A 111,252-nucleotide genomic window follows, 5' to 3' on the forward strand; every position below is an offset into this window, starting at 1 on the left:
CTGGGCGCAGTGAGATGACGACAGACGAATCCACCGCCACCGACGCGCCCGCGGACGACGCCATCGACGCCTTCGAGACCGGGTCCAACGACGGACACCGCGACTTCTGGGCAGACGACGTTGCAGACGAAATCGAGGCGCGAGACCCCGACGACCCCATCGTCATCAAAGGCGGCGTCTCGCCGTCCGGCGTCGCCCACCTCGGCAACTTCAACGAGATTATTCGCGGCTACTTCGTCGCCGAAGTCCTCCGCGAACGCGGCCACGAGGTCCGACAGGTCTTCACGAGCGACGACAAGGACCCGCTTCGAAAGCTTCCCCGAAAACTCGCCGACGAAGACGGCAACATCGTCGGCCTTGGCGAAGTCGACGCCGGCGCACTCGGCCGAAACCTCGGCAAGCCATACACGTCGATTCCTGACCCCTTCGGCGAGACGGACTCTTACGCGGCCCACTTCGCGGCCTTGCTCAAGGCCGACGCCGACCGCCTCGGGATTCCTGTCGAGATGCTCTCGAACACCGAGATGTACGAGAACGGAGATTTCGACCCCGTCGTCGAACACGTCCTCGAAAACATCGACACCGCGCGCGAGGTACTCTCGAAGTACCAGTCGAAGGTCGACGAAGACTACGTCCCGTTCAACCCGGTCTGCGAGGAGTGCGGGAAGATTACGGAGACCATCACGTCAGTCGACGTGGACGACGGTACCGTGGACTACGTCTGTACCGACATGACCGTCGGCGACAACACTATCGACGGGTGTGGTCACGAAGGGACGGCGACGTTCCGCGAGGGCAAACTGCCGTGGCGCTTCGAGTGGCCCGGCCAGTGGCAGGTCCTCGGTGTCGACTTCGAACCGTTCGGCAAGGACCACGCCGAAGGGTCGTGGCCGTCCGGCGACGACATCGCTCGCAACGTCCTCGGCATCAATCCGCCGGTCCCGATGGTCTACGAGTGGTTCACGCTCAACGGAAAGGCACTGTCGTCCTCGGCCGGGAACATCGTCACCGTCTCCGAGATGCTCGAACTGCTCGAACCTGAGGTGCTTCGGTACTTCTTCGCGCTCAACCCGCGGAAGGCCCGTGACCTCGACTTGACGCGCCTCGACCAACTGGTCGACGACTTCGACCGGTTCGAACGAGCGTACTTCGGCGAGGTGGACGACGAAAACCTCACGCGATTCGCCAAGCGCGCGTATCCGTTCGTCGTGGACGACGTACGGGAAGACCGCATCCGCCTCCCCTACACGTTCGCTGCCGTCCTTGGGATGACCGACGACGAGGACCTGCGCGAGCAGATGGCTCGAAACGAGGGCTTCTTCGACGAGGACACGCCGGACGACGTCGTCGAAGAGGCACTCGCCCGCGTCGAACGCGCCCGCAACTGGGCCGAGAAGATGGACAATCAGTTCAACTACCGCTTGCAGGTCGACCTCCCCGAGTTCGACTTCGACCCGGCCGTCGAGGCGGCACTGGACGAACTCGCCGACTTCGTGGCAGAGAACCACGACGGTGAGGCAATCCAGGGTGAAATCTACGAGACGGCCCGCCGCAACGACATCGAGATGGGTGACTTCTTCGCCGCCGGGTATCGCCTGTTCTTCGACGACACGCAGGGACCACGTCTCGGCGAGTTCCTCGGCGAGTTAGAACAGGACTTCGTCGTCACGCGTCTCCGTCGCGAGGCCTGAACGCCCCCCACTCGACTGCGAACTTCTCCGACTTCTCCGACTATCTACCTTTCTCCCACATCGTCCGTCGTTAGATGGTGCGCCGAGCGAGGTACGCGAACCCACTCACGCCGGCCACGGCGAGAACGCTGACGGTCACACCGAACCCCGGAACACGTGTGTTGGTGTCGGGGTCGGTCGTCTCGCTCGCAGTCGTCGTCGCGTCCGTCGTCGTGGATTCGACTACGACGCCGCTGGTCTCCCCGACGACAGTCCCGTTTTCGAGGACGGTGACAGTGAACGTTGACTCCGTCGGAATGTCCGAGAAGTCGAAGCGTGCGGTGAAGTCACCGTTCTCGCCGACGGTGGCGTCACTCACCTTGAGGAATTTCGGGCTCGTGTCGGCCGTCGCTCTGACACGAACGGTGACCGTGGTCCCCGCACTGAGGTTCGACATGCCGCGAATCGTCGCGTCGTCGCTCTGTGGGACCGTCACGTTCTCGCTGTGAGTCAAGAACGTCACGTCTGCGTCCGCCGCGTCGGCGACTGCCACCCCGCCGACCAGCACGCTCGCGAGGACGACGACAGCGAGGAAGACACCGAATTCGGGACCAGTTCGTGAAGACATCGTCTACCCCGCGTTTCTCGAACGGAGGAAAAATAGCTACGCTAAGGTCAAAGAGGTCTTTGAGCTACTTCGGGTAGCGCGGTGGAGACGCGTTTGAGACCGTTCAGTTCTCTTCTATCGCGTCGATGACGACGGCACCGACGACGAGCAGTCGCGGGTCTATCTCGTCGGTGTCGGCTTCGATAGTGTACGTGTCTCGGAGCGCGAACTGTTCGGAAATCTCTCCGACTGGGGTTCCGCTGGCGTCTTCGACGCGGTACGAGAAGGGGATGAGCGTCGTGATGGCCCGTCGGGCGACGGCCATCGGTACGTTGTCCTCCACGATTCGGCCGACGACTGACCCGTTCGGGCCGAGCAATTGGTAGGTGTGTTTCGCGAACGAGAACGCGCCACGTTTGACTGCGCCGACTCGGTCATCGGTCTGGCTATCGACGATATCGTACGCGGCTGACACGTCGAGGACGCTGTCGGCTTTGACGCGGAAGCGCTCGTCGCCCGTCTCGTAGTCGTTCAAGCGGAAGTCTTCTTTCAGTTTGAACTTCTTCTTCTTCGCGGAGAGAATCGGGTCCCTATCGTCGTAGACGACGTACGTGGTGCCGATAGACACCTTCTGGCGGACTTCGTAGCGGGAACTGTCGAACATGCGTTCCGATGCAACCTCCATCGGATAAAGACCTTCTGGGGGACGACTTATGTTCTCGTCGTACGTACTGCCGACAGGTTCGTTCCCCGTGGACGACCCGCCGCGGCCGTGCCGCAGTGATTTCACATGTCCCTCATCGACTTCATCCGGACCGTCGAGGAATCGCAAGACGAATTCGACGTCGAGTTAGAAGAGTTCGACGCCGACTCAGACCAGACAGACGTGGACGACGCGTCCAGTGGGCGCTCACTCGGACGCCTCTTCCTCCTCGTGGTGCTCCTCGCGGGGGCCGCGTACGTCGTCTACCGCCTTCGCTCGTCGTCGGATGGCGAGTCGTACACCGACATCGACCTCGACACCGAGGGCGAAACGACAGCAGAGACAGACGACACGGCGACTGTCTCCGTCGAACACGACCCCGACGAGGAGACGACTGACGAGACGGTGACTGGAGATGAAGCGGATTCGGAGACTGACGACGCCGTCGAAGTCGAAATCGAATCACCGGACGACGAGACCGAAGAAGACGAAGAGTAAGCGCCTGTTCGACTCTCTTCGGTACCGTAACCCGAACGCCTTTTGGCGCGCGCCGCTTCCTTTCGGCCGATGAATACGCTGCTGTGGATCCTCGCCGGATTCATCGCCTACTCTCTCCTCGCGGCGCTGTTGCGCACTCGTGGGATTCTCCCCGAATACGTCCGCGTACAGGGCCCACTCACGACGATTCACACCCGTCGCGGCCGCGAGTTACTCGACAGACTCGCCGAACCCAAGCGGTTCTGGCGTGCGTGGAGTAACATCGGCCTCGGTATCGCCCTCGTAATCATGGTCGGGACGTTCGCCCTCCTGTTGTATCAGGCCGTCCTCATCGTCCAGAATCCGCCTGCTCCTTCGCAGGTCAACCAGCCCCAGAACTTCCTCGTCATCCCCGGCGTCAACGACTTCCTCCCGCTGTCCGTCGCGCCCGAGATTCTCTTTGGCCTCCTCGTGGGCCTCGTCGTTCACGAAGGTGGTCACGGCATCCTCAGTCGCGTCGAAGGTATCGACGTGGAGTCGATGGGCATCGTCCTCTTGACGATTCTCCCGGTCGGCGCGTTCGTCGAACCGTCCGAAGAGAGTCAACGCCGCGCCGACCGTGGCGGGAAGTCACGGATGTTCGCCGCCGGCGTGACGAACAACTTCGCCGTCACTATCGTCGCGTTCGCACTCCTGTTCGGCCCGGTCATCGGGTCGATTTCGGTCGCCCCCGGCGTCGCGGTGGCAGGCGCGTACGCGGGGTCCCCCGCCGACGCCGCAGGTATCGGCGGTGGCGACAGAGTGACTGCAATCGACGGCACATCGGTCAACACGACACAGGAACTCGACGCGGCGTTACTCGCCGCCGCCGACCGGACTGTCTCCGTCGAACTCGACGGCGAACGGACGGTGTCGGTCCAGCGCCAACTCATCGTCGCTGGGTCCGTCGCCGGCAACCCGGCGAATCTCACCGTCGAGTCTGGTAGCGACCCGATTCGCGTGACTGCGGTCAACGGGACGCCAGTCTCCACTCGCGCCGGGTTCGAAGCGGTCGTCGGTGACTCTCGGTTCGCCCGTCTCGAAACGTCTGCCGGCGAGCGAACGATTCCCGTCGGCGCGTACATCACGAACGTCGCCGAAGAGCAACCACTCGCCAATGCGACGGGTGCGACTGAACCGCTCATCGTCACGAGCCTCGACGGGACGCGTATCACGTCTTCGACCGACTTACAGGTCGCACTCGACGGAACCGACCCCGGCCAGACCGTCCCCGTCGAGGTGTACGTCGACGGCGAGTTCCGAACCGTCGACGTGACGCTCGGTGAGAACCCACAGGACGGCAACGGGTTCCTCGGCGTCAACATCTTCGACGGCACGAGTGGTCTCCTGCTCACTGACTTCGGGATGCAGGAGTACCCTGCCGCGACGTATCTCTCGCTCCTCGGTGGTGACGGCGGCGACGGCGCAGGTGGCCTCGCCAACGCGTTCGGCGGGTCGCCGCTGCAACTCGTCTACGTCTCGCTGTTGCTCCCGCTGGCCTCCGTCGTCCTCGGCATCCCGAACTTCCCCGGATTCACGGGCGAGGTCATCAACTTCTATCAGGTGGGTGGCCCCTTCGGGTTCCTCGGTGGCGGCGTCTTCATCCTCGCTAACCTGCTGTTCTGGACGGCGTGGATTAACCTGCAACTCGGATTGTTCAACTGTATCCCCGGCTACCCGCTCGACGGCGGCAGAATCCTGCGGACTGGGGCAGAGGCAATCGTCTCGCGCCTCCCGGTCGACGACCGACACACGGTGGTCCGAACCATCACCACGTCTATCGGGTTGACGATGCTCGCGTCGCTCCTGCTCATGATATTCGGCCCGACGCTCCTCGGCGGATAACTCCGTTTCAGTCGGCGAAACAACGCTTTTCGCACCCGTTCCCGCCCAGCGAAAAGACTCGCAACTTCAATACCGGATGAATCCTAAGGCCACGGTATGGTAGAGGCCCCACAGACCGACGAGGGCTGGTTCGCGCTGCACGACTTCCGAACCGTCGATTGGGACGCCTGGCGGGATGCACCCGACCACGAGCGCAAGCGAGCAATCGACGAAGGCGTCGCCTATCTCGACGCGCACGAAGCGGTCGAAGACGACGAGGAAGGAACTTCCGCTGTCTTCTCCGTCCTCGGCCACAAGGCCGACTTCGTCGTCGTCCACTTCCGTCCGACGCTGGACTCCCTCTCGCGCGCCGAACGCCAGTTCGAACAGACTGCTTTCGCTGCGTTCACGGAGCAACCCACGTCGTACGTCTCCGTCACCGAGGTGTCGGGATACGTCTCGGACGACTACTTCGAGGGCAATAAAGAAGACATCGACACCGGACTCCTCCGCTATATCGAGGGCAAACTCAAGCCCGACATCCCGGACGACACCTACATGTCGTTCTACCCGATGTCGAAACGTCGCGGCGAGACGGACAACTGGTACGACCTGCCGTTCGACGAGCGTCGCGAGATGATGTCCACTCACGGTGACACGGGCCGCAAGTACGCCGGCAAAATCAAGCAGGTCATCGCGTCGTCTGTCGGCTTCGACGACTGGGAGTGGGGTGTCACGCTCTTCGGCGACGACCCGACGGACATCAAGGACATCGTCTACGAGATGCGCTTCGACGAGGTGTCGAGCAAGTACGGCGAGTTCGACCAGTTCTACGTCGGCCGTCGGTTCCCGCCGTCTGACCTCGGCGCGTTCCTCGCGGGCGACGCTGTCCCGACGAGCGAGTTCGCGGACGAATCGCACCACCACGCGCACGCACACGGTGAAGGCGGACACCACGGCGAAGGCGGACACCACGGCGAAGGCGGACACCACGGACACCACGGCGAAGGCGGACACCACGGTGAGGGTGGCCACGGCCACGGAGACAGCGACGACGACGAGAGCGCGGACGAAGACATCCGCGGCCAACTCGAAGACCTGAACATCTACGCCGGAAAGCCACACGGCGAAGACGTGTACGCGACGGTGCTGTACTCCGAAGCGGACGCCGACGAGGTGTTCGACGAAGTCGACGGCCTCCGCGGGAACTTCGACCACTACCCGACGCACGTCAAGACGGCCGTCTACGAGGCCAACGAGCGTGGCCGCGTCGCCGTCGTCTCCATCTGGGAGACGGCGTCGGCCGCCGAGACTGCCGCAGGGTTCCTCTCGGAGCTCCCCGGTATCGTCGAGCGCGCCGGTGAGGAGTCTGGATTCGGGACGATGGGGATGTTCTACACCACCAAGCCCGAATACCACGACGACTTCGTCGAGAAGTTCGGCGTCGTCGGTGGTCTCCTCGAAGACATGGACGGACACTTCGACACCGACCTGATGGTCAACGTCGAAGACGAGAACGACATGTTCATCGCCAGTCAGTGGCGCTCGCAGGAAGACGCCATGGGCTTCTTCCGCTCCGACGCCTTCCGCGACACGGTCCAGTGGGGCCGTGACGTGCTTGCGGACCGGCCGCGACACGTGTTCTTGGCGTAAAGACTGGGCAGAACCGAGAAACTGCGGTTTACTTTTTCAGGCCTGTGCGAGCGCAGACCGAACGTCGCGTAACTTCGGGCGGAACTTGTCCGTCCCGATGAGGTACGCGAAGTAGAGCACCGCCGCGCCCATGACGACGGCCCACGCGCCGAATCCGAGGTTTCCGTGTTCGATGGTGAGCAGTGCGAAGCGTTCGATGTACGCGCCGGCGACAGAGAGTGCGGCGCTTCCGAGGCCGAAGACGAGGAGTTCGAGCAGGTCGGGCAGTAATTCGACGAATGACGGTCGCATCGTCTCTCTCCAACCCGCGGGTGAATGAGACTCTTTTGGTCGTGCTACACCTGCTCACGCTCAGGCTCAGTGCTGGTCTGCGAGACGTACTCACGTGCGGAGGGTACCGTTTCTGTCTCCAGCAGTCGCTCCAGTCGCATCTCGAACTCGGCGTCTGTCACCTCGCCGTCGGCGTAGCGCTCACGGAGGCGGTGAAGCGCCTGTTCTGGGTCCGCATCCGCTGGCTCAGTCTGTCGGTTCCTGCCGGTCCATTGGAGGTCTCCCGTGAGGAAGTCCATCGCGTAGGAGTAGCCGAGGCCAAGGACGGCACCGACGAGGAACATGCCGAAGAACGCGGGAAAGATTGCCGCACCGTTGGAGACGGCGAGAGCGGCACCGACGAATCCAATCGCGATTGCAAACTGCCACGGGTGGTCGTGGACGAATCCACCGACTCCACGCTCGCGGAGGGTGTCGAGCGAAGACATACGTGATTGTTGTCAGGGGATGAAAAAGTAGTTCGGGGGTCCGGCCGCCGACAGTTAGCGACCGTTTCGGACGTAGTCGACAGCACCGAATACCCCGGTCAGGAGCGTCTTGGCGACCCACTGGCCGGCGTCGTCACCGCGTTTTCTGGCGTCGAGGCTGACCAACCACGCGAGAAGCGCGTGGGCGACGGCGGTGACAGCGAGGATGGTCCGCAGGTGAACCATCTACGCTTCGTTGCGAGCGCCTTCGGCGACGCGCTTGTCGAGGCCGGCGTCGCGGATGTCGTCCCCGCCGATGGACGAGCGAAGGGCGTCCATGCCGTCGAAGCGGTCGATGCCGAAGTTGTCTTCGTAGAGGTCGGCGACGCGTTGCATCTCCTCGTCGGAGAGCTTCGGCACGTCGGAGGCGGCCGCCCACTCGGTGATGTCGTCTTTCGTTCGGAAGGTGGGCGTGACCGCCGCCGTGGCGTCGTGGCCGAGGAGCCACGCGATAGAGGCCTGTGCCATGGAACGCTCGCCGTCGCGTTCGAGGAAGCGCAGAGTTTCGAGCTTCTCCCAGCCGGTTTCGTACCACTCGTCGGGGCGGAAGCCGCGGTGGTCGCCGCTGCCGAGTTCCGTCTCGGGGCGGACCTGCTCGTTCAGGAGTCCCGAGGAGTGCGGGACGCGAGCGATGAGGCTCGTCTGCGACCCCGTCTCTTCGATGGTGTCGAGGAAGTGGTTCCCGACTTCCTGTTCGAACATGTTCCAGACGATTTGGAGTGCGTCGAACTCCTCTTCGATGGACATGTCGCCTTCGGCCAACCAGCCGATGGAGGGACCGAGTGCCCAGCCAGTGGCCTCGATGAGGCCCTCTTCTTTCAGTTCGTCCAGCGCTTCGAGCACGTCTGGCGTGACTTCGTCCACGTTCGCGTTGTGGAGTTGGAGCAGGTCGACGTACTCCATGTCGAGCCGTTCGAGGCTCTTTTCGGTCGCCTCGCGAACCCACTCGCCGGTAATCTCCTTGGGGAGTTCGCCGTGGCCGGCCTGCGGGTTGTTGTAGAAGTCGTAGCCGACTTTCGTCGCGACGGTGACCTCGTCGCGGTAGTCTGCGAGCGCCTCGCCGACGACTTCCTCGGAGTGGCCGAGGCCGTACACGTCTCCCGTATCGAAGAAATTGATTCCCTGGTCGATGGCGTGGTGAATCATCTCGATGGAGTCTTCGTCGGAGCGGTCGCCCCACCAGTCGGTCCCGACGACCCACGCACCGAAGCCAACCTCACTGACTTCGATACCGGAGGTCCCGAGTTCGCGGTAGTGCATAGCCGGTCGTAGGGAACGAGGTGACTTATTGGGTGTGTTTCGCTCCCGTGAGACGAGGCCCCGACCACTCCGTCTGATTTTGACTGTGTGTGCGTTTCCCCGCACGAATCCGCAGATTCATGACCGGTGACGGCAAAGGCCAGTGACAATGGATGAACTTGCCGTCCGCGTCGGGTTCGTCGTCGTGACGGAACTCACGGACGAACAACGCGTGGCACGAGACTGGGCGGCGACGATTGCGAGCGTCGAGACAGTCTCGCTCGCGGCCATCGCCGAGGGTGCCGTCGCCCTCGATTCGTTCGACGTGGTGTGGTGGCACTGCGACCTGCAACTCGACAGCGCCAGACGGGACCTCGCCGCCGAGTGTGCCGACGCCTTCGACGACTACTTGCGCGGCGGCGGCGGCGTCCTCCTGACACTCAACGCCCTCGCCGCAGTGGATGAACTGGGCATCGACCCAGTCGCACCCGACGCGGTCGGGACCGAAACGTCGCCGCACCCCACTGGCCTCTTGGCGAAGTCGATTCACGCCGACCACCCACTGTTCGAGGGATTCGACACGCTCGGCGTCCACATGCAACCGCCCGAGTCCCCTCGTCCGTTCGCCCGGTACGAGCACATCCTCCCCGAAGACGGACAGATTCTGGCCAGTATCCTTCACGGCGACGACTTCCTCGTCGCGCTCAAGTCCGTGGTCGAGTGGCAGCACGGCGCGGGAGCCGTCTACGGCGTCGGTGCCGAGGTGTCGTTCCTCTCGCACCACGGCCACGACTTCGAGACGATGGGGGCGAACGAACACTTCCTCCGAAACGCTCTCGCTCTCCTCGGTGGCCCTGCACATCGCCGGCCGACGTTTACGGACCGGCCCACCGACGCGGACGGGTTTGCAGCGATGCGTGCCCGTCTCGGTGACGACCACCACCGTCCCCGGTATCACCTCGCCGGGCCAGCGAACTGGGTGAACGACCCCAACGGTGTCATCCAGTACGACGGCACCTACCACATGTTCTACCAGTACAACCCCGGTGGACCGTTCCACGGGTCGATTCACTGGGGCCACGCGACGAGCGAGGACTTGATTCACTGGGAAGACCACCCAGTCGCGCTCTCGCCCGACCCTGACGGACCGGACCGAGACGGGTGCTGGTCCGGGTGCACTGTCGTCGACGACGATGGTACCCCGACGATTCTCTACACGGGTGGTCGCGACCACCACCAACTGCCCTGTTTAGCGACGACGACGGACCCGATGCTCCGGTCGTGGGACAAAAGCGACGACAACCCAATCATCGAGTCCGCCCCCGACGACATCGACATCCTCGGCACGGACGACTGGGCCGCGGAGTTCCGCGACCACGCCGTCTGGAAGGTCGGCGACGACTGGTACCAACTCATCGGGTCGGCCATCGCGGAGGTGGGTGGCGTCGCCCTCCTCTATCGGTCACCGGACCTCCGCGACTGGGAGTACGTCGGCCCACTCCACGGCGGAACCGAAGGCCACGGCATCGTCTGGGAGTGTCCAGAACTGCTCGGATTCGACGACTACGACCTCTTCCACGTCTCGAACTACGAGGCGGTTCGGTACTTCGTCGGGCAGGCGGACCTCGACACCCCAGACTTCGCCGTCGAAAACGAGGGACTCCTCGACTACGGCGACTTCTACGCCCCACAGTCTACCGTCGACGACGAGGGCCGGACGCTCTCGTGGGGATGGATAAAAGAGGGCCGCGGCGTCGACTCGCAGTGGCACGCCGGATGGTCGGGGACGCTCTCGCTCCCGCGCGAACTCTCGGTGGACGACACCGGCACCCTCCGACAGCGTCCGGCCGTCGAATTGGAGACACTCCGCCAGAAACACGTCTCCCTCGATGACCTGTCTCCGGCGGGAACCTCGCTCGTCGCTGGCGAACGAACCTCACTCCCGCTTTCGGGCAACGCGTACGAACTCGCACTCGACGTCTCTGTCGAGGACGACGGCGTGTTCGAACTCGGTCTGTTCGAGTCACCGACTCGGATGGAGCGAACCGTCGTCCACTACGATGGCGAACGAGTCACGGTCGACAGAGAACACAGCAGTCGCCACCACGACGTCGACCGCGAACCACGGTCGATGCCCGTCGAGGGCGACACGCTCTCACTTCGCGTCTTCGTCGACGGGTCCGTCCTCGAACTCTTCGCGAACGAACACCGGTGTCTCACGACGCGAGTCTATCCGACACGTGCGGATGCAGACGGCGTCTCCGTCGTTGCCGCGGGCGAGTCTGCCGACGACTCGGTCGAACTGCTGGCACTCGACGCGTGGGAACTCGACGCGACGTTCGGCGCCCGAAAACGAGACTGAGTCCGAGACAACTGGCAACGCAGTCGATTAGTAGTACCCGCCGCCGTCGCCCTCGCGGTCCGCTTGGTCCCACCACGAGGGTGGGAGCGATTCACGTCGGAGTGGCAGGTGTCCGTGGTCGAGGGTACCGACGAGGCCTGTCCGGTCGCCGTCGAGGCCGAGACGGACCGTCGGTGCGAGCGTTCCACCGAAGCGCCGCATCTGTTCGTCCGGTGGGAGGAGGGACACGTCGTCCAGATTCGGGCGGTTGTAGTCGAAGTAGTTGAAAAAGGACGTGACGAGGAGTTCGTCGCCGTGGTCGTAGACGAGCCACGAGTACGCCTGGAAGGGCGCGTTCTCGGGGTTGGTGAGGACCATCCCGTGGTCGTTCAGCGGTTCGTAGTCGCCGCGCAAGTCGTCGGCGACGAAGCCGTAGAGCGCGTCGTAACCCTCCAGACCGGGTGCGAACGTGTGGACGTGGCTGGAGATGAACAGGTAGTAGGTGCCGTCGCGGACGACGAGGTGTGGTCGTTCGAGTTCTTGGTTGACACAGACGGAGTCGAGGAGCGGTGGCCGAAGTTCGAACTCGGTCGGGTCCCCAGACGGTGAATGCGCGATGCCGATGCTCCCGTTGAACTCCTCCCAGACGGAGTCCCCGCACTCGCCTGCGCCTTCGGGGACGGGCGTGTTGGCTTCGAAGAGGAGGTACGTCTCACCCGACTGTGGGTCCTCGAAGAACCACGGGTCGCGGAAGGTGTATATCATCCCGCGCGACTGGGCTTCGCGCTCGTACCAGTCGCCGTCGGGCGTGAGGATGACGCGGTGGTCCCACGTGCCGTCGATTCGGAGGCCCGACTCGTCGGTGTGGACCGTTCCGCCCGTCGCGAGGGCGATGCGCTGGGTGTAGGTCAGTTCCTCGGCGTCGTCTTCGCCCGCCGCGGTGTAGTAGAAGTACACCTCACCGTCGTCGCCGTCTGGGTCGTACATCGCGGACCCGGCCCACTGGCGTTGTCCGAGTGTGCCGTCGTCGAAGACGCGGCCACCAGTCGTCCAGTTTTCGCCGTCGGTCGAGTAGAAATACCGGATGGTCGCCACGTCGTGGCGCTTACCCGGGAGCAGGTCAGACGGTGACGTGAGCGCGAAGATGACGCGACGGCCGTCGATTTCGGCGATAGACCCGTCTCGGTTGCGGAGCAACCACGTATCCCAGATGTGGAGTCCGTCGTCCAGTCGCTCGTCCGGTGGATAGATGATGGGCGCGACGTTCGAATCGTCGCGGTGGAGTCCGGCGGCGTGGTCCCGTGTCCACGCCGGCGTGTCTCCTGCGAACTCTTCACTCATAGATGGATGAACTTTGTCGGGTGGGATATGTCTCACCATTCTCGGTCGTCGTTGCTGTCAGTGGTCGCTCACGACGCCGAGTTCGACCTCGACCACCGAATCCAGAGAATGTTGCCGTTTCACGGGCTGTCGCGGGTGATGCACAACCGAACCCCTTTGAACGTCGACGGCTAACGAGGGTGTAATGACGAAGGTACAGGTTTCGCTTCCGGAAGACGCCGAAGACGGTTTGCAGGCTTTTATCGACGACGTAGACGGTCGCCTCTCTTCGGAGGAAGATACGTGCCAGGTCGTCCAAGACACACTCATCGACCTCTTCGGCGACCGGGAAGCGTGGGAGCGTTGGCAGAACGGGAAACCCGTCTCGCCCGCGACACGGGTCCGACTACAGGGATACGACCCGTGCAACGCGACCCTCGAAGCCGAGTACTACGCGGAAAAAGACGACGAGAAGTTCAAACGCTCGAAACAACTCCAGTGGCTCTGGCGGCAGTTCGACGCGACGCCGATGGCCGACAACGTCGACTTCGCCCTCCGGTTCCGGCAGATGCTCGCCAACCACCTCTTCGAAGACGCCGGCGACAATCTCCGTATCTTCAAGGGCGTCACGTTCTCGTTCGGCCACAACATCACCGTCGGCGACAACACCGTCATCCACGACGACGTTCACCTCGACGACCGAGGCAAACTCACCATCGGTGACCGCGTCTCCATCTCCGACAACGTCCACATCTACAGTCACGCCCACGACGTCGTCGACCAGACCGAAGTCCGAAACTACCACACGAAAATCGGTGATGACGCCCGCATCACCTACGACGCGATGGTGAACGCCGGGAACCACGTCGGCGAGAACGCTATCGTCGGTGCTCGGGCTATCGTTCAGGGCGACGTGCCTGCCCACCACATCGCCGTCGGTGCGCCAGCGAAGAGCGTGAAAATCAAGCCCGGATTCGAAGACGTCGCCGAACCCCTCGACGCGGGCGGTGAGCGACTGGCCGACGACCGAGAGATTCCGTACAAACTGCCGGACGACATCGAAACGTTCGACGAGTTCGGCCGTGACCTCGGCGGTCCGGTCAACCCCCACCGAACCGGGTAGTCTCGCGGCCAGCGTCGTGCGCCGTCCGTGCTTCTGTGAAACCTTCTGTGAGACCACGCACCCTTCCCCACTGTTTCTGCGTGTTGCACGGCTATGATGCGATTACGACCTGAAAATGACCGAAGAACCGATATAGCATGCTAACGTAGGTCAATGTGTGATGGACGTCTGGGGTTGGATCGTCATTTACGCCCTCGGCTTGACCCTGCTCCAGCTGTTGGTCTATCGGTACCTCGTCAACGGCGGTGAACCCACGATGAGCGACGGGACCGGCCGCGACGCCGACCGGATGGACCGCTACGTCCACCCGGAAATCGCGGCGTCCTTCGACGACCGGTCTCGGATGGGCGTTCGTACGACACCGACGGGTGAGCGCATTTGCCCCGAGTGTGGTGCTGAAAACGAAGCCGATACGACGTTCGACCTCTGCTGGAACTGTACGCGCCGCCTCCGGTGACTGGTCTCGGCCGAGTCCATTTTATCGCTCCCCACCAATCTTCGTAGTAGCATGGCCGAAAATCAAGATTTTCACGACGAACTCGATACGCTTGCACGCGATATCGAGCGGGCGATTCTCGAATTCGACGCCGCCCTCGAACGTCACACTGCGGTTCGGCAGCGTGCACACGAACCCGTGTTCCGTTCGGACTCGGTCGAATTCGACGACGTACAGGAATTGTTCTTCTGAGGTCTGCGGCCGGGGAATTCTCTGTTGTCGCTCTTCGTCGAGTTTCGTCGCAGAATGCGCCGACCGGGACTCACGCGAGCGAAGCGAGTGTGAGTACGTCGGGTAGCGAACGTAGTGAGCGAACCGACGGGAATTGAACCCCAATCGCTCCCTTGCGGTCGCTCCTTGATTCAATTCCCTCCGGAGCGCATTCGCTCCTCACATTCGTTCGTCACAGAATGCGCCGACCGGGAATTGAACCCGGGCTTCGAGCTTGGGAAGCTCGTGTCCTACCACTGGACCATCGGCGCACGTCGCTTCGCTCGTGCCCCGAGCGTTATCTTACTTCGTTCGACAACACATCGGCGCTCATCTCATTCGCACTGGGCTCGACCTTACTTCGTTCGGTCGACCATGGCGCACATCGCTTCGTTCCGAAGCAAAAATTCGTAGACTGCGCTGGCACTTGAACGTAGCGCTTCACCAGAACCCGGGGTGGACGGAACTGGACGGCCGTCCACTCTTTCTCGCCGACGAGTGACTATTTGCCCTCTGGGTTCTAATCGGATTCAATGACAGAAATCGACGTTCTCTCGGAGAGTGCGCCCATCGACCTTCGTCTTTCGGAGGCCGAACTGGAAGCCCACCGCGAACACATCACGACGTTCATCCGTGACACCGTCGACGCCGCAGGTGCCGACGGCGCGGTGCTCGGTCTCTCCGGTGGCATCGACTCGACGCTCACTGCCTTCCTCGCCGTCGAGGCCCTCGGTGAAGACGGCCTCCACGGCCTCGTCATGCCGAGCGTGGCGAACGCCGAAGACATGATGAGCGACGCGGAGGGTGTCGCCGAGATGCTGGGCATCGAGTACGATGTGGTCGAAATCCAGCCCATCGCGGAGACGTTCTTCGACACGTTCCCCGAGGCGGCGAACGACCGGATGGCCGCCGGCAACGTCTACGTTCGCACTCGCGGCGTCCTCAACTACTTCGTCGCAAACCACGAGAACCGTATCGTCCTCGGGACGGGCAACCGCTCTGAGGCCATGACGGGGTACTTCACGAAGTACGGCGACCAAGCAGTCGACTGCAACCCCATCGGAAACCTCTACAAACAACAGGTCCGCCAACTGGCCGCCCACGTCGGCGTCCCCGAAGACCTCGTCCTCCAGACCCCCTCTGCCGAGATGTGGAGCGGCCAGACCGACGAGTCAGAACTGGGGCTCACCTACGACGTCCTCGACGCCATCCTCGCACTCCACATCGATGGCCCACTGTCGAAATCTGCCACCATCCGGCACCTCGACGTGACCGACGAGCAAATCGACCGTGTGGTCGAACTCTACGAACGGAGCGCCCACAAGCGTTCCATGCCGCCCGCACCGTCCGAACTGAACCTGTAACTATTCTTCTCGCGACGTCGCGATATCGTCGACGTTCGCCCGGTGCAGTTCTGCGAACCCGCGCGCTTCTTCGGCTAACCGCGCCTCGTCGTCACTCCGGTCTCGCAGACGCTCTTTGATGATTCGGAGCGACTGATGCTCGTTCTCGGCCATCGAAGCGGCAACCTCGTACGGGTCGTCGACGATTCGGGAGACGAGTCCCATCTGAAGTGCTTCGTCGGCGTCGACGACGCGGCCAGACAGCGAGAATTCGAGTGCGTGACCTTCGCCCACGATGCGCGGAAGACGAACCGTTCCTCCCCACGCCCCGAAGAGACCGATTCGAACGCCCGGTTCGCCCAGTGTCGCTCGGGGTGTGGCCACTCGAACGTCGCAGGCGAGGGCGAGTTCGACACCACCGCCGCGGGCCGCACCGTCGATACCGGCGACGACGACCGACGATGACTGCTCTATGGTGTCCGCCACACGCTGGCCCTGTCTGGCGAACGCTTCCGGGTCGTCGAGTTCGGCGACGCTGTCGAGGTCAGCACCCGCGCAGAACGCTGGGCCACTTCCGCGGAGCAAGACGACCGGTGCGTCGGCGTCGTCGATAGCGGCCCGCAAGTCGTCGAGGTCTGTCGGTCTGAGGGCGTTTCGTCGTTCGGGGCGTTCGATGGTCACGACCCGGAGGTCGCCATCGTCTGTCGTCCGTATCATATCCACGTTGTGCCGTGGTTTTCCAAAGGTCTTTGGCCTCCCAACCGTAAGTCTCGGCCGATGGACGACGCCGTGCGAGCCCGTGAGGCTGCGCGTGAGGCCCTGTCGGATATCGAGCCCGATGCCCTCCGTGCAGCGCTGGACGAACGCCTCGACGCCGCCTCCTTGACACCGGCGGTACTCACGTTCGTGAGCGCGCGGGCTGTCGAACCCAACGTCGACCTGAACGGCTTGGCAACGCGTGCCGCCGGAGTGCAACTCATCTACGAGGGGCTTCGGCTCACTCGACTGCTCGCCCGCGACGAACCGTGGGTGCACCTCGATTCGCCCGACGGCGACACCGACGCCGACTTGGACATCCTCGCTGCAGACGTGCTGGTCTCGCGCGGGTTCTACCTCCTCGCTCGGACGGAAGCGGCCGACCACGCTGTCGAGACGGTTCGGGCCTTCGGACGCGACCAGACGCGCCTCCGCAGTGCCCCCGACACCGACCGTGCTGTCCTCGACAGTAACCTCGAAGTCAACATCTGTACGTTGGCAGTCGTCGCCGGAACGACTGCAGTCGGGTCACCACCACCGACTGCGCTCGTCGAATACGCGGCCGGGTTGGCGAAGACACAGGATGGTGATTTGCCGCCTGCCGCAGAGACGGTCTCCGAATCGACCGTCGAGCGTATCGCGGCACTCTATCGAGGCGGGTCCGGCGACGACCCGGTCACCTCGACAGCTGACCGATAATCGACATACGCTACCATGGTTCCGGGGCGATTCAAATCGAAACCCCTAAAGACAAACCCGGACAACGAAGGAATGCGTGCCTGGGTAGCTTAGCGGTAAAGCGCGTCCTTGGTAAGGACGAGAGCCCGGGTTCAAATCCCGGCCTAGGCTTTCTGCGAGGAACATCGTGACGAGCAGAAGCCGTAGCCGGATTTGAGCAGCGAGCAAATCTCCGATTTGCGAGTGAGTTCAAATCCCGGCCGAGGCTTTTTCTGAAACTCACCATCGCGAGCTGTCGATGTCACTTATTCAGACAGCGAACACGCCCCAAATCAGAAGACGAGTGAGAGGCCGACGAGTCCTAACGAGATGAAAAAGAGGCCGCCGAGGATTCCTGCGACACCGATTGCTCGATACGCGCGAATCGTCATTCGAGATGGGTTCGATGGGTTCAGCGGCATCAGAACCGCCATCGCACGAGAAGGGGTTCGAACGATGAAGACACCCGTCGCAGTTCCGATCAGTCCGAATACGATTGAGAGCAACGGGTAGACAGGATTCATCACTGCTATTTGTCGAACATGATTCATAAAATCCACTCACTCTGGGTGTTCCCTCACCCCACGAACAACCGAATATCGTCGGCGACGACGCCCTCACACCCCGCCGGAACCGCGTCGAACCAGCTGATATCTCGAACTGGTTCGCCACCGACGTTCGGGTCCGCCGCGACCGGTCGTCCCTCGACAGTCGTCGTCCGGTACACGATATTGTAGACTGTCCGTTTCCGGTCTGTGCCGGCCTCGCAATAGTCGAGACGGCGGACACGCTCAGGTGCGTTGAGTTCGACACTGCTGCCGGTCAACTGCTCGACTCCGTTCTGGGCGCGAACACTCCAGTCGTCGTCGGCATCGATAGAGAAGGCGGCGAGGGTCCACCCGTGGGACCCGTCATCCACCAGTAACACCGACCCGGTATCGTTGACGACGCCCACGACGAGGTGACTCGTAAGCCCCTCGCAGACGGAGTCGAACGCCGTCGGTTCGATGACGTGAGATTCCTCGTGGAACGTGACGTCGTCTCTGTCTCGGAGTCGCGCTAGGTCGGTGAGCGAACCCATCACGCACTCACTTCTCACTGGGCCGTCATAAATCAGAATCCCGTGTTCGGGCGCGGGTGCCACTCGGGTCGTCGCTACGGCGTAATCACCGCACGTCCTTCGATTTCGCCGTGTTCGAGATGTTCGGCGACGGTGTTCACTTCGTCGAGGCCGTATCGAGTCGTTCTGAGTTCGACGTCGCCGCGTTCGACGAGGGCGACGAGTTCCTGTAGTTCGGTGTATTGGCCCACGAGCGTTCCACGGAACGAGAACTCGCCGTTGACGAGTGCTTGCGACGGTTCGTGGACGTGTCCACCGTACCCGATGATGTGGTGGTCGCCGCCGGCGGCGACGATATCAGGGGCGTACCCCGTCGTCTCGTCAGCGCCGACGAAGTCGAGTACCTGTGCCGCGCCGGTTCCATCGGTGAGTGCGTCGATTTCGGCCACTACGTCGTCCGTCGTCGGGTTAATCGTGTGATTCGCACCGAGGGCTGTCGCCAGGTCGAGAGCCTCGTCTTTCACGTCGACAGCGACGATATCCGGTGCGCTCATCGCGTCCACGCACTGGAGGCCGATGTGACCGAGACCGCCGATGCCGATGACGACGGCGGTGTCACCCGGATTCAGTTCGTGAACGGCCTTTTTCGCGGCGTGGTAGGCGGTGATGCCGGCGTCGGCGTGGGGCGCGATATCTATCGGGTCGACGCCGTCCGGAAGCGGGATGACAGCGCGTTCGTTGGTCGAGAGGTACTCGGCGAACCCGCCGTCGGTCGTGAGACCGTTGAATTTGCTGTTCTCACAGTACATGTCTTCCCCCTGCCGGCACGGACGACAGATGCCGCACGTCTGGACCGGGTGACAGATTACTGGGTCGCCCTCTTCGACGAGTTGCACCTCGTCGCCCGTCTCGACGACGGTCCCCGCGTTCTCGTGACCCAGCGTCATCGGAAGCGGTTGGTCGACGTACTCCGCCCACATTCCCTCGATGATGTGGTTGTCTGTCTGGCACCACCCCGCACCTTGCACTTCGACGACGACGCCGTTCGACGCCGAAACCGTCGGGCGCTCGATGTCGTCTATCTGGAGGGCGGTGCTCATCTCGTCGGTATACTCGTGGAGTCGTGCGGCTTGCATGGTAACACATGTCAAATCATCGCATAGATACAAAAATCCTCGTTGCTGTCAGATTCAGCGAGTATCGGCGGGAACGGCCAGAAAACGGGGTCAGTTTTTACTCGGGTCGGTTCCGTCCCAAACCGAGTCGGTGTCGCTCTCAGCCAGACAGCTGCTGTAATCGCGCGATGCGCTTTTCCATCGGCGGGTGTGAGGCGAATAGACGGGCGAGGATACCGTCGCGCTGACCGAAGATGCACAGTGCGCTCACGCTGTCGTTAATGGCGGTTCGTTCGACCTGTTCGTTCACGTGGCCAATCTTTGCGAGTGCGCTGGCGAGTGCCTCGGGGTTCCCAGTGTACTGGGCGGCGTCTTCGTCGGCGGCGTACTCCCGAACGCGCGAGATGACGAGGACGAACACCGTGACGAGCAACTGCGCGATGATACTCGCAATCCACCCGAGAATCCACCCGACGATACCGCCGATGGCCTCGTTGACGACGAAGTAGACGCCCCACCCGAACAGCATGGCGATGCTCTGCCCGAGGACCATCGGAACCACGTCACGGTTCTTGAGGTGGGTGAGTTCGTGTGCGATGACGCCTTTGAGTTCGTCGTCGTCGAGAATCTGCATGAGTTCCGTCCCGAGTACGACGACGCCGCTTCCCTGTCGACCGACGGCGAACGCGTTGGGTGCCCCCATCGGCGCGTACATCAGTTTCGGCTTCGTGATTCCCATCTCTGCGCTTAGCGACTCGACAGTCTGGTGAACGTCGGCGAACTCGTCTTCGGGGAGTTCCTCGGCGTCGATGCTTCGCAGTGCCAACCACTTCCCGAGTTTGTACTGGACACCGACGAACAACACCGTGAGTACGACGACAGTGACGACAGACCCGAGTACCTCCCACACGGCCGTCGCCAAGAGCATGTAGAACGCGAACAGGACCGTCCCGGAGACGGCCATCCGAAGCTTGAGTCCAGTATGCTTCATATCAGAACAGAACACAGTTCCACATCTTAACATTTTGGGGTGTGGTAGCAACTGTGGTGTGCCTTGCCGTCCCGCGACAGACATTTACACACAGGGTATGTCACGGATGATATGGCACGGTTCTCGATTCGGGCACATCCGACGCGTTGGCGATGGGTGCTGTGGGCACTGCTCGCGGTCGGATTTCTTCTCGTCAGTTTCCACCGGGTGACCACTGCGGTCCTCGCGGACGACCTCTCGCGGGCATTCGACACGACCGGTGCAGAACTCGGGATGTTGCACGCCGCGTTCTTCTACATCTACGCTGCGCTACAGTTACCGTCGGGAATCTTGGTGGACCGGGTCGGGTCGCGCCGGGTCGCTGCCGCCGGCCTCGCCGTGATGTCCCTCGGCGTATTTGGGTTCGCGCTCGCACCGACCTACGCCCTCGCGTTCGCCTCGCGTGCGCTGTTGGGCCTCGGCGGGAGCGTCCTCTACACGGCGACGCTTCGGTTCCTCGCGAACTGGTATCGGCCGGACGAGTTCGCCACGATGACTGGGTGGACTATCGCCGCGGCGGGGATGGGCGGCGTCCTCGCGACAACGCCGTTGGCCATCGCCATCGACAGTACAGGCTGGCGGTCGGTGCTCCTCGCCGTCGGTGTCGGCGGTGTCGGACTCGCGGCTGTGACGTTCTTCGTGGTCCGTGACCGCCCGACCGACGCAGGGTTCCAACCGCTCGACGGCGTCCAACCGCCGACGACCCGAATCGAGTTTTCGACCGTCGTCGAGAACACGAAGCGAGTGTTGAGCGAAGGCGAGACGTGGTTGATGGGGACGATGCTGTTTCTGGTGCTGGGGACGAACTTCACCGTCCTCGGTCTGTGGGGCGTCCCGTACATCTCTGACCTCTACGACGTGTCGGTCCGGACTGCCTCGCTGGTCGTCTTCGCCGGGAACGTCGCGTTCCTCATCGGGTCACCACTCATGGGGTCGTTGTCTGACCGACTGGGCCACCGAACCGAACTCATCCTCGGGTCCTGCGTGGTGTTCACGCTCGCGTACGGCCTCATCTTCCTCTTCGTGACCCCGCCGTTGCTCCTCGCCGGCGTGTTGCTCTTCGCGGCGCTCTTCGTCATGGGCGGCGCAGTCATCGCCTTCACCGTCGCCAAGGAGCGCCACGCCGCGTCGGCGAGCGCAACCGCGACGGGTGCGATAAACAGCATGGGATACTTCGGTGCCGCCGTCTTCCCGGCGGTGATGGGGTACGCGCTCGACGCCTATTGGACGGGCGAGACAGTCGCCGGCGCTCGGGTCTACACCCCCGCCGGCTACCGAGTCGCGTTCGGCATCGCCACCGCCGCGGGCGTCGTCGCCATCGTCTGTGCGTACCTGCTCCACCGCCGTGAGTCCCGCGTCGAGGTATCCGCGTCCGGCCACCCCGAACCGACCGACTGAGGTGACCTGCCGATACTGGCGTGGGCGACTATTCGTCTCTCGCTGCCGTCTGTAGCCGACTGAGTCTCGAAATCGTCTCTTCTGCGACCATCTCACGGACGTCCAAGACGTCGAGGACGGCCCGTGCTTCCGCCGGTGTGAGGCCGTAGAGGTCGAAAACGGCCGCATCGAGTTCCATCTGTGCGTCCGATAGCGCCGCCTCGATGCGGACGATATCCGTCGGTGGCGTGTCCGAGTCGGCATCGCTTCCGACGACGTCGCTCACTTCGCGCTGAACCTCGCGGATGAGTCTAACTACCGGTTCGACAGACGCCTCACCAGTGCCGCACACGACGGTTTTCTCCAACACGTGCCGCAAGTGGTCGACGTTCACCCGCGAGTCGAGTAACGCCGCCACCGAGAGCGACACCAACTGGAGTTGTTCGCGGGTTCGAAACCCGACGCTGAGCAACGCCGTCTCGACGCCGTCGTCGATGCCGTAGAGGACGCCCGACGGCCTCTCGGTGTCGCCGACGAATTCGAACGCCGAATACTCCCGTTCGAGTACGTCACTGTCGCCGTCTGGGTCAATCGAACAGTCGACAACCCACGCTTCGGACCTCTCTTCGGTGTCGTCTGCCGAGTGGTCTACTCCGAGAATTGACGCGAGCGTTCGGTCCGCAGTTGTCTGTGCCTCGACGCGACGCTCCCACGCCCGTCGGAAGTGGAACCGGCGCGCAGAGAGTACTTCGAGGCGTTCGACGAGCGGTGTGAGTTCTGTCGTCCCCTCGATGGCGAGGCCACGAAGTTGCGTCAGCGACACGCGCGGGAAGAGGTGTTGGCCCATCTTCTCACCGGTGACGAGCGACTGGAGGTACGCGACGCGACTATTCAGCACGCCGAGGAGGTGCTGGTAGTCGTAGTCGTCGTCGGTCAGGACGACCGAAATCACTGACTTGGGAAAGAGTCTCGTCGTCGTCGAGCGAGCGCCTATCAATCCGGTCTCTCGTTTCGAGGGCACCTCGCGTAACAGGACCTTTTCGCCGTCGAGAAATCGTTTCGGGGGAATTCGGAAGAACTCGGCAGACGTATCGACGTACTGCGTCGGCGACGAGTCGAGGTGGAACCGCCCGAGCGACGCAGCACGCGTGTCTGGCACGTGCGCATCGTGTTCGTTCTCGTCGGAGTGGAACACCTCGTTCTCGATTTCCGCGGGAGTGTGGATGCTCCGGTGATAGAGTTGGTAACCAACGGTCAGGTCGGCGATATCGGCCAGCGTGGTCGCGTTCGCGGTCATCTTCGCGGTAATCGCGTATTCTTCTGCACCCACGTAGGGGTTGACGTGGTACGCCGGCGGTTCGATACTCGACGGCGGGACGGTCCGAACTGGTTGGAACTCACCATCTGTCGTGAGTTCGCCGACGGTGATTCCGCCCCGGTCGAAGTCGTCGTCGCTCGACTCGACGACTGTCGGCGGTCCCTGTTTGTCGACGACGACTGCGATACTGTTCTGGCCAACGTCGGTGAACGCCGAGTCTGGCACGAACGCAATCGTCGTGAGTCGCGCACTGCGTAACAGGACGCGCCGAAGGTTCCTCGCACCGGGTATCGAGAGCCACGTATTCGGCGTCACCATGCCCACGCACCCATTCGTCGCCGTGAAGGACCGTTCGAGGAAGTACCGATAGAGGTCCGGTTGGCCCGATTGGTACTCGTAGCGCTCAGTCAGGAAGCGCGTGACGTGTTCGCTCCCGTGCGTCACCCACGGCGGGTTGCCGACGATGCAGTCGAATCCGCCGCTATCCCGATACACGTGCCAGAACTGGAGCGGCCAGTGGAACGGCGTCGTCTCGTCGAGAAGTGCCACCGTCGCCTGCGAGTCTTCGACGGACGCTTCGAACACCGCGTCGAGTTCTGGCCGAATCTGTCTCAGTACGTCCACCGCTCGTCTGAGTGACTCTCGCTCTCGCGGGTCGTCGAGGGCGGCAACACGGGCGTGTGAGATTGCTCGCATCTCCGCGTCGTACTGCGCGTGGAGCACGTCCTGTACCCGCTCATCGGGGAGTCCGACGAGTGAATCACCACACCCGAAGTTCATCTCGAACTCGGGCCAGTCGCACCCGCCGACGGACGTCTCGCCTGATTCTGTGGTCTCGGAGTGACGGCGGGTTTCGACGCCACAGTCGAACTCGGGGTCACGGCCGACGGCGGCGAGCCAGACGTTGAGTTTCGCGATTTCGAGGGCCTTGCTATCGAGGTCGACTGCGTGAACGTGCCGGAGTACGAGTGTGGCGGCGAACTCCCGTTCTCGAAGACGGAGTTCACCTCGTTCGTCTTCTGTGTACCCGAGTGTCCGCAGGAGCGTTTCGATGCGCTCGATTTCACCTTCTGACGGGTTCTCGCCTGTCTCTTCCCCTTCGGACTGCCGACGCGGGTGTCGTGCGGCGTCGAGGCACTCGAACAGTCGGTCGTACTCGTCACGGATGGCGTCGAACGCTGCGACGAGAAACGACCCGGTCCCACAGGCGGGGTCGAGGACGGTGAACTCGGTGAACTCCGTCGCGGCGGCGGCGGCGGCGTCCCACCGCCCTGTCTCGACTGCGTGTTCGAACCGGGCCGCGACAGTTTCTAACTCGACGCCGACGGTGTCTGTGACGAGCGACCTGGAGACGTACCCTGGCGTGTAGTAGATTCCACGCCCCGTTCGGCCGTCGGCGAGATACGTCTCGTATATTCGGCCGAAGACGTCCTCGTCGAGTTGCGCGAAATCGACGTCGGCCACCCCTGTCTTCTCGTCCTGACTGTCGTCTGCGGCGACGCCCACGACTGCAGCGACGTTCCCCGCAACCGTCTCGGCGTCCGGTTCCGACTGTTCGACCGTCGGGTAGACATCCCGTGTGAACAGGTCGACGTCACAGTACGCGGTGACGTGCTCGCTCACGTCTGTGAAAAAGGAATCCAGCATTGCGTGTCTGCTGTCGTGGCCGTGGCCCCGTTCGTGTTCGGTCCACGTCTTCTGAAGCCAATCAGCCTCGATGACGCCGTAGTCCGCGAGGGTCTGGACGAAGACGAGTTTGGTGAGGAGTGTGACCACGCTCTCGGTGTGGTGCTCGTCGGTCTCGCCTTCGACGAACTCCACGTCGTCGAACGCCGCCACCCACTCGTCGAACCGCTGGAAGAACGTGTCGCTCACGGCGCGCCGACCCCGCAGCGACCACGTGGTTCGTCCTCGGTGTGCGGTCTCTCATCGAGACTCGATGCACCTCTGTGGAGGTGGCCGACGCCGAAGGACGAGGACATGACACACACCTCTGCCGCCCGAGTGATTAATCGCCCGGTCGGTAAACGAGGCGCACAGGCGGGGCTGTGACCCCGATTCAGTTCGCATCGAACTGCGCCAGCACGAACGGGTACTGACTCCCGAGTTCGTCGTCGACGACGAACTCGTCGAGGACGTCGAACCCGGTCTGGTCGAGTATCTCGTACGTCTGTTCGATGTCTGGGAAACTCCACCGCATCTCGACGCCGCTGTCCAGCCAATCGGGGTTCGACCCTTCCCACGCCTCACCGCCGACGGTACAGAGGAGGTTGCCACCGGGTCGAAGCACCCGAGAGAACTCCGCAATCACCTGTTCGTGTTCTGCAACCGGCACGTGGATGAGCGAATAGAAGGCACAGAGCGCGTCGAACGACGACGACTCGATGGGGAGGGCGGTCATGTCGCCCTGAAGGAACCTCGCGTTCGCGACGTTCGCTCGGGCGAGTTCCAACTGCGCACGTGAGAAATCCACTCCGACCACGTCGAAGTCTTCGGCGAGCGCACTCGTCACTGGGGTCCCTTGTCCACACCCGACGTCGAGGATGCTGTCTCCCCAGTCGAGACGTGTCGTGAGTTCGTCGAGTACCGGCGGCGCGTCCTCGTTTCGCTGCTGGTCGTACACGTCGGCGAGATTGTCGTACCCGTCACGGACTGCGCGTCGCTGGTCTGTCACCGATGAAACATCTCGTTACGTTCACCCCCGACAGCGGGTGATAAATGTCTTCTGCCGCGTGGTCGACGCGTCGCTCTCGGGGAGATACCGCGTGAAAAGGGGTGGCCGTCTACCGCAGGTCTCGGACGAACCGTTCGGGCACGTGGTCGACGAGGTGGTCGGGAATCGCCGCGACGGCGCGTTCTGCGATTGCGACCATCGGTTTCCGCAGGAGGACGTAGACGCCCGAGACGGTGACTGCGGCGATGACGAGCGTCTCGGTGAGGCCGTCGAAGACGACGACTGGCGGGACGGCGAAGGCGAGCGTCAGCGCGAGGTCCTCGGGGGACCCGTCGTACCGGACGTAGCGTTTCGGGGCGAGCCATCGGCCGTTCCAGTGGTCGTAGACGGCGCGTTCAGAGGTTCCGAGCCACGGCTTGAGTTCCAGACCGCCGCCGAGAACGTCGGACGCGGAGTGCAGTGCGGCCGCTGCGAGGAACAGTGCGACGGCGAGCGTCGTCGTCGTCGGGTTCCATGCGGCGATTGCGAGCGCAGGCACCGCGAGTGCGCTGAAGTACACTGGGAAGTGGAGCGTCTTGCGGTGGCCTGCGTACAGGTCGAAGTCGGGGAACAGGCCGCCGAGTGCGGCCGCAAGGACGGGGAGCATCCCGGCCTCGGGGACCAACGCCCACACGGCGGTGCCGAGGACGACACCCGCGAGGGCGTGAGTGGTGGCCATCATCGAAGTGTCGTATGTAATCTGAAGGAAAAACGGTGTCGGTAGTCGTGCTAGCTAGTGACACAGTGTAATTTTCCGGACAGACGCCCTCTCTCTTGGTACATGCGCTCGTGGCACGTCGAACGAATCGCCAGCCGATTCATCCAACTCGTCATCGGTCTCATCTTCGTCGCCGGCGTGTACACGCGGAACCTGAGCGTCGTCGTCAACGCACTCCTCGCCCTCGCGGCCACGTTTCTCCCGGCGGTACTCCGACGTGACTGGCAGATTCGGCTCCACCCGTTCTTGGGGATGTGGCTGACGACGGCCGTCTTGTTACACGCAATCGGGATGCTCGGACCGTACCACTACATCGACTGGTGGGACCACGTCACCCACACGCTCTCGGCGAGCGTCGTCGCCGCCGTCGGGTACACCGCGGCGCGGGCCATCGAAGCGCACACTGACGCCGTTCACTTCCCTCGACAGTTCATGTTCGTCTACATCCTGCTTTTCACCCTCGCTGTCGGCGTCTTCTGGGAAGTCCTCGAGTTCGGTGCCCGTCTCGCGGCCGAAGCAGCCGGTACCGAGGCCATCCTCGTTCAGTACGGCCTCGACGACACGCTCGTCGACCTCATCTTCGATTCGGTGGGTGCCGTCCTCGTGGCACTCTTCGGGACGGCCACGCTCTCTGACACTATCGAGTCGCTCACGGAGCGACTCGAACAGACCCGACCCTGACGGGGGCTATCTTTTAGCCGACTGGTGTGTATGGTACTACCATGAAAGTCGTTATCGTGGGATACGGTCGCGTAGGTTCTCGAACTGCGCGCGTGCTTCGAGAAGAGGGCCACAACGTGACTGTCGTCGACAACGACGAGAAGAAAGTCGACAGGGCTCTCGACGAGGGGTTTCAGGCGATATTCGGTGACGGCGGGACCGAGAGCGTCCTGAAGTCGGCGGGCATCGAGTCCGCGAACGCCGTCGGCGGACTGACTGGCGACCCGAACATCAACTTCGCGGCGTGTATGCTCGGAAAGGAGTTCGGCTGTCGTTCCGTCATGCGAATCAGCGAGGACTACCGACAGGAGATATACGAGCGATACGCCGACGACGTTGACGAAATCGTCTACCCAGAACGTCTCGGTGCTGCGGGCGCGAAGACGGCACTACTCGGCGGCGACTTCAACGCAATCGGCGACCTGACCGACCAACTCCGTCTCACGACGGTGTACGTCCCCGAAGGCGCACCGGTCATCGGCGAACACGTCGCCAGTATCGACTTGGGTGCCGATGGGCGTGTCTACGCCCACGGCCGAGCACGCGAACCGATGACGATTCCGCTCCCCGGAACGGTCGTCGAAGCGGGTGACCAACTCGCACTCCTCACCGAACGCGACGCACTCGAACGGGTTCGCACGCAACTGCTCGGCTAGGCGTCTCACGACGCCAGTTCTGTGTCGTCTCTCTGCGACGTGAGACGCCACTCTAGTTGTTCGAAAGTAAAGGATGGCGCCCTGGTGGTGACGCCACACGCCGTGCCGGGGGAGGCCAGAACGGCTATGGTGGTGTGCCGGGCGCGCGGGTGGGAGGATGGGAACTGAGGCCGAGAGTGCGCGCCCAGACGGTGGATATGTATCACGGACCATAAACCTGCGTCAGACGGCAGTCACACACGGGTTCTAGACCACTCCTCTGCAGTCTCTCGAAGTCAGCCTCGCCAACCGATTGACTCAGTAGACGAGTTTCCCCTCGATGAATCGGCGGACCCTGTCGTCGGCCGGGTTCTCGAACACCCGGTCGGTCGGCCCCGACTCGATACACGTCCCGTCGAGGAGGACCGCCGTCCGGTCTGAGACGCGTTGCGCTTGCTGCATGTCGTGGGTTGCCAACGCGACGGCGATGCCGTGACGTCGCGCCTCTCGCATCGCCGATTCGATTGCGGCGGTATTTCGTGGGTCGAGGTTCGACGTCGGTTCGTCCAAGAGCAACACGTCGGGGTCAGGTGCAAGCGCCCGCGCGATGGCGACGCGTTGGGCCTCCCCGGCGGACAACGACCGCGCGTCACGGTGCATCTTGTCGGCCATGCCGACCGTTTCGAGGGCACGTTCGACCGGCGGTGCTGGGTCACTTCTGCCGACGACGTTCTCGATGGCGCTTCGAAGTCGCGCCCCCCACGACTGTCGGACGCGAAGTCCGTACGCCACGTTGTCGGACACCGCCGCGGAGAACAGACTCCGTGTCTGGAACCCCATCCCGATGCGCCGCCTGAGGGCGAGTCGCTGGTCGTCGGACAGCGACCACACGTCTTCACCATCGACTTCGACCGTGCCTTTGTCCGGCGGTTCGAACATCGCGAGCAGTCGTAAGAGCGTCGTCTTCCCCGTCCCCGATGGACCGACGATAGCCAGTATCTCGCCGGGTTCGACGGCGAGCGAGATGTCTTCGAGAATCACGCCATCGCCGAATCCGTGACTCAGGTTGCGCGCGGCGAGACGGGTCAACTGCCGCGATGCGCTGCCCGGTGACTGCGTGCCTGTGGTTTGGTGTGTCTCACTCATCGGTTCCCACCTGCCGGATTCCGGTCGCGGAAGCGTGCCCCGAGGGCGTTCACCGTAAGAACCAGTGCGAGGAGGATGGCACCGAGTGCGATACCCGTCTCGATGTTCCCCTTCCGCGCTTCGACGGTAATCGCCGTCGTGAGTGTCCGCGTGAACGAGGTGCTGTCCGAGAAGACGATGTTGCCACCGACGATGAGGACGGACCCCACTTCACTGATGGCGCGCCCGTAGGCGGCCAAGAGGGCGGTCACGATTCCGTAGCGAGCCTCTCGGACGACGAGAAGTGCAACGTCAACGGAGGTGCCGCCAGTCGCGAACGCGGCGTCTCTGAGGTCCTGTGGGACCGACTGAACCGCAGAGAGCGAGACGCTCACGAGGACGGGGAGGGCGAGAATCGTCTGCGAGATAATCATCGCTTCGGGCGTAAACAGGAGTTCGAACTCCCCGAGTGGGCCGGAGCGAGAGAGCGTCAGGAGGACCACGAGGCCGACGACCACGCTGGGAAAGCCCATCCCCGTCGAGATGATGGACGTGACGACGGACTTCCCGCGGAAGTCGCGGAACCCGACTGTGAGTGCGACTGGTAAGCCAATCGCGGCGCTGAGGAGGACTGCCACCGTACTCACGTAGAGTGAGACGACGGTGATGCTGACGAGGTAGGTCAGGTTCAGGTCGCCGAGGCCGAACACAGGCGGAGGTGGGGTCGGACCGGACTAAAAGTCCTCGGGGACGTTCTCGGCGACCCAGTGCTCGAACTGCGCGTCCGAGACTGACGCCGACCCGTTCCCGCTCCCACCCGAGTAATCCTCGGGCACGTACTGGCCGAACTGTGGGTCTTCGGACAGTGCGTTCGGGAAGAACAGCTGTGACCCGTTGGCGGTGTAGTTGCTGATAATCTCTTGGCCCTCGGGACTGGTCAGGAACCCGGCGTAGGCCATGGCGAGGGGATAGTTCACGTCGGGGTACTTCGCCGGGTTGACCGGGATGACGCCGTAGGGGTTCTTCAGGATGGTCGGCCCGCCCTTGAGGGGCCCTTGGACGTGGATTTCGAGGTCGATGTTGTCCTGCGTGGCGAGGTACGTCCCGCGGTCCGAGAGCGTGTACGCACCCGACTGGTCGGCCTGCACGAGCGTGTCTCCCATCCCTTTGCCGATTGCGCGGTACCACTCACCCGACGGTTCGACACCCGCGGCGTCCCAGATGAGCAGTTCCTTCTTGTTCGTCCCGGAGTCGTCACCACGAGAGACAAACGTGGACTGCGTCTCAGAAATCGTCGCGAAGGCGTCGGCGGCGCTGGACATGCCTTGAACACCCGCCGGGTCGTCGGCGGGGCCGACGATGACGAAGTCGTTGAACATCACGTCGCGGCGGTTGACGCCGTAGCCCTCTTCGAGGAATTCGTCCTCCGCGCCGCGGGCGTGGACGAGGATGACGTCGGCGTCGCCGTTTCTCGCCGTCTCGATTGCCGCACCCGTCCCCTGTGGGATGGTCTTGATTCGGGCGTTGAACTTCTCTTCGAACACCGGGTTGAGGGCGTCGAGGAGACCCGTGTCGTAGGTGCTCGTGGTCGTGGCGAGCGTCAACTCCTGCGTTGTGCCACTCGACTCCCCCTCTTGACTTCCGCCGGAGGCAGTCGTCTCGTCGCCTGTTTGCGGCGGATTGGACTCACCCGTACATCCGCTCAGCCCGAGGAGAGCACCGACACCTGCCGCGTGCAAGAAACGTCGTCGCTGTATCGCCATGGTACTGTGCTGTGCCGAAGGGAAATTAACTGTTTCCCACTTGAGGTAATTAAAATCAGTTACTAACTGTGGGAAACGCACCAAATTGCGTTTGGAATTGGTTTCGCCACCGTCTGTCGCGCAGGCGAGTGCGTCGGATTCTTTTCGAGCGGGTTCGTCGTTCCACGCATGACATGGGAGTCGCTGTTCAAACGCGCTGCCGAGTACGAGACCACCGACGACGACATCTCAGCGGCGCTTCGCGCTCGTCGAGGCGACGATGACTGACACAGACCCCGCGCCGACACGTGTCGTCGCCGACGCCGACGTTCTCGCGTCTGACCTCCTCGTCGGCGGTGCATCCCGTGAGGCACTGGACCACCTCCGCCGCCACTCGTGGACGACGCTCGTCGCCAGCGAACCCCTCCTCGACGACGCAGAGGCCATCGTCACAGACCTCACAAACGAGACGCTGGCGGCAGACTGGCGGGCCAAAGTCGAGACGTGGGTCGAACTCGTCGAACATCCCGAGGGCGACCAACCAGCGCTCGCGTCCGCCTATCGCGGTGGAGCCATGCACCTGCTCACGTTCGACGAGCGGTTGACCTCTGCGAAGGCCGGTGCCGCACTCGGTGGTCGGTTCCCGGTCAGTATCCGCCACCCGCAGGCGTTCGCCACGTTGTTCTCCGCCGAGAGTCTCTACGCAGAAGTCGCCGACGGCAAGTACCCCGGCCCGGACCGCGACCCGAGAGCGTAATCGCACCGAAACCACGTGGTCGTGGCCTCGTCGTTCAGGAGACGACGAACCGAGTCACGACGAACGTCGCCACTACCGTCACCAGTGCGAACCCGGCGGCCACGCCAACGGTCGCCGACGGTTCGCCGAAGAACACCACCATCGCCACGGCCATCGAAATCCCGTATCCGCTTGCCACGCCCGTCGCGAGGGCCGTCGCACGGTTCATGCACTCTGCTACGTGCCCCACGAGCGTGGCTATCGACCCTTCGAATGGTGGCCGTTGATGCTACGCGACGACGCATCCGAGTGCTTCGAGTTTCTGCGTCGCGGCCGGGACGTCATCTTCTTTCACGAGGACGTGGTCCGTCGAGTACGCGGAGATGGCGAATATCGAGATGTCCTCCTCGGCGAGTGCGGTTGCGACAGCGGCCAAGAAGCCGACGAGTTCGAACGGGAGGACCATCTCGAAGGTGAGGCGTTTCCACCCGCCTTCGGATTCGACGATGTTCGCCTCGTCCACGGTTCCCTCTTCGGCGACGACTGTCGTCTCGGCCCCATCTTGTATCGTCGCAAAGGCGTCCGGGTCGCCGCGTTCGGCCTTGACGACGGTGTACGTCGCCTTGGAGACGGTGACCGTGCCGTCTTCGAAGAAGTCGGTTGGGTCCATGTCGGAGACCCCGCGGTCGAGGAGGGTAAACGTGGTGTTCAACCGTGCTCGTCGGCGTCTCTCGTCTCGCTCACGCTCGACAACCCACCGGAAATCAGAGATTTCCATCCTTCACCTCGCTTCGCTCGGTGACCCTCCGAGAATCAAAGATTCACGTTCTTTGTCTCGCTTCGCTCGACAAACCACCGTCGGACGCTTCGCGCCCGACGAGGCACGCTTCGCTCACTCCGTTCGCTCAGCGAACTTCTGAAAATCGAAGATTTTCAACGTACGCCTCACTAGCGTTCGGCGTACCACGTCGCAAACTTCGCCAACGCCCGCCCACGGTGTGAGATACCGTTCTTCTCGGATGCCGTCATCTCGGCGAACGTCTTGCCGTCGTGTTCGAAGATGGGGTCGTAGCCGAACCCGCCGTCACCGCGCGGCGGGACGATGCGACCGTTGACGACGCCCTCGAACAGTTTCACGGGGAGCGCTTCGGTCTCTTCTGCGTTCTGTTCGGCACCGTGGGCGGCGGCGACGGTTCGGTCGTCGCGGTCGATGGGGTCGGGACTCGCCTCGAACGGGTCGCCGTCACAGTACGCGAGGATGCATCGGAACGACGCCCGTCGGGGTTCGTCGAGTTCCGCGGCGGCGAGTCGATAGACCGTCTCGACGCCGAGGGTGTCTTCGACGTACGCGGAGTACGGGCCGGGGAACCCCTCGAACCCGTCGATGAAGAGGCCGGCGTCGTCGACCAGCACTGGTTCGCCGGCGTAGCGGTAGGCCTCGCGGGCACCGTGCGCGGCGATGGGACCGAGTTCGGAAGCCTGCACCTCGGTGTAGTCGAAGTCGAGTTGCGTGACGTCGTCGTCGAGATAGTCGAGGGCCTCGCGGACCTTGCCCTCGTTCGTGGTGACGTACCGGAGCATACCCGCCCATCTGCAGGCGGGCGTCGAAAAGTCGTCGGTGTGTCGCCGGCGTTAGTCGACGATGACTTCGACCGGACCGTCGTCGGCCGCTGCTGCGTCTTCCTTCTTCTCGCGGCTCTGACGCTCGTTCCAGAGGAGGCCGCCGACGACGACGAGGGCGACCCACGAGCGCCAATTCGCGAGGTTTAGCGTGTAGCCGATGCCGAAGGGCTTCTCGACGAGCATGCCCTTGCCGGGTTGCCAGTACGACGACAGGAGACGCCCTGCGCTCGGACGTTCGAAGTTGTAGGGGATGCCGAAGAGCGTTCCACTTTGCGGTTTGTCTACCATACGAGACAGGTACGCCCGCTGACGATAAATCATTTTGGCCTTCCGACCAGTTCCGACCGGGTCCGGGTGCCCACAACGGGACAGATTTTCGACAGCCTACCGATACCGGCCGCGGGACTCGACGTCCCGGAGGCGGGCGATGACTTCCTCCGACCCGACCGATTCGTAGCCTGCTTCGAGGGCGTCGACCAGCGGTCCGGCGTCGTCCGCTGTGCCTTCGACACTCTGAGCGAACACGTGGAGGTCCATCGCGTGGTCTTCGACGTGGCCGGTGTGGAACCCGAGTCCGAAGTCGATGAGGTGGACGTGCGTCTCTCCGTCGGGTCCAGTTCCGACGCGGATGTTTCGCGTCGTCGGGTCACCGTGGACGATGCCTGCCTCGTGAAGGCGCGCGAGGTACTCGCCGACGACGCGGACGGCGGCCGGGTCGAGTCGTTCCGCGAGGTCAGCGTCTCCGACTCTCTGGAAGGTGATGACGCCATCGACGGGGTCTACGTCGCGGATGATTGGCGTCCGAACGCCCACCCGGCGAGCGTCGCTCGTCAGGCGTGCTTCCGCCTTCGTCCGCTCTCTGCGGAGTCTGTCGTCGAGTTCCGGGTGTCGGTACGTCTTGGGAACACGACGTTTGACGACTTCGTCGGTGCCGATATCGACTGTGGCTTCGGCCCCGCGGATGGCACCGTCGTCGGTGTAGGCGCGAGCGACCGATTCGTCGGTGCCGCGCCACGTCACTTCGACCTGGTCCGGGCGGAAGTTCGGGTCCACGGCGGAGTCTTCGACGGCGAGGGTGTCGCCCGCGGCGAACATCCGCGCGCCGAGGAGGGCAATCATCCCCGCGTTGTCGCCGAGGAATCGCGGTTCGGGCGCGTGGAACTTCGCACCGCGCTGGTCGCACATCTCGGCGAGCATCTCGCGGAGGCGGGCGTTGTTCCCGACGCCGCCACCGAGGACGAGTTCGTCTGTCCCCGTGAGCGAGAGTGCACGCTCTGCGACTTCGGTGAGCATGCCGAAGATTGTCTCCTGCAACCCGGCGGAGATGTCTTCGACGGGCGTGCCAGCGTCCGCCTCGTCCTTCGCGGCGCTCATGATGCCCGAGAAAGAGAAGTCCATCCCCTTGACGACGTACGGTAACTCGACGTACTCGCCGTCTTTGGCGGCCGCTTCGACTTTGGGGCCGCCGGGGTGGGTCCACCCGACGTGGCGGGTGAACTTGTCGATGGCGTTACCGACGCCGGTGTCCATCGTCTCGCCGAGGACGCGGTAGCGACCGTTGTGGTAGCCGAGCAGGTGGGCGTTCGCGCCAGAGGCGTTCAGGCAGACGGGCGACTCGAACCCGGACTGGTAGCGACCGATTTCGAGGTGGGCCACCATGTGGTTGACGCCGACGAGCGGTACGTCCAGCGTCTGGGCGACAGACCGGGCCGCAGTGCCGACGATACGGAGACACGGGCCAAGCCCCGGCCCGCGAGAGAACGCGACTGCGTCGACGACAGGGCCGTCTCCGTCGTGTCTGGCGGCGGCGTGGTCGAGGGCGGTTTCGACCACTTCGGGGATGGCGGTTCCCATGTGTTCGGCCGCCTCGCGCGGGTGGATGCCGCCGCTGTCGGGTTGATACGGGTTCGATTCGATGAAGATGTGGTCTGCAGACGGCTCTGGAGTTCGGTCGGTTCCGGCGCGAAGGGCGTCGGGGTCGTCCGTCTCGAAAACCGCGGCGCTCGCGGCCCACGCAGTACCTTCGATTCCGAGAATGCGCATCGAGAGTTGGTCGAAAACGGCGATTCGAAACCGAGATTAGGCCTCTTCGGCCTCGGCTTCGGCGTCGGTAATCTTGTTGCGTTCGAGCATGTGTTCCTGTTCGACGTCGCGGGCGAACTCGGGGCTCTCGTAGACCTTCGCGTAGCCAGCGGTCTTGCGCATGCCGAACTTCGTGTCGAGTTCGTGGACGACGACTTCGTCAGAGTCCTTGTTCAACTTGGCCGCGAGCGAGTCACGAACCGACAGACGGGAGGGCGTCGCTTCCTCGTGGACGATCTCGAATCGGACGTCCGAGCGGTGCAACATGGGGTTCTCCTCCTCGGAGATGATTTCGATTTCCATGGTTAGTTACCCGTAATTGCCCGCGAAGCAAGTAAAAGGATTTCGAAGGGAAGAGGAGCGGCAGCGAATCGAGGGAAGAGAGACCGTTAGTCAGGCCTCGATAGGGGCGAGAACGGCGTCGGAATCGCCGTCGAACTGCGACAACAGGTCACGCATCTCCGTCTTGGCCGCCTCGTCGACGGTGAGACGGACCATTCCCTCGTCCGGTTGGCCGTAGACGACGGTCGAACCGAGGGGCGCGGCGAGGACCGCAGGGAGGGTCGCGAGGTCCTCTTCGCCCTCGACGAGGAGGGTCGTCGGTTCGCCGGCAGCGAGTGCGTCGACGAGCGCCGCGACGAGGTCACGGGAGATGGTGCCCGGTTCGTTCGTGACCTCGACGAGACGACCCGTTTCGACTGCTCGACGAATCTCGTCGCCGACGGCCTCTCGTTTCGTCTTTCCGTCGACGACTGCCACGTCTGGTGGCCGGCCGGCGCGGCGGAGGTAGAAGGTGACGACGTCGCCGACGGCGACGAGTGGCGCGTTCGCCTCCTCGCTCGATGCATCTGCGAGGAGTGCCTCGGCCTCCGTGTAGATGGGGCCGAACGGCTCTTTGAACGCCGCTCGAAGCGCCGTCGGCAGGGTGAGCATCTCAGCGGACCTTGAGCGCGTAGCCGCCGGGTTCGGTGACGTTCATCTCGGTGGCGATTTCGCTCTCTTCGGGGTGCGTGATGACGACGTAGCCTGCCCAGTCTTCGGTGAGGCTGCTCGACCCGCAGTTCTCACAGGTCTGTTTGTCGGGCTCGTTGACGAAGTGGCACTCGCGGCAGGCGAGGCGTTTCTTCGCCATCAGTTACCCTCCGCCGAGGCCTCGCTCTGCTGGCGCTTCTTTTCGAGCCAGCCGTGCTTGCCGAGCCCCGGCTGTTTCGCGGTCAGGCCAATCTTCGAGTCGCGCGGGTTGCGCTCGTCGATACTCTTCGTGACGATGCGGGCGCGCACCTCGTCGTCCACGGCGAGCGTCTGGTTGGACTCCGTCGACGCGAGTTGCTGGTTCTCGCCGTCGTAGGCGAGGTATTCGTCGGAAATCTGTGAGACGTGGAGCAGTCCGTCGACCGGACCGATGCCGACGAAGGCACCGAACTCGACGACTTCGACGACGATGCCGTCGACGACTTCCTGCATGTCTGGGTCGTAGGTAATCGCGTCGAACTCGGCTTCGTAGTAGACGCCGGGGCGGTTGGGCAATACGGTGCCCTCGCCGACGTCGTGGACGTTCACGACGCTCACGACGCTCCCCACGTCTTCGTCCATCCGTCCTTCCAGTTTGTCCTGCAACAGTCGCTTGACCCGCTCGGGCGTCACATCGCCCAAGTGGCGTGGCGGGACTTCGACTGTGTCTTTGAGTCGTACCCGTTTGTACATAGTTTCGTTATGGTTCCGTGACCGCCAGTGTGGCGTGCCCCCGGATGCCGATGACGGGAATCCCGCATTCGAGCACCCTGTCACGGAGGGGCTTGTCGTTCGTGACGACGTAGTCGACGTCGCCGGAGTCGGCGAGTTCGACGACTGCGTCGTCGGCGTACGATTCGTCCGTTTCGACCGCACGGCACCGGGTCGCTAGGTCCGCACCCACGCTCGCGGCGACGGCCTCCGTCCCGCCGCCCGTCGAGAGCTTCTCCAGCTCGTCGAGGACGGCCGTGGGGACGACGAGGTCCACGTCGGCCGCGAGTAACCGGTCGAGTTCGTCGAACACGCGAACGTCGAGTTCGACCGGCATCATGAGTGCGTTCGTGTCCATAACGACTACGGTGGCGGTCACGTCACTTGAGCGTCCCGATACCGATGAGGCGCCAGCGCGCACCGACACGGCGGTTGATAGCTATCTTCGCGCCTTCCGCTGCACAGACTGGGCGCTTGAGCTTCACTTCGGCCTCGCCGCTGCGCGCACTCGTCACGGCACCGACGGTAGTCGCGGTGCCGACGGTGAGCATCAGCGGTTCGCCCGTGGAAATCTCGTCGACGCTGTCGTCTTCGCTGCCGACGACACGGTCGAGGAGTTCCACGTCCATCGTGAACTGCTCGCGCGTCGGGGGGAGCGTGCCGGGCTTGCCGGCGACCTGTCCCGCGAGGGCGTCACCCTTCGTGACGCTCGGGTCGAGACCGGTCCCGACACCACAGAGGCCGCCGGGGCGGACTTCGTCGACCATGTTCCCGCCCGCTTGCAGCGAGCGAATCTCGGTCGTGATAGAGCGCCACTCGGTCTGGCCTTCTTCTTCGACTTCGCGGCCGGGGCGAAGTTCGAGTTCCTCGCCTTCTTCGAGTTTGCCGGCGACGACGCTGCCGCCGATGACGCCGCCCATGAGTCCGTCCCAGGTCGTCCCCGGGCGGTTGATGTCGAAACTGCGTGCGACGAACATGCGACTGTCTTCGCTCTCGTCGCGCTCGGGCGTCGGAATCTCGTTCTCGATAGCCTCGATGAGGACGTCGAGGTTGACCTCCTGCTGGGCGCTGATCGGGACGATCGGCGCGTCCTCGGCGACCGTTCCCTTCACGAACTCCTGAATCTGCTCGTAGTTCTCTATCGCCCGCTCGCGGTCGACGAGGTCGACCTTGTTCTGGGCGATGACGATGTTCTCGATACCGATGATATCGAGCGCCATCAGGTGTTCTGCCGTCTGCGCCTGTGGGACCTCTTCGGTGGCGCTGACGAGAAGAACAGCGCCGTCCATGATGGCCGCCCCAGAGAGCATCGTCGCCATGAGCGTCTCGTGGCCGGGCGCGTCGACGAACGAGACGGTACGCAGGACGTCAGTCTCGGTCCCGTCTTCGGTCTCTTCTTCGACTGTGTAACACTCCGGCGCATCGACGCCGGGAATCTGTCGGAACGTCGCGTCGGCGTACCCGAGGCGGATGGAGATACCGCGCTTCATCTCCTCGGAGTGCTGGTCCGTCCACGACCCAGACAACGCTTGGACGAGCGTCGTCTTTCCGTGGTCGACGTGACCGACGAGTCCGATGTTCACCTCCGGTTGTTGTGGATTTTTCGTCACCATTGACCTCCTGAGAGTAATCTTGCGTGAACTTGGCCGCGAACGACTGATAAAGGTGCTGTTCTCGGAGCGGCGACGCTGTGGCTACGTCGGGCGGTCACACACGACGCGGCCCGATTCAGGGGGCGCCCCGGTCCAGTGTGACTCGGATTGTCCACGTCGTCTGTCGCTTCTCGTGGTGTGTCGACCGCGCCTCACTCGACTGCCGTGACGAGTGACCGAAGTTCCTCCCGGTACGCGTCCGGGGTCAACCCGAGGTCGATATCGACCGACACCTCGATGGCCGAGGTGGGTTCTTTGGTCACACCGAGGTCGAGGTTCTCTCCGGGGTGTGCGCCACCGGCGACGAGAATCGACCCGTCGTGTTCCCACACCGCGAGGAACCCGCTCACTCCGAGTTTCTTCCCCTCGATTGCTATCTGCTTCTCGTCGGTCAGCGGGAACGTGATTCCCTCGAACGGGAAGGACGCAGTGTAGTTGGTCACGCGCGCGGACTCTCCCGTCTCGACCGTCATCGACCCGGTCGACGCCTGTTCGATGTCGGAGAGGCCGGCCGATTCCAATTGCGACTCGAACTGGGCGCGCGCTTGCGTCTCCACCTGTTCGACGACTGGGTCCCGCGCCGCGTCGGGGATGGTCGCGAGACTCGGGTCGAGTGTCACGCGCGTGGCGAAGAACATTGAGAACTGCCCTTCGGCCTGTCCGAGCGTCTTCTCTTTCAACTCGGTCGCCAACTCGACGTCTTCGAAGACGAGTGTCCGGAACGCCGCCGAGACACTCACCGGACCGAACGACTCCTCGAACGCCGGGTCGCGGGTCTGTTCGTCGACTTGCTCCCAGCCTCCGTCTTCGAGTTTCGACACCGGTACCTTCGGCGGTCCGCGCGCGGCACTGGCGGTACTCCCTGAACTGCATCCCGCGAGACCGGCGAGTCCAGCACTCGCGGCCACACCGAGGTACGTCCGTCGCCCAATCTGGTGGTTCGTGTCGTCCTGCCCGGGCATTGCACGGAGTTGCTTCGTCTTCGTTCAAATAGGTACGGGAAGGTGACAGTCTGTCTTTCTCGGCTGTCTCGCCATCGACGAATCATGGTTCGACTCCGTTGACCTACGTGTCGCGTGTTCCTGCTCGAATCTGCAGTGTCCGCCCGTAGAGAAGCAATCCGATGCCGGCGAGCGCAGTCGCCCCACGCACGTATTCGTCCCAGTGCCTGTTCGGTCCGTTGTACGCCCATCCACCGGGCGTGTAGAACTGCCCCTCGTACTCCACGAGTTCGTGGGTCTCCTGCCAGTACTCCCACCCAGCGATGGGGTCGCTCGTGCGGACGGTTCCTGACTCGAAGAGTCGCTCGAACTCCTGTGGGAACGTCTCAGCCTCCAGTGCCGCGATATCCATCGCGGTCCGGTTCGAGATGGCCTCGACCCGCAACTCTACGGAGTCGTTGCCGAGTGACTCGTGATGGAGTCTGTAGAACGCGTCGTCTCTCGGGTAGTACGCGACCTGGTACAGACAGAAGGCGGGCATCTCGGCGCAGTTCGCTCGCTCGGAGTCGACGACTCGGGGGCCGTCCGCACGAACCTGCGAGACGGTCTGACACTCCGGGTCGTCGTCGACGCAGGTCAACACGTCGTCGGAGTACGTGATGTGCTCGGCCCACTTCGAGTCGGGGGAAACTTCGACCACCTCGTATCGATACGTCGGAACGATGGCACCCATCGGTGCGAAGACGGCAGTGAACACCAGAACCGTCCCCAGCACGACGACCAGCAGGCCGCGGCGGTGAGGGGAGAGCGAAACGGGGAATCGCATCGTCAGCCGGTACGACCAGTTCTGACATAAAGTCTGTTCGATGATACGTTCGCGAGTGGCTGGACCGTCGAGTGAGAGCGAGGCTTTTCACGTTCGCTTTCCCAGTCACAGGTGTGCCCACACCGGTCTCGTCACCCTCGGAGTTCGCCTTCGAACTGGCACTGTGTGCCCACCTCGAAGAGGTGACAGACTGGCTTCCGGCCCGGCAACTCGGCGCGTCCGTCGCGTCGCCGGGGAGTCGAATCATCGACGTATGTGCCGTCGTTCCCGGCCCCGAGTTCGACGACCGGTCGCGCATCACCAGTCGAGACATCCCTGCCACTGCTATCGAGAGCGAGGTGGGTGTCGGCCACGCCGTCTTCTGGCGCGATGCGTTCGACTGCCACCCCGCCCGCGCCCGTCGCGCGACGGACCGCGCCGTCGAGGCCGGGTTCTTCGAGTCCGAACACCGCCGTGGGCGGGAGTACGTCCGCCGCGCGACCCGCTATCCCGACGAGTGGTTCTCCCGTCTCGTCGGTATCGAGAACAAACCGGACCTCGGCGAACCCGGCGACCTGTTGCGACAACTTCGCCTCGACGTGAGTCTCGCCCTCTTCGACGAAGTCGTCCTCGCCACCGAGAGTTACGTCACCGGTGCGCACCTCAACCGCATCCCCGAGGAAGTCGGTGTCTGGCGGTTCGACCCCGAGACTGGCGAGCGAGAAATCGTCCGCGATGCCGACCCACTCGCCACCGACGCAACTGGCGTCGAACCCGTCGAGTACGAGTCGCTCCACACCGACGTGGCACTGGTCTCACCCGCGGACAAGCGTACTGCCCGTCTCAGACTCGCGGAACGCGCCTACGGCAAAGGGTGGCGGGGATACGACGTGCCGGGGTGTGCCTCCGCCGGCGTCGACGCCGTCGGTCGGCCCGTGTGTTCGCACTTCGGCCGTGTCGTCGACCCGGGGGCCGAATGCGGGTCCAACTGTCCGGCGTTCGGCCCTGCCGACCCGCCGGAACTCGACCGGGGCGCACTCCGCGACGCACGCACTGGGTGGGTTGCGGACCCCGACGGTGTCGCTCGGAGGCAGTCGGGACTGGACCGATTCTGGTGACGTCCCCTCGTTACTCTGTCCGTTCACCGGAGTAGTACCACCCGAGTGTGACGACGATGCCGAAGACGAGCATGAACACCGCGCCGTCGACCCAGTTGGGTTCACCGGACAGTGAGGCGACGAGATACCAGACGACGCCAGCGGTGAGGGCCATCGGCGTCGCGTATCGGAGTGCGTCGGTGATTTCGGACACGCGTCACCCGACGACGGCCACTCGGAAAATCACTCTGTCTCGGCGCGTCGCTCCATGTAGTTCCAGTAGGTGACGAGCAACGCACCCACGACGGCGACGAAGACGACCTGTACGACGGCACCGAAGAAGTCCACCTGTCCCGTGTCAACGTAGGTTGCGACGAGTGTCGCCGCCGCTATGCCGACACCAGCCACCACGAGATACCTGAATGCTTGGTCTTCGAAGATGGTGCGAAGCGTCACGCCTCGGTCTCTCCCCGTCCTGCGAGCATCTGGAGGCTTGCCGCCGCGACTCCCGCGGCGACGACGAACACGACGAGTAGTTGGGTGTCCGACGGCGGCCGGGGTGCGAAAAGCGCGTATCCTGCGGCACCGCCCAAGCCAACGGCTACTACACCGGAGAGGCGACGAACGAGGGACCCAGATGGGGCCATACTCGCTATCCGACCGCTGGGTGGAAAAACGTGTGCCCGCTGAGAACGTCGCGGCGACTCACAACTCGTACACTTCCCCGTCGATAGCCAATGGCTCTTCGAACGCCTCGTCGGGCGGGTAGTAGTGCGCGACGTGGACGAGTCGCGTCACGTCTGCGTTCAGGTCCTCACTGAGGGCCATAGCCCCTTCGCGTGTCATGTGCTTCGTGCCGAACGTTCGTGGAACGCCGTCTTCGTCGTAGTCGTCGCCGCCGGCGGGGTGGTACTCACAGAGCGAGGCGGGGACGATAGCCTCCGCGAGCAAGAGGTCGGGGTCGGCGAGGACGGCACGCGACTCCTCGGGAACCGCGTAGGTCGAGTCGCCAGAGATAGACAGTTTCGCGCCCGTCTCGGGGTCTTCGATGGCGACGCCGTAGCACAGAAGCGGCGGGTGAACGACGGGGACGAAGGTCACGTCGAATCCGCAGGCGCGGAACGATTCGAGGGGCGTCTGGTCGTGGACGTTGATGCGGTCTAAGTAGTCGAACTTCGAGCGAATCGTATCCGCGACGCTCTCGTCGGTCAGCGGGTCGACTTCGTCCGTCGCGTGGACGTCGAGGTGGTCGAGCAGTCGGTAGACGTTGCCCAGTCCGTCGAGGTGGTCGAAGTGAATGTGGGTGACGAGTGCCTCGTCGGGAAGCGGCGTCTCTTGCGTGAGAAACTGGTGACGGAAGTCGGGGCTGAAGTCCACGAGGAGCGATTCGTTCGTTCGCTCGTTCTCGACGTGGACCGAAAAGCGCGTCCGCTCGATGCCGCGTTCGCGGGCCTCCCGGCAGGTGTCACAGTCGCACCCGACAGTGGGCGTTCCTGTCGTGTCGCCGGTCCCGAGGAGGGTTACGCGCATCGAGTAGGGTGTGTGGGGTGGGTGGGCTTAAGGGTGGGTGAACCGCGGTGACGAGTCACTCGTTTTGTATCACCCAGTCGTCCACCCACACCTCGACGGTTCGTTCGACAGTCGGTGCCCCATCGAGTGTGACCGTCACAGTCGCACGCTTCGGGGTTGCTGTGGGGGGTCTGTCGAACGGACCAGCATCAAGGAATCGCCCTGTAATTCCAAGAGGATGATAAATTACCTGTCAGACGAGGAGTGACGGACTGAGTTCACGAGTCAAATTCACACTTATTGAATGCCTGCGATGCTTTGTCGCGTTCTTCTCTCGCGAGCTCGTTGTCTCCATCGACAATCGCTCCAACTGCCCGTGAAAGGTGCTCACTCCCATCCTTCAGTGACCCTGCATAACAAGTGAGCTCGATAATCGTTGATTTCACTGATGATGGGGAATCTCCTTCTTGTCGCCTGAAAATGCTTTCAGAAGTCCCGAAATGTTCGCTAGCCATGTCCAAGTACTCCTGTGCTCGAGCTAGTTCCTCTGCATCGAGATGTTCTTCGGCTTGGAGAAAGTCGACCATCCCGAGCGACATCTCTCTTAACCCTGCTGCCAGTGCTTCAAGGACAGGGATTAACTCGTCTATCGAGGTCAAGTCGATTTGAAGTGTTTCGACATCGACCTGATCGAAGTCATCGAGCTTCTCCGTATCGAGCTGATCAGTTCGGTCCTGTACAACACTCAATAAGTCATCTGCCTCTCCAAGCTCGCGCTCGGCGGCTTCAAGTTCTTCTGCTGCGTCTGTGTATCTCTCTGACTGGAAATACGTGAGACCGCTGTACGTCAGGCTGTATCCTTCTACTAGTATATCCATAAATTCAGTTGCCTTCCGACCGAACCCGATGTACTCTCGCCCAGAATCTATTTGCCGCTGCTGTTCTTCCGTGGCGTACTTCTCGGCTGCATCTAGTTCGCTCTCTGCCTCGTCAAGATAATTGTAGATTTTCGCAGGATTGAAATCGATACCACCATCCTGAAACTCAGACTCTGACAGATTCTCACTTTCCTCTGAAAGCTGCTCTCCAGCACTTTCGAGAGCACTTCCCGCTTCCTCAAGGTGTTTGGCTGCTTTCTCTGGTTCCGAACCTTTGGTAGTCGTGGCCTCCTCGGAGGAAGAAGTACCACCTGCACAACCCGATAATACTCCGGCACTGAGTACGGAGAGTGTCGCTCCAAGATATTGTCGTCGTTCCATAATATACCCACTTTCACGTGTCTATTTATCAATTAGTATGACAATCAGGATTAAAAGAAATAATTAGTCAGCATGACTCTATCCGACTAAACCGTCGACCGCAATGACGTCTTGGAAAAAGCGAGAAGAGATACTTACTGCGCCGCGCCGGCGTCTTTCTGCGTCTCGCCTTCGTGTTCGTCGGCGTGACCGTGGTCGTGGTCGTGGTCGTCGTGACTGTGGTCGTGTCCATCGCCCGACCCGGCGACCAGTTCCGAGGAGTCCGACATCATGTCGAGGTTCTTCAGGTTGTCACGCTCTTCGAAGTCGGCGACGGCCTCTAAGAGGTCGTCTTGCGTGAGTTCCATCCGCTCTTCGGTGAGGGCTTCGAGGACTGCCTCACGGAGCACGAGACGGAGGTCAGACCCGGTGAGCCCTTCGGTCACGTCGGCGATGGCGTCGGGGTCGAACTCGTCGATTTGCATCCGGTTCGTGATGACGCGCAGGATGTCCGAGCGCATGCCACGGTCCGGTTTGGGGAAGTTGACGATTTCGTCGAAGCGCCGCCACGCGGCGGAGTCGAGTTGGTCGGGGTGGTTCGTCGCGCCGATGAGGATGACCTCGTCGCGAATCAGCGAGATGTCGTCGATGCTCTTCAAGAGCGTGTTGACGGCGCGCTTGAGCGCAGCGTGTTCGTCCGACCGGCGCGTCTTGGCGACCGAGTCGAACTCGTCAATGAAGAGGATACACGGCGAGAGTCGCTTTGCGACTTCGAAGGTCTTCTCGACGTTCTTGGCCGTCTCACCGAGGTACTGACTCGTAATCATCGAGAGTTTGACCTCGACGAACGGCAGGCCGAGTTCGTGTGCGAGTGCTCGCGAGACAGTCGTCTTCCCGGTTCCCGGCGGACCGACGAAGAGAATCTTCCCAATCTCACGGAGGCCAATCTGCGCGAGGTACTCGCGGTGTTCGATGGCCTTCATGAGTTTGTGTATCTCGCCCTCTTGGTCCGTCGTGAGCACGAGGTCATCGAGCGTCATCTCGATTTCCTCGGGTGCGCGAACCTGCACGAGGTCCAGCATCTCGGCGTCGTCTTCGTCGTCGAAGTACTCGTCGAGGAGGCTGTCAATCCACACTCGGTCGGCGTGGATTGGTCGCGTCTGTTCCCGTGCCTCGGCGTGGGTCACGTCCACGTCGTCACGGTCTTCGACCGCTTTCGCAATCGTCGGGTTCGTCACCAACATCTCGTAGTCGGCGCGTTTGACGAACCACTCCAGCGCCATCTCGGGTTGCGTCAGTGAGAGGCGGCCGGAGAAGTCCTCACGTTGGGTGAACATGAGGTCCGAAATCGCGTCCCATGGGTGTTCGACTCCTGTCGCCTTCCGCGCGATGGTGTCGGTTACCACGAGCGGTCGCTCGATGCCGCCCGTCGACGAGTCGTCCTCGTCGTCAGCGTCTGCCCAGAAGACGCGTCGGTATCGCGGGGGAAGGTCGTTCTCGTCAAGCGTCCGGTCGTCGGTGTAAAGGTGGGCCGTCAGCAGAAATTCGACAACCTCGAGCGCCCGTTCACTCATCCGCGGAGAATTGCCGGCCGAGACGCATAAGAGCGTCGGAGTGACGCTCTCGACGTGAGGTAGCCGTCTGTTCGGGATTCGGATGAATAGTCCTTATAGGACTGCTGACCCCACTGACTCCACGGAAGCGGAACGGACGACCACACGATGACTGACGAATCTGGGGACCCGCGTCGGAGAGACAGCAGTTCCGAAGAGGCTGGAGACTCGACAACCGCGAATTCGCCCGCCGAGGTTCCGACGACGTGCATGCGGTGTGCCGTCGGGTGCGGACTCGTTCACGTCGTCGGCGGCGGTGGGGACGGGTCCAAGACGGTCCGTGGCGACCCGTCGAATCCGGTCTCACGGGGTGCGGCGTGTCGCCGTGGCATCCACGAGACAGCGAACCCACGCGGTGAACGACTCACACGACCCCTCGTCAGAGAAGACGGCGAACTCGTGCCGACTTCGTGGTCGACGGCGGTGTCGAAGGCGAGCGAGGCCATCCGAAGTGCGATGGCGACCGACCCCGACGACGTTGCGATACTGGGGAGTGGCCAACAGACGAACGAAGCGGCCTACGCACTCGGAAAATTGGCCCGCGCCGGTATCGGGACACGAAACTACGACGCGAATACGACGCTCTGTATGGCGAGTGCCGTCGCGGCCTACTATCGGGCGTTCGGAAGCGACGCGCCGCCGCCGACTTACGACGACATCCCGGCGGCCGAGACGCACCTCGTCTGGGGGGCGAATCCGGCAGTCGCACACCCCGTCTTGTTCCAGTGGATTCGGCAATCAGCCGTCGATGGCCGACTGATTGTCGTGGACCCCGTCGAGACGAAGACGGCCACCGCGGCGGACGAACACGTCGCCGTCGCGCCTGGTCGTGACCTCGAACTCGCCCGCGCCGTACTCGCACACCTCGTCGACACCGGCCGCATCGACGAGTCGTTCGTCGACGCTGCCACCACAGGGTTCGACGAGGTTGTCGCCGACCTTCCGAGCGTCGCTGACGCCGCTGCCGACGCGGGTGTCTCGCTCGAAACGGTCGAGATGCTCGCCGCGGCCTTCGACGACCCGACGCTCGTCTACTGGGGGATGGGCGTCAACCAGAGCATCCGCGGTACTGCGACGGCGGGTGCACTCATCGACCTCTGTCTCGCCTCTGGAAATCTCGGTCCGGGGTCGGGACCGTTCTCGCTTACCGGACAGGCGAATTCGATGGGGACGCGCGTCTGTTCCTCGAAAGGCACGTGGCCCGGCCACCGACCGTTCGACCATCCCGGCCACCGACAGGCGGTTGCAGACGCGTGGAGCGTTCCAGTCTCTCGCCTCCCCGACGACGCCGGACCCGGCCCCGTCGGCGTCCTCGACTCGTCGCCGTCGGTCGTCTGGACCGTCGCGACGAACCCTGTCGCTGGGTTCCCTGACGCGACGACGGCCATCGAACACCTCGAAGACGCGTTCCTCGTCGCGCAGGACGCGTTCCGGTCTGAGACCGTCGAACTCGCGGACGTGGTCTTTCCCGCCGCGACGTGGGGCGAGACGGAGGGAACGACGGTGAACATGGAACGGCGAGTGTCGCGGGTTCGCCCGGCAATCGACCCACCCGCGGACGCTCGCTCTGACCTCGATATCGTCGCCGACGTGGCCTCGCAGGTCGCTCCCGGACTCCTTCCCGACTCTCCCGCGGACCCGGCCGCGGTGTTCGACGAATTCGTCGCGCTCACGGCGGGCACGAACGCCGATTGCAGCGGTCTCTCGTACGCTCGACTCGACCGGGAACAGGCAGTCCGATGGCCAGCACCCGAACCGGACACCAGTGCAGGCTACCGATACGACGGCGGGTCGGACCCAGCGTCGTGGTCGTTTCCGACACCGTCAGGAAAGGCCCGATTCAGCACCCTCGATGGTGACCCACTCCCCGAACCGACTGGTGAGGACTTCCCGCTGACGCTCACCACAGGCCGTGAGACCGACGCCTACAACACCGGCGTTCGCTCACGCGGTGGCGACACTGCTGTGAGTGATGACGCTTCTGCGAGACCGGTTGCTCGTGTGAACCCCGAAACCATCGAGACGTACCGCGGCGCTGTCGTCGATGCGGACCACGGCCGGACTACGAGTATCGAGTCGCGCCGCGCGTCCGTCCGCGTGACGCTCGCCCCCGACGACGCGGTTCCGAAGGGACTCGTGTGGCTTCCCATCCACCATCCGCTGACCAACACCCTGACGACGCCCGCTGTCGACCCGGTGTCGAACGAACCGAACTTCAAGCAGTGTGCGGTCCGATTCCGTCGTTCTGGGGGGCGGTGACCTCCAGACAGTCGCCCGAAAAAACTCTTGACGACGAGTTGTTGGTTCTAAACTATTTATGGTGTTCGAACTCTGATGATGTGGCATGCCAGAACCAGTCATTGCTGCCGCGTATCGCACTCCGTTCGGGAAAGCCGGCGGCGTCTTCGAGGACGTCCGAAGTGAAGACCTCTCGATTCCCCTCATCGACCACATCCTCGACGAACACGACGTCGACGCCGACGACGTGGAAGACCTGATGTGGGGCGTCGCCCAGCAACGCACCGAACAGGACAACAACGTCGCCCGCGTCATCGCCCTTCTCTCGGACCTCGGCGAGGGGACGCCCGCGACGAGCATCAACCGCTGGTGTGCCTCGTCGATGCAGTCTATCATCTCCGCGTCGGACGCCATCGCCGCCGGCAACCGCGAGTGCATCATCGCCGGCGGTGTCGAGAGCATGTCGCGCATCCCGATGGACGGCGACTCCTACGAGCACCTCCACCCCGAACTCGGTGAACAGTACAACATCTTCCAACTCCAGATGGGGATGACCGCCGAGAAGGTCGCCGAAGAGTACGACGTCTCCCGCGAGGCCCAAGACGAGTTCGCCCTCCGCAGTCACCAACGCGCCGCCGAAGCGACCGAAACCGGACGCTTCGACGACGAAATCGTCCCCATCGAGACAGACGACGGCGTCGTCACCGAAGACGAGGGGATTCGCCCCGACACCTCCATGGAAGTCCTCGGTGGCCTCCCACCGGCGTTCTCCGGCACTGGGTCTGTCACCGCCGGCAACTCCTCGCAGATTACCGACGGTGCCGCCGCCGTCCTCGTGACCTCCCGTGAGTTCGCCGATGAACACGGCCTCGACGTACTCGCCTCCGTCGGCACGAACAACGTCGCCGGCGTCGACCCGACGGTCATGGGTATCGGTCCGGTTCCGGCCACTCGTGGCCTCCTCGAACGCGCCGGCAGCGACATCGAGGACTACGACCTCGTGGAAATCAACGAGGCGTTCGCCAGTCAGTGCGAATACTCCCGCCGCGAACTCGGCATCGACGAGGACAAACTCAACGTCAACGGCGGCGCAATCGCCCTCGGCCACCCACTCGGTGCCTCCGGCGCTCGCTTGCCCGTGACGCTCATCCACGAGATGCAGAAGCGTGACGTGGACCGCGGACTCGCCGCACTCTGCGTCGGATTTGGGCAAGGGGCCGCAATCGAGTTCAGTCGATAAAATCGCACTAAACAGCGTTTCGGCTCCCGCGAGACGCACTTCGTTTCACGGACGTTCGTCCGTCACCGCCCACGAAGACAGCGTGCCGTGTGACGTCTGTGTGTGGACTCAATAAAGGCGCAGTGTCGCAGAAAAAGCGCGGTACCGTGGTCAGAGGGTCGTCCGCGCTCCCCCACCAGGTTGGTACAACCAGGGAGGCGGACGATTCGACCACGAAAACGACCCGACTGGGCCGGGCAACCCGGTCGGTCGAGGGCCGGTGTTTACTGTCAGAGGCACCCCGGCTTTGAAAAGCAGGGGCAGAAACAGATTGAGCTCGTTGCCTAATATATTCGGTATCGTTTTGCGGATGTAGGCGACGCACTCTCGGTCTTCGACTGCTCGCGCAGTTACGTCGCCCCGTTCTGGCAGTGAACGGCCCTATCCTTTCCGTCAACGGAACCGACTCGACGTCCGACCCGCGGCCCGAATCAGCACGTTAGGGGCGGGTTTTCGCCGACTGCCAGACACCCACCGACAAAGAGCGTGGGCAGGGCGAGTCCGACCGACTCGAGGTCTCGCCGGCGGCTCATATCATATGTCCGCCACGACGACCGGTATGCCTGCTGGGCTCAGTCGTCCGCCGGCGCGGCCCCGCCCACGCCATCGACTGCCGACTCCGGCACCACACCGTCCTCGCTCCATCCGCGAATCTCGTAGTAATTTGAGAGCGCGTGTGGGAATCCGGGGATATCGAACGGGAGTGTGTCGTCGCTCCGGTCGAACCCGCGCTGGTTGTTGAAGTGGCGTTCGAGCGTGACGATGCGCTCACCGACTTCTTGGAGGTGGTCGTAGTCGGTGTCGAACAGGACGCCGAGCGTCTCCTCGTCGATGAAGTCGCGGGAGAACTTGCAGACGACGCCGCTGTCGAGGACGGCGTTGTGGTTCTCCTTCTCGACGAGTCGCTGGGGCTTGCCGTCGAGGCCGTGGGGTTCCATCGCCTTCGACTTGTCCACGTAGGGGTACTCGATAGCGTAGAACGAGGCGTACATGTGGTCTGCACCGCGGTTCGAAGTGGCGAACGAGAGGCCCTGTCCGTGGAGGTGACGACCGTCGTGGCCCGGGAACTCCATCCCTTTGACCGTCCAGTCGTGGACGCCGAGTTCGTCGTGGACACGATGTGTCCCCTCGGCGAGCAGGTCCCCGACACCCTCGCGGTAGCCGATTTGCTCGGCGAGTTCGTGGATGAGGTCGACGTTTCCGAACTCGTCTTCGGCCATCAGGTACGCGGCGATGGTGTCGCCGGCCGAGATGGTGTCTATGCCGAGACGGTCGCATATCTCGTTGGACTTCATCACGTCGACGACGTCGTCGACCCCGCAGTTCGACCCGAACGCCATCACCGTCTCGAACTCCGGTCCTTCGGTCTCGACGCCGGATTCCTCGTCCCGCGTCGGAAGTTTGCAGGCGAAGGCACACTGCGAACAGGTCCCTTTCTTGTACTTCTTCGACTCCACGGCGTCCCCGTTGATACCCTCGACGCCTTCGAACTCACGTTCGGAGAAGTAGCGCGTCGGGAGTGCCTCCACGGCGTTCGCGTAGTCGGTGCCGGCGGTAGTCCCCTGTCGCTTCATCGTGTGGTCCGAGGTGGCGGCGTTGCGGTGGACGTCCATCGCCTCGCTCGGGAACTCGAGTTCCACGTCGGGTGCCGCGTCGCCCGCGAACGTGACGACTTTGAGATTCTTCGCGCCCATGACCGCGCCCAGTCCGCCGCGACCGAACGCGCGCGATTCGGTCGTCATCACCGACGCGAACCGAACGAGGTTCTCGCCGGCCGGCCCGATACAGACGAGTTGTTCTGCGTCCAGTCCCCACTCCGATTCCGCGTACTCGGTGACTGCGGGAATCTCCGCCTGTTCGAGGTCGGGAACCGGTTCGAACTCGACGCCGTCGGGGCGGACGTGGACCGCGAGCAGTTCGTCCGCCTCGCCGGTGAACTCGATGGCGCTGTAACCCGTCCCCACGAGATGTCGTGAGAGGAACCCGCCAGCGTTCGACGAGACGAGGCCGTTCGTCAGCGGCGAGACGCCGGTCAAGTTCACCCGGCCGGTGAAACTCATCCGCGACTGTTGCATCGGTCCTGCGGCGAGGACGAGACGGTTCTCGTCCCCGAGTGGGTCGGCGTCGAACGGAACGCGGTCGTGGACCAGTTTCGTGGCGACGCCCCGGCCGCCGATGTACGATTCGAGGACGTGGTCGATATCGCTCGTGTCGGTCGTCCGCGCCCCGAGGTCGACCGAACAGAGTGGGCCCTCCGTGTGTCGCATAGTCGTCCTTCGAGAACCAATCGAATAATCGTTAGTGTTGGGGACACTCCCGCAGTCGTGTCTTCTGGCTGTCACACTCGCGTAGGACGATTAATTATCATGAACGTACATGCGCCTTTCGTCACGTTCATACTGGAGAGGCGAACAATACTCCACCGATGAATCTCTCGACGACTGTACTGACGGGGGTGGTGACGGTGCTCGCTGCCGCGGGTGCCGTCTCGGTGGGATTCGTTCCGAGACCCGACCTCGGAGCGCCCGCGTGGTACGTTCTCGTCGCGCTTACGGTGGGATACTGGGCCGTCTTCTTGCGGTGGGCCCGACGCTGAGTTCGGTGCTGAACTCGGTCGTAACCCACTTCGAATCCGCGAGCGTCGCGGTTACTCCGGATGGACGAGTCGCTCTGCGTCGCGGACGGCGTCGCGTCCGCCGATGATGGTGATACGGTCGCCCTCCTGCAACGTGAAGTCCGCGTCGGGGACGTTCGTGTCGCCGTTGCGAGAGACGAGTGCGACGAGACAGCCGCTCGGGAGTTCGGGACCGACTTCGCGGATGGTTCGCCCGACGAGGTTCTCGGCGGTGACTTCGACCTCCTGTACGTCGCCAGAGCGGCCGATTTCGCCCATCCAGTTGGACATCGTCGGCCGCTCGATGTAGTTGTCGAGCGCCTGTGCGGTGGCGATGGTCGACGAGATGGTCCGGACGCCGAGTTCTTCGAACGCCTCCACGTTGTCCGGGTTGTTCGCCCGCGCGAGGACGTTCTCGGGCTCGAACTTCGAGTTGGCGAGCTGCGAGACGAGCAGGTTCACGTCGTCGTCCCCGGTGGCGGCGACGACGACTTTGGCGTTGCCTGCGCCGGCCGACCGGAGGACATCCGTGTCGGCGCCGTCGCCGTGATGCACGGTGAACCCGAGGTTTCGGGCGGTCTGGACTACTTCCTGGTCCTGTTCGATGAGGACCACGTTCTCTCCACGGTCTTCGAGGCGTTCGGCGAGCGCACGGCCCACTTTTCCGCCTCCGATTACGAGTACACGCATTGGAATGACGTCGAGGTATTCTGCTATTTGACGAGCGAGACCGGCCTCGAAGAGGACGGTCGTGAGGATGACGAGAAAGACGGTCCCGACGAGAATCGAGGCGCTCTCGTTCAGGACGGCGGCCTGCTGGGTCATCCCTTCGGCGGCGAGTCGTGTCGCTTCCTCGCGGAACGCGATGGCGAACAGTGTCGCGACAGACGCCGGGATGATACCGCGCGGGCCGACGAAGCTCATGAAGAGCTTCTCGCTTCTGGTGAAGCGGTCGCCCCTCGCCGAGACGAACACGAGAAGCGGACGGATGACGAGGGCGACGGCTGCCACAATTGCCAGGCCGCCGATGCCGAGTGCGAGGAGGCTCTCGAAGTCGAGCAACGCCGCGAGGGCGATGAAGACGAACGAAAGGACGAGTAGGGTGATGTCACCCTTGAACGCCGAAATCTCCTTCTCGTAGGGGACCTCGGCGTTCCCGAGGAGGATGCCGGCAGTCGCGACGGCGGCGATGCCTGCTTCGGTGGCGACGAAGTCTGCCGCCGCGTAGGACACGAGCGCCCCTGCGAGGACGAGTAGACGGGCGTTCTGTGGGGCGTTTCCGGGTGACAGGTCCACGTACTGGAGCGCGTAGTACAGTGTCCCTGCGACGATTGCACCGACCACGACGCCGACGCCGAGTCGCTCGGCGAACAGCGTCACGAGTGCGTTAGGACTGCTGACCCCTTCGAGAATCGCCTCGAAGATGACGACGGCGACGATTGCGGCCGTCACGTCGTTGACGATACCTTCGGTTTCGAGTGCTGCCCCGACGCGGTCCCGAACCGGGACGACTTCGAGGATTGGTGCGATGACCGTCGGACCGGTTGCGACGAGCAGTGCACCGACGAGGAACGACACCGCCCACGGCGCGCCGAGCGCGTAGTGGACGACGAGTCCCGTCCCGACGAACGATATCGCCGCGCCGATGGTGACGAGACGGAACGTCGCCGCCGGTGCCTCCCGGAGTTTGTCGATCCGAATGTGGAACGCCCCTTCGAACACGATGATTGCGACCGAGAGTCCGACGATTGCTTGCAGTGCGTTCCCGAACGAGTCGGGAGAGATGATACCGAGGACCTCCGGCCCGAGGAGTATCCCGGACGCGATGAGAAATACGACACTCGGGACTCTGAATCGGTCCGAGAGCACCTGCGAGACAACGCCGATGCCGATGATTGCGGCGACGAGCGGGATGAGATTCGCTCCTCCTGCTGCGGCCACCTATATCGCCTCCATTGATTCGGTCCATGTGTCGACGGAAGATAAAACCATACATCTCGGGTGGCATTTCCGCGGTTTTGCCGGAACGTTCGTGCAGATATCTCTTAGAAAAGTTTAGTCTGTCAGATTCTACTGTGTCGCGGGATGGTCGCTCCCGTGTCGCTCTTCGGTCCGGTGGTCTGCTTCCTCGTAGATGAGCGACACCTCGTCGGCGTAGCGGTCCAAGATGTTCCGCCGTTTCTTCTTCATCGTCGGCGTCATCAGGTCGTTGTCCTCGGAGAACTCTTCGGGGACGATGCGGAACTGTTTGATCTTCTCGTACGACTCGAAGTTCTCGTTCGCCTCGTCCACCTCTCGCTGGATTCGCGCTTCGACCCGGTCGTCGCGGCAGATGGCCTTCGGGTCCTCTGGCAGGTCGATTCCCTCCGCGTCGGCCCACTTCCGCAGACCGTCGAAACTCGGGACGATGAGCGCGGAGATGAAGCGGTGGCCATCGCCGAGGACCATGCACTGTTCGACGACAGACGACGACGCGAAAGCGTCTTCGATGGGTCCGGGGGCGACGTTCTTGCCCGTCGAGAGGACGAGAATCTGTTTGGCGCGTTCGCGGAACGTGATGTAACCGTCGGGGCGGAGTTCGACGATGTCACCGGTACGGAACCAGCGATTTCCGTCGTCGTCTTCGACGAAGGCCGCCTCAGTCTCTTCGGGGAGGTTCCAGTATCCGCTCGTGACGTTCGGGCCGCGCACGAGGAGTTCACCGACGTCGCCGCCTGCGGCACCGAGTTGGTCGCCGACGACGCTCTTGTCGAGTTTTACTTCGACGTCTTGGAGGGGGTAACCGATGGTGCCGATTTTCGGTTCTTCGGGTGGGTTGACCGTGATGACGGGCGACGTCTCCGTGAGGCCGTATCCCTCGTAGATGGGCAGGCCCATGGCGTGGTAGAGCGCACAGAGTTCCGCCGAGAGACTGCCGCCACCACTGATGAAGAAGTCGAGGTTGCCGCCGAGTGCCTCGCGTACTTGCTCGAAGACGAGTCGGTCGGCGATGCGGTGTTTCAGTGTGAGTCCGAATCCGGGGGCGTCGGTCGTGTGGTAGTCTTGGCCGACTTCGACGGCCCACTCGAAGATACGCTTCTTGACGGGTGACTCACTGGCTTGCGTTCGAATCGCGTCGTAGAGTTTCTCGTACACTCGCGGGACACTCGTCGCGCTCGTCGGTCGAACGAGTTGGAAGTCTTCGCGCAGTGTGTCTGGACTCTCTGCGTAGGCGACGGACCCACCCGCGGCGAACACCAAGAAGTGGCCCGCCATCCGTTCGAAGACGTGTGCAAGCGGGAGGAACGAGAGTCCGACCGTGTCGGTGCCAAAGACGGGTAAGTCACCTTTGTCCGAGCGCGGGCCGAAGCGTCGATAGGCCTCGTTGACGTTCGACCGGAAGTTCCAGTGGGTGAGTTGGACGCCCTTCGGCCGACCCGTCGTCCCGGAGGTGTAGATGAGACTCGCGAGGTCGTCGGGGTCACGTTCGTCGAGCCACGATTCGTAGGTCGCTTCGTCGAAGACCTCCTCACCGCGCCGGTAGAGTTCGCCGAGTGTCAGGATGTCGTCGCGGTCCTCGTAGCCTTCGTACTCGTCGATGACGACGACGAACTCTAAGTCGAGGTCGTCTTCGACGGCGAGGACGCGTTCGAGGAGTTCCTGGTTCTCCACGACGACGGCGTTCGCGCCGGGGTCGGACAGGAGGTACTGCACCTGACGCTCCGACGACGACGTGTAGACGGTCGTGACGACGCACCCGGCACCGAGGACTGCGAAGTCCGTCTGCGCCCACTCCATCCGCGTGTGGGCCAAGATGCCGACGCGGTCGTTTGTCCCCAATCCGAGTTCGCGGAACCCTGCGGCGAGGTTTCTGACGACGTCGCGCATCGTCTCGTAGGTCAACTCCCCGTAGTCGCTGCTGGGTGCCGCCGGCACGACGCCCGCGTCGACGAGGGAGCGGTCGTAGACTCCTCCCTTGTAGCGTTGTGCGATTCGCGAGGCGTTGCGCGCCGCGCTCTCTTCGAACATCCGTGGGAGAGTCGTCCGTCCGATGACGGGGTCATCGAACGCCGCCTCTGCGTCGCGCCAATCCATGTCCTATTACTAATGATTCAACATTTAAAACTATGCACGTTGAGTCGGTTGAAAGTCCACAGTATCGAAGAAGGGCGTCGGAGACGCCGGTTTGTCTACTCGTCGTCGCCGACGTAGTCGAGGTACCCGAGGACGCCGCGGGTGTTCAGTCGCTCTTCGTCGTGGGCTTTCCGCACGCCCCACACCTCGTCCATCTGCGTGTGTTCGACGAAGTGCTGGATGACCGCCTCGTCGTCGCCGAGTTCGTCGCGCTTCTGGCGGATTGCTTCGACCCACTCCACGAGGACGCGCTTGTACTCCTCGGCGAACGCTTTCGTGTACTCGTGTGGGCCGAAGTGGCCGAAACAGAGCGTCTCAGGCTCGATTTCTTCGACCGTTTGCACGTCGTCGAGCGCCTTCTGGAGGTGGAACTGCGCCGGTGGCGAAGTCTGGCGGAGGGTCTCTGTCTTCGGTTCCCAGATGCCCATCGCGTCACCGACGAACAGGACGTCGTCGCCGTCGTCGTGGAACATGACCTGATGCGGCGCGTGGCCCGGTGCGTGGGAGACGGTGAGCGTCCGGTCGCCGAGGTCGATCTCGTCGCCGTCGGTGAGCGGTTCCACGCGGTCTTCGTCTATCGGGAGTGGTTCGTCGTAGAAGCGCCACTGGTCTTCGACGGCAGCCTTCGTGCCCTCGACGAGTCGCGTCGGGTCCACGAGGTGTGGGGCACCGATTTCGTGCGTCATGACGGTGGCGTCGGGATATCGCTCGGCGAGATACCCAGCACCGCCGGCGTGGTCGAGGTGGACGTGTGTCGGCAAGATGTATTCGAGGTCGTCGACGCCGACTTCGTCGAGCATCCCGAAGACGTGTTCGCGGTCCGCGGCGATGCCCGTGTCGATGAGCGCTGGTTTCTCTGCGTCGATGAGGAACACCGACCCGTACTTCTCGACTTCGTACATCCCTGTATCGACGTAATAGACGTCCGTGCTGTTCGGCACGGGTTCGACGTCGCCAATGGCCATAGTTGACGGCCGTCGTGGGGGAGCAAAAGCGTTCGGTCGGCGTCTCTCCGCCGACCTGTTCGCTCCACATTCTGTTCACTGCACTATCATTTCTCTACCGCATCGAAAATAATTAAGTATGATTACCATTAGCAATAGTGTGTATCAATGATACGCGGCTTCACGAAGACCTCTCGCGGCAGAATAGTAGTGTTCGCGTTCGCACTCGTCGCGTCGCTCGCACTCGCGTTCGGGCCGTCTCTCGAGGGGCTTTCGACGAGAGGACAGTACGCATTGGCGACCATGGTATTTGCGGGAACGCTCTGGGTGACCGGCGCACTCCCACTTGCGGTGACCGCCCTGTCTATTCCGGTGATGCTCACCGCCTACGGGGTGTACGGCGACATCGACCCTGCACTGGCGGGGTTCGCCGACCATCTCATCTTCCTGTTCGTCGCTGGCTTCATGCTCGCGAACGCGTTGCAGAAGTACAACATCGACCGCCGCATCGCCCTGTGGTTGATGGCAGTCATGGGGTCGTCGCCACGGCGACTCATCCTCGCCATCATGCTCGCGACGGCGTTCCTGTCGATGTGGGTGTCGAACACTGCGACGACGGCCATGATGACGCCTATCGCACTGGGCGTTCTCGCGCAGGTACTCGGCCGCGAAGAGGTGTACGAGGCCGGTGCCGACAGAGACGCGTTCTCGAACATGCAGGTCGCGACGCTCCTCGGGACGGCGTACGCCGCCTCAGTCGGTGGTGTCGGCACCCTCATCGGGACGCCGCCGAACGCCGTCGTCGCCACGCAACTCAACGCGTTGCTCGGCTACGACATCGGTTTCGCAGAGTGGTTACTCGTCGGCCTCCCAATCGTGGCAATCACGCTCCCACTCGTCTGGTACCTCCTCACGTTCCGGTTCTTCCCACCAGAAATCGACGACGTGGAGGGTGCCCGTGAACAGGCGCGCGAGTACCTCGCAGAAGAGGGTGCCCTCTCACCACGGGGGCGTCGCGTCGCCTACATCTTCGCCGCCACGGCCGGTCTGTGGGTCCTCGGGGGTCTCGACATCATGTTCGAAGGTATCCTCTCGGACCCCGTGTTCAACACCTTGTTCGGGACGGGTGACGGGATGACTCTTCTCGGCGTCGAAGGCCACCAAGGCCTCCTCTACTACGTGATGGTCGGGATGTTCTCGATTCCGGCGCTCGTCCTCGCGGACACGATGGAGTGGGACGAACTCGCCGACATCGACTGGGGGACGATTCTCCTCTTCGGTGGCGGCATCTCACTGGCCGACGCGTTCGCCTCCACGGGCGCGACGAAGTGGCTCGCCGAGGCCGTCTTCGGGTCGCTCACGGGCGCACCAATCGTCCTCGTCGTCGGTGCCGTCGTCCTGCTCGTCATCTTCCTCACGGAGATGACCTCGAACACCGCGACGGCGACTATCGTCGTTCCAGTCCTCATCGGTATCGGTGGCGTCTTCGCCTCGACGCTCGGTCTCTCTGACGTTGCGGCCGCCGTCTTCCTCGCCGTGTCCGGCGCAATCGCCGCCTCCTTCGCGTTCGCGCTTCCGGTTGCGACGCCGCCGAACGCTATCGTCTTCGGTAGCGGTCACCTGAAGCAGGCGCACATGATGCGCGCTGGGACCGTCCTCAACCTCGTCATGACGGGTGTCCTCACGGCTCTCATCTGGTTCCTCTTCCAGTTCGTCTGGCCGATGTTCCTCTGGTAGTTGGTCACACGACACGGCCTCTCACACGCTCTTTCCTCGCACACGGGGGCGTCGACGCACTCTGTGATGCGATACGATTTTGCCGCCGGCCGGGGAACCACGAATCAATGATTGACAGACAAGTGCTCCGCGACGAACCGGAGCGAATCCGCGATGCACTCGAGGCACGCGGCATGGAGGACGTGGACCTCGACCACATCCTCGACGTGTACGACGAGTGGCGCTCGCTGAAAGCCGAAGGCGACAATCTCCGACACGAGCGCAACGAGGTCAGCCAGAAGATTGGAACCCTGAAACAGGAAGGCAAAGACGAGGAGGCTCAGGAAGCCATCGAGCGCTCGGGCGAACTCAAAGCCGAACTGCAAGAACTCGAAGAGCGTAGCGCGGACCTCGAATCGGAACTCGACCACGCGCTCCTCGAACTGCCGAACATTCCGAACGAGTCGGTCCCGCTCGGGACGGACGAATCGGACAACGAGGAAGTCCAACGCGTCGGATTCGACGACCTGCGCGAACTCCCCGACGAGGTGACGCCGCACTACGAACTCGGCGAGCAACTCGATATCATCGACGAGGCACGCGCCGCGAAGACGACCGGGTCGGGCTTTTACTTCCTCAAGGGAGAGGGCGCGATGCTCGAACACGCGCTTATCCAGTTCATGCTGGACGTCCACCGCGAACAGGAGTACGTGGACCTCTTCCCACCGATTCCGGTCAAGACCACGTCGATGGAGGGGACCGGTCAACTGCCGAAGTTCGCCGAGGACGCCTACCGAATCGGCGGGTCGGAGACCGAAGACTACGAGGACGACGACCTGTGGCTGTGTCCCACCGCCGAGGTGCCGGTCACGAACATGTACCGCGACGAAATCCTCCTGAAGGACGACCTGCCGCTGAAGCACCAGGCGTACACGCCGAACTTCCGGCAGGAGGCGGGTGAACACGGAACCGAGACTCGCGGCATCGTTCGCGTCCACCAGTTCAACAAGGTCGAACTCGTCAACTTCGTCGAACCCGACGAGTCGTACGACCGCCTCGAAGCCCTCGTCGACGAAGCGGCTGAGGTCCTCGAGCGACTCGGCCTCCCGTACCGCGTGCTCTCGCTCTGTACCGGCGACCTCACGTTCGCGTCGGCGAAGACGTACGACCTCGAAGTGTGGGCACCCGGCACCGAGTCGGACGACAGTCCCGACGGCATGGGTGGCCGGTGGCTCGAAGTCTCGTCGGCCTCGAACTTCGAGGACTTCCAGGCTCGCCGCGCAGGCCTGCGCTACCGACCCGAGCGACACGAGTCGGCGGAGTACCTCCACACGCTCAACGCGTCGGGGACCGCTGTCGGCCGCGTGATGGTCGCACTCCTCGAATACTACCAGAACGAAGACGGCACCGTCGACGTGCCGGAAGCGCTCCAACCCTACATGGGTGGCCGCGAGGTCATCGAAGGCCACGAACCCGTCGGCGAGGCAGCAGTCGGCGCTGGCAAGAAAGACTGAGTCGCCGTCGCATCTTCTCGCTCTCCCGCTTCTGCACGTTGTTACCCGGTTCCCGGGTCGAACACCCAGAGCATACTCGGTTGCCGGAGACCGGAGTCTTCACCGACGATGACCCGGCCGTCGGGCATGACGACGAGATTGTCCGGGTTCGAGAGGACGCGCGCGTCGTCGCCGTCGTCGGTGGAACACGACTCACACGCGAGGCCCGTCGGTCCACCGACGAGGGCCGGTTCCATCCGACTCACGTCGTAATCGTCGCCGAGGCGCATCCGATAGACCGCCCCGTAGTCGTTCTGTTCGAGGTCGATGTGGTCTCGCCCGTCGACCATCGCCTCGTTTATCTCTGCCATCGCGACGTAGGCGTACTCGCCGGGTTCCACGCCCGCGCGGACGTTGATTCCCTCCATCTTCCGGAACTCGACAGTGGCACCCAGAGCACCGGCGGCCTTTCGCGATTCGAGGAACGCGACTCTGTCGTCGCTGGCGTCGCCGTCGGCCCACGCCTGAATCTCCCCGTCGGTGATGTAGGAGTTCTCGCCGTCGGCGTAGTCGTCTTGCGTGATGCCGTCGTACTCGGCAATCCACGCCTCGATTTGGTCGTTCGTCCCGTGGGCGAGTCGCACCCACTCGATGTCGAACCCAGTGGTCGTGACGTCCTCGCTGTCGTCTTGCGACACCTTTGCGGCGAAGAGCGTTCCGGCGGAGAGGTCACCCGGTTCGTCTGCGATAAATTTGAAGAAGGCTGTCGCAACCTCGTCGTCGGTGAGATAGACGGTTCGCTCGTCGGGCATCACGACGGCGTTCTCGTGTGCGAACCGACCCATGCTGAAGTGTTTGACCGGCGTCGGTGAGTCCGCCTTCGGGTCGGTAATCTCGACGATGTAGCCGTAGCGATACGGGTTCGGGTAGTAACCGAGGTACTTCGCGAGGTTCTCCACGTCGTCTATCGTCTCGTAGGATGGATTGTTCCACTCGCGGGTGTCGGCGAACATGAGTTCCTCCGAGGAGAGCGGTGTCCCCCACGGCGAGACGGTGCCGAAGCAGTTGAACCACGTTCCTTCGACGGCTTCGAAGTCGAGGTTCATCCCGTCGACGACTTCCCAGTCGCGTTCGCCCGACGGGTCTTCGAGGCGTAACCGCGACACCATTCCGGGGTGGTCCTCCCAGTCGGTGAAGAGGTATCCCTCGGTGTCGCTCACGGGGACGAATCCGTTGAAGTCGGGGTTGATTGCGGTGGTCAGTGGTTCGCCGTCGGGCGAGAAGGGGACACCGAGCGCTCTCGCGTCGCCAATCTCGTCCCCGCCGTTTGCGAGGACTTTGTACTCGCCGACGGCGGTTTCGACGGACTTCGATGGGTCGTCAGGAACCGGGACGCTCTCGAAGTCGAACGGCAGGGAGTTCATATCGTACTTCGTGACGACGCCGACTGCCCCCGTGGCGAACGGGGGGTCGTTCCCGTGGTCCGGGTGCTGGACGTTGAAGAAGAAATGGCCGTCATCGCTGAGGAACAGACCGGTGAACTCGGCACCGGTGACGGTCGTCGCGAGACGCCGAAGGGACGGTTCACGCGGTGGTCTCGGTGTCCCCGTCGTTTCAGTGGCAGTCTCCCGGGTGCTCGTGCTGGGAGATGTTCCGCCACACCCGGCGAGCGACGCTGCCACGGCGGTGGCGACGAACGCTCGTCTCGTGAACTTCTCGCGCATCTCTTCTATATTGGTTGCACCACTGATAGTTGTGTGGCCGACCGTTCCGACTGGACGGCAATTCGATACGGTGTCGTGACGAATCGACCAGCGTCAGCGTTGGCGGGTGACCGGTGGAGAATCGGTCGTTGAGAAGTTCAGTTCGGCGAGCGCGTGAACGTCCGCAACTCCGCTAGCTTACCGTCACGGGCGCGAAAGCGGTCCAAGAAGACGAACAGTTCGTCCCCCGCACTGTCTTCGAGGTGGCCTCGGACGACGATTTCGTCGTCTGACTTCGACTGGATGTACCGGTCGATGACGTGTGTCGTGTCTGTTCGCGGTCGGTCGTCGCGCATGAACGAGACGAACTCGTCGCGCCCGTCGAGTGTCATGTCTCCTCGGTGCTGGACGAAGTCCGGGTCGAGGAGGTCCCGGAGTGCGTCGTACCCGTGTTCGTCTACCGCCGTGTAATACTGCCGCGCCAGATACGTCGCGTCGGGGTGCACGGGTTGCCTTCGTGTCCGAGTCAGAAGAATCCGACGCCGGAACTGGATTTGTCGTGGTCACGAGGGACGCTTCTTCACGTCGCCTTCGAGACGCTTTTCTCGCACACCCACGTACCCCGAGTGTGGACCTGCACGTTCGATACGAGGGTGACGACGACCCGAAGAAGTGCACGGCGAAGAAACTCGAACGGTTCGACATGGCGGCCCTCCACGGGTCGGACCGGGCGACGCCGTACGGAGTCGTCCTCAACCCCCACGCCGACAAAGCACTGTCGCCCGCCGACAAGGATACCAGCGCACTCGTCGCGCTCGATTGCTCGTGGGAGTCGGCCGGGGAAGCGATGTTCTCGCTCCCCGGCGAACACCGCGCACTCCCGTATCTCGTCGCCGCCAACCCGGTCAACTTCGGCCGCCCGATGCAACTGACGACTGTCGAAGCGCTAGCCGCCGCACTCGTCATCTTCGGCGAGAAACCGCAGGCCGAAGAGATTCTCTCGAAGTTCCGCTGGGGTCACACCTTCCTCGAACTCAACGAAGAACCGCTCCGTCGCTACAGCGAGTGTGCAGACTCGACGGAAGTCGTCGAGGTGCAACGAGAGTACCTCGAACGCGGAGAGTAGACGACGGCTCTGTCGACACCCTGTTCTTCAGTCTTTCACCCACGCCCCGAGCGCCCCCGCCAGTGCGCTGTCGATGGCGAAGATAAGCGTCAGGACGATGCCGAGGACGAACACCCCGAGGCCACCGAAGAGACTTCCGAGTGGCCCACCGGCGAGTCCGACGAGGCCACCGAGGAATGCGGCGAACAGACTCACGACGATACCGGAGATGGACCCGGCGACGAGGCCGTTCCACGCGCCGTTCCCGAGGGTCCCGCCGGCGAGGTAGCCAGTGGCGAACCCGCCGATGAGTCCAGCACCGATTTGGCCGACAATCGGAACGGTGAGGCCGCCAGCACCGACGACGAGCATGATGACGAACCCGACACCGACCGCCTTCCAGTCAGTCATACACCGAGGTACCGCGTCATCACGTAAGAACCTCGTGGCGGTTCGGGCCTCCAGTTCGCCACCGACGTGGGTCTTCGACGGTGCAGAACCGTGCGGATGACCTGCACGGCTAATTCGCGTCACGAGGCGGCGAAACCCAAACAAACGCGCTTTTACGCCTCCGCCTTGTAGCCGAGTGCAATGATTTTCGAGTCTCTCCCGACCACGCCCCGGTCGGACGAACTCATCGACAAGGCCTTTTCGCGGGCCGCACGCGCGGGGCGAGCGAAGCAGAACAAGTTGGAGGCTCAGCAGTCGATGCTCCAGACGGCGTCGAACATCCTCTCGGACAACCTCGAGAACGTCGTCGTCGAGTGGCCGGACTTCGAACTGGTCGACCCCTTCTACTACGAACTCGCCGACGCCATCGTCGACGTCGACGAGGTTCGAAAGAGTCTCTCCGAGATTATGTGGGCATCGCGGCAAATCGACAACCTCGCCCGTGAGTACCAGCCGAAACTCCGCAAGACGGACGCCGACCTCGCGCGCAAGCACCGCAAGCAGGCGTTCGCCCGCATGGCCAGCGTCGTCGAAGAAGTCGAAGACGACCTGCTCCGTATCGGCGAGGCACGCGACGCCCTGAAGGGCCTCCCGGACATCCGCCCCGACGAACCAGCCATCGTCGTCGCCGGCTATCCGAACGTCGGGAAGTCGTCGTTCGTCAACGACGTGACCCGCGCGTCGAACGAGATTGCCCGCTACCCGTTCACGACGAAGGGCGTCCAAATCGGTCACTTCGACCGCGACCGCATCCGGTACCAGATTATCGATACGCCCGGTCTCCTCGACCGGCCGGAAGACGAGCGAAACGACATCGAGCGGCAGGCCGTCAGTGCCCTCGAACACCTCGCGGACGCCGTCATCTTCGTCGCCGACGCGAGCGAAGAGTGTGGCTACCCTATCGAGTCACAACTCGAACTCCGCGACGCCGTGAAGGCACGCTTCGAAGAGCGGAACATCCCAGTCCTCACTGTCTGTAACAAGAGCGACCGCTCGACGGACATGGAAGCCGACCTGTACATGAGTGTCGAGACGGGCGAGAACGTCGACGCCGTCCTCGCCGCCGCCGCGGACGCCGTCGGGTTCGACCCCGACATCCCACCGTCGCGGAACGAGTAGTCGGGAACGTGATACTTTCTCCGTCGAATTCGGTTCTCACCGTTCGTCGCTTCGAGACCCTCACTCGAGTTGGATGAGTCTGAGGTGGAACGTCTCGTTCTGATACCGGACGTAGTGTCCGAAGCCAGACGATTCGGTATCGGAAGCGAACGAATCGAGTTCCTTCTGCACGTCGGATGCCTGTGACGTCGAGAGGGACACTGACTCGAACCCGTCGTCAGACGCACGCGCGGAATCGATGGCCCACTTGATGTTCTCCGGCGGTAGCGACGACGTGTTGTACTGCACCACTGTCGTGTTCTCAGGTATCGTTTCGACCACCGTCACTCGGAGTTTCACTTGACCACCGCCGACAGAGGAGAGCGTCGACGTCGTTGTCGATGGAGGAGTCGATGTCGTCGGTGTCTCCGAAACGGGAGCAGTCGTCGGAGATTCAGTGGTCACTGTTTGTGCTGGTGTCTGGGTGAGGCCGTCACCGCTTCCGACACAGCCACCGAGAAACAGTGCAGAGACAGTTAGCAAGAGGAGGGCAAAGTGGCGCACTGTCTTGGCTGACTAGTACAGTCGATAAGTACTTTCTGATGACACGAATGGAGAAATGCGTCACTCGTGGTTCTCGGGCTGGGAAAATAGTAGAACCGTACGTGAGTGGTCTACGTACTGCTCCGGGTCTGTGGAGCGAGCGGTGGAGGGCCGAATCGGGGACTTTCGTCTTATTCTGCCGTGTAGACCATCTGAACCGTCGCGGAGACGGTCACGGGACCGGGTGTGAGTTCGGTCGGTGCGCCGGCACTGGTGGTGCGGGCGGCGTCTTCAGCGTACGCGACGGGGTACGGTCTCGGGGAGTACCCACCGCCGACGTTCGCGGTGTGGACGCCCGTGATTTCGAGGTTGGCCGCGGCGGCGACGGTGTTGGCGTCAGCCTCTGCGGACTCGACGGCGTTCGTCAGGGCTTCGCTGCGGAGTTCGGCGCGCTTCTCGTCGGTGAGCGTGAAGAACACGCCGCGAATCTCGTCTGCGCCCGCGCCGACAGACAGGTCGATGACCTCACCGGCGCGGTCAGGAGCAACTTCGACGGTCAGCGTGTGGGCGGCGCGGTAGCCGACGAGTTCGCGCTCCTCACCGCCGTAGTTGTACTCGGGGTAGATGTGGAACCCACTGCTCTGGATTGCGTCCTCGGCGATGCCGGCGTCCGTGAGGGCCGTCCGAACGGCGGCCACGTCGTCGGCGACCATGCCACGGGCCTCGTCAGCGGAGTCGGCCGTCGCAGTCACGGCGATATTGACGACGGCGAGGTCAGACTCGGCGGTGACTTCGCCAGTTCCAGTGGTCGAGATGGTCGTCGCGTCTGTGCCATCTGAACTTCCTAGCGTCGTCTGGAGTGGTGCAGAGAGACACCCGGCGAGCAAGACGAGACCTGCGATGAGGAGTGGGGCGATGATGCGTCGTTTCATACCCTCTAGAGGACAGATGAGATATTCAATCCGCGTAAGAGACAAAGAACGATTGTACCTATCGAACCCGCCCGGTTCAGACTGCGAGTAAGCGCACGCTGTGAGTCGCTACTCGCTGACGGCGACGTAGCGGACTTCCACGTGCACTTCGTCCGCCGCCCACGGGGAGAGGGGGTCGGGTGCGACTTCGTTCACCCGTTCTGTGAGGACGGACTGGACGTCAGGTGGGTCGGTCCACGGGTCGTGCCCGATGGTGACGACGACTGCTTCCGGTTCCTGTAGTGGCCCACTGTCGTATCTGACGTCTAACGCCAACAGGCGGGCGTCGGTGTCTGCGAGCACGTCTTCGATGGCCTCCTGTGCGTCGGTTTGGAACCCGGCGTTCCGGTACGTCGTGTACGTCACTGCTCCGAGGAACGACGACAGGACGAGCAACCCCATCCCGAGGGCGGCGATACGGATGATAGTCGTTCGCCGGGCCTCGCTCCGCCGAATCCAGCGCTCCGGCCGGTACCCCTGTTTCCAGAGGACACCGATGGCGACGAAGTTGACAGAGAGGATGTTCACCAACACGAGAATCGCCGACCCGACGACTGCTTCGGGTGCGCCCCACGCGAGGCCGATACCGACGACGGCCGTCGGCGGGACCAACGCCGCAGCAATCATGACGCCGACGAGTGCCGTCGAGACGCCAGACGAGAGGGAGATTGCGCCTGCGGCACCGGCACCCAACGCGATTGCCAGCGAGAGGATGTCCGGCGCGAGTCGTTCGTCGACTTCGGGAATCGACAGCACCTCTCCGACCGACAGCGGGACGGCACCCGTCTCCTTCAGCAAGAAGGCGAACAGGGCGGCCGCACCGACGGCCAACACCCCGCCGAGCGCCTGTAACCGAACCCCCCTGACGAACATCTCGTCGTCGTCGACGACAGTGCCGACGCTCGCGGCCATCGCGGGACCGACGAGGGGCGCGATGACCATCGACCCGACGACGACGGCGGGCGAGTTGAGGAGCAAGCCGGCGGTGGCGACGATTGCCGAGATGGCCGTCATGACGACGTACGTGGGCAGGGACGGAGCGAGGTCCGCCGCCTTCGACGCCAACTCCTCACGCGCGATTCTGTCGCCGTTCTCTTCGTCGTTCTCGTACTTCTCGACCAGTGCATCGAACCGCTTCGACGCCACTGTCTCGGCGTTCACGACGACGGTGTAGGCGTCGCGTTCGATGCCCGCATCCCGTAATCGCTGTAAGACTGGTTCGACCGCTTCCTTCGGAACTGGGAAGGTGACGACGGCGACGAAGTCGCGTCCCGACGATTCGTCAGAGACGGCGTAGTCCACGCCCTCCTCGTCGAGCGTTCGGAGGACCGTCTCTCGCTTCCCTGTCGGCACCAGCACCTGTACGAGTCGCACGCTCTCACGTCGCTCCCGGCGGCCAAATAAGCAGGGGGAAACGAGACAGGGGGTGTCGTTCCGTTGCCCCAGTCGCCGGCACTGGTCGCGATTAGATTCTTCGCGACCGAGAACACGCTGTTCGAGATGGTCGGTTCGGCAGAATGCCGCCTTCGAGATAGTGTCGTGATATCATTCCAATAGTTATGTGTAATTCGTCGAACGGTGAAAAAAGATTAACATTTTGACACGACCATCGTGTGACCGACACAATGAACGTTCCCGATAGAATCTTCGCAGTTGGGGGTGCAGGGAAACAACTCGCGTTCGAGTTGCTCGAGACCCAGTGGGTTCTCGAAGCGATATTGAAACCCCGAGGAACACCACTCGAGACGAAGGTCACGATTATCGATAGTGCGGAAGGAGAGGCGACGGGTGGCGACCAAGGTGGTGATTGGGAACGAGTCGACGACATCAAACGTCGCATCCGTCGTATCCAAGAAAGGTACCGAGACCAGGATGACCGGCACAGACCCGGTCGAATCGACGTCGATTACAAACTCCTCACCGAGAACGTTCGACTCAACCGCCAACTCGACATGGTTGGCGACGCCGAAGTCGAGCGAATCACCGCCGGAAACGGCATGGAACGCGACGACTGGTGGTTACGACCCTCTCACATCAACGAGAATCTGGACTTCGCCAAAGGCGTCATCCGAAAACGAGGCTTGAGCAAGGCGCTTTATTACAAAGCCTACGCCGAAGACGACATCGAGGCAGTCGTCGACCTGCCCGAGAAGGGTGAAGTCGCGATGCTGGTCGGACTGGGTGGTGGGACGGGTGCCGGACTCCTCTTGGACCTCGTCGAACATCTGAAGCGGGAGCAATCGACCGCCGAAGTCACACTCTTCGGTGTCCTCCCCAACAACGCCGAGGGGGAAAAGGAGAACGCCAACGCCTTCGCGATGCTCTCGGAACTCGAGTACCTCTCGCTGTCGGGGGCCGACCTGTTCGAAGACCAAATTCTCTTCTCCATCGAACCGACGTCCTACGGCGGAAAGGCCGACCAGATGAGTCCGAGTGTGGACTACCTCAAGGAGTTCGACGAGGCGTTCGTCTACTCGCTCCTCTTGTACTACAACCGCCAGTACTACCTCGAAGAGTCGTTCACGTCGTCGCCGTACGCCCCGTTCACGGTGGCAGTCCCACACCTCGTTCGGTACAACACCGAGGCGATAGAGGAGTTCCGCGCGACTGTCGGCGACTACCTCGACCAGAAGTCGGAGTCGATGAGCGCCGAGAAGCGACTCTACGACGAAGTCAGTTCGTTCCTCGACACTCACTACCCCGAGTCGTCGGGCGAACTCAGTGACGAAGACGAGGTCGATTTGGAGCGTCGTATCGCCCAGTTGGAGACGCTGATTTCGCTCGAACTCTTCGAGGACCTCGATTACGAGGTGACCTCCGTGTTCCGGACGGAGGTTCTCGACTCGGCACGGGCCGAACTGAACGCCGACGAGCGTGAAGAGGGCCACGCGCTGGACACGATGATAGACATCATGGTCGGGTCCGTCGAGGCCGGCGCACTCGAAAATGCGGATTCGAGTTCCGAGGAAGTCCTCGTCGCCGACGTGCTTCGAGAGGACGTCGTCCTCCTCGGCCGCAGGAAGCAGATTCTCAAACGTCTCAAAGGCGTCTCCGACCCGAAGGTTCGGGATGCGCTGGAGTACCTCGTGGGTCTCCGCGAAGGGAACGCAGGTGCCAAATCGACGCAACTGAGCGGTGAACACCAACGCGCACAGACGGCCCGAAAACAAGCAGAGTCGGAACTCCACGAGACGCGCGAGGAGTTAGACGAACTCCGAACCGAGCAATCCGAGCAAGTTGCACGGAAGACCGACGAGTGGGTCGCGGCAGTCAAAGAGCAGTTCGAACAACTGGACGCGCTCGAATCGAGACCCCTGCGACGGGATATCGAGACGCTCCGGTCGAGTCTTCAGGACTTCCGCAGACGCGTCGAGCGTGCGCGCTCACCGGACGAAGTCGAGGCTATCGACCTGACCGAAATCAACGAGGCACTCGCCGACGTCGAAGACGACCTGCAAGCGGCCGACGTGTACCTCGACGCGTCCGACGTGGCCGACTCCGTGGAGATGGCGAAGAAGGCGCGAATCGCCCACTACGGCATGTACGCGGACCAGGGAGTCTCGAAGTACCTCCCGTGGGAGTCCCAGCGCGCCAAACAGCGAAAGAGCGACGAAAAGCAGTTCAGTGCACAGCGGGCACAACTCCGGAACAAGAGTCTCCCGGTCTTCGAAGTCACCGACGACGGCGGCGAGTTCACCTGTACGGTCCGATTCGACGGGCAGCAACTCCTCGACCAGGTCGAAGAGCGCCGAGAGACGCTTCGCTCGGAGATTCTCTCGACGTTCGATGAGACCGTTCCGTCCCCGCGTCCGAGTGAGCGCGACCATCTCACCGACCACGTCGAGAACGGGAGCAGTCTCGAAGAGATTCGCGCAGTCGTCGAAGAGGCACTCGAACGCGAACTCGCCGACACTGGCAAACTCGAATCGCGCGTCGAGGGCATGGAGGCGACGGTAGACGAACGGCGTGCAATCGAAGAACTGTACGCCGACGCGCAGAACGCCGTCACCGAGTTGAACACGCACACGGAGTCGTTCACGCGCAACCTCGACGCCTACCAGCGAGGTATCAAGTCGCTCGACGAGACGAACCCACAGCAGACGGCCGTCGAAGAAGAGTACACCTTCCGCAAGCACATCCAGCCACACAACATCTTCCTCGCGACGGGTAACAGCGGACTCGCCGAGAGCGACGTGCTCGACAACCGCAAGGAGAAACAGCAGTTGGCCGGCCACGTCGACGAACTCGCCGACAAAGCGCGCTCGACTCAGTACTGCGGGTTGCGCAAGCGGAAGTTGATAGCGGACCAGCGCCGGTACGACGGCATCGACGTTCACGTGGGTCTCGCCTCCGAGGCGTCACTCCACGGTATCGTCGACCTGCAATCACCGTTCCAGAACGCGTTCGAACTCGACAACTCCCAGTACGGCCAGTGGGAGTGCGACTTCGGCGGGGCGTGGGAGATTGGGATGACGTCGTTCATCACGGGCGTCTTCCTCGACAACCTTCGACTCATGGTCGGCCCGGAAGGGTACGCCGAGAAGTACTACGAGTACGAGTCGAAACTGGGCGGCGACATCCTGATTCACCACGCGTACGGACTCGAAGACGGGAACTTCGTCCGTCGAAAGGCGATGTTCAACGTCGAGTACACCGACGACGTGCGGACGTTCCTGCAGAGTGACCCAGAGGTGACGGCTACGCTCCTCGATTCGTTCGAGCGAGTGCTGATAACCGACCCGTCGGCGGCGGACGAACAGTTCGACGGCGACATCGAGGTACAAACGACGACGCTCACCGACGGCGACAGTACCACGGCGAACGCGACTGGCGTCCCAGACGAAATCGTATCGCTCGAAGACGATGGAGACGATTGAGACGCGGACGCCCGACGCGCGTTCGACGCCACTCCGGGAGCGACTCGGTGCGTTCACCGACAACCACGAGATGATTTCGGTGGTCGCGTACTTCCTCGTCGTGGTCGGTACGTCGGCCATGCTGGCACCGATGCTCGGCCTCGCGTGGGAGTCCAGAGGGCTCACGTACCTCCTGGTGTTGGTCCCAGTCGAACTCGGGTTCGTCAGTCTGGCGTCGTTCACCGTCTTGCTCCTCGGCGTCTGGTGGGGACTCGTCGTGCTGTTACTGCTGTTCGACACGAAAAAGCGCCTCCAGGGATTGTTCCTCGTCGTCGGAACGCTCACCGCACTCTTCGGACTGTGTCAGTTCGGCCTCGTGTGCGGGAATCTGAACCTCCTGAGCAACCTCGAATGGTTGGGGGCCGGACTACTGGTCGGCGTCCTCCTCGGCGGTCTGCGGGACATGCCCGGTCTGCTCGAAGGCAGGAAGACCGAGTTCCGCGACGCTGCCCAGTGGGTGTTCTATCTGGGGTCGCTCCTCGTCGTCGCCGGATTTCTCGAAGCACACGTCCAGTACCCACTGCCGATGATTGAGTCGTCGTCGGTCGACAGCGGGGTCGGACTCGCCGACCCCGCCGGTCGAAACCTCCTCGTGGACGCGGCCCTCTCCGGCGTCTTCGTCGTCACACTCGGTCGGTTCATCGAGTACGACGCCGAGACGAACTTCTTCGTCCTCGGCCCGTCTCAGTCCGGGAAATCGCTGTTGATGCTCGGTGCGTACTATCAGGCGACGGAAGGCGTCACCAACGAGATGGACCCCGTCCCGAACAGCGAACTGTACCACCTCCTCGGTGAAGTAGACGACAAACTGATGCGCATGTCGGGGTCGGGCAACAGTTGGTGGCCCATCCCCGGAAACGACCTGGACGAATCGGCGCGCCTCGGATTCGAGTTCGTCCACGGAACTGCGTTTCCGAAGAACGTCGAGGTGCAGACCGTCGATTACGCTGGAGAGTGGCTTTCACTCGTCCCCGACATCATCACGATGGACGACGCGCAGTTGCGCGAGTACGTCGACGCCGAGGGGTTCAACGTCGACGCGATGGAGGACATCAAACACGGTGTCGCCGCGGCGGACGTGTTGGTCCTCACCCTCGACGTCGAGAAACACGTCACGGGCCAGTCACTCGACATCGGAACGTACCACGAAATCGTCGAAAAGACCGCGGGGAAGACAGTCCTCCTCGTGGCGACGAAGTGTGACCTCCTCGTCGAACCGTTCGAACAGGAGACTGGTCTCGACCCATACACCGCCTTCGACGACTTCAGCGAGTACGTCGAACGGACGCTCACCCGCCGCGAACAGGTCCGTTCTCTCGTCGACAGAGCGGCCGGGTCGACGGTGTACCCGGTGTGGTTCGAGACCCGACCGGCGTCGTACGAGGCCGACGGCGACGGTGTCGACGGAGATGAAGAGCGAATCCATCGCGTTCCGTCGCTGACTGCGGACGGACACATGGTTCCGGTCGGGTTCGACCGCCTGTTGGATTACTTCGGCCGAGGACGATGACCGACCTCGAGATATTCGACCGCTTCGGCAACCCGGTGACGGGCGACGGCCCAACTGAGGACCGATACGAACGGTTCGACCGCAAAGAAGTCCTCCTGTACGTCGAGACGACGGGGGCGAATCCCACACTCGTCTGCGCGTTTCGGGCCCACGACCGGCCCGGCGGGCGGTCGAATCGATTCTACGCGACGTTCAGCGGCGACGACGTCGATTCGCTGTTCGTCGCGTGTCGGCAGGCAATCGAAGAACAGGCGGACGAACTCGGGTGGCGACTCGACACCACGTCCGACAACGACCGGGTCCACACCTTTCTCGCCCTCTCGGAGGTGTCCTCCGACGACGTCGCACTCGGCGACCAGGGCGAGTACGTCTCGCACTTGCTCCGGACCGGAAGGCACGCCGATTTCGAGACCCGAGACGTTCGGACTGGTCTCGCGGTGGTGAAACAGATTCTGCAAGACGAACGCCTCCGTGGGTCGTTCGCGGTCGGGAACAACGGCCGCGTCCCCGAGACGGACGATGCACTCGTCGTCGTCACTCCCGGTGCGACCGGCGCGAGTCCACTCCGACCAGTCGGCGCGACCGAATCGGCACTCGAATCGGCCCGAGAAGAGTGGGAAGAACGACTGGCCGACGACCGTCTCGCGGAGATGACCGAGACGGTGACAGAGAGCGTCAGCGAACTCACACAGCGGACGTCGTTGAGCGACGACGACCTTCGGGACAGACTCGTTCGCGAGGTAACCCGAGCGTTCGAACGAACAAACGTCGGCGTGCAGGCGATTCGAACTGACAGACTCGAAGAACTCGAACGCGAACGAGACGACTTTCGACACGAGTTGTCCCGAGCGAACTCCCTCGACACCGCCGCGCGCTCCGGGTCGCACTCGACCCGCGCCCGCGCCGCCCTTGTGGTCGTCCTGTTGCTGTTAGCCTTCGCCGCCGGTGCGATTCTCACGTCGGCACTCGGTACCGTTCCACTCGTCGACGAACTCGTCACCGCCGGCAGTAGTCTCCTCCCCACGGACCGACTCTCTGCCAGTCTCTTCGCCGGACCCTCGTTGCTCACATTTGCGACCCGAAAGACCACGCTGTCGCTAGTCGCGACGGAGTCGCTGTAGGACCGGCATCTCGGCGAGTTGCTCGTCCGAGAGGGCCGACCAGTCGATACCTGCTGGCCGCGGATACGGCGTCTCGGTTCGAACCGTTCGCTCTGGAGTGACGACGAGGTCCATCGGCACGTCGTGGTCGTCCGGTTCTGGGGCGTCGTCGCGGACCTGACTCTCGTGAACTGTCGTGACGACGGTGGTCGTGTCGTCGACGGCACCGAGACCCTGCAAGACCGCATATTCGAGGTCGCTGAACCCCTCGCCTTTCCCGATTCGCGCGCCGGCTTCGGTGACTGCGACCGACCCCGAGACGACGAGGTCGATTGCCGGGAGGTCTTCCGGGCCGACTGTGTCGGCGTACTCCTCGACGTGCGACACCGTCGGCGCACTATCGAGATGGTCGTCGTCCAGACGACTGGGCTCGAGTTCGTAGAAACACTCCTCGTCGCGGAGGCGCGGGACGGCCATGTAGACCGTCTTGCCGTCGCGGAGGGCACGTCGCCGAACCGGAAGTTGCGGTGAATCCGGGTTCGCCTTCACTGTCGTCGCGGTGGCCCACACAGACGTCTCGGCCAGTCGCTCGGCCGCCACGTTCGCACCGTCGAAGTTCGGGATACGACCGTGCGGCGGAAACGGGAATCGGGCGACGCCCGACGCTTCGAGTTCGTCCCACACCGCGTCTCGGAGGTCCGATTTGTCCATCTCGGTGTCGTCTCTGACTCGCACCGAGGAAAGGCCCTCGTCTCGCTCACGAGAGATTTTTCTCCGGTCGCGAGTTATTTTCTTTCCACGAGCTATCTGCACGAAACGATTTTGCGAGTCCTCCACGAATAGTGTGTCATGTTCGTCCGGACTGCGAGAGAGACCGACGTATCGGACATCGCGCACATCTGCGCCACGGGGTGGCGTGACGCAGCGAGTGGGGAGTCCGCACTAGACGAGACGGTGGCACTCGTGGAGACACGGGTCGACGAGAAAGGACTCGCACGTGACGTCCAACGGACGGACGGTGACCACGGGTGGGTCGTCGCCGTCGAAGACGACACTGTGGTCGCCGCCGGTGGCGGCAGACTCACCGACGACGCGTCCGGTGAGGTCTTTTCGCTCCACACGCACCCGGAGGTACATCGTGCCGAGGCCGGGAACGCGGTTCTCAGGACGCTCACCGCACAACAGGTCGTCGCAGGCGCGCGTCAGCAGTGGGCCTGGTGTCCGGACGGTGACGACGAGATGCTCTCGTTCTACAGAGAACAGGGGTTCGAAGTCGTGGCGTCTGTCGGCACAGACGACGCTCCCGAGTCACTTCGACTGGTCAGGCGTATCTAACCCGACCTAACCGAGTTCAGTCCAAGTCTGCTGCCGACCGGGACAGCAGGACTTTCCGGAGGACAGTGTCTGCGCCGCGTCGGATACGTTCGGACGCCGCTTGCGGACTGATGCCGAGTTGTCCGGAGACTTCTTTGAGTGTGGTTCGTCGCGGCACCTCGAAGTATCCCTCAGAGACGGCAGTGACGAGGGCTTCTTGCTGTTGGGGTGTGATGTCGAACGTGTAGACGCCCGTCTCTTCTTCGACGAGGGTGTAGATGCGTTCGACGTGGAAGTCGATTCCCTCCTCCTGACAGAGGTTGTGGAACTCGGTCAGTCCCGCGTGGTCGTTGAAGCGGAGTCTGAAGGACCACGGCGTGTTTCCGTGTGCTTCGAGGATAGTCGCCTCGCTCTCGGTGAGTATCGTGGTCAGGCTTGAGACAGTGTCGCCCCAGTAGACGTGGTAGAGAACGCGGTTACCGACCTTGGCGACGGCCTGGAGTTCTTCGACGATACGGTTCTCACGGACTGCACTTTCGAACTGCTCGAAACTGTCCCCCTTCGCCCAGAAGAATGGCATGATGTCACCGCCAGTCGGGACGACACGCTCGAGTTCGATGTGCATCCCGCCTGCGACAGACGTCACCCGACCGAGGTCGAAGTCATCAGAATCAATAGTCAACTCGGCAACTACGGCCATCTCACCCCAAATTCTCGTCACAAGGTCTTGAACCCCCTTGCTGATTCGCAGTCGGGGACCGGCGCTGACGTGCGCAAACATTCGCCCCCACTTGAACGACCGGAGTGTGAAAGCACAACGAGGGTATGATTGTGCTAGTGATTGTTCTGTGGGGAAGTGAGCGTGACTACACACAACTCTCGACATCTGTACGCTATCCAGCAGTGCTGTGGGGGCACTCCAGCGTACACGCTGTCGACTGGGACTGTCTCGCGAGAGACTCGACAGAAGGTGGTGTCTCCGAGGAATCCCTCGCGAGATTCCGTGAAGACCGCCCAGCGGCGCTTTGAGACGGCGTCTGCCGAGCGCCCCGTGGTCCCTGCGCTAGCCCGGTGGGGACGATGACGATGGCGGTGACTCCTTCCCCTCGTCTCGACGATGCGTTCGACGCCCTCAGAGATATCCACCGACGACGCCTGTTGATGGACCTCTGTGAGGGCGACGTCACGCGCCTTGGACGAGCAACTACGGTCGTTGCCGATGGTGGTGATGCCGACGACGAACGACTGGAGGTGGAATTGTTCCATCTCCATCTCCCGAAACTCGACGGCGCTGGGTTCATCACGTGGGACCGCGACAGCGGTTCTATCGAGCGGGGGCCGCGGTTCATCGAAATCGAACCGATGCTCCGTCTGTTGGACCGGAACGCCGGCGAGTTACCGGAGAACTGGGTGTGACGACTCGGTCGTAACCCGACACACGCCCCGCGGTGGCACGCTGTGGTGGCTGCCGCCACCGAACCGTGTGTTCTCGACGAACGAAACGACGAGTGGCGATGCACTGGTTTGCACTCCGTGACCCCGCTGACTCTCGTGTCGCACCGAATCGGTTCCGTCTCTCTTATCTGTCGTGATGGCGAAGCCTCGGTATGTTCGAAGACCGACCGAATCGCGACGAAATCGTTCTCGTCGGCCGGTCGAACGTCGGGAAGTCGACACTGATGCGCGAACTGACGGGTCACGACAAGTTCACGACGGGCAAGAAACCCGGCGTCACCCGTAAACCGAATCACTTCGACTGGAATGCAGAGAAGTTCATGTTCACCGACCTCCCCGGGTTCGGGTTCATGTCCGGCGTCGACGCCGACACTCGCGAGGCAATCAAGACAGACGTCGTCCGCTACATCGAGGAGAACGCCGACAACATCCTCGCGGCAGTCCTCGTCGTCGACGGCAAGAGTGTCATCGACATCATCGACCGTCACACGACAGAAGACTCCATCCCGCACGACGTGGAGATGTTCTACTTCCTCGACGAACTCGACGTTCCGACCGTCGTCGCGGTGAACAAGATGGACAAAGTCGACGACAGAGACGAACGTCTGAACGACCTGTGTGACCGACTCGGGTTGTTCCCACCGTGGAAGCAGTGGCGAAACGTCGTCGCGCCGATTACCGCCAAACGCGGCGATATCTCGGCCCTCGAAGACGCGCTTCGCTCGCACCTGCACGAACAGGGTCGCGACGACCTGTTCAAGTTCCTCTGAACGGTCAGTTCACCGCTCTTCGAGTAGCTGGCTCCCTCGACTACACCACGCGGTTCGTAAGCGCCTCGCCGTCGGCTATGTTCTCGACGTTCTCGCGGACGAGGGCTGCGATGTCTTTGTGGTACTTCCCCGTCGCCGCACTGACGTGGGGCGTGAGGACGACGTCGTCGAAGTCCCACAACGGCGAGTCGTCGGGGAGTGGTTCTTCTGTGAACGCGTCGAGCGCAGCGCCTGCAATCGCCTCGCGCTCTAACGCCGCGACGAGGTCCGACTCGTCGACGACCGGGCCGCGGGCGACGTTCACGAGATACCCGTCGTCTCGCATCGTCTCGAACTCCGGTTCGGCAATCATCCCCTCCGTCTCCGGCGTCAACGGCGTTGCCAACACGACGAACCGCGCGTCACGAATCGCTTCGTGCAACTGGTCGGGCGTGTAGACTGTCGAGACGCCGTCGACCGGTTTGCCGGATTGGCGAACGCCCACTACGTCCATGCCGAGGGCGGCGGCACGGTCGGTGACTCCCTGCCCGAGTGTGCCGAGGCCGACGACACAGATGCGCTCGTCGCGGAGCGTGAACGGTTCGTCGTACCGCGGGCGCGTCCACTCGTGGTCGTGTTGTGCGTCGCGGTAGACGTGGAGTCTGCGCGCCAGCGTCAGCAGATAGCCGATGACTGTCTCGCCGACAGTCGTGCCGTGGATTCCGGTGCTGTTGGTGAGGTACGTCCCGGCCTCGTCGTAGACGCCGACGGGGAATTCGTCGTATCCGGCGCGAATACAGTGGACCCAGTCCGCGTCGAGGAAACTGTCCCGGTGGCCGAACGACACGACGGCGTCGCCGGGTCCGAACTGTTCGTCTTCGTCGACGAGTTCGACCGGCACGTCGAGGTCCGCGAGTGCGTCGAGAAGTCGCTGCGGCGGCATCGCGAGGCCGACAGATGGGTCGACTGCGAGGCGTTCGATGTGCATGCGCTCGGGTCACACCGACACACGAAGGAACTTGCGCCCTCGGCGCTGGTCTCCGGTTCCGACACCGAGTGTGTCGCGACGCGACTCGGTTACGCCGTCTTCGACCACGGCGGCGGAAGGAGTGCGTCGGTCGCTGGGTGCGCGTCGCGCCACTCGCCCCACGTCGTCACCGTCGACGGGAGGATACGCATCCGCTCGCCCGACTGCGACCCGCAAATCGCCTTCGCGAGCATCTGACTCCAGTAACTTCCCGTCACCTCGTCGTAGAGGACGAGATTCCCCGAGTTTCGAACCTCCGCCTCACCGGAAGAAGCAGATGCACCGAACGTCCGGCCCTCCTCGACGCTGGCGAACCCGTAGACGGCAGGCGGTTGCCAGAGGTGCCCGGAGACCTGAAACACCGCCTCCGTGCCGTCGACACGACGCTCTGCAACCATTCCGGACTGGCAAATCGGGCAGTAGGTCACGAGGACCGGGTCGCCACCGAGGGTGTCGTTGACGACTTCGTGCCACCAGAGGATAGAAAGCGGATACGCACGGGCCACGCCGTTTCGTTCCATGCCGACGACGTAGGCGTCTGCAGAGAGGCCCGGCCCAATCTCGTAGCCGAACCGGTACTTCTCTGCGACGGCTAACCCGCCCCAGTCGGGTCCGATAGCCGGTTCCAGCACCGCCTCGATGCCGATGAACGGGTTCGGCGGGTCGCCGCAGACAGTCCCGGGGAACCCGTGAATCACTGTCGAGTCCGGGTTTTTCGGGGCGGGAAAGCCCGCTATCGGGGGCCGAATATCCCCACTGGCACACCCGGCGAGACCGGCCGTCGAACCGGTGAGTAACCCGAGAAACGTCCGTCGGTCCATGTGTAACGTGGGTCCGTGTGCTGGGAAACTCCCGCGGAGTCGTGCGTCGGCGTCGCACGCGGTGTGTGGGTTCCGTATCGTTCGCACTACGCCGTCTTCGACTGCGGCGGTGGGAGCAACACGTCGGTGTCAGGATAGTCCGCGCGCCACTCCGCCCAGGTCGCCACAGAAGATGGCATGATGCGCATTCGCTCACCTGACATCGGCCCGCAGATACCGCGCGCCAGTATTTGACTCCAGTAACTTCCCGTCGCTTCGTCGAGGAGGACGAGATTCGCGGCGTTACGGAACTCGACTTCACCCGTGACGACAGATGCGCCGAACACGCGTCCTTCTTCGGCGCTCGCGTAACTGTACGGTTGGGGTGCCTGCCACAGTTGCCCGGAGACACGGAATGTCGTCTCTTCACCGCCGACGCGGCGTTCTGCGACCATCCCCGTCTCGCACATCGCACAGTAGGTCACGAGGACCGGGTCGCCGCCGAGGGTGTCGTTGACGACTTCGTGCCACCAGAGGATGGAAAGTGGGTACGCACGGGCCGCACCGTTGTACTCGACACCGACGACGTACGTGTCTGCGGAGAGGCCGCGGCCGGTTTCGTCGGCGAAGCGGTACTCCTCGGGGACGGTCACGTCCTCCCAGTCGGGGCCGACTGCTGGTTCGACCACCGCGTGGATTCCGTCGCTCAGGTACGGTGGGTTACTGCAGACTGTCGTCGGGAATCCCTCTTTGACGATTGGGTCGGGGTTCCCCGGCGTGGGAAAGCCCGCAACTGGTGGCCGAGCGTTCCCTTCGGTACACCCTGCAAAGCTTAGTGTCGCTCCTGTGAGGAGGCCGAGGTACGCCCGACGGTCCATACTGTAGTGTTGGTCACTTGAAGAGATAATGTCGATGGAACAGTCTCGTGGGCGTACCAGTCGGTGGTAGACGAAACAGACGCGTCGCTCTCGGGTCAGTAAGATGGTGGCTCAGCTAAAATCCATCATCACAAAGGGCTGAGTGGGGGTAACTTTCTTCATCGCCACCGAATAGCCCTCGGATTTCGAGCGTGATGAATCCATCTCATTCGTGTCTTCGTGGGTCCGTGTGCGACTGCCGACGACCACATCACCGCGTCGACGACACTCATCCAACTCGTACGGTCACGCCGCATGTTCGAGGGCCTCGTGAATCGCCGCGTTGAGTTCCCGAAGACGCTCGCGGATTGGGTCGGCCAACTCCGCCGGTGGGTCGGTGAGTGCCGGTTCTCCCTCCGGGTCGGGCGTCCCGACGATGACGCTTCCAATCATCCCCACGAACTCGTGCGGGAGACAGAAGTAGTGATAGACGCCGGGCATCTCGAACGTCTTCTCGAACGTCACACCACCCTCGGTGATAATCTCGCTATTCCACGACGCTGTCCCGTCGGGGGTGAGTTGTGGTCTGTAGTTCTCCGGGGAGTACGACGTCGTCGAGTGGAACCCACGCTCGTTTGTCCACGTGACCGTCCCACCGACGTCGACCCAGCAGATGTGTGGTTCGAAGTGGTGTCCGGTCGCTGTGGTTACCATGCCGACGTCGGCACTGTCGAGTGGCCCAGTAAGTTGCTCGTCGTGTTCGTGACTGTCTTCGACGCGTTCCGCAGACTCCTCGTCGTCGTGGTGCTCATCCCCTCCGTGATGGTCGTCGACGTGATGCTCACTTTCTCCGTGGTGGTCGTTGACGTGATGGTCGTCGACTTCAGCACCAGCGCCGCCTGTGTCCGTGGTCGTCGTCTGGCCCTCGCTCCCCTGCCCATCTGTCGTTACGGGCGCTGTCGTGCACCCTGCAAGCCCTGTGACCGTCGTCGTCCCTGCAAGAAGGAGGAACTGGCGGCGGTGAAGTTCGATATCGGACATCTCGTTCACCTCTGCTGAGACGTACGTGACGAGTGGGTAAAACGGGATACAGTTCGTGCGGTGGAGAATATCCCCGAGTCGTCGGATAGGATTAACAGCCCGGTCCACCGCCGTACATGCCACCCCCGCTACCGTACATCCCGCCGTTTCCGTGACCGTACATGCCGCCGGGACTCCGTCCGGTGACTCCGGGCCCTCTCGGTCCGTCTTCAGCCATGAACTGTCCCATCTCTTCGACAGTCACGCCCATGTGTGATTCCATCCATTCGACCGCACCGGGTCCCATGTGTTGGGCCATGTGCGTCTCCATCCACGCGGTCCACTCGTCGGCGGTTCCGTCGTACGGTGGCGTATCGTCTGTCGCGCTGTCGGTTCCGTGGGCACTGACGACGGACGCGCTGAACGCGAGTCCGACGACTGCGAGTACCACGAGCACCAATCGTCCGGTTGTGAGTTGGGTCATTGTCGTTCGCCTCGGTTTCTCGTAGGGTGGCCCGGTGGTTATCGTCGTGGGTGTGAACAGAGTCAGGAGAACGTTCGAGAACGTTTCTAGACTTCTCTCGTCGTTTCTCAGCGACAGAATCGTTCGTGTCGGGAGAATCCGAGACGTGCGCGCTCGGCCTCTCGACAGCAACTGCTGTCCCGGATATTCTGTGGGTGAGTCGCACTGAGTCGTGGCGAGGGGGACGGTTACTGCACCTGATTTTGTGACAGGTCGTCATCGGGATAGATGCGGTACGTCCGTCCCTGTCGCTCGCGGTAGAGCAGTCCGCGCTTTTCGAGTTCGCTCACGGTCTGACTCACTTTGCTCTTCGAGAAGTTCGACCGGTCGCGGAGTTCTATCTGCGTGATTCCCGGTGACGTGAGAATCGGTTCGAGAACGCGGCGCTCGTCCTCGGGCAGGACGTCGAGTAGACGCGGGCGAGGACGCTCGTTCGCACCGGTCGTCACGTCAGTCTCGCCGGTTGTCGTCGTTCCCGCATCCTTCGAATCCGGTGATGCGTCGTCTTCGCGTCTGTGCTGTTCAGTCTCTCCGCCGCTGGCTGTGAGTTCACGCCGGAACGCGAGGTACACGCCGCCAACCGCTCCCGCGAAGAGGACCGCACCGAACACGTACCAAAGCGGGTTCGTGCCGTGTACCGCCGACATCGACGTCCCCATCATCGACCCCATCGTCTGGTCGAGCGCGCGGTTCTGCTGATAGGTCTGCCACGCGAGTGCGCCGCCCAAGACGAGGACGGCCGCGACGACGAAGCTAACGGCGACATCAGCACGCCGTCTGTTCATGCCACCACCTCGAACGAACGTCCCATGTCGTCATACGTTCGAGTTGGTCGGGGAAGAGGGTACCAGTTTTGTTCGTTCTCACCGCGTAGGTTCGACCACTCGGTACTGGGCGATATCACCCAACTGTTCCACTGTCGTCCCACGCCGCGAGTGCGGCGTGTTCGGACGCAATCGTGGACACGTCGTCGGCGTCGAGGACGCCATCTTCGGTGACGATACCAGTGACGAGGTCGGCAGGCACGACTTCGAACACCGGGTTCTCGGTCACGACCGACGCCTCGCCGTCGTACAACGACCCACCGTCTTCGCCGACGAACTTGTCGTCTCCGCGTATCTTGTCCCGGGCACAGACTGCGAACACGGGGACGCCGGCCCGATGGGCGGCGAGTGCGAAGGGGAAACTGCCGACTTTGTTGACGACTGCCCCCGACGCGAGGACCGAATCCGCGCCGAGGAGAACCACGTCGATATCGCCTCCCGCGACGAGACTGGGGAGCGCCGCGTCGGTGGTCAACGTCACTTCGATACCCGCGTTGTCGAGTGCTTCGGCCACGGAGACGCCTTCTGCGCCCGGCCGTGACTCGCTGACGACGACTGCTGGGTGCGCATCTTCGAGGGCCGCGACCACGGTTCCAGAGCGTGAGAGGGTGGCGATGCGGTCGTACTCGCGTGTTCTGAGGAGGCTTGCCATCGCTGCTGCCGCCGCCTCGTCGGCGACGACGGCCTCGTCGATTGTTTCTTCGGCGCGACGACGGAGCGTCTCGATATCTCCATTCGCTTCGGCCATCACTCGGTTGACCCGGGTGACCACGGCGCTCATACTGGGTCGTGCATCGCGGAGTTGGCGGCCGAACGAGACGAGCACTTCCCACGAGTCCGCGTCGACGGCACAATCGCGGAGGACTTCGAGCGCCCGAAGTGATATCCACGCCGACCCGTGCACCTCGTCTTCGCGGACAGTCTCCAGCGTCGGAGCGACTCGGTGGTACGTCGCCCACAACTCGGGGACAGTCTCGCGTTCGTGGATGACCGTTGGGTGGACCCACTCTACCGCCGCGAGTTCCTCGTTTGGCTCTATCGAGCGGTCCCTCACGTCGAACATGAACGGGTGAACGGTCCACTCGCGGTCACCGTCGGTGATGGTCATCGGGTGGCCCGCGCAGGCGAGTGTCGCGTCGGTGACGCCGACTTCTTCGCGGAGTTCCCGACGGGCGTCGTCCAACGCGTCGTGAGGGTTGCCCTCGACGTACCCCGAGACACCGGCCCACCGCCCTGCGTACGTCCCGACTTCGTCGCTCCGCCGCGTGAGGAGGATGCGCCCGCCGTGTCGGAGAAACGCGGTGACGACGTGTGTCATATCCTGAACTACGTGTCCGACAGACAAAATGACTATCCAGATTGGGACTGATGGTGAGACATGCGACTCGCCATAATGAGCGATACGCACGTCCCCGGCCGTGCTGCAGTACTTCCAGACTGGGTCGAAGACCAGATTCGTGAAGCCGACCTCGTGATACACGCGGGCGACTACGACTCTCCGGAGACCCTCCAACACCTCCGCGACATCTCGAACGAGTTCGTCGGCGTCTCTGGTAACGTCGACCCTCCCGAGGTGGACCTCCCGTTCGTCGAGATAGTCGAAGCAGACGGTCTCACGTTCGTCGTCACACACGGCACGGGGACGAGAACTGGGTACTGTTCGCGCGTCGCCGACGTGGTCAAAGACGCCGCAGGAACCGATGCAGTCGGTGTCGCCGGCCACATCCACGAGGTCATCGACGAGATGACCGCCGACGGCGTCCGTATCTTGAACCCCGGAACGGCCGCACCAGCCAGTCCCGACGGCGAGGCGACGATGATGGTCGGAACGGTCACCGACGGTGACCTCTCTGTCGAAGTCCTCCACGGCGACTGACAGACCGTCCATCCCGTTCGACACATCCGCGTTCGGCACCCTGTCTCCCTCCACGACCCTGCCCTCCGGCAGACTCGCCAGCCGACACAGCGAGCAATCGCGCCACCTCCGATACCGGCCCGGTTCGCCAACACCCAGTCGTTTTTCACTGCCGTCCTCTTCCGGATTCGTATGGAGCTGTTTCCCGTCCCCGACGTCCCCGAGATACGTGAGGGCGACGACCTCGCAGCGCTCGTCTCGGAACGCGTCGACCTTCGCCCGGACGACGTGGTCTGTGTCGCGTCGACCGTCGTCTCGAAGGCTGAAGGGCGGTTCGCCGACCTCGACGACTTCCCGGCCGGTCCGCGGGCGCGCGAACTCGCCACACGCCTCTCGGAGGTGACTGGCGACGAGAAAGACCCGCGATTCGCGCAGGCGGTCCTCGAAGAGAGCGTGGACCTCGTGATGGACGAACCGTTCCTCCTCACGGAGACACGATTCGGCCACGTCGGCGTCAACGCCGGTATCGACCGGTCGAACGTCCCCGACCACGACCTGCTGTTGCTCCCGAAGCGACCCAGTGAGTCGGCAGAACGCATCCGCGCCGGCATCGACGCAGACCAGGTCATCGTCACCGACACTTGCGGGCGACCCTTCAGACACGGCCAACGCGGCGTCGCTATCGGGTGGGCGGGCATGGCCCCGTCACGCGATTGGCGCGGCGAGTCAGACCGCGACGGGCGCGAACTCGGCGTCACCGTCGAGAGCGTCGTGGATGAACTCGCGGCCGCTGCCAACCTCGTGCAGGGCGAAGGTGCCGACGGGACGCCGGTCGTCGTCGTCCGCGGATTCGAGTGGGGCGACCACGGCGAGAGCGACGCTCACTTCCGCGACGTCGAGGGCGACTTCGTCCGACAGGCGCTCCGCGGATGGACGTACGAACCCTGACCTGCCTCACTCCGACCCCATCTCTTTCACACCACACCAATGCTCGGACTCGAACTTACGCCAGAACATCCGCTCGATAGACTCGTCGAACTGGGCACACAGGCCGAACGCGAGGGCTACGACTCGCTGTTCGTCTCGTGTCACTACAACAACCGCGACCCCTTCGCGGTCCTCGCGCGACTCGCGGCGGAGACGGACGACATCCGCCTCGGCCCCGGCGTCGCCAACCCGTACGAGATGCACCCTGTCACGCTCGCCAGCAAGGTCGCCACTGTCGCCGAATCATCCGGTGGCCGCGGCCTCCTCGGCATCGGTCCCGGCGACCCCTCGACGCTGCGAAACCTCGGCCTCGACGACCAGCGCGGCCTCCGCTCCGTCTTGGAGGCGTTCAAAGTCGCACAGGACCTCTGGGCCGGCGAACGCGTCACACACGACGGTACCTTCCAAGCGACAGACGCCGGCCTCAACTTCGACGTGCCCGGCGAGGTGCCAGTCTACGTCGGCGGCGAGGGACCGCACATGTGCCGGATGGCGGGGAAACACGCCGATGGCCTGCTGTTCAACGGGTCGCACCCCGACGACTTGGCGTGGGCCCGCGAGCAGGTCGATATCGGCCGCGAGGACCGCTCCGACGGACGGGGCGACTTCACGCTGGCCGCCTACGCGAGCGTCTCTATCTCAGAAGACGCCGAGGCGGCCCGCGAGGCCGCACGCCCGCCAGTCGCGTTCATCACTGCCGGCGCGGCCCCGCCGGTCCTCGACAGACACGGCATCGACGCGGAACTCGCCAGCGACATCGGCGAAAAGATATCCGCAGGCGACTTCTCCGAGGCGTTCGGTCTCGTCACGCCGGAGATGATAGACGCCTTCTCGATGGCCGGGACGCCAGACGACGTGACCGACCGGATGGCCGCGGTGCTCGACCACGCAGATGGCGTCGTGGTCGGGTCACCAATCGGCCCCGACCTCGAAGAAGCGATTACTCTCGCCGCGCAGGCTCACCGCGAGAGCCGGGCGTGACGCCGATACCGAGTTCTGCCGCGAGTGCGCCGAGGACGACGTAGGCGAACGCGCCGACGGCCCCGAGGATGAACAGGTTGCCGACGAGGATGATGATGGGTGAAAGTGGGTCGCTCAGCGCCACGTCGGCGAAGTTCACGACCAGTTCGACGACGCTCTGCAAGAGCGCGATGACGAAGTCCGTGAGTGTAGGCATACGCGAAGTTCGGAATTCGGGGGTATTGATTGTGTGGGTTTCGCACGCCTCGGTGTCGGCACCGATAAGGGCCGGCCCGACGGAGAGGGGTGCATGCCGAATCGTTCGCTCGACGACTTCGCCACGGGGTCCGAACCCGAAGACGTGGACGCGGAACAGGACTCGGAGTCGGAGTCGGAGCAGACGCCCACTGCCGACGACCCGTCAGACGACGTGGACACGCTCGCGACCTATCGCTGGACACCGACTGGAACGACCTGTCCGCAGTGCGGCGAGTCAGTCGAAAAGACGTGGCTCGACGAGGACGAGTACGTCTGCGCCGAGTGCAAGAACTGGTGACGCCACGCGCTCGGATTGTCTTCTACGAGGTCCGTCGCCCACTCCGCCGACCGAACCCACGGACGAACGTCGATTCGTCGATAGCGAGGATGGTCGGCCGACCGTGCGGGCACGTGTACGGTGTTTCGCACGACCCCAGTCGTTCGACCAGTCGAGTCGCATCCTCGTCGGAGAGGTCGTCTCCGGCCTTGATGGACGGGTGACACGCGAGGTCTTTGAGCAACGTGTCTCGCGGGTCGGGCGTGTCGCCGGCGGCGACGTCTGCAACCACGTCGGCCAGCGCTTCGGGTGCGAACGGTCGGCCGAGCGGTGCGGGAACTGCTTCGACCCGATACGTGTCGCCACCGAACTCGGCGACGCGGAACCCGAGCGCGTCGACGAGGTCGCGGTTCGCCTCCAAGAGTGCCGCATCGGTTGCAGTGAGCGAGACGCTCTCTGGCGGGTCGATTGCGACAGACTCGATGCCCGCCGGCTCGACTGCGTCGCGGAGTCGTTCGTAGTTCACTCGCTCGTGAGCGGCGTGCTGGTCGATTACGAGCAACTCGTCGTCCGCCTCACAGAGCAGATACAACCCACGGAACCGGCCGATGACGCGGACATCGTCGAACACCGACGACGCCGTCACGGGTTCGAGCGAGGTGTCGAGGTCCATCGCCAACTCGCCGCTTCGTCGGAGGTCCGCCGTCGAAAGTGCGTCGCGGACGCTCGTCTCGACTGTCTCGGTGATGGCGTCGGCGTCTCTGAACTCGATTTCTGCTTTCGCGGGGTGGACGTTGTGGTCCACCCACGCGGGCGGCACCGAGACGCGGACGACGGCCACGGGTTCTCTGCCGTCGGGTAAGAGCGTCCCGTAGCCATCGACCACCGCGCGTCTGATTTTCGAGTCGGTGACGGCGCGGCCATTCACCGAGACGTGGACGTGGTCACGCCGAGAGCGAGTCACGTCGGGATGACAGAGGATGCCGTCTACGTCGACCGTTCCTGTCTCGTCTGCGAGTGCGACAGTCTGCGTCGCTTCGAACGTCGATGCGTGACTCGCGGCGTCGCGTCCGTAGACTGCGAGCACCGCGTCGCTGAATCGCCCCGTGCCGGGCGTCGTCAGCGTCTCGTGGTCGTCGTGCCGGAGGACGAACCGCACGTCGGGTCTGGTGAGTGCGTACCGCGAGATGACCGACGAAATGCGTGCGAACTCGGCTTTCGGCGAGGCGAGCGACTTCTTTCGCGCGGGTCGGTCGGCGAAGAGACCGGTGACGTCGACAGTCGTTCCGCGACCCCTGCCCGCCGGGTGGACGGTCTTCTCACCGTCTTCGACCACGACGCGCGTCCCACGTGTCGTCCCGGCGTTCGTAGTCACTTCGAGTCGAGCGACGGTGGCGATACTCGGCAGGGCCTCGCCGCGGAACCCGAGTGTCTCGACGGTTTCGATGTCGTCTGCGTCCCAGAGTTTACTCGTCGTGTGGCGTTCGACGGCGAGGACGGCGTTCGACTCGGACATCCCGTGGCCGTCGTCGACGACGCGGATTCGTTCGGTTCCGTCGCCTTCGACCCCGATTTCGATGGTCTCTGCGCCCGCGTCGAGCGCGTTCTCCACGAGTTCGACGACGACGCTCGCCGGGCGCGTGACGACTTCGCCGGCGGCGATTTTCGAGCGTGTCTCCGGGTCGAGGCGGTGAATCATTCGAGTCTCCGCTTGAGGTCCGACAGGAGGTTCAGCGCCTCCAGTGGCGTCGTATCCACGAGGTCCGCCTCGCGGAGTTCGTCGGCGACGTCGCGGGCGACGGCGTCGACAGTCGGTTCGGTCTCGTGGTCGTCGTCTGCCGTTCGGTGACCGTTCTCCAGCCCGTCGACGTAGGCCGCGAGCGTTCCGTCCTGTGGGGATTCGGGTCCGTCTTGTGGGGATTGGATATCGTCGTCGGGTCGGGCGTCGGCGGTGGGTTGGGCGTCGTTGTCGGGTCCGGTGTGGGCCGAGCGTTGCCCCGGTTTGGTATTTGAACCTTCGTCGTCTGCTTCCACGAGGCTCCGAGCGCGTTCGACCACCGTTGCCGGAACCCCCGCGAGATGGGCGACTTCGACGCCGTAGGACGACGACGACGGCCCTTCGGCGACGCTGTGGAGGAAGGTGACTTCGCCGTCGGTCTGCGTGGCGGTGAAGTGCAGGTTGAAGACGCCGTCGCGTTCGTCTGCCGTGTCGGTCAGGTCGTGATAGTGGGTGGCGAAGAGCGTCATCGCGCCGACTTCGTCGTGGACGAATTCGGTCGCCGCGCGGGCGATAGCGAGGCCATCGGTCGTCGAGGTACCGCGGCCAACTTCGTCCAAGAGGACCAGCGAGTCGTCGGTGGCGTTGTGGAGAATCTCGGTCAACTCGCTCATCTCGCGCATGAACGTCGATTGCCCGCCAGCGATGTCGTCGGACGCTCCGACGCGGGTGAACACTCTGTCGACGACTGGCAACCGGGCGGCGTCTGCGGGGACGAAACTCCCCATCTGTGCGAGGATGCAGACGAGTGCGACCTGTCGCATGTACGTCGATTTCCCGGACATGTTCGGACCGGTGATGAGCGCTACGCCTCCCTGCGGGAGCGACGTGGGGTTCGGGACGAACTCGTCTTGGGTGCGTTCGACCACGGGATGTCGACCACCGTCTATTTCGATGCCTGCGGTGGTGCCGTCGTTCGACGCCCCGTCTGTCGCGTCTCCGTCGTGGAAGACGGGCCGAGCGTAGTCGTTGGCGACGGCGACGTCTGCGAGTGTGCGAAGCACGTCGAGGTCGGCGAGGGCGTCGGCGACGGCCTGAATACGCGCCGATTCGGTGGCAACGTCGGCGCGAACCTCACAGAAGAGGTCGTATTCGAGGCTGTCGGCGCGTTCTGCGGCGCGGAGAATCTCGTCTTCGCGTTCCTTCAACTCGGGCGTGTAGAAGCGCTCGGAGTTCTTCAGCGTCTGCCGGCGGACGTAGTCGTCCGGCACCCGGTCGAGGTTCGGGTTCGTCACCTCGATGTAGTAGCCGTGGACCTGATTGTAGCCGACTTCGAGCGAGTCGATACCGGTTCGTTCCTGCTCGTGCGCTTCGAGGTTCGAGACCCATGCTCGGCCGTCCTCTGCGGTGCCGCGCAGGTCGTCCAGTTCGGCGTCGTATCCTTCGGCGATGACGCCGCCTTCGGTAATCTCCTGCGGTGGGTCGGCGACGATGGCCCGGTCGATGTGGTCACGGACGCCGTCGAGTTCGTCCAGCGAGTCGCGGAGGTCGGCGAGGAGACCTGATTCGACGCCGTCGAGCGTCTCGCGAATCTCGGGGACGCGGTCGAGGGTCGTCTTCAGGGAGCGCAAGTCACGGGCACTGGCACGTTCACGAGAGATGCGAGCGACGAGGCGTTCGAGGTCGTAGACGGACGAGAGATGGTCGCGGAGGTCCGCCCGCGAGAGGGCGTCGTCGGCGAGGGCACCCACCGCGTCGAGGCGCGCCTCGATAGCGCCCTGTTCGACGAGCGGTCGTCTCAACCACGCTTCGAGGCGACGGCGACCCAGTGCGCACGCCGTCTCGTCGAGGACCGAAAACAGCGTACTGCCGGCGCGGGCGCTCCGCGAGTCGAAGAGTTCGAGGCTCCGTATCGCCGTCGCGTCGAGTTGGAGGAACTCGCGCGGGTCGAAGCGTGTGACGCGAGTGACGTACTCCAGTTTCGAGTCTCCTTGTGCGTACTCAGCGTACGCGAGAAGCGCCCCGACTGCACGACGTTCGACTGTCGATTCGACCACTGCCTCGGGGCGTGGGACATACCTTGACAGCGTCTCACGGGCCGTCTCCGGGTCGAACGCGTCCGGGTCGAACGGTGTCTCCATCGGGTCGAACGAGAGCGACGGGAGGTCACAGTTCGGGCCGACGACGAGTTCGGCCGGCGCGAGTCGTTCCAGTTCTTCGAGTGCGAGTGCTCGGTCTGCCCCCGTCACGAGGCACTCGCCGGTGGACACGTCGACGACGGCGAGTCCGTAGTCGTCGCCGTCGCGAGCGACGGCACCGAGATACGTCGCCCGTCCCGCTTCGAGGAGTTCTTCGTCGACGACGGTCCCGGGGGTGATGAGTTGCGTGACGGCCCGGTCGACCAGTCCCGATGCCTCCGAGGCGTCTTCGACTTGGTCGGCGAGGGCGACGCGATACCCGGCGTCGAGCAGGCGTTCGAGGTAGCCCGCGGCGTTGTCGATGGGGATGCCGGCCATCGGCCACGTGCCTGTCGAATCTTCGCGCTTCGTGAGCGTCACCTCGCACGTTCGCGCCACCGCCTCGGCAGCGCCACAGAAGGCCTCGTAGAAGTCACCGACCTGGAACAACACGAGGGCGTCGTCGTGTGCCTCACAGAGGTCGGCGTACTGCGAGAGCATCGGCGTCAGGTCGTCTCGTACCGCCAGCATCTCGGGCGGTGCACCGTAGACCGCCTCGTGCTGGGCATCCGCGTTCATACCCGGTAGGGGGCGGCCGAGCGACAAAAACGCCCGGGAACGTCTGCGCTGGTTCGCCCCGACGAGGGTCCCGTTCGCCACTGTTCGCGTGGATGTGGTGTGCACACACCCAGCAACGTTAGGTAGGCTGAGCCTATATTACAGGACAGAGACTCGTTCGGCCACCACGTGGTGGTCGACGAGACATTCCGGGATATCAATGACTGATGTACATGCAGACGCCGACGTCGACCGCGCGCGCTCGGTCGAAGCGGTATCGGACCTCGCCACACGAATCTCCGAAAACGTCGAACAGGTCATCGTGGGCCACCACGACGCGATAGAAGACATCATCGTGACCCTGTTCGCCCGCGGCCACCTCCTCTTAGAAGACGTTCCGGGTGTCGGGAAGACGATGCTCGCACGGGCGATTGCGACTTCCATCGAGGGGTCGTTCGAACGGATTCAGTTCACGCCCGACCTCCTCCCCTCCGACGTGACCGGGGTGAACGTGTTCAACCAACAGACCTCCGAATTCGAGTTCCGCAAGGGGCCGGTGTTCGGAAACGTCGTCCTCGGCGACGAAATCAATCGCGCTCCCCCGAAGACACAGGCGGCACTCCTCGAAGTCATGGAAGAACTGCAAGTGACTATCGACGGGGTGACGCGACGAGTCCCCGACCCCTTCACAGTCATCGCGACGCAGAACGACGTCGAACCGGACCGAACCTACGACCTTCCGTTGGCCGAACTCGACCGCTTCATGAAGAAGATTCACCTCGGCTACCCGAACGAAGCCGAGGAGACGGAACTCCTCGGACGTGTCTCTGGTCACCATCCAATCGAGTCACTCGGACCGGTCGCCACGTCCGCGGACGTTCGTGCCGCCCGTGAGACCATCCTCGGGGTGACGGTGAGTGAACCGGTCCGGCGGTACGTCTCGCGACTCGCCGCCGACACCCGCGAACGGGCACACCTCGGGGTGAGTCCGCGTGGGTCCATCGCGCTCATTCGGGCCGCACAGGCCCGTGCCGCCCTCGACGCCCGTGACTACGTCGTCCCCGACGACGTGCAACGCGAGGTTCGAAGCGTCTGGGCACACCGTATCCGAACGACGACTGGCGAAGACGGCATCGACGTGGTCGAACGAGCGCTCGAGTACGTCCCAGTCGAATGAAACTCACGGCACGAGGATGGGTCGCCGTCGCTGCCGTCCTCCTCGGCGTCGTCAACGCCGTCGCGTTCGGCCCACGGGCACTCAACGCCGTCGTCGTCCCCGTGGCGGTTGCGCTGGTCGTCGGCGCAATCCAACTGTGGCGCGTCGACGCCCCACGGGTCACCCGTGACGCGCCGGACGACGGGTTCCCCGGAACGACCGAAACTGTCAGCCTCACCATCGATAGCGAACGAACCTTCCCTGCGACGACGACGGACGCACTCTCGGACGGATTCGACGGTGACGCGACAGTCGACGCCGTCGTCGGTGGCGGTCGCATCTCGTACGACGTGACCTACCACGCCCGCGGACCGGCGACGATTGGCCCAGCGACAATCGTCGCACACGACCTGCTCGGCCTCTTCTCGCGGACGTTCACTGCCGGTGGGACGTCCGAAGTGCTCGTCTTCCCCCGACTCGACTCGCTCACCACGACGGCACGCCGCGACCTGTCTGCGCTCACGGACCGCCAGAAGACGATGCATCGCGGCGAGTTCGACCGTCTGCGCGAGTACGTGTCGGGCGACCCCCTCCGCGACATCCACTGGAAGTCGAGTGCGAAGTCGGGCGACCTCGTGGTGAAGACGTACGTCGACCGCACCAATCCAGACGCCGTGAGTATCTCCGCCGGCGGTGTCGATGGGCGCGAGGACGACGTTGCAGAAGCCGCGGCGACCCTCTCGTGTGCGCTCCTCGACGCGGGCGTCCCGGTCCACCTCTCGTCACCGGTCGGTGTCACCGAAGCGCTTCCCGGCGAGCGCCGACGGGTGCTCGCCCACCTCTCGCGCCTCGAATCCGGGTCGGTCCCCGACTCGTCGGCGGAAGTCGTGATCCGCGGTGACGCTGGGGAGACGTACGTCTCCTTCGCCGGACGCGAGACGACCTACGACCGACTCCGTGCCGACTCGGACGCGGGTGCAGACGGTCGACCGAGTGGGTGGCGCATCCAAGACGGGTCCGAGACCAATGGACAGTCGAAGGCTGCCGACGTCGTCGGAAGACAGCGAACCGACGGTCGGCGTGGGGTGAGTCGATGAGTACCGAATCCGCGACACGTCAGTCGTCGACGACGCCCGAGGCGGCCCGACACACCGTCGCCGGCGTCGACGCGAACGTACTCGCGATGGCGTCTACGCTCGTCCTCCTCGGGTCGTTCCTCTTCGTGCTCAACGACGTGACGAACGTGGTCGGCCGGCGTGACCAGTTCCTACTCGTCGCCGGCGGCGCACTCGTACTCGCGACAGTCGTCGGCGTGACGCTTCGGCCACGAGTTGCACTCCTCCTCACCATCGCCCTCGTCGGCGGCGGGTTCGCCGCGTACTTCCTCTCGCTTCCATCGAGTCAACTCGCGTTGTTGTCGCCGACGCGGCTCCTCGCCGACTCCGTGGCCCTCCTCAGCGGACTGTCGGTCCTTCGTCTGCTCTCGGCGGACGTGTGGGCACTCGCGGTGACACCTGCACCGACGTTCCTCGCGTGGTATCTCGCCGTTCGTGGGCGTATCGCACCTGCTGTCGCCGTCGCCGGTGGTGGCCTCGGACTGTTTGTCCTGACGGGCGACGCGAACGGTCCGCTCACACTGGTCGGCGTTGGCGCGGGAATGGCCGCGATTGGCTTCGACAGCATCGGTCGGTTCGGCCACGACGGCGGACAACTGGACGTTCTCGTCGCCGTTCTCGCCGCGATGGTCGTCCTCTCGGCGACGGTCACGGTGCTCCCCGGTGCGGGTGGGTCGCCCATCATCCCGACCAGCGGTGTCGCCGAGCAACCGACCGTCGAAGCGAGTCTCGTGAGTGCCAGCGACAGCATCTCCGTCGTCGGGAGCATCAGCCTCTCACCGGAGGTCCGATTCGAAGTCGAGAGCACGTCGCCGTCGTACTGGCAGACGGCGTCGTTCGACCGCTACACTGGAACTGGGTGGGTCAGAACCGGTGATTCCGAACCGTACACCGGTGGCCGACTCGAAGGTCCCGAAGGGCCGTCACGACTCGTCCGCCAGACTGTCTCGCCGGCGACGCCGCTTGACGCCATGCCCAGTGCGTGGCGACCCGTCGCCGTCAGCGGAAACATCTCGTCCGAGACGCTCGTCACACAGCAGGGCAACATCCGCCCCGCGCGGACTATCGGCACCGACGAGAACTTCACCGTGACGAGTTCAGTCCCGCAGTACACGCCGGCGTCGCTCCGTCGAACCGGGACCGACTACCCCGACGACATCCGCGAGCGATACCTCGCGCTCCCCGACAGCACATCGGACCGCGTCCGCGAGCGAGCGGCCGAGATTACGGCAGACGCGGAGACGCCGTACGACAAGGCTGTCGCCATCGAGGAGTGGCTGGAAGCCAACAAGGAGTACTCGCTGCAGGTGTCGCGACCAGACGGTGACATCGCCGAGTCGTTCCTATTCGACATGGACGCGGGATACTGTACCTACTACGCCTCGACGATGGTCGTCATCCTGCGGTCTGAAGGTGTCCCTGCCCGGTTCGTCACCGGGTACACCACGGGTGAACGTGTCGGTGACGACCGATACGTCGTCCGTGGCCTCGACTCGCACGCGTGGGTCGAAGTCTACTTCGAGGACACCGGCTGGGTCCGGTTCGACCCGACGCCCGCCGGCCCCCGAATCGACGCCGAAACCTCGACGCTCACCGACGCTCGCGAAGACGGTCTGGATGGCGTCGACACCAACGAGACTGCTGCTGCCGCAGCGGAGACGAACGAATCAGACACCGAAACGCCGACGCCGACCGAAACGGCGAACGAGACAGAGACGGCGAACGGCACGAACGCGACGCCACAGAGTGGTCTCGCGCCCGGCCTCGAAGAGCGAATCGGCGGCACACCCGGTGCAGGCAACGAGGCCGCCGCCGACGAGGGTGACGGACTCGTTCCGGAGTTGCCGTCGCGTGAGACGCTCTTCGTCGGCTTGGCGGCCCTCGTTGGCATCGCGGCGGGAGTCCGTCGAACGCGGATACCCACACAAGTTCGCTGGGCGACTGTTGCGCTGTACCAGCGCCGGACCGATTCACCGACGGACGACGTGTTCCGGGCGTACGACCGCCTCGAACTCGTCCTCGAACGCGACTATCGGCCACGCAGGCCGGGTGAGACGGTGCGCCACTACCTCGCCGCGTTGTCCCGTGTCGGCGTCGACGAACGAACTCGACAGGTCGCGGATATCTACGAACGGGCGCGGTACGGACACGGTGTCACACGGGCCGACGCCGACGAGGTGATTGCCGTCGCCGACAGGGCCGTCAGGTCGCGTCTGCCGGTCGTCAGACGCTGGGCGGACTGAACCGCGTCACTTTTTCAGGATGGGGCCACAGGAGAGAGCAATGGCGACGAGAGACGCCGTCCCCGCACTCCTGTGCATCCTGCTGTGTGTGCTCGCCGCAGTCCCCCCAGTCGCGGCCACACCCGACGGGTCTGCCGCCGGTCCCGGCATCGACCCACTCGTCCAGCAGGGTGTCGAACCGGATAGTACACGCGTCGTCGTCGACGTCGAGTCCGACGGGTCTGCCCGCTGGGAGATTCAGTACTGGACTCGGTTAGACGACCAGAACACCACCGACGCCTTCCAATCACTCCAAGACGACGTCGAGGCCAACCCGGGCGACTACACGTCTGCGTTCGAATCACGAATCATCGACACCATCTCCGCGGCGGAGAACTCGACCGGTCGCGAGATGACGGCGACGAACGTCTCCGTCTCGGCCGAGACGCGGTCGCTCCCCGATAGTTACGGTGTCGTTACCTACTCCTTCGAGTGGTCGAACTTCGCCGCCACAGACGGCGACAGCCTCGTCGTCGGCGACGCAATCGAGGGGTTCTTCCTCGATTCGAGTTCGCGACTCATCGTCTCGTGGCCGGACGAGTACGGGTCGGTGACGGTCACTCCAGAACCGGACGAGACACGCGAAAACACGGTCATCTGGCGCGGGTCTGACACCGAGTTCGTCTCGGGTGAACCGAGCCTCGTCCTCGAAGTAGGCGCGGGTGCCGGCGAGACATCGACCACCACACCGACCGCCACACCGACAGACCAGACGACGGCGAGTCAGGTCGACGACCCGTTCCCCACGACGAGCGCACTCGCGGCACTCGCCGTGTTAGCCCTGTTCGTCGTCGGTGGGGCGTTCTTCCTCCGGTCTCGTGGTGTGCTCGGCGACGACGACGGACCCGGTGCGTCGCCAGCGGCGGGTGTCCCTGATGCGCCGACGACACCGGCAGACAGTGACGGAGAAGTCGCTGCCGCGGCGGACGCCCCGGAGGCCACCACGGACACAGAGACGACGACAGACGAGTCGGGGACAGCATCGGCGGACGAAGGTGCGACTGACGACGGCGCGGACGACGAAGAAGAAGACGTGCCACCCGAACTCCTCAGCAACGAAGAACGGGTGCTTCGCCTCATCGAGTCCCGCGGGGGGCGGGTCAAGCAACAGGAGGTTGCCGGCGCACTCGACTGGACCGACGCGAAGACCAGCAAGGTCGTTCGCGGCATGCGCGACGAGGGGACCATCGAAGGGTTCCGCCTCGGCCGTGAGAACGTCCTTCGACTCCCGGAGGACGACGACGAGTCCGAAGACACATAAATATCTTACGACCGTTTACACGGTTCAATGGGGCGATAATCGACGTACTGCGCCGCATTCGCGAGCACTCGCGAAGTCCGGTTGAATCGAGTTGATTCGGGGGGAAGACCTCCAGTTTATATCCGAATACGGGACGTACGAGGAATCGATGAGCCGACGAACCGCCGTGCTCGCCGTCGCCGCCGCAGTCCTCCTGGCGACGCTTGGTGCACCACTCGCACTTGCCTCTCCAACTGGACCGGTCGCACCGGCGCTCGCCCCCAGCGACGGACCTGCGGCAGCCGACGACAGCACCGCTACGAACCAGAGTACCGCCTCCAACGAGACGCCTCCCGGCCAGAAACTCGCCGGCGTCATCGGGGTACAGGGCTCCGAGACGGACGGCGAACTCGAACGGCGGACGTTCGAGACCCGACTCGCCAACGCTAACTCGAACGCCTCGAAGGCGGCAGTCGTCGCTGGACAGGTCGAGACTGTCCGTGAGCGCCTGACCGAACTCGAACAACGAAGAGACCGGCTGCAGGCCGCACACGAGAACGGCACACTCTCCGAGAACCAGTATCGCGTCCAGATGACGCGCGTCGTCGCCGACATCGAGCGTACGAAGTCCATGTTGAACCGGACGGCCGATGCCGCGGCGACTGTGCCCGACTCGGACCTCGAAGCCCGCGGTGTCGACGCGGAACGACTCGACTCGCTTCGCCAATCGGCATCTGACCTCGCAGGCCCCGAGGTGGCGGCAATCGCTCGTGACCTCGTCGGCGACAACCCCGGCAAGGGTCTCGAAAAGGCCACAGAAAAACGAGGTGGAGACGAGGAGAAATCCGAGAACGGACGCAACGGCAACGGTTCCGACAAGACTGCTGGAGAATCCACGGGAAACGGCAGTGAGAATCGCGCCGACCGGGCTGACGGGTCATCTGGTCAGCAATCGTCTTCTCCCTCGTCGGCAGCAGACGGCGCGAACGACGGCGGTGACGACACCCCGCCTGTGACGACGGGTCGGGATAGAGACGACAACCGCCGAGACAGTCTGTTACTGCAGTAGGGTCGCTCGATTAGCGCGTCCGTGTTACGAAGTCCCGATACTGTTTAATATCCCCATCTTGTACGTCCACACTGTAATGTCGGAAGTCTGCTCGACGTGCGGGCTGCCTCAAGAGCTTTGCGTCTGCGAAGACGTTGCAAAAGAGTCTCAGGAGATAGTCATCCGCATCGACGAGCGCCGCTACGGAAAAGAGGTTACAGTCATCGAGGGATTCGACCCGAAGGACGTCGACATGGATAGCCTGTCGTCGGACCTAAAGTCGAAATTCGCCTGCGGTGGGACCGTGGAAGAAGATTCCATCGAACTCCAAGGCAACCACCGCGGCCGCGTGGAGGACTTCCTCCGCGAGAAGGGGTTCAACGTCGCGTGACCGCCCTCTGACTTAGCCCGGCGTCGAGATACTTTTCGGAAACTGTACCGCGGTGAGCGGCGGCACTCGTCGCGCTACTCGTCGGGGCCGCGTTCGAGTGGCCCTGTCCACGCGTCGAGACCACCCGCCATGCTCTCTATCGTCGCGTCGTTCGTTCCCTCGTACGCGGAGAGGAGTCGCACCGCCTGGATGCTCGCCTCGCCCTGCGGGCAGACGGTGACGATGTGACGCGCGCCGCTGATACGTCCGAGGTTCGATACGAGGTCGTCTAACGGGACGTTGATACTTCCGGGGATGTGCCCTGCTTCGAAGTCCGCCGGCGTACTCACGTCCACGACGAGTGGTGGGTCGTCGTCGTCGAGGCGCGATTCCACCTCGTCCGGGTCGATTTCGCTGACCATCGGCTACAACACTCCTTCGTCGCGGGCGAGGAGAATCCCTTCGACAGTCGCGTCGTTCGTCGGTGGTTCGGTGGCCCGGTCGATAGCCTCCTCGACCGGAACCGCGTGGACGGAGAGGAACTCGTTGTCGTCTAAGTCACGTTCGACCGGGGTGAGGCCCTCGGCGAAGACGAACCCGCGTCGATGCCGAAGCACACCCGTCGAACACCAGACGTCGCCGATGAGCGACGCCGAGTCTGCCGCAAATCCGGTCTCTTCGCGGAGTTCGCGCACGGCGGCATCGGTGAGGGACTCGCCCTTCTCGACGACTCCTGCGGGCAGTTCCAGTTGCGTCTGGCGGATGTTCGGCCGGTACTGTTCGACGAACACGACGTGGTCGTCCGCGACGGCGACGACGACGACTGCCGTCGCGAGTTCGGCCCAGTAGTACCGCTTCGTCGTCCCGTTCGGTTGCTCTACGAGGTCGTAGCCCCCGGTGAACCATCCTGTCTCGTACTCGGTCTTCGTTTCGAGGACGGGCCACTCAGGGTCCGGCAGTCGCTCGTGTCTCCGCCCGTCGTGGGTCATCGGTCGTCGCCTCCGACGTCTCCCTCGCTGATGCCGGCGTCGTCGCCCGCGCTTTTCTCGCCGTCTTCACCGTCCAGAATCGTGTCGCGGTACACTCTCCCGAACGCGTTGCGTCGGAGGGTGCTGATTGCGGCGTCTCGTTTGTTCTGGAAGGTAGTGGCGACGACTGTGTTGGCAAACGGAATCGGGTGCCACGCGACGCGTTCGACGTCGGGGTTCCCCAGTTCGACCACGTCGTACTCGGGATGCGACTCACACCAGTCGTCGAACTCGGTGCGAGACCCGACGGTCACGGACAACGATTCGGCGAACAGCGCGTTTCGGACCGTCTCGACGACGTCGCCCGTCACGCGTTCGCGGTACTCTTCCCGGCCGAAGTCCATCGCTTTCGCCGTCTCTCTGACGACGACTTGCGCCGTCGGACCGACGCGGTCGAAGGCGTCTTCGGCCGCTTCACGCGTCTCCGGAGAAATCGTCCCGTGGGTTTCCATCGCCACCCGATTCGAGGCCCGGACTTACGACTCTTTCTCGTCGGCGTCGTCCGTGGATGACGCGTCTCCGCCGGCATCGTCGCCAGATTCGGGGTCAGACTGTCCGTCGTCGTCGTGCTCGTACATCTTTCGCGTCAGGTCTTTCGCCTCGTCGAGGATGCGCGCGGCGTCGCCGGAGAGCGATTGCCCCCCACCGAACTGCTGTTGCTCGTAGCCGTGGGTGTGGTCGTGACCGTGGCCGCGGTCCACCGTATCTTCGAACACCTCGTCGAACTCGTGTTCGTCGGCGTGTTCGGCGACGACGGGGCCGAGTCCCTCGGCGTTCATCGACGCCCACTCGGGTGCGTGGTCGTCGAGCCACGTCTCGTGGTCGTCACTGTGGACGATTGCTTGGAGCGCCAGATGGTTCGCGAGGTGCGTCTCGTCTCGCTGTGGCGCGTCGCAGACCGGACAGGCGTATCCCATACCCTCCGGTAGCGTGTGAGTGTACCAAAATGCGTCGCAGTTCGTCGGAAGGGGAATGAAGTAGCCGTCGTGTTCGCGGGTGGTGGGTAGGGGGGAGGCGAACTGCCGACGAACGGCCACTATCCGCTTCGGTTGGTGGTGGTGGTGGTGGTGATGGTGTGGTGGTGATACCGATTCGATGCTGTTAGGCAGACTTGACGATGACCGTTCCGTCGGCCCAAACGGTCACGTCGCAGGCAGCGTACCGGAACTGAACGTGTGCGCGTGCAGGGTTCATCGATCCGCGCCCGACAGCGTCGCTCGTGGCCGATGCCCGTGCCGGCTGAGCGAACACTCTGTCGAGCGCTTCTGGATTGATGGTGTTCGATAGTGGGGGAAGGTCGACAGCGTCCACGTCTTCCAACTGGGAGACTGCAGTGACTATCGTCACCGCGAGAGTGTCTCGTCCGTCCCAGTCGTGTCGAGCGACGACCTCTTCGGTCGTGCCAGTGTTCCATCCAACATCGTTGCCCTGTAACACGCGAGTTTCGTCCATGGTTCGGTTCGCGTCGGCGTCTTGCCGACAGTGGGTCCAACAACGGTAGTCGATATATCCCTCGTTGCTATCTGGCTAGTGGTGTCATCCGTGACGACTCTAGCCACCTAGAGTGCAGACTGAGAATCAGATGGTATGGCCGTGACAGTCACTCGAAGACGCTATCGACCAGTTTCCGCTCTGCGGCCCGCAGGTGGTACTGGAACGTCGGTGCGCTGATGTCGAACGTCTCCGCGAGTGCCTCGGCCGTACTCCGACGCGGCCACTCGTAGAACCCCGCGAGGTAGGCCGCTCGAATCGACTCGAACTGTCGGTCGGTCCACTCGTCGCGAATCTTCCACTGGAACGTCTGCGGTGACTCTTCTGCCTGTGTGACAGTCCGCCGAGACAGGAGACTCGTCCCCGGGTAGTCTGCGTCGAGGGTGTCGATGAACGAGCGGACTCGAATCCGTTCGGGCACTTCTACGGTGAGCGTGGTCTGCTGTCCGGTCGAGTGCAGTTCCCGGAGTGTCGCTTCCGAGGCGTACAGTGTCTCGAATAGCGACTCACGCGGGAGTCGCATCTCGAACAGGTTTCCCGTCTCGTCTTCCGAGAGGATTCGCACGTGCGTCGCAATCTCGCTTCCGGCTTCGACCACCGTCTCCGGGTCGGCGTCGGTGACGACGAACGCGATGACCGACCCGTCGGACTTCGGGAGGACGCCCGTGAGTCCGACGCCGTGGTCGACCCGTCGTGCCAGACGCGCGAGTGACAGACGGTCGCCGCCGAGGCGGGCCTGCACCTGCGTCCGGCGCTCTGTCAGCATCGCACCGGCACGTTTCGTCGTCGCGAGCGCGTACCCGGTCGTCTCACCGAGTTCGGCGAGGAGGCCGTCTTCGTTCGAGAGTGCGTCGGGGTCGGTTGCGTGGACGACGAACAGCGCTTCGATTCGGTCGTCTGCAACCGCAGGGATGACCGCGAGCGACCGGAACCCGTAGGTGAGTGCGTCACCGCGGTGGTCGGCCCACGCCGGGTCGTTGAGCACGTCGTCGACTGTCTGCATCGTCTGCGTCTGGACGGCGGTGTCGAGGAGGTCCGCGAGTGGGCCAGACGAGGCAACTTCAGAGAGTCGGTCGGCGTAGGCGGTATCTGCCCCGTGAATCGCCTCTGGGGTCGGGTGGAACTCGCCGACCACTTCGTCAGAGTCGACGTGCCAGACGACGGCGTAGGGTCCGGTCTCGACGAGATGCTTTCCGACGGCCGAGAGAGCGTCGCTTCGCGTCGGCGCGCGGATGAGCGACTGGTTGATACTTCTGATGGTCGTGTTGACCTGGTCGAGTCGCCTGAGTATCTCGTTTTGTTCGGCGAGACGTCGGTCACGTTCGTGCAACTCCGACTCCGCGTCGATGCGCTCTAACAACTCCTCGACGGTGGCCACGAGCAAGTTCACGAGTTCGACGTCCACGTCGCTGGGTGCGGTGGTTCCCGGGTGGCCGGTCACGAGAACACCGTGTCGCCCGACTGGGGCCGCGATGACCCGTTCGACACCTTCGACGATGCCGCCGTCCGGTGCGATTTCGACGACGGAGACTTCGCCGGCGACGAAGGCGTCCCAGACCCCACCTTCGGTCAGGCCGACACCGAGTGGTTTGTCACCGAGTCCCGTCCCTGCCTCGCCGACGCGTGTGAGTGCCGTGTTGGTGTCGTCGAAGACGAACAGTTCTGTCCGTGCGTCGCCGAGCACCTCGTCACAGGCCGCGACGGCATCGTTGAGGACCGTCTTGCGGTCCGTCGCACTCATCATCTCGCGCGTGCGCTCGTGGAGTGTCGCGAGCAGTCGTTCGTAGCGATGTCGCTCTGTCACGTCGCGTAACACGCCGACCGACCCAATCTCTATCCCGTCGACGACGAGCGGTGTCCGGTGGTTTTCGACCTGCACGACTTCGCCGTCCGTTCTCTCCAGTTCGAACTCCACGATTTGGTTCGCGGCGGTGATGAACACTTCGTCGCTGTCGTCGACCGCCTCGTCGAAGAGAGAACTCGCAGAGACGCCGAGTATCTCCTCGCGTAGAAGGCCGGTCAGACGCTCGAACGCTGGGTTGACGGCCGTGAACAGGCCGTCTCGGTCCAAGGCGTACACTGGGTCGGCGACTGCTTCGAGCATCCGCCCGTACTGTTCGACCTCTGCCTCTCGTTCGTGCTGTTCGGTGATGTCCGTGAAGTAGACCGAAAGCCCCGTCTCGGAGGGGTACGCCTTGATGTTGTACCACGTGTCCGAGTTTTCTGAGTACGCTTCGAAGGTTCTGGTCTGCTGGGTCCGCATCGCCGTTTTGAACTCCTCTCGGAATCTCCCCGACTCAGGCGTGAGGTCGCGCATCCTTCGGCCGAAGAGGTCCGTGGCGGGTTCTCTGAAGAGTACCTCCGCTGTCTCGTTGACGTAGGTGAGTCGCCAGTCGGCGTCGAACGCGACCACCGCTTCGTCGATTCGGCCCAGCACTTCGGAGAGTGCGTCTTTGAGTTCGTGACGGTCGGTCGCCGCGCCGACGACGGCGGCGATGTTTTCGAGGAACAGCACGTCGTCGTCGGTGAACTCTCCCGACTCGAACGCCTGAACACCGATGACCCCCCACCGACTCGCGTCGCTTCCGATAGGGGCGCACATGCCACTTCCGAATCCCGACGAGGTGAACGCTTCTGAGTGGTCGAACCGTTCGTCTGCGTCGAAGTCGTCGGTGACGATAGACTGTCCGCGTTGGTACGTCTGCATCGCCTGTGTCTTCTCGTCGGCGACGATTGGTCGCTGGACGAACTTCTCGGCCCACCCGGTCCCGGCGGCGACGCGGAAGGTGTTCGGTTCGTCGAGTCGTTCGAGAATCGATACGGAGTCCGCGCCGAGCGTCTCGCCCACGCGACGAACGGCGAGTTGGAGAACCTCGTCCAGGTCGACGGTCGTCAGCGCGCGGGTCCCGACTTCCGAGACGACCCGCTGTTGTTCGAGACGCGCCTGATTCGAACACTCGACGCGGTGGTCGGCGATGGCTTTCTGGACGCGGAACGCCAGCCACGAGAGTGAGTCGGTTTCGCCGTCACGGATGAAGTAGTCGGTCGCACCCGCGTCTACGGCATCTTGGACGAACGATTGTTTGTCGGCCGCGACGATGAGTGGGAGAGTCGCGTCGTTCGTCCGGGCGTTGCGGAGGAATGCGAGACCATCGGTCTCGGCGAGCGGAGTGGTGAGAACGACACACTGGACGTCGTCTCCCGCAGCGAGGAGTTCTGCGCGGGCCGAACCTGCGTCTCGGACGTGGCGAACCGCGAACTCCGTTGAGAGTGCTCCGAGTGACGATTGAAGTGAGTCTGCGAATGCTCCGTCGTCACTCACGCAGAGAACCGCTGTGGACGGTGACACATGCGCACTACGAGAGCAAGTGTGATAAGTATCCCCACGGTTTGCGAGGCGGTCGTGTCACTCGTTTTTCGTGTTAATCTGTCAGCCCCTGTGAGTTCCAGTCTCCAAGGTCGAGAACCATGATGAAGGCGTCTTCCCCGTCGCCGTAGTATCGCGGTACTCGGCGGGCGGGACGAAAGCCCACGCTCTGGTAGAGGTGCCGTGCCGGTTCGTTCGAAGCGCGAACTTCGAGTTTGACGACGGCGGCACCGGCGATGGTCATCGACGTCAACGCGTCGAGTAAGAGTCGTCGTCCGAGGCCGTTCCCGCGTGCCTCGGGGTGGACTGCCAGGTCTTTGACGTGGCCGATGTCGTTGCCGTGGTTCGGCATCACGTCGGCGACGACGTATCCGAGTATCTCGTTCCCCCGGGCGGCGACGAGGAACGCCGGTTCGTCGACGAAGAGTTCGAACGCGGAGTAGGGCCATGGCTCAGAGAAACACGCTCGTTCGATTCTGAGGACGTCGAGTAAGTCGGCACGCTCGGCCCGTCGGACGATTACGTCGTCGTCGAGGACGTCGTCGAACTCCGTCACACTCGGCGCTAAGCGGTGGGGATGCAAAAACGCGACGGGGCTCCCCGGGCGTTCTCGACTGGGACTGCGGCAGACGCGCCCCGCGAGACTGCGGGAGAAACGCGCCTACGCCTGACGCTCACGGTGCAGTCGCTCGCCGGTCGAAAAATGTGAGAAGTGTGGGTGTGGACTTAGTCGTCCGCGGGTGCCGCGCCGCCTTCGGCCCGCTGCTTCGTGAGGGGCAGCTTGCCACCGGCCGCGAGGATGTTGCGCTCACGCTCGGACGCGTTGAGTTCCGCCGTCGCTTCCCAGTCGTCGTTCACGCGGATGGTGAACTCCTTCTGACCGGATTCGACTGCGGCGGCCACGTCGTCGACGATTTCGATGTCGTCGCCCTGTTCGAGCTTCTCGTACGTCTCCTCGTCGATGGCGAGGGGGACGATACCGAAGTTGAACAGGTTCGCCTTGTGGATGCGGGCGAACGACTGCGCGAAGACTGCCTCGATACCGAGGTACATCGGGCACATCGCGGCGTGTTCGCGGGAGGAACCCTGACCGTAGTTCTCGCCGGCCACGAGGACACCGTTACCGGCGTCCTTGGCGCGCTGCGCGAACGTCTCGTCGACGCGCGAGAGCGTGAAGTCCGAGAGGCGCTCGATGTTCGAGCGGAACTTGAGGATGTCGGACGTCGCCGGGATGATGTGGTCGGTCGTGATGTTGTCCTCCATCTTCAGGAGTGCTTCGCCGCCGACTTCGGCGCCGAGGGGGTCCTGAAGCGGGACTTCGCCGATGTTCGGGCCCTTGATGAGTTCGTCGTCGATGGCGTCTTCCGCGTAGATGAGGTCCGTCTTCGCCCCGTCGTACGTCTCGGGGAGTTCGACGCCGGGTGCTTCGAGGTCACCGAGTTCGTCGGCGAGGTCACGCGGGTCGACGATTTCGCCTTTGAGCGCCGCGGCGGCGGCGACTTCCGGCGAGCAGAGGTAGACGTTGTCGTCTTCGATACCGGAGCGACCCTCGAAGTTGCGGTTGAAGGTACGCAGGGAGATGGAGTCGGAGGCGGGCACGTGGCCGATACCGATACACGGTCCACAGGTCGCCTCGGAGACGTTGACACCAGCGGCCATCATCTCTGCCGTCCAGCCCTGACGGGCGAGAATCTCGCCGGCCTGCTTCGAACCGGGTGCGACAATCATCTCGAGGTGCTTGGCGACTTCGCGGCCCTTGAACATCTTCGCGGCCGGGAGGATGTCCTCGTAGCCACCGTTCGTACAGGAACCGATGAGGACCTGTTCGACCTTGTTGCCGGCGACTTCGCGGACGGGAACGACCTTGTCCGGCATCGACGGGCAGGCGATGAGCGGTTCGAGCTCGTCGAGGTCGATGACGATTTCGTCTGCGTATTCGGCGTCTTCGTCGGCCTTCAGCTCGGTGTAGACGTCGCCGCGACCCTGACGTTCGAGGTAGTCTTTCGTCTTCTCGTCCGTCTCGAAGATGGACGAGGTTGCGCCGAGTTCCGTCCCCATGTTGGTGATGGTCGTGCGCTCGGGCACGGAGAGCGACTCTGCACCGGGGCCGGTGTACTCGAAGACCTTGCCGACGCCACCCTTGACGGTCTCGCGGCGGAGCATCTCGAGGATGATGTCCTTCGCGGAGGACCAGTCGGGGAGTTCGCCTTCGAGGCGGACGTTGACGACTTCCGGCATCTCGACGTAGTAGGCGCCACCGCCCATGGCGACGGCGATGTCGAGGCCACCTGCACCGATGGCGAGTTGGCCGAGGCCACCGGGGGTCGGCGTGTGAGAGTCAGAACCGAGGAGGGTCTTGCCGGGCGCAGCGAAGTTCTCCTTGTGGACGTTGTGGCAAATACCGTTGCCCGGTCGGGAGAAGTGTGCACCATATGTGCCGGCCGCAGAGCGGAGGAAGCGGTGGTCGTCCGTGTTCTTGAAGTCGAACTGGTAGGTCTGGTGGTCACAGTACTGGGCGGCGAGTTCGGTCTGTGCCTCGTCGAGGTCGAGTGCCTCGAACTGAAGCCACACCATCGTCCCAGTCGTGTCCTGCATCAGGACCTGGTCGATTTCGATTCCGATTTCCTCTCCGGGGGTGAGGTCACCCTCGACGAGGTGATCCGAGAGAATCTTTTCCGTGAGCGTCTGTCCCATAACACCCGACTCTCGATGGTCCTCGGATATAAATCCCGCGTACTTCCCTATCTTCGAACGTGAAGAATAGCGCCGTCTCCGGGTTTCTAGCGTCTAAGGGACATTAAATTCCTTGTTGGTTTCCCAATGATAGTCGCACCCAAGTGACGGTCTGGTCGACCCGAGTTCGGCACCGTTTTGCACCCGGTCGACTCTGAGCAGATATGTACCGTTCCGGTTCCTTCGTCGCGGAGCACATCTCGCCAGTCACCGACGAGCAAGTCCAACCGAACGGCGTCGACCTGACGCTCGAATCGGTCCTCGAACAGGTCGAGGCCGGACACCTCGGCAGGGAGGGAAAGACCATCGGTGAACGTCGTCCCCTCGACTTCGCCGACCCAAACACGGAGACGTACCGCCTCGACCCCGGCGGGTACGTCCTCCAGTACGCCGAGACGGTCCAAATCCCCGAGGAACACGTTGGGTTCATCTACCCGCGGTCGTCGCTCATGCGGAACTCTTGCATGCTCAACACCGCCGTCTGGGATGCGGGGTACGAGGGGAAAGGTGAAGGGCTATTGCAGGTTCACCACCCCATCGACCTCGAACGCGGTGCCCGCGTCGCCCAAATCGTCCTCACGGAAGCGAACCACGACGGCACCTACGACGGAAGCTATCAGGGCGAACGGACTGAGTAGACGACGCGACGCTGGGACTGCTGTCTCCGGTTCGATTCCACGCTGGACCCGAACCGACACGGTTCACTGACTCTCTGTACATACCACATTGTTACCCACCTGTCCGTAGCGGTGACGTTCTCCCGGACGACGAATTTGTTTCAAGTCACTGGACGACATACTATCGACCTGCGGAGGCCACATGAGACGGGACGAACGAGGGGCGAACCCGTGATTACCTACCTCCGCAACTTCCTTCCGGCCCACTTTCCGCACGTGTGAGCAAACGCGCCCGCTCACGGAGGGGTGGGCGCGACACGTGCGAGAGACACGATTTTCATCGATAGCGCCGACGTGCCTTCCGCTCGAAGTAAAGCCCTTCGAGTGAGGCACTCGGGTTCTGTGACCCAAAGGCACATTTACGCGCGTCCCTAAATCCGGCTAATTACTGATGTCCCGGAGTCCATCTCTTCCAGAACGCCCTCATCTCGATCTGGACCCCGACATGTCGGATGCAGAGCGTCTCTCTGCACTCCGCCAACACGTCGAACGGATGATCGAGGTCAACAGGGAACTCGACCAACGACTGCAATCTGCCGACGACCGGCACGCGGAACTGGTCGAGGAAGTCGAACAGATGAAAGCGCGCAACGAGGCGCTGAAGACTGCCTCGTACTACATCGCCACCGTCGAAGAACTGACCGACGACGGCGTCATCATCAAACAACACGGCAACAATCAGGAGGTCTTGACCGAGTTCGCGCCGACTATCGACCGCGACGCCATCGAACCCGGTGACCGCGTCGCCATCAACGACTCCTTCGCCGTGCAGACGATTCTCGACGACGAGACGGACGCCCGCGCGCAGGCGATGGAAGTCGTGGAGTCGCCGACGGTCACCTACGACGACATCGGCGGCATCGACGAGCAGGTTCGCGAGGTCCGCGAGGCAGTCGAACAACCGCTGGAGAACCCCGAGATGTTCGAGAAGGTCGGCATCGACCCACCGTCTGGCGTCCTCCTCTACGGCCCACCGGGGACCGGGAAGACGATGCTGGCGAAAGCCGTCGCCAACGAGACGAACGCCTCGTTCATCAAGATGGCCGGGTCCGAACTCGTCCAGAAGTTCATCGGTGAGGGCGCACGCCTCGTCCGCGACCTGTTCAAACTCGCCGCAGAACGTGAACCGGTGGTCATCTTCATCGACGAAATCGACGCCGTCGCCTCCAAGCGGACGGATTCGAAGACCTCTGGCGACGCCGAAGTCCAGCGGACGATGATGCAACTGCTCTCGGAGATGGACGGATTCGACGACCGCGGCGAGATTCGCATCATCGCGGCGACCAACCGCTTCGACATGCTCGACGAGGCAATCCTCCGGCCCGGCCGGTTCGACCGCCTCATCGAGGTGCCCAAGCCAGCAGTCGAGGGGCGCCGCCGCATCCTCGACATCCATACTCGCGACATGAACGTCGCCGACGACGTGGACCTCGACGCCCTCGCCGAGGAACTCGACGACTACTCCGGTGCCGACATCGCCTCGCTCACGACAGAAGCGGGCATGTTCGCCATCCGTGACGAACGCACCGAAGTCACCGAGGCCGACTTCGAAGCGGCCCACGAGAAACTCGCCAACGTCGAAGAGTCCGGAACTGGCCCCATCTCGGGATTCACCGACTACCAGTACTGAATCGGCCGCGACACGACCGAGACACTCCTGTCGTCGTCCGAAGTCGCCGTCGACGTTCGATATTGAGTCGCCGCCGCGGTTACCCTCGAATATGGAGACGACGTCGGTTTTACTTCCGTTCGAGGCGCTCTCATTCGTAACCCCCTTTTGAGCCCACGCTCTCGTTCAGTCATGAACACGATTCGCGTCGTCCGTGGGGTCGGAACCGCCCCGACGGAGATGGCGTCGTACGACGCCGCCCTCGCTGCTGCCAATATCCACAACTACAATCTCGTCGCCGTCTCGTCTGTCGTCCCCGCGGATGCAACGGTCGAAGAAGTCGACGTTGCGCCGGACCTCGGCCCCACTGGCAATCGTTTGACGGTCGTTCAAGCGCGCGAGACCACGTCGACACCGGGCGAACGCGTGGTCGCCGGCCTCGGATGGGCGACTGGGTCCGGTCCGGGTCTGTTCTACGAAGCGTCCGGGGCCGACGACGAGAACGTCCGCGACGCAATCGTCGCCGGTCTCGACGCCGGCCGAAACCTCCGCGACTGGGAGTTCGACGACGAACAGGTCGCACTCACCGCCGCGGAACACGAGGGTGAGGGCTACACCACCGTCGTCACCGTCGCCGCCTACGGCCAGAGCGAATCTATCTTCTGAGCAGGTTCGACCACACGCCGCGTGCGTACCACCCGCGTTTCACGTACTCCCCATCTGCGTACCGAACACGTACCGACCGCGCTCTGTCCTGACCGACGCACTCATCACCCGGTGTGCTAATCCCTCAGTATGAGAGGGGTGAGACCGTTCGACTTGTCCGCGCAGCGTATCGCGGTCGTTTACACAGTCTTCGGACTCACGTGGGTCTCGCTCGGTGATTGGTTCGTCGAACAACTCCCCAACCACCTCCTCGTGCAGACGGCGAAAGGATGGCTGTTCGTCTTTATCTCCGCGGGTCTCGTCTACGTCATGGTCGAGGAGAGTCACGCCGAACTCACCCGTGCGACGTCCCGCCTCGACTCGAGGAACGCCCACACGAGCGTCCTCCATCGTATCCTCAGACACGACATCAGGAACGCCTGTACCGCGATACTGGGGTACGCCGAACTCGTCGAACCGCGTGAGGACGTCCGCGACGATGTGGCCCCTGTAGAGGCGATTCGAGCGCGAGCGAACCGTCTCGTCGAAGTGAGCGACGAAGTGTCGCTGCTCCGTGCTGTCGAAGAGGCCGAAGGAAGCACCGTCGAGGTGGACCTCTCCTGCGCTGTGGCTGACGCCGTCGACGACGTTCAACTCGAACACCCGGCCATCTCCGTCGACGTGTCCACGCCAGCGACCCTCCCCGTAGAGGTTCATCCGGCCTTCCCCCGATGCATCACGGAACTGCTCGACAACGCGGCAGTCCACTCGGACCGCGCCGCGCCGACAGTCGGCGTGACGGTTCGCCGCGTCGGCGAGAGGGCCCGTGTGGCCGTCAGCGACGACGGGCCGGGAATCCCAGACGTCGAACGCGAGGCGCTTGTCTCCGGGACCGAAACCCCGCTGACGCACACGAGTGGCGTGGGTCTGTGGTTGGTTCGGGCCGTCGCCGAGGCGTCCGACGGGTCGCTCGATATCGAGTCTCTACCGTCGAACGGGACGTCTGTCGTCCTCTCCGTCCCGTTGGCCGGCCCGTAGGCTCACAGCCACGATTTCGACATACCCGGAGACAATCACGACTGACGACGCCTTTTTACACGTCCTCCCCCTATCTCAGACGACTGATGAACGGGAACAACCCATATGCGGGCGCTCCCGGCGTAACTGGTGCCGGTCAACCGTCTCACGGTGCCGAACTCACGGGCGAACAGATGGACTCGCTCCGGCGAGTGGTCGCCGGCATCGTTTCTCGAACTGAATCGTACCTTCCCGAGGGGTTCGCCGTCGGGTCGGAACTGTCGACGGGGCCGAACGGTCCACTGGCGACTGTCGCGGTGCACCCGCCTGTCGGCCACCCCGTCAGTGCCGGCTTTTCGCCCGACGCCGACGAACTCGACGCGGGCCTCACCGACGAGGACCGTGACGAAGTCGCGCGCGGACTCGCCGCTAGCGCG

Annotated in this window: 111 protein-coding genes and 2 tRNA genes (2 of these 113 cut by a window edge); 45 read left to right on the forward strand and 68 right to left on the reverse strand. The window is 63.4% G+C overall.

What is annotated here, in order from left to right; translation table 11 throughout:
* Together pyrH and lysS are read left to right on the forward strand one after the other, a co-directional pair.
* Positions 1-13: the 3' portion of a UMP kinase gene (gene pyrH / locus GJR96_RS06350; protein ID WP_151162166.1), read on the forward strand. 701 nt of this gene lie to the left of the window's left edge; the window shows 13 of its 714 coding nt (coding positions 702-714); its start codon lies off the left edge, out of view; it ends in the stop codon at positions 11-13.
* A gap of 1 nt (position 14) precedes the next feature.
* Positions 15-1,691 carry a lysine--tRNA ligase gene (lysS, locus tag GJR96_RS06355; protein WP_151162167.1) on the forward strand — a complete coding sequence of 559 codons (1,677 nt, stop codon included), beginning with the start codon at positions 15-17 and terminating at the stop codon, positions 1,689-1,691.
* Positions 1,692-1,761: 70 nt separating this feature from the next.
* Here lysS and GJR96_RS06360 read toward each other — a convergent pair whose 3' ends face one another.
* Positions 1,762-2,298: a BGTF surface domain-containing protein gene (locus tag GJR96_RS06360; RefSeq protein ID WP_151162168.1), complete on the reverse strand. Its 537-nt coding sequence runs from the start codon at positions 2,296-2,298 to the stop codon at positions 1,762-1,764.
* A gap of 103 nt (positions 2,299-2,401) precedes the next feature.
* Positions 2,402-2,941 (reverse strand): hypothetical protein, encoded by a 540-nt coding sequence (locus tag GJR96_RS06365; protein WP_151162169.1) that lies wholly within the window; start codon positions 2,939-2,941, stop codon positions 2,402-2,404.
* 126 nt (positions 2,942-3,067) lie between these two features.
* Between GJR96_RS06365 and GJR96_RS06370 the strand changes: the two genes are divergently transcribed.
* The 3 genes from GJR96_RS06370 (at position 3,068) to GJR96_RS06380 (ending at position 6,973) form a co-directional block, all read left to right on the forward strand.
* A complete protein-coding gene (locus GJR96_RS06370) occupies positions 3,068-3,478 on the forward strand; it encodes a hypothetical protein (RefSeq protein WP_151162170.1) in 411 nt (136 codons plus the stop codon).
* 69 nt (positions 3,479-3,547) lie between these two features.
* Positions 3,548-5,341, forward strand: coding sequence for a site-2 protease family protein (locus tag GJR96_RS06375; protein WP_151162171.1), 1,794 nt, complete (start codon positions 3,548-3,550; stop codon positions 5,339-5,341).
* A 96-nt stretch (positions 5,342-5,437) separates the two neighbouring features.
* On the forward strand, positions 5,438-6,973 hold the full coding sequence (locus GJR96_RS06380; RefSeq protein ID WP_151162172.1) for a heme-binding protein: 1,536 nt from the start codon (positions 5,438-5,440) through the stop codon (positions 6,971-6,973).
* A gap of 36 nt (positions 6,974-7,009) precedes the next feature.
* Here GJR96_RS06380 and GJR96_RS06385 read toward each other — a convergent pair whose 3' ends face one another.
* From GJR96_RS06385 to GJR96_RS06395, 4 genes are read right to left on the reverse strand one after another with little or no spacing between them, the layout of a single operon-like run.
* On the reverse strand, positions 7,010-7,264 hold the full coding sequence (locus tag GJR96_RS06385; RefSeq protein WP_151162173.1) for a hypothetical protein: 255 nt from the start codon (positions 7,262-7,264) through the stop codon (positions 7,010-7,012).
* 44 nt (positions 7,265-7,308) lie between these two features.
* Positions 7,309-7,731, reverse strand: coding sequence for an SHOCT domain-containing protein (locus GJR96_RS06390; RefSeq protein ID WP_225317705.1), 423 nt, complete (start codon positions 7,729-7,731; stop codon positions 7,309-7,311).
* A 54-nt stretch (positions 7,732-7,785) separates the two neighbouring features.
* Entirely contained in the window at positions 7,786-7,956 is a 171-nt protein-coding gene (locus GJR96_RS18060) for a hypothetical protein (protein WP_191965815.1), read from the reverse strand.
* Positions 7,957-9,030, reverse strand: coding sequence for an aldo/keto reductase (locus tag GJR96_RS06395; protein WP_151162174.1), 1,074 nt, complete (start codon positions 9,028-9,030; stop codon positions 7,957-7,959).
* A gap of 148 nt (positions 9,031-9,178) precedes the next feature.
* Here GJR96_RS06395 and GJR96_RS06400 point away from each other — a divergent pair, with 148 nt between their 5' ends.
* Positions 9,179-11,371: a GH32 C-terminal domain-containing protein gene (locus tag GJR96_RS06400; protein ID WP_151162175.1), complete on the forward strand. Its 2,193-nt coding sequence runs from the start codon at positions 9,179-9,181 to the stop codon at positions 11,369-11,371.
* Positions 11,372-11,398: 27 nt separating this feature from the next.
* On the opposite strand, the gene GJR96_RS06405 is transcribed toward GJR96_RS06400, so the two are convergent.
* Positions 11,399-12,691, reverse strand: coding sequence for a glycoside hydrolase family 68 protein (locus GJR96_RS06405; RefSeq protein ID WP_151162176.1), 1,293 nt, complete (start codon positions 12,689-12,691; stop codon positions 11,399-11,401).
* Positions 12,692-12,875: 184 nt separating this feature from the next.
* On the opposite strand from GJR96_RS06405, the gene GJR96_RS06410 reads away from it, so the two are divergent.
* From GJR96_RS06410 to GJR96_RS06420, 3 genes are all read left to right on the forward strand, one after another.
* Entirely contained in the window at positions 12,876-13,793 is a 918-nt protein-coding gene (locus GJR96_RS06410) for an acyltransferase (protein WP_151162177.1), read from the forward strand.
* A gap of 160 nt (positions 13,794-13,953) precedes the next feature.
* Complete coding sequence (locus GJR96_RS06415; protein ID WP_058570906.1) at positions 13,954-14,250, forward strand: DUF7577 domain-containing protein; 297 nt, start codon at positions 13,954-13,956, stop codon at positions 14,248-14,250.
* A gap of 51 nt (positions 14,251-14,301) precedes the next feature.
* Positions 14,302-14,481, forward strand: coding sequence for a hypothetical protein (locus GJR96_RS06420; protein WP_151162178.1), 180 nt, complete (start codon positions 14,302-14,304; stop codon positions 14,479-14,481).
* 219 nt (positions 14,482-14,700) lie between these two features.
* Here GJR96_RS06420 and GJR96_RS06425 read toward each other — a convergent pair.
* Positions 14,701-14,771: transfer RNA gene (locus GJR96_RS06425), tRNA-Gly, on the reverse strand.
* Positions 14,772-15,032: 261 nt separating this feature from the next.
* On the opposite strand from GJR96_RS06425, the gene GJR96_RS06430 reads away from it, so the two are divergent.
* Positions 15,033-15,863, forward strand: a complete 831-nt coding sequence (locus GJR96_RS06430) for an NAD+ synthase (protein ID WP_151162179.1) — start codon at positions 15,033-15,035, stop codon at positions 15,861-15,863.
* On the opposite strand, the gene GJR96_RS06435 is transcribed toward GJR96_RS06430, so the two are convergent.
* Positions 15,864-16,559 carry an enoyl-CoA hydratase/isomerase family protein gene (locus GJR96_RS06435; RefSeq protein WP_151162180.1) on the reverse strand — a complete coding sequence of 232 codons (696 nt, stop codon included), beginning with the start codon at positions 16,557-16,559 and terminating at the stop codon, positions 15,864-15,866. It abuts the gene before it with no gap.
* A gap of 60 nt (positions 16,560-16,619) precedes the next feature.
* On the opposite strand from GJR96_RS06435, the gene GJR96_RS06440 reads away from it, so the two are divergent.
* Together GJR96_RS06440 and GJR96_RS06445 are read left to right on the forward strand one after the other, a co-directional pair.
* The gene (locus tag GJR96_RS06440; protein ID WP_151162181.1) at positions 16,620-17,297 is read left to right on the forward strand and encodes a DUF7114 family protein; all 678 of its coding nucleotides are present in this window, start codon (positions 16,620-16,622) and stop codon (positions 17,295-17,297) included.
* A gap of 78 nt (positions 17,298-17,375) precedes the next feature.
* Positions 17,376-17,447 (forward strand) — tRNA-Thr (locus GJR96_RS06445).
* Positions 17,448-17,608: 161 nt separating this feature from the next.
* Here the strand turns inward: GJR96_RS06445 and GJR96_RS06450 are convergent.
* From GJR96_RS06450 to GJR96_RS06465, 4 genes are all read right to left on the reverse strand, one after another.
* Positions 17,609-17,839 (reverse strand): hypothetical protein, encoded by a 231-nt coding sequence (locus GJR96_RS06450; RefSeq protein WP_151162182.1) that lies wholly within the window; start codon positions 17,837-17,839, stop codon positions 17,609-17,611.
* Between the two features lie 53 nt (positions 17,840-17,892).
* Positions 17,893-18,396, reverse strand: a complete 504-nt coding sequence (locus GJR96_RS06455) for a hypothetical protein (protein WP_151162183.1) — start codon at positions 18,394-18,396, stop codon at positions 17,893-17,895.
* A 74-nt stretch (positions 18,397-18,470) separates the two neighbouring features.
* Complete coding sequence (locus tag GJR96_RS06460) at positions 18,471-19,511, reverse strand: NAD(P)-dependent alcohol dehydrogenase (RefSeq protein WP_151162184.1); 1,041 nt, start codon at positions 19,509-19,511, stop codon at positions 18,471-18,473.
* A 139-nt stretch (positions 19,512-19,650) separates the two neighbouring features.
* Positions 19,651-20,481, reverse strand: coding sequence for a M48 family metallopeptidase (locus tag GJR96_RS06465; RefSeq protein WP_151162185.1), 831 nt, complete (start codon positions 20,479-20,481; stop codon positions 19,651-19,653).
* 111 nt (positions 20,482-20,592) lie between these two features.
* Here GJR96_RS06465 and GJR96_RS06470 point away from each other — a divergent pair, with 111 nt between their 5' ends.
* Positions 20,593-21,918, forward strand: a complete 1,326-nt coding sequence (locus tag GJR96_RS06470; protein ID WP_151162186.1) for an MFS transporter — start codon at positions 20,593-20,595, stop codon at positions 21,916-21,918.
* 28 nt (positions 21,919-21,946) lie between these two features.
* Here the strand turns inward: GJR96_RS06470 and GJR96_RS06475 are convergent, their stop codons facing one another.
* The 3 genes from GJR96_RS06475 to GJR96_RS06485 form a co-directional block, all read right to left on the reverse strand.
* Entirely contained in the window at positions 21,947-25,090 is a 3,144-nt protein-coding gene (locus GJR96_RS06475) for an Eco57I restriction-modification methylase domain-containing protein (RefSeq protein WP_151162187.1), read from the reverse strand.
* A gap of 184 nt (positions 25,091-25,274) precedes the next feature.
* Positions 25,275-25,889: a class I SAM-dependent methyltransferase gene (locus GJR96_RS06480; protein ID WP_151162188.1), complete on the reverse strand. Its 615-nt coding sequence runs from the start codon at positions 25,887-25,889 to the stop codon at positions 25,275-25,277.
* 109 nt (positions 25,890-25,998) lie between these two features.
* On the reverse strand, positions 25,999-26,610 hold the full coding sequence (locus tag GJR96_RS06485; RefSeq protein ID WP_191965816.1) for a metal-dependent hydrolase: 612 nt from the start codon (positions 26,608-26,610) through the stop codon (positions 25,999-26,001).
* Between the two features lie 99 nt (positions 26,611-26,709).
* Between GJR96_RS06485 and GJR96_RS06490 the strand changes: the two genes are divergently transcribed.
* Positions 26,710-27,327, forward strand: coding sequence for a hypothetical protein (locus GJR96_RS06490; RefSeq protein WP_151162189.1), 618 nt, complete (start codon positions 26,710-26,712; stop codon positions 27,325-27,327).
* 41 nt (positions 27,328-27,368) lie between these two features.
* Positions 27,369-28,022: a potassium channel family protein gene (locus tag GJR96_RS06495; protein ID WP_151162190.1), complete on the forward strand. Its 654-nt coding sequence runs from the start codon at positions 27,369-27,371 to the stop codon at positions 28,020-28,022.
* 297 nt (positions 28,023-28,319) lie between these two features.
* Here the strand turns inward: GJR96_RS06495 and GJR96_RS06500 are convergent, their stop codons facing one another.
* From GJR96_RS06500 to GJR96_RS06510, 3 genes are read right to left on the reverse strand one after another with little or no spacing between them, the layout of a single operon-like run.
* Entirely contained in the window at positions 28,320-29,147 is an 828-nt protein-coding gene (locus tag GJR96_RS06500) for an ABC transporter ATP-binding protein (RefSeq protein ID WP_151162191.1), read from the reverse strand.
* Entirely contained in the window at positions 29,144-29,836 is a 693-nt protein-coding gene (locus GJR96_RS06505; protein ID WP_151162192.1) for an ABC transporter permease, read from the reverse strand. Before GJR96_RS06505 ends, GJR96_RS06500 begins: the two co-directional genes overlap by 4 nt.
* 24 nt (positions 29,837-29,860) lie before the next feature.
* The gene (locus GJR96_RS06510; protein ID WP_151162193.1) at positions 29,861-30,889 is read right to left on the reverse strand and encodes a substrate-binding domain-containing protein; all 1,029 of its coding nucleotides are present in this window, start codon (positions 30,887-30,889) and stop codon (positions 29,861-29,863) included.
* Positions 30,890-31,148: 259 nt separating this feature from the next.
* Here GJR96_RS06510 and GJR96_RS06515 point away from each other — a divergent pair, with 259 nt between their 5' ends.
* Positions 31,149-31,625 (forward strand): PIN domain-containing protein, encoded by a 477-nt coding sequence (locus GJR96_RS06515; protein ID WP_151162194.1) that lies wholly within the window; start codon positions 31,149-31,151, stop codon positions 31,623-31,625.
* 34 nt (positions 31,626-31,659) lie between these two features.
* Here GJR96_RS06515 and GJR96_RS18065 read toward each other — a convergent pair whose 3' ends face one another.
* The 13 genes from GJR96_RS18065 to GJR96_RS06575 all read right to left on the reverse strand — a co-directional run bounded on the left by GJR96_RS18065 (position 31,660) and on the right by GJR96_RS06575 (position 40,450).
* Positions 31,660-31,833: a hypothetical protein gene (locus GJR96_RS18065; RefSeq protein ID WP_191965817.1), complete on the reverse strand. Its 174-nt coding sequence runs from the start codon at positions 31,831-31,833 to the stop codon at positions 31,660-31,662.
* A gap of 60 nt (positions 31,834-31,893) precedes the next feature.
* Positions 31,894-32,274, reverse strand: coding sequence for an ACT domain-containing protein (locus GJR96_RS06520; RefSeq protein WP_151163930.1), 381 nt, complete (start codon positions 32,272-32,274; stop codon positions 31,894-31,896).
* A gap of 278 nt (positions 32,275-32,552) precedes the next feature.
* A complete protein-coding gene (locus GJR96_RS06525; protein ID WP_151162195.1) occupies positions 32,553-33,185 on the reverse strand; it encodes a non-canonical purine NTP pyrophosphatase in 633 nt (210 codons plus the stop codon).
* 51 nt (positions 33,186-33,236) lie between these two features.
* The gene (locus GJR96_RS06530; protein WP_151162196.1) at positions 33,237-33,515 is read right to left on the reverse strand and encodes a DUF5808 domain-containing protein; all 279 of its coding nucleotides are present in this window, start codon (positions 33,513-33,515) and stop codon (positions 33,237-33,239) included.
* Positions 33,516-33,611: 96 nt separating this feature from the next.
* On the reverse strand, positions 33,612-35,270 hold the full coding sequence (locus GJR96_RS06535; protein WP_151162197.1) for a bifunctional N(6)-L-threonylcarbamoyladenine synthase/serine/threonine protein kinase: 1,659 nt from the start codon (positions 35,268-35,270) through the stop codon (positions 33,612-33,614).
* Between the two features lie 36 nt (positions 35,271-35,306).
* Positions 35,307-35,612 carry a 30S ribosomal protein S24e gene (locus GJR96_RS06540; RefSeq protein ID WP_058570931.1) on the reverse strand — a complete coding sequence of 102 codons (306 nt, stop codon included), beginning with the start codon at positions 35,610-35,612 and terminating at the stop codon, positions 35,307-35,309.
* Positions 35,613-35,702: 90 nt separating this feature from the next.
* Positions 35,703-36,242 (reverse strand): GTP-dependent dephospho-CoA kinase family protein, encoded by a 540-nt coding sequence (locus tag GJR96_RS06545; protein WP_151162198.1) that lies wholly within the window; start codon positions 36,240-36,242, stop codon positions 35,703-35,705.
* A gap of 1 nt (position 36,243) precedes the next feature.
* The gene (spt4, locus tag GJR96_RS06550; protein WP_058570933.1) at positions 36,244-36,441 is read right to left on the reverse strand and encodes a transcription elongation factor subunit Spt4; all 198 of its coding nucleotides are present in this window, start codon (positions 36,439-36,441) and stop codon (positions 36,244-36,246) included.
* Positions 36,441-37,013, reverse strand: coding sequence for a DNA-directed RNA polymerase (locus tag GJR96_RS06555; RefSeq protein WP_058570934.1), 573 nt, complete (start codon positions 37,011-37,013; stop codon positions 36,441-36,443). Before GJR96_RS06555 ends, spt4 begins: the two co-directional genes overlap by 1 nt.
* Before the next feature lie 7 nt (positions 37,014-37,020).
* Positions 37,021-37,389: a DUF188 domain-containing protein gene (locus GJR96_RS06560; protein ID WP_151162199.1), complete on the reverse strand. Its 369-nt coding sequence runs from the start codon at positions 37,387-37,389 to the stop codon at positions 37,021-37,023.
* A 22-nt stretch (positions 37,390-37,411) separates the two neighbouring features.
* Entirely contained in the window at positions 37,412-38,644 is a 1,233-nt protein-coding gene (locus tag GJR96_RS06565) for a translation initiation factor IF-2 subunit gamma (protein WP_151162200.1), read from the reverse strand.
* Between the two features lie 191 nt (positions 38,645-38,835).
* Complete coding sequence (locus GJR96_RS06570; protein ID WP_151162201.1) at positions 38,836-39,645, reverse strand: DUF6517 family protein; 810 nt, start codon at positions 39,643-39,645, stop codon at positions 38,836-38,838.
* A gap of 103 nt (positions 39,646-39,748) precedes the next feature.
* Positions 39,749-40,450, reverse strand: coding sequence for a hypothetical protein (locus GJR96_RS06575; RefSeq protein ID WP_151162202.1), 702 nt, complete (start codon positions 40,448-40,450; stop codon positions 39,749-39,751).
* Positions 40,451-40,563: 113 nt separating this feature from the next.
* Between GJR96_RS06575 and GJR96_RS06580 the strand changes: the two genes are divergently transcribed.
* Entirely contained in the window at positions 40,564-41,547 is a 984-nt protein-coding gene (locus GJR96_RS06580; protein WP_151162203.1) for a DUF5787 family protein, read from the forward strand.
* Positions 41,548-41,557: 10 nt separating this feature from the next.
* Here GJR96_RS06580 and GJR96_RS06585 read toward each other — a convergent pair whose 3' ends face one another.
* The 6 genes from GJR96_RS06585 to GJR96_RS06610 form a co-directional block, all read right to left on the reverse strand.
* A complete protein-coding gene (locus GJR96_RS06585; protein ID WP_151162204.1) occupies positions 41,558-41,740 on the reverse strand; it encodes a hypothetical protein in 183 nt (60 codons plus the stop codon).
* A gap of 29 nt (positions 41,741-41,769) precedes the next feature.
* The gene (locus tag GJR96_RS06590; protein WP_151162205.1) at positions 41,770-41,982 is read right to left on the reverse strand and encodes a hypothetical protein; all 213 of its coding nucleotides are present in this window, start codon (positions 41,980-41,982) and stop codon (positions 41,770-41,772) included.
* Positions 41,979-42,173: a hypothetical protein gene (locus GJR96_RS06595; protein ID WP_151162206.1), complete on the reverse strand. Its 195-nt coding sequence runs from the start codon at positions 42,171-42,173 to the stop codon at positions 41,979-41,981. The genes GJR96_RS06590 and GJR96_RS06595 overlap by 4 nt, the downstream gene beginning before the upstream one ends.
* A gap of 58 nt (positions 42,174-42,231) precedes the next feature.
* Entirely contained in the window at positions 42,232-43,056 is an 825-nt protein-coding gene (locus GJR96_RS06600) for an MBL fold metallo-hydrolase (protein WP_151162207.1), read from the reverse strand.
* A 257-nt stretch (positions 43,057-43,313) separates the two neighbouring features.
* Positions 43,314-44,294 (reverse strand): hypothetical protein, encoded by a 981-nt coding sequence (locus tag GJR96_RS06605; RefSeq protein WP_151162208.1) that lies wholly within the window; start codon positions 44,292-44,294, stop codon positions 43,314-43,316.
* Positions 44,295-44,428: 134 nt separating this feature from the next.
* On the reverse strand, positions 44,429-45,847 hold the full coding sequence (locus GJR96_RS06610; RefSeq protein ID WP_151162209.1) for an ATP-binding protein: 1,419 nt from the start codon (positions 45,845-45,847) through the stop codon (positions 44,429-44,431).
* 147 nt (positions 45,848-45,994) lie between these two features.
* On the opposite strand from GJR96_RS06610, the gene nasA reads away from it, so the two are divergent.
* Together nasA and GJR96_RS06620 are read left to right on the forward strand one after the other, a co-directional pair.
* Positions 45,995-48,145, forward strand: coding sequence for an assimilatory nitrate reductase NasA (gene nasA / locus GJR96_RS06615; RefSeq protein ID WP_151162210.1), 2,151 nt, complete (start codon positions 45,995-45,997; stop codon positions 48,143-48,145).
* Between the two features lie 85 nt (positions 48,146-48,230).
* Positions 48,231-49,364, forward strand: coding sequence for a thiolase family protein (locus GJR96_RS06620; RefSeq protein ID WP_058570945.1), 1,134 nt, complete (start codon positions 48,231-48,233; stop codon positions 49,362-49,364).
* Positions 49,365-49,975: 611 nt separating this feature from the next.
* Here GJR96_RS06620 and GJR96_RS06625 read toward each other — a convergent pair.
* Positions 49,976-51,670 carry an aldehyde ferredoxin oxidoreductase family protein gene (locus GJR96_RS06625; protein ID WP_151162211.1) on the reverse strand — a complete coding sequence of 565 codons (1,695 nt, stop codon included), beginning with the start codon at positions 51,668-51,670 and terminating at the stop codon, positions 49,976-49,978.
* A 158-nt stretch (positions 51,671-51,828) separates the two neighbouring features.
* Between GJR96_RS06625 and GJR96_RS18070 the strand changes: the two genes are divergently transcribed.
* The gene (locus GJR96_RS18070) at positions 51,829-51,999 is read left to right on the forward strand and encodes a hypothetical protein (protein WP_191965818.1); all 171 of its coding nucleotides are present in this window, start codon (positions 51,829-51,831) and stop codon (positions 51,997-51,999) included.
* A 51-nt stretch (positions 52,000-52,050) separates the two neighbouring features.
* On the opposite strand, the gene GJR96_RS06630 is transcribed toward GJR96_RS18070, so the two are convergent.
* From GJR96_RS06630 to GJR96_RS06640, 3 genes are all read right to left on the reverse strand, one after another.
* A complete protein-coding gene (locus GJR96_RS06630) occupies positions 52,051-53,958 on the reverse strand; it encodes a cation:proton antiporter domain-containing protein (protein WP_151162212.1) in 1,908 nt (635 codons plus the stop codon).
* Between the two features lie 129 nt (positions 53,959-54,087).
* The gene (locus GJR96_RS06635) at positions 54,088-56,091 is read right to left on the reverse strand and encodes an AMP-dependent synthetase/ligase (RefSeq protein WP_151162213.1); all 2,004 of its coding nucleotides are present in this window, start codon (positions 56,089-56,091) and stop codon (positions 54,088-54,090) included.
* Between the two features lie 95 nt (positions 56,092-56,186).
* A complete protein-coding gene (locus tag GJR96_RS06640) occupies positions 56,187-57,095 on the reverse strand; it encodes an MBL fold metallo-hydrolase (RefSeq protein WP_151162214.1) in 909 nt (302 codons plus the stop codon).
* A gap of 147 nt (positions 57,096-57,242) precedes the next feature.
* Here GJR96_RS06640 and GJR96_RS06645 point away from each other — a divergent pair, with 147 nt between their 5' ends.
* Together GJR96_RS06645 and serS are read left to right on the forward strand one after the other, a co-directional pair.
* Positions 57,243-58,811, forward strand: coding sequence for an SLC13 family permease (locus GJR96_RS06645; RefSeq protein WP_151162215.1), 1,569 nt, complete (start codon positions 57,243-57,245; stop codon positions 58,809-58,811).
* A 107-nt stretch (positions 58,812-58,918) separates the two neighbouring features.
* Complete coding sequence (gene serS, locus GJR96_RS06650) at positions 58,919-60,304, forward strand: serine--tRNA ligase (protein WP_151162216.1); 1,386 nt, start codon at positions 58,919-58,921, stop codon at positions 60,302-60,304.
* Between the two features lie 41 nt (positions 60,305-60,345).
* On the opposite strand, the gene GJR96_RS06655 is transcribed toward serS, so the two are convergent.
* Together GJR96_RS06655 and GJR96_RS06660 are read right to left on the reverse strand one after the other, a co-directional pair.
* Entirely contained in the window at positions 60,346-62,007 is a 1,662-nt protein-coding gene (locus GJR96_RS06655) for a PhoX family protein (RefSeq protein WP_151162217.1), read from the reverse strand.
* Between the two features lie 137 nt (positions 62,008-62,144).
* Positions 62,145-62,492, reverse strand: coding sequence for a nuclear transport factor 2 family protein (locus GJR96_RS06660; RefSeq protein ID WP_151162218.1), 348 nt, complete (start codon positions 62,490-62,492; stop codon positions 62,145-62,147).
* A 122-nt stretch (positions 62,493-62,614) separates the two neighbouring features.
* Between GJR96_RS06660 and GJR96_RS06665 the strand changes: the two genes are divergently transcribed.
* Positions 62,615-63,112 carry a DUF367 family protein gene (locus GJR96_RS06665; protein WP_151162219.1) on the forward strand — a complete coding sequence of 166 codons (498 nt, stop codon included), beginning with the start codon at positions 62,615-62,617 and terminating at the stop codon, positions 63,110-63,112.
* Between the two features lie 27 nt (positions 63,113-63,139).
* Here GJR96_RS06665 and GJR96_RS06670 read toward each other — a convergent pair whose 3' ends face one another.
* Positions 63,140-63,502: a DUF5518 domain-containing protein gene (locus GJR96_RS06670; protein ID WP_151162220.1), complete on the reverse strand. Its 363-nt coding sequence runs from the start codon at positions 63,500-63,502 to the stop codon at positions 63,140-63,142.
* Positions 63,503-63,682: 180 nt separating this feature from the next.
* Here GJR96_RS06670 and GJR96_RS06675 point away from each other — a divergent pair, with 180 nt between their 5' ends.
* The gene (locus GJR96_RS06675) at positions 63,683-64,660 is read left to right on the forward strand and encodes an NOG1 family protein (RefSeq protein ID WP_151162221.1); all 978 of its coding nucleotides are present in this window, start codon (positions 63,683-63,685) and stop codon (positions 64,658-64,660) included.
* A gap of 60 nt (positions 64,661-64,720) precedes the next feature.
* Here GJR96_RS06675 and GJR96_RS06680 read toward each other — a convergent pair whose 3' ends face one another.
* The 3 genes from GJR96_RS06680 to GJR96_RS06690 all read right to left on the reverse strand — a co-directional run bounded on the left by GJR96_RS06680 (position 64,721) and on the right by GJR96_RS06690 (position 67,527).
* Positions 64,721-65,203 carry a hypothetical protein gene (locus GJR96_RS06680; protein ID WP_151162222.1) on the reverse strand — a complete coding sequence of 161 codons (483 nt, stop codon included), beginning with the start codon at positions 65,201-65,203 and terminating at the stop codon, positions 64,721-64,723.
* Positions 65,204-65,373: 170 nt separating this feature from the next.
* On the reverse strand, positions 65,374-66,114 hold the full coding sequence (locus GJR96_RS06685; protein WP_151162223.1) for an SIMPL domain-containing protein: 741 nt from the start codon (positions 66,112-66,114) through the stop codon (positions 65,374-65,376).
* 108 nt (positions 66,115-66,222) lie between these two features.
* On the reverse strand, positions 66,223-67,527 hold the full coding sequence (locus GJR96_RS06690; protein WP_151162224.1) for a TIGR00341 family protein: 1,305 nt from the start codon (positions 67,525-67,527) through the stop codon (positions 66,223-66,225).
* A gap of 251 nt (positions 67,528-67,778) precedes the next feature.
* Here GJR96_RS06690 and GJR96_RS06695 point away from each other — a divergent pair, with 251 nt between their 5' ends.
* The 3 genes from GJR96_RS06695 to GJR96_RS06705 are packed head-to-tail and all read left to right on the forward strand — an operon-like array spanning position 67,779 to position 73,700.
* Positions 67,779-71,030, forward strand: a complete 3,252-nt coding sequence (locus GJR96_RS06695; protein ID WP_151162225.1) for a tubulin-like doman-containing protein — start codon at positions 67,779-67,781, stop codon at positions 71,028-71,030.
* Positions 71,017-72,579 (forward strand): hypothetical protein, encoded by a 1,563-nt coding sequence (locus tag GJR96_RS06700; RefSeq protein WP_151162226.1) that lies wholly within the window; start codon positions 71,017-71,019, stop codon positions 72,577-72,579. The genes GJR96_RS06695 and GJR96_RS06700 overlap by 14 nt, the downstream gene beginning before the upstream one ends.
* Complete coding sequence (locus GJR96_RS06705; protein ID WP_151162227.1) at positions 72,576-73,700, forward strand: hypothetical protein; 1,125 nt, start codon at positions 72,576-72,578, stop codon at positions 73,698-73,700. The genes GJR96_RS06700 and GJR96_RS06705 overlap by 4 nt, the downstream gene beginning before the upstream one ends.
* On the opposite strand, the gene GJR96_RS06710 is transcribed toward GJR96_RS06705, so the two are convergent.
* Positions 73,677-74,390, reverse strand: coding sequence for a 5-formyltetrahydrofolate cyclo-ligase (locus tag GJR96_RS06710; RefSeq protein ID WP_151163932.1), 714 nt, complete (start codon positions 74,388-74,390; stop codon positions 73,677-73,679). The two genes, GJR96_RS06705 and GJR96_RS06710, sit on opposite strands and share 24 nt — an antisense overlap.
* 138 nt (positions 74,391-74,528) lie before the next feature.
* On the opposite strand from GJR96_RS06710, the gene GJR96_RS06715 reads away from it, so the two are divergent.
* Positions 74,529-75,014, forward strand: coding sequence for a GNAT family N-acetyltransferase (locus GJR96_RS06715; protein WP_151162228.1), 486 nt, complete (start codon positions 74,529-74,531; stop codon positions 75,012-75,014).
* A gap of 16 nt (positions 75,015-75,030) precedes the next feature.
* Here the strand turns inward: GJR96_RS06715 and GJR96_RS06720 are convergent, their stop codons facing one another.
* On the reverse strand, positions 75,031-75,693 hold the full coding sequence (locus tag GJR96_RS06720; protein WP_151162229.1) for a helix-turn-helix domain-containing protein: 663 nt from the start codon (positions 75,691-75,693) through the stop codon (positions 75,031-75,033).
* Between the two features lie 386 nt (positions 75,694-76,079).
* Here GJR96_RS06720 and GJR96_RS06725 point away from each other — a divergent pair, with 386 nt between their 5' ends.
* Together GJR96_RS06725 and engB are read left to right on the forward strand one after the other, a co-directional pair.
* Complete coding sequence (locus GJR96_RS06725; RefSeq protein WP_151163934.1) at positions 76,080-76,409, forward strand: DUF7344 domain-containing protein; 330 nt, start codon at positions 76,080-76,082, stop codon at positions 76,407-76,409.
* 191 nt (positions 76,410-76,600) lie between these two features.
* On the forward strand, positions 76,601-77,218 hold the full coding sequence (engB, locus tag GJR96_RS06730) for a GTP-binding protein EngB (protein ID WP_151162230.1): 618 nt from the start codon (positions 76,601-76,603) through the stop codon (positions 77,216-77,218).
* A gap of 40 nt (positions 77,219-77,258) precedes the next feature.
* On the opposite strand, the gene ddh is transcribed toward engB, so the two are convergent.
* The 7 genes from ddh to GJR96_RS06765 form a co-directional block, all read right to left on the reverse strand.
* Complete coding sequence (gene ddh / locus GJR96_RS06735; protein WP_151162231.1) at positions 77,259-78,185, reverse strand: D-2-hydroxyacid dehydrogenase; 927 nt, start codon at positions 78,183-78,185, stop codon at positions 77,259-77,261.
* A gap of 89 nt (positions 78,186-78,274) precedes the next feature.
* A complete protein-coding gene (locus tag GJR96_RS06740) occupies positions 78,275-79,045 on the reverse strand; it encodes a DUF3179 domain-containing (seleno)protein (RefSeq protein ID WP_151162232.1) in 771 nt (256 codons plus the stop codon).
* Between the two features lie 86 nt (positions 79,046-79,131).
* Positions 79,132-79,902, reverse strand: a complete 771-nt coding sequence (locus GJR96_RS06745; RefSeq protein WP_151162233.1) for a DUF3179 domain-containing (seleno)protein — start codon at positions 79,900-79,902, stop codon at positions 79,132-79,134.
* A 285-nt stretch (positions 79,903-80,187) separates the two neighbouring features.
* Entirely contained in the window at positions 80,188-80,922 is a 735-nt protein-coding gene (locus GJR96_RS06750; RefSeq protein WP_151162234.1) for a cupredoxin domain-containing protein, read from the reverse strand.
* Positions 80,923-81,013: 91 nt separating this feature from the next.
* Positions 81,014-81,385, reverse strand: a complete 372-nt coding sequence (locus GJR96_RS06755; RefSeq protein ID WP_151162235.1) for a hypothetical protein — start codon at positions 81,383-81,385, stop codon at positions 81,014-81,016.
* Positions 81,386-81,612: 227 nt separating this feature from the next.
* On the reverse strand, positions 81,613-82,209 hold the full coding sequence (locus tag GJR96_RS06760) for a helix-turn-helix transcriptional regulator (protein ID WP_151162236.1): 597 nt from the start codon (positions 82,207-82,209) through the stop codon (positions 81,613-81,615).
* Between the two features lie 115 nt (positions 82,210-82,324).
* Positions 82,325-83,566, reverse strand: a complete 1,242-nt coding sequence (locus GJR96_RS06765) for an NUDIX domain-containing protein (protein ID WP_151162237.1) — start codon at positions 83,564-83,566, stop codon at positions 82,325-82,327.
* 60 nt (positions 83,567-83,626) lie between these two features.
* On the opposite strand from GJR96_RS06765, the gene GJR96_RS06770 reads away from it, so the two are divergent.
* The 3 genes from GJR96_RS06770 to GJR96_RS06780 all read left to right on the forward strand — a co-directional run bounded on the left by GJR96_RS06770 (position 83,627) and on the right by GJR96_RS06780 (position 86,071).
* Complete coding sequence (locus tag GJR96_RS06770) at positions 83,627-84,124, forward strand: metallophosphoesterase family protein (protein ID WP_151162238.1); 498 nt, start codon at positions 83,627-83,629, stop codon at positions 84,122-84,124.
* A gap of 171 nt (positions 84,125-84,295) precedes the next feature.
* Positions 84,296-85,051, forward strand: coding sequence for a coenzyme F420-0:L-glutamate ligase (locus GJR96_RS06775; RefSeq protein WP_151162239.1), 756 nt, complete (start codon positions 84,296-84,298; stop codon positions 85,049-85,051).
* A 39-nt stretch (positions 85,052-85,090) separates the two neighbouring features.
* Positions 85,091-86,071, forward strand: a complete 981-nt coding sequence (locus tag GJR96_RS06780; protein WP_151162240.1) for a 5,10-methylenetetrahydromethanopterin reductase — start codon at positions 85,091-85,093, stop codon at positions 86,069-86,071.
* Here the strand turns inward: GJR96_RS06780 and GJR96_RS06785 are convergent.
* Positions 86,031-86,267, reverse strand: coding sequence for a hypothetical protein (locus tag GJR96_RS06785; RefSeq protein ID WP_058570980.1), 237 nt, complete (start codon positions 86,265-86,267; stop codon positions 86,031-86,033). The genes GJR96_RS06780 and GJR96_RS06785 overlap by 41 nt on opposite strands.
* A gap of 93 nt (positions 86,268-86,360) precedes the next feature.
* On the opposite strand from GJR96_RS06785, the gene GJR96_RS06790 reads away from it, so the two are divergent.
* Positions 86,361-86,606 carry a DUF7573 domain-containing protein gene (locus tag GJR96_RS06790; RefSeq protein ID WP_151162241.1) on the forward strand — a complete coding sequence of 82 codons (246 nt, stop codon included), beginning with the start codon at positions 86,361-86,363 and terminating at the stop codon, positions 86,604-86,606.
* A 22-nt stretch (positions 86,607-86,628) separates the two neighbouring features.
* Here GJR96_RS06790 and mutL read toward each other — a convergent pair whose 3' ends face one another.
* Entirely contained in the window at positions 86,629-88,284 is a 1,656-nt protein-coding gene (gene mutL / locus GJR96_RS06795; protein WP_151162242.1) for a DNA mismatch repair endonuclease MutL, read from the reverse strand.
* A complete protein-coding gene (gene mutS, locus GJR96_RS06800; protein WP_151162243.1) occupies positions 88,281-91,058 on the reverse strand; it encodes a DNA mismatch repair protein MutS in 2,778 nt (925 codons plus the stop codon). The genes mutL and mutS overlap by 4 nt, the downstream gene beginning before the upstream one ends.
* Before the next feature lie 199 nt (positions 91,059-91,257).
* Between mutS and GJR96_RS06805 the strand changes: the two genes are divergently transcribed.
* The 6 genes from GJR96_RS06805 (at position 91,258) to yciH (ending at position 98,269) form a co-directional block, all read left to right on the forward strand.
* Positions 91,258-92,214, forward strand: a complete 957-nt coding sequence (locus GJR96_RS06805) for an AAA family ATPase (protein WP_151162244.1) — start codon at positions 91,258-91,260, stop codon at positions 92,212-92,214.
* Positions 92,211-93,290 carry a DUF58 domain-containing protein gene (locus GJR96_RS06810; protein ID WP_151162245.1) on the forward strand — a complete coding sequence of 360 codons (1,080 nt, stop codon included), beginning with the start codon at positions 92,211-92,213 and terminating at the stop codon, positions 93,288-93,290. The genes GJR96_RS06805 and GJR96_RS06810 overlap by 4 nt, the downstream gene beginning before the upstream one ends.
* On the forward strand, positions 93,287-95,551 hold the full coding sequence (locus GJR96_RS06815; RefSeq protein ID WP_151162246.1) for a transglutaminase TgpA family protein: 2,265 nt from the start codon (positions 93,287-93,289) through the stop codon (positions 95,549-95,551). Before GJR96_RS06810 ends, GJR96_RS06815 begins: the two co-directional genes overlap by 4 nt.
* A gap of 40 nt (positions 95,552-95,591) precedes the next feature.
* On the forward strand, positions 95,592-96,851 hold the full coding sequence (locus GJR96_RS06820) for a helix-turn-helix transcriptional regulator (protein WP_151162247.1): 1,260 nt from the start codon (positions 95,592-95,594) through the stop codon (positions 96,849-96,851).
* 148 nt (positions 96,852-96,999) lie between these two features.
* Complete coding sequence (locus tag GJR96_RS06825; RefSeq protein ID WP_225317706.1) at positions 97,000-97,899, forward strand: hypothetical protein; 900 nt, start codon at positions 97,000-97,002, stop codon at positions 97,897-97,899.
* Between the two features lie 76 nt (positions 97,900-97,975).
* Entirely contained in the window at positions 97,976-98,269 is a 294-nt protein-coding gene (gene yciH / locus GJR96_RS06830) for a stress response translation initiation inhibitor YciH (protein ID WP_151162248.1), read from the forward strand.
* Positions 98,270-98,343: 74 nt separating this feature from the next.
* On the opposite strand, the gene GJR96_RS06835 is transcribed toward yciH, so the two are convergent.
* The 8 genes from GJR96_RS06835 to GJR96_RS06870 form a co-directional block, all read right to left on the reverse strand.
* Positions 98,344-98,670 carry a rhodanese-like domain-containing protein gene (locus GJR96_RS06835; RefSeq protein ID WP_151162249.1) on the reverse strand — a complete coding sequence of 109 codons (327 nt, stop codon included), beginning with the start codon at positions 98,668-98,670 and terminating at the stop codon, positions 98,344-98,346.
* A gap of 3 nt (positions 98,671-98,673) precedes the next feature.
* The gene (locus GJR96_RS06840) at positions 98,674-99,237 is read right to left on the reverse strand and encodes an NUDIX hydrolase (RefSeq protein WP_151162250.1); all 564 of its coding nucleotides are present in this window, start codon (positions 99,235-99,237) and stop codon (positions 98,674-98,676) included.
* Positions 99,234-99,728 (reverse strand): DUF5809 family protein, encoded by a 495-nt coding sequence (locus tag GJR96_RS06845; protein ID WP_151162251.1) that lies wholly within the window; start codon positions 99,726-99,728, stop codon positions 99,234-99,236. The genes GJR96_RS06840 and GJR96_RS06845 overlap by 4 nt, the downstream gene beginning before the upstream one ends.
* A 24-nt stretch (positions 99,729-99,752) precedes the next feature.
* Complete coding sequence (locus GJR96_RS06850) at positions 99,753-100,193, reverse strand: DUF5810 domain-containing protein (protein WP_151162252.1); 441 nt, start codon at positions 100,191-100,193, stop codon at positions 99,753-99,755.
* Between the two features lie 184 nt (positions 100,194-100,377).
* A complete protein-coding gene (locus GJR96_RS06855) occupies positions 100,378-100,728 on the reverse strand; it encodes a HalOD1 output domain-containing protein (protein WP_151162253.1) in 351 nt (116 codons plus the stop codon).
* A gap of 148 nt (positions 100,729-100,876) precedes the next feature.
* Positions 100,877-104,089 (reverse strand): bacterio-opsin activator domain-containing protein, encoded by a 3,213-nt coding sequence (locus tag GJR96_RS06860; protein ID WP_151162254.1) that lies wholly within the window; start codon positions 104,087-104,089, stop codon positions 100,877-100,879.
* Positions 104,090-104,189: 100 nt separating this feature from the next.
* Entirely contained in the window at positions 104,190-104,690 is a 501-nt protein-coding gene (gene rimI, locus GJR96_RS06865; RefSeq protein WP_151162255.1) for a ribosomal protein S18-alanine N-acetyltransferase, read from the reverse strand.
* Positions 104,691-104,860: 170 nt separating this feature from the next.
* Positions 104,861-106,828 carry an aconitate hydratase gene (locus tag GJR96_RS06870; RefSeq protein ID WP_151162256.1) on the reverse strand — a complete coding sequence of 656 codons (1,968 nt, stop codon included), beginning with the start codon at positions 106,826-106,828 and terminating at the stop codon, positions 104,861-104,863.
* 203 nt (positions 106,829-107,031) lie between these two features.
* Between GJR96_RS06870 and GJR96_RS06875 the strand changes: the two genes are divergently transcribed.
* The 5 genes from GJR96_RS06875 to GJR96_RS06895 form a co-directional block, all read left to right on the forward strand.
* Entirely contained in the window at positions 107,032-107,505 is a 474-nt protein-coding gene (locus tag GJR96_RS06875) for a deoxyuridine 5'-triphosphate nucleotidohydrolase (protein ID WP_151162257.1), read from the forward strand.
* 430 nt (positions 107,506-107,935) lie between these two features.
* Entirely contained in the window at positions 107,936-109,174 is a 1,239-nt protein-coding gene (gene pan2, locus GJR96_RS06880; protein ID WP_151162258.1) for a proteasome-activating nucleotidase Pan2, read from the forward strand.
* 171 nt (positions 109,175-109,345) lie between these two features.
* Entirely contained in the window at positions 109,346-109,819 is a 474-nt protein-coding gene (locus GJR96_RS06885) for a pyruvoyl-dependent arginine decarboxylase (RefSeq protein ID WP_151162259.1), read from the forward strand.
* A 168-nt stretch (positions 109,820-109,987) separates the two neighbouring features.
* Positions 109,988-110,836, forward strand: a complete 849-nt coding sequence (locus GJR96_RS06890; protein ID WP_191965886.1) for a sensor histidine kinase — start codon at positions 109,988-109,990, stop codon at positions 110,834-110,836.
* Positions 110,837-110,922: 86 nt separating this feature from the next.
* On the forward strand, positions 110,923-111,252 hold the 5' portion of the coding sequence (locus tag GJR96_RS06895; protein WP_151162261.1) for a DUF5811 family protein. 54 nt of this gene lie beyond the right edge of the window; the window shows 330 of its 384 coding nt (coding positions 1-330); it begins with the start codon at positions 110,923-110,925; its stop codon lies beyond the right edge, outside the window.

This window comes from Haloferax litoreum (assembly GCF_009674605.1).
Classification (GTDB): Archaea; Halobacteriota; Halobacteria; order Halobacteriales; family Haloferacaceae; genus Haloferax; species Haloferax litoreum.

Excerpts from the sequence above, each read along its gene's own strand:
- GJR96_RS06745 (WP_151162233.1), bottom strand. The coding sequence starts at position 79,902 with ATGGACCGTCGGGCGTACCTCGGCCTCCTCACAGGAGCGACACTAAGC.
- GJR96_RS06755 (WP_151162235.1), bottom strand. The coding sequence starts at position 81,385 with ATGACCCAACTCACAACCGGACGATTGGTGCTCGTGGTACTCGCAGTC.
- GJR96_RS06525 (WP_151162195.1), bottom strand. The coding sequence starts at position 33,185 with ATGCTCCGGTACGTCACCACGAACGAGGGCAAGGTCCGCGAGGCCCTC.
- GJR96_RS06410 (WP_151162177.1), top strand. The coding sequence starts at position 12,876 with ATGACGAAGGTACAGGTTTCGCTTCCGGAAGACGCCGAAGACGGTTTG.
- lysS (WP_151162167.1), top strand. The coding sequence starts at position 15 with ATGACGACAGACGAATCCACCGCCACCGACGCGCCCGCGGACGACGCC.
- GJR96_RS06835 (WP_151162249.1), bottom strand. The coding sequence starts at position 98,670 with ATGGTCAGCGAAATCGACCCGGACGAGGTGGAATCGCGCCTCGACGAC.
- GJR96_RS06390 (WP_225317705.1), bottom strand. The coding sequence starts at position 7,731 with ATGTCTTCGCTCGACACCCTCCGCGAGCGTGGAGTCGGTGGATTCGTC.
- GJR96_RS06365 (WP_151162169.1), bottom strand. The coding sequence starts at position 2,941 with ATGTTCGACAGTTCCCGCTACGAAGTCCGCCAGAAGGTGTCTATCGGC.
- GJR96_RS06380 (WP_151162172.1), top strand. The coding sequence starts at position 5,438 with ATGGTAGAGGCCCCACAGACCGACGAGGGCTGGTTCGCGCTGCACGAC.
- GJR96_RS06370 (WP_151162170.1), top strand. The coding sequence starts at position 3,068 with ATGTCCCTCATCGACTTCATCCGGACCGTCGAGGAATCGCAAGACGAA.
- GJR96_RS06635 (WP_151162213.1), bottom strand. The coding sequence starts at position 56,091 with ATGGATTGGCGCGACGCAGAGGCGGCGTTCGATGACCCCGTCATCGGA.
- GJR96_RS06600 (WP_151162207.1), bottom strand. The coding sequence starts at position 43,056 with ATGCGCGTAACCCTCCTCGGGACCGGCGACACGACAGGAACGCCCACT.
- GJR96_RS06765 (WP_151162237.1), bottom strand. The coding sequence starts at position 83,566 with ATGACACACGTCGTCACCGCGTTTCTCCGACACGGCGGGCGCATCCTC.
- GJR96_RS06575 (WP_151162202.1), bottom strand. The coding sequence starts at position 40,450 with ATGCGATTCCCCGTTTCGCTCTCCCCTCACCGCCGCGGCCTGCTGGTC.
- GJR96_RS06430 (WP_151162179.1), top strand. The coding sequence starts at position 15,033 with ATGACAGAAATCGACGTTCTCTCGGAGAGTGCGCCCATCGACCTTCGT.
- GJR96_RS06850 (WP_151162252.1), bottom strand. The coding sequence starts at position 100,193 with ATGGGATACGCCTGTCCGGTCTGCGACGCGCCACAGCGAGACGAGACG.
- GJR96_RS06875 (WP_151162257.1), top strand. The coding sequence starts at position 107,032 with ATGTACCGTTCCGGTTCCTTCGTCGCGGAGCACATCTCGCCAGTCACC.
- GJR96_RS06535 (WP_151162197.1), bottom strand. The coding sequence starts at position 35,270 with ATGCGCATTCTCGGAATCGAAGGTACTGCGTGGGCCGCGAGCGCCGCG.
- pan2 (WP_151162258.1), top strand. The coding sequence starts at position 107,936 with ATGTCCCGGAGTCCATCTCTTCCAGAACGCCCTCATCTCGATCTGGAC.
- GJR96_RS06785 (WP_058570980.1), bottom strand. The coding sequence starts at position 86,267 with ATGCCTACACTCACGGACTTCGTCATCGCGCTCTTGCAGAGCGTCGTC.
- GJR96_RS06520 (WP_151163930.1), bottom strand. The coding sequence starts at position 32,274 with ATGGACCCAACCGACTTCTTCGAAGACGGCACGGTCACCGTCTCCAAG.
- GJR96_RS06490 (WP_151162189.1), top strand. The coding sequence starts at position 26,710 with ATGCGCTCGTGGCACGTCGAACGAATCGCCAGCCGATTCATCCAACTC.
- GJR96_RS06595 (WP_151162206.1), bottom strand. The coding sequence starts at position 42,173 with ATGGCCCCATCTGGGTCCCTCGTTCGTCGCCTCTCCGGTGTAGTAGCC.
- GJR96_RS06820 (WP_151162247.1), top strand. The coding sequence starts at position 95,592 with ATGGCGACGAGAGACGCCGTCCCCGCACTCCTGTGCATCCTGCTGTGT.
- GJR96_RS06610 (WP_151162209.1), bottom strand. The coding sequence starts at position 45,847 with ATGAGTGAACGGGCGCTCGAGGTTGTCGAATTTCTGCTGACGGCCCAC.
- GJR96_RS06740 (WP_151162232.1), bottom strand. The coding sequence starts at position 79,045 with ATGGACCGACGGACGTTTCTCGGGTTACTCACCGGTTCGACGGCCGGT.
- GJR96_RS06840 (WP_151162250.1), bottom strand. The coding sequence starts at position 99,237 with ATGACCCACGACGGGCGGAGACACGAGCGACTGCCGGACCCTGAGTGG.
- GJR96_RS06375 (WP_151162171.1), top strand. The coding sequence starts at position 3,548 with ATGAATACGCTGCTGTGGATCCTCGCCGGATTCATCGCCTACTCTCTC.
- GJR96_RS06870 (WP_151162256.1), bottom strand. The coding sequence starts at position 106,828 with ATGGGACAGACGCTCACGGAAAAGATTCTCTCGGATCACCTCGTCGAG.
- GJR96_RS06405 (WP_151162176.1), bottom strand. The coding sequence starts at position 12,691 with ATGAGTGAAGAGTTCGCAGGAGACACGCCGGCGTGGACACGGGACCAC.
- GJR96_RS06625 (WP_151162211.1), bottom strand. The coding sequence starts at position 51,670 with ATGCGACACACGGAGGGCCCACTCTGTTCGGTCGACCTCGGGGCGCGG.
- GJR96_RS06455 (WP_151162183.1), bottom strand. The coding sequence starts at position 18,396 with ATGGGTTCGCTCACCGACCTAGCGCGACTCCGAGACAGAGACGACGTC.
- GJR96_RS06530 (WP_151162196.1), bottom strand. The coding sequence starts at position 33,515 with ATGGTAGACAAACCGCAAAGTGGAACGCTCTTCGGCATCCCCTACAAC.
- GJR96_RS06715 (WP_151162228.1), top strand. The coding sequence starts at position 74,529 with ATGTTCGTCCGGACTGCGAGAGAGACCGACGTATCGGACATCGCGCAC.
- GJR96_RS06790 (WP_151162241.1), top strand. The coding sequence starts at position 86,361 with ATGCCGAATCGTTCGCTCGACGACTTCGCCACGGGGTCCGAACCCGAA.
- GJR96_RS18065 (WP_191965817.1), bottom strand. The coding sequence starts at position 31,833 with ATGAACCGTGCGACGGCCCTCGCGACGGGCGTGGCAAGCGGATACGGG.
- GJR96_RS06460 (WP_151162184.1), bottom strand. The coding sequence starts at position 19,511 with ATGCAAGCCGCACGACTCCACGAGTATACCGACGAGATGAGCACCGCC.
- spt4 (WP_058570933.1), bottom strand. The coding sequence starts at position 36,441 with ATGGCGAAGAAACGCCTCGCCTGCCGCGAGTGCCACTTCGTCAACGAG.
- GJR96_RS06545 (WP_151162198.1), bottom strand. The coding sequence starts at position 36,242 with ATGCTCACCCTGCCGACGGCGCTTCGAGCGGCGTTCAAAGAGCCGTTC.
- GJR96_RS18060 (WP_191965815.1), bottom strand. The coding sequence starts at position 7,956 with ATGGTTCACCTGCGGACCATCCTCGCTGTCACCGCCGTCGCCCACGCG.
- GJR96_RS06440 (WP_151162181.1), top strand. The coding sequence starts at position 16,620 with ATGGACGACGCCGTGCGAGCCCGTGAGGCTGCGCGTGAGGCCCTGTCG.
- GJR96_RS06720 (WP_151162229.1), bottom strand. The coding sequence starts at position 75,693 with ATGGCCGTAGTTGCCGAGTTGACTATTGATTCTGATGACTTCGACCTC.
- GJR96_RS06670 (WP_151162220.1), bottom strand. The coding sequence starts at position 63,502 with ATGACTGACTGGAAGGCGGTCGGTGTCGGGTTCGTCATCATGCTCGTC.
- GJR96_RS06605 (WP_151162208.1), bottom strand. The coding sequence starts at position 44,294 with ATGGAACGACGACAATATCTTGGAGCGACACTCTCCGTACTCAGTGCC.
- GJR96_RS06770 (WP_151162238.1), top strand. The coding sequence starts at position 83,627 with ATGCGACTCGCCATAATGAGCGATACGCACGTCCCCGGCCGTGCTGCA.
- GJR96_RS06570 (WP_151162201.1), bottom strand. The coding sequence starts at position 39,645 with ATGCCCGGGCAGGACGACACGAACCACCAGATTGGGCGACGGACGTAC.
- GJR96_RS06465 (WP_151162185.1), bottom strand. The coding sequence starts at position 20,481 with ATGAAGCATACTGGACTCAAGCTTCGGATGGCCGTCTCCGGGACGGTC.
- engB (WP_151162230.1), top strand. The coding sequence starts at position 76,601 with ATGTTCGAAGACCGACCGAATCGCGACGAAATCGTTCTCGTCGGCCGG.
- GJR96_RS06360 (WP_151162168.1), bottom strand. The coding sequence starts at position 2,298 with ATGTCTTCACGAACTGGTCCCGAATTCGGTGTCTTCCTCGCTGTCGTC.
- GJR96_RS06810 (WP_151162245.1), top strand. The coding sequence starts at position 92,211 with ATGAAACTCACGGCACGAGGATGGGTCGCCGTCGCTGCCGTCCTCCTC.
- GJR96_RS06845 (WP_151162251.1), bottom strand. The coding sequence starts at position 99,728 with ATGGAAACCCACGGGACGATTTCTCCGGAGACGCGTGAAGCGGCCGAA.
- GJR96_RS06640 (WP_151162214.1), bottom strand. The coding sequence starts at position 57,095 with ATGGCCATTGGCGACGTCGAACCCGTGCCGAACAGCACGGACGTCTAT.
- ddh (WP_151162231.1), bottom strand. The coding sequence starts at position 78,185 with ATGCACATCGAACGCCTCGCAGTCGACCCATCTGTCGGCCTCGCGATG.
- mutS (WP_151162243.1), bottom strand. The coding sequence starts at position 91,058 with ATGAACGCGGATGCCCAGCACGAGGCGGTCTACGGTGCACCGCCCGAG.
- GJR96_RS06560 (WP_151162199.1), bottom strand. The coding sequence starts at position 37,389 with ATGGACACGAACGCACTCATGATGCCGGTCGAACTCGACGTTCGCGTG.
- GJR96_RS06825 (WP_225317706.1), top strand. The coding sequence starts at position 97,000 with ATGAGCCGACGAACCGCCGTGCTCGCCGTCGCCGCCGCAGTCCTCCTG.
- GJR96_RS06495 (WP_151162190.1), top strand. The coding sequence starts at position 27,369 with ATGAAAGTCGTTATCGTGGGATACGGTCGCGTAGGTTCTCGAACTGCG.
- GJR96_RS06655 (WP_151162217.1), bottom strand. The coding sequence starts at position 62,007 with ATGCGCGAGAAGTTCACGAGACGAGCGTTCGTCGCCACCGCCGTGGCA.
- GJR96_RS06805 (WP_151162244.1), top strand. The coding sequence starts at position 91,258 with ATGACTGATGTACATGCAGACGCCGACGTCGACCGCGCGCGCTCGGTC.
- mutL (WP_151162242.1), bottom strand. The coding sequence starts at position 88,284 with ATGATTCACCGCCTCGACCCGGAGACACGCTCGAAAATCGCCGCCGGC.
- GJR96_RS06855 (WP_151162253.1), bottom strand. The coding sequence starts at position 100,728 with ATGGACGAAACTCGCGTGTTACAGGGCAACGATGTTGGATGGAACACT.
- GJR96_RS06500 (WP_151162191.1), bottom strand. The coding sequence starts at position 29,147 with ATGAGTGAGACACACCAAACCACAGGCACGCAGTCACCGGGCAGCGCA.
- GJR96_RS06710 (WP_151163932.1), bottom strand. The coding sequence starts at position 74,390 with ATGGACAAATCGGACCTCCGAGACGCGGTGTGGGACGAACTCGAAGCG.
- GJR96_RS06700 (WP_151162226.1), top strand. The coding sequence starts at position 71,017 with ATGGAGACGATTGAGACGCGGACGCCCGACGCGCGTTCGACGCCACTC.
- GJR96_RS06775 (WP_151162239.1), top strand. The coding sequence starts at position 84,296 with ATGGAGCTGTTTCCCGTCCCCGACGTCCCCGAGATACGTGAGGGCGAC.
- GJR96_RS06385 (WP_151162173.1), bottom strand. The coding sequence starts at position 7,264 with ATGCGACCGTCATTCGTCGAATTACTGCCCGACCTGCTCGAACTCCTC.
- GJR96_RS06620 (WP_058570945.1), top strand. The coding sequence starts at position 48,231 with ATGCCAGAACCAGTCATTGCTGCCGCGTATCGCACTCCGTTCGGGAAA.
- GJR96_RS06565 (WP_151162200.1), bottom strand. The coding sequence starts at position 38,644 with ATGGTGACGAAAAATCCACAACAACCGGAGGTGAACATCGGACTCGTC.
- GJR96_RS06885 (WP_151162259.1), top strand. The coding sequence starts at position 109,346 with ATGAACACGATTCGCGTCGTCCGTGGGGTCGGAACCGCCCCGACGGAG.
- GJR96_RS06400 (WP_151162175.1), top strand. The coding sequence starts at position 9,179 with ATGGATGAACTTGCCGTCCGCGTCGGGTTCGTCGTCGTGACGGAACTC.
- GJR96_RS06415 (WP_058570906.1), top strand. The coding sequence starts at position 13,954 with ATGGACGTCTGGGGTTGGATCGTCATTTACGCCCTCGGCTTGACCCTG.
- GJR96_RS06485 (WP_191965816.1), bottom strand. The coding sequence starts at position 26,610 with ATGATGGCCACCACTCACGCCCTCGCGGGTGTCGTCCTCGGCACCGCC.
- GJR96_RS06510 (WP_151162193.1), bottom strand. The coding sequence starts at position 30,889 with ATGGCGATACAGCGACGACGTTTCTTGCACGCGGCAGGTGTCGGTGCT.
- yciH (WP_151162248.1), top strand. The coding sequence starts at position 97,976 with ATGTCGGAAGTCTGCTCGACGTGCGGGCTGCCTCAAGAGCTTTGCGTC.
- serS (WP_151162216.1), top strand. The coding sequence starts at position 58,919 with ATGATTGACAGACAAGTGCTCCGCGACGAACCGGAGCGAATCCGCGAT.
- GJR96_RS06435 (WP_151162180.1), bottom strand. The coding sequence starts at position 16,559 with ATGATACGGACGACAGACGATGGCGACCTCCGGGTCGTGACCATCGAA.
- GJR96_RS06815 (WP_151162246.1), top strand. The coding sequence starts at position 93,287 with ATGAGTACCGAATCCGCGACACGTCAGTCGTCGACGACGCCCGAGGCG.
- GJR96_RS06760 (WP_151162236.1), bottom strand. The coding sequence starts at position 82,209 with ATGAACAGACGGCGTGCTGATGTCGCCGTTAGCTTCGTCGTCGCGGCC.
- GJR96_RS06675 (WP_151162221.1), top strand. The coding sequence starts at position 63,683 with ATGATTTTCGAGTCTCTCCCGACCACGCCCCGGTCGGACGAACTCATC.
- GJR96_RS06450 (WP_151162182.1), bottom strand. The coding sequence starts at position 17,839 with ATGAATCCTGTCTACCCGTTGCTCTCAATCGTATTCGGACTGATCGGA.
- GJR96_RS06515 (WP_151162194.1), top strand. The coding sequence starts at position 31,149 with ATGACTGACACAGACCCCGCGCCGACACGTGTCGTCGCCGACGCCGAC.
- GJR96_RS06750 (WP_151162234.1), bottom strand. The coding sequence starts at position 80,922 with ATGTCCGATATCGAACTTCACCGCCGCCAGTTCCTCCTTCTTGCAGGG.
- GJR96_RS06695 (WP_151162225.1), top strand. The coding sequence starts at position 67,779 with ATGAACGTTCCCGATAGAATCTTCGCAGTTGGGGGTGCAGGGAAACAA.
- GJR96_RS06705 (WP_151162227.1), top strand. The coding sequence starts at position 72,576 with ATGACCGACCTCGAGATATTCGACCGCTTCGGCAACCCGGTGACGGGC.
- GJR96_RS06470 (WP_151162186.1), top strand. The coding sequence starts at position 20,593 with ATGGCACGGTTCTCGATTCGGGCACATCCGACGCGTTGGCGATGGGTG.
- GJR96_RS06395 (WP_151162174.1), bottom strand. The coding sequence starts at position 9,030 with ATGCACTACCGCGAACTCGGGACCTCCGGTATCGAAGTCAGTGAGGTT.
- GJR96_RS06645 (WP_151162215.1), top strand. The coding sequence starts at position 57,243 with ATGATACGCGGCTTCACGAAGACCTCTCGCGGCAGAATAGTAGTGTTC.
- GJR96_RS06780 (WP_151162240.1), top strand. The coding sequence starts at position 85,091 with ATGCTCGGACTCGAACTTACGCCAGAACATCCGCTCGATAGACTCGTC.
- GJR96_RS06555 (WP_058570934.1), bottom strand. The coding sequence starts at position 37,013 with ATGTACAAACGGGTACGACTCAAAGACACAGTCGAAGTCCCGCCACGC.
- GJR96_RS06420 (WP_151162178.1), top strand. The coding sequence starts at position 14,302 with ATGGCCGAAAATCAAGATTTTCACGACGAACTCGATACGCTTGCACGC.
- GJR96_RS06685 (WP_151162223.1), bottom strand. The coding sequence starts at position 66,114 with ATGAAACGACGCATCATCGCCCCACTCCTCATCGCAGGTCTCGTCTTG.
- GJR96_RS06725 (WP_151163934.1), top strand. The coding sequence starts at position 76,080 with ATGGCGGTGACTCCTTCCCCTCGTCTCGACGATGCGTTCGACGCCCTC.
- nasA (WP_151162210.1), top strand. The coding sequence starts at position 45,995 with ATGACTGACGAATCTGGGGACCCGCGTCGGAGAGACAGCAGTTCCGAA.
- GJR96_RS06540 (WP_058570931.1), bottom strand. The coding sequence starts at position 35,612 with ATGGAAATCGAAATCATCTCCGAGGAGGAGAACCCCATGTTGCACCGC.
- GJR96_RS18070 (WP_191965818.1), top strand. The coding sequence starts at position 51,829 with ATGAATCTCTCGACGACTGTACTGACGGGGGTGGTGACGGTGCTCGCT.